This is a genomic window from Nonomuraea sp. NEAU-A123, assembly GCF_018603905.1.
In the GTDB taxonomy this organism is placed as follows: Bacteria; Actinomycetota; Actinomycetes; order Streptosporangiales; family Streptosporangiaceae; genus Nonomuraea.
In genome coordinates, this window is sequence record NZ_JAHFZZ010000007.1 from 56,241 (window position 1) to 171,583 (window position 115,343).

At 69.8% G+C, this 115,343-nt stretch carries 103 protein-coding genes and 1 tRNA gene (2 of these 104 cut by a window edge); 39 read left to right on the plus strand and 65 right to left on the minus strand.

From position 1 onward, the window contains the following. On the minus strand, positions 1-706 hold the 5' portion of the coding sequence (gene aspS, locus KLK06_RS22440; RefSeq protein ID WP_214637539.1) for an aspartate--tRNA(Asn) ligase. Its footprint begins 551 nt before the window's first position; only the first 706 of its 1,257 coding nucleotides appear in the window; the start codon lies at positions 704-706; its stop codon lies beyond the left edge, outside the window. A gap of 402 nt (positions 707-1,108) precedes the next feature. Between aspS and KLK06_RS22445 the strand changes: the two genes are divergently transcribed. Continuing rightward, on the plus strand, positions 1,109-1,558 hold the full coding sequence (locus tag KLK06_RS22445) for a hypothetical protein (protein WP_214637540.1): 450 nt from the start codon (positions 1,109-1,111) through the stop codon (positions 1,556-1,558). 55 nt (positions 1,559-1,613) lie between these two features. On the opposite strand, the gene der is transcribed toward KLK06_RS22445, so the two are convergent. Together der and cmk are read right to left on the minus strand one after the other, a co-directional pair. Then, a complete protein-coding gene (gene der, locus KLK06_RS22450) occupies positions 1,614-3,014 on the minus strand; it encodes a ribosome biogenesis GTPase Der (protein ID WP_214637541.1) in 1,401 nt (466 codons plus the stop codon). Positions 3,015-3,046: 32 nt separating this feature from the next. After that, on the minus strand, positions 3,047-3,682 hold the full coding sequence (cmk, locus tag KLK06_RS22455) for a (d)CMP kinase (protein WP_214638028.1): 636 nt from the start codon (positions 3,680-3,682) through the stop codon (positions 3,047-3,049). A 274-nt stretch (positions 3,683-3,956) separates the two neighbouring features. Here cmk and KLK06_RS22460 point away from each other — a divergent pair, with 274 nt between their 5' ends. After that, positions 3,957-4,715, plus strand: a complete 759-nt coding sequence (locus KLK06_RS22460; RefSeq protein ID WP_214637542.1) for an SDR family oxidoreductase — start codon at positions 3,957-3,959, stop codon at positions 4,713-4,715. A gap of 4 nt (positions 4,716-4,719) precedes the next feature. On the opposite strand, the gene KLK06_RS22465 is transcribed toward KLK06_RS22460, so the two are convergent. The 10 genes from KLK06_RS22465 to KLK06_RS22510 all read right to left on the minus strand — a co-directional run bounded on the left by KLK06_RS22465 (position 4,720) and on the right by KLK06_RS22510 (position 16,085). After that, complete coding sequence (locus KLK06_RS22465) at positions 4,720-5,952, minus strand: NAD(P)/FAD-dependent oxidoreductase (RefSeq protein ID WP_214637543.1); 1,233 nt, start codon at positions 5,950-5,952, stop codon at positions 4,720-4,722. A gap of 77 nt (positions 5,953-6,029) precedes the next feature. Beyond that, positions 6,030-7,127, minus strand: a complete 1,098-nt coding sequence (locus KLK06_RS22470) for a prephenate dehydrogenase (protein ID WP_214637544.1) — start codon at positions 7,125-7,127, stop codon at positions 6,030-6,032. 56 nt (positions 7,128-7,183) lie between these two features. Further along, positions 7,184-7,543: a chorismate mutase gene (aroH, locus tag KLK06_RS22475; RefSeq protein ID WP_214637545.1), complete on the minus strand. Its 360-nt coding sequence runs from the start codon at positions 7,541-7,543 to the stop codon at positions 7,184-7,186. Positions 7,544-7,613: 70 nt separating this feature from the next. Continuing rightward, positions 7,614-9,866: a pseudouridine synthase gene (locus KLK06_RS22480; protein WP_308168392.1), complete on the minus strand. Its 2,253-nt coding sequence runs from the start codon at positions 9,864-9,866 to the stop codon at positions 7,614-7,616. Further along, a complete protein-coding gene (gene scpB / locus KLK06_RS22485; protein ID WP_308168429.1) occupies positions 9,863-10,429 on the minus strand; it encodes an SMC-Scp complex subunit ScpB in 567 nt (188 codons plus the stop codon). Before scpB ends, KLK06_RS22480 begins: the two co-directional genes overlap by 4 nt. 592 nt (positions 10,430-11,021) lie before the next feature. Then, a complete protein-coding gene (locus KLK06_RS22490; protein WP_214637546.1) occupies positions 11,022-11,837 on the minus strand; it encodes a ScpA family protein in 816 nt (271 codons plus the stop codon). Beyond that, positions 11,834-12,775 carry a ParA family protein gene (locus KLK06_RS22495; RefSeq protein ID WP_214637547.1) on the minus strand — a complete coding sequence of 314 codons (942 nt, stop codon included), beginning with the start codon at positions 12,773-12,775 and terminating at the stop codon, positions 11,834-11,836. Before KLK06_RS22495 ends, KLK06_RS22490 begins: the two co-directional genes overlap by 4 nt. A 116-nt stretch (positions 12,776-12,891) precedes the next feature. Then, the gene (locus tag KLK06_RS22500; RefSeq protein ID WP_214637548.1) at positions 12,892-13,797 is read right to left on the minus strand and encodes a site-specific tyrosine recombinase XerD; all 906 of its coding nucleotides are present in this window, start codon (positions 13,795-13,797) and stop codon (positions 12,892-12,894) included. A gap of 15 nt (positions 13,798-13,812) precedes the next feature. After that, positions 13,813-14,424 (minus strand): NUDIX hydrolase, encoded by a 612-nt coding sequence (locus tag KLK06_RS22505; RefSeq protein WP_214637549.1) that lies wholly within the window; start codon positions 14,422-14,424, stop codon positions 13,813-13,815. Continuing rightward, the gene (locus tag KLK06_RS22510) at positions 14,421-16,085 is read right to left on the minus strand and encodes a CTP synthase (protein ID WP_214637550.1); all 1,665 of its coding nucleotides are present in this window, start codon (positions 16,083-16,085) and stop codon (positions 14,421-14,423) included. The genes KLK06_RS22505 and KLK06_RS22510 overlap by 4 nt, the downstream gene beginning before the upstream one ends. Positions 16,086-16,195: 110 nt before the next feature. Between KLK06_RS22510 and KLK06_RS22515 the strand changes: the two genes are divergently transcribed. The 3 genes from KLK06_RS22515 to KLK06_RS22525 are packed head-to-tail and all read left to right on the plus strand — an operon-like array spanning position 16,196 to position 18,835. Next, positions 16,196-16,900: an acyltransferase gene (locus KLK06_RS22515; RefSeq protein WP_214637551.1), complete on the plus strand. Its 705-nt coding sequence runs from the start codon at positions 16,196-16,198 to the stop codon at positions 16,898-16,900. Between the two features lie 16 nt (positions 16,901-16,916). Beyond that, positions 16,917-18,041, plus strand: coding sequence for a nitronate monooxygenase family protein (locus KLK06_RS22520; protein WP_214637552.1), 1,125 nt, complete (start codon positions 16,917-16,919; stop codon positions 18,039-18,041). After that, positions 18,038-18,835: a GntR family transcriptional regulator gene (locus tag KLK06_RS22525; RefSeq protein ID WP_214637553.1), complete on the plus strand. Its 798-nt coding sequence runs from the start codon at positions 18,038-18,040 to the stop codon at positions 18,833-18,835. The genes KLK06_RS22520 and KLK06_RS22525 overlap by 4 nt, the downstream gene beginning before the upstream one ends. Here KLK06_RS22525 and KLK06_RS22530 read toward each other — a convergent pair. Then, positions 18,792-21,170, minus strand: a complete 2,379-nt coding sequence (locus KLK06_RS22530; RefSeq protein ID WP_214637554.1) for an FAD-dependent oxidoreductase — start codon at positions 21,168-21,170, stop codon at positions 18,792-18,794. The two genes, KLK06_RS22525 and KLK06_RS22530, sit on opposite strands and share 44 nt — an antisense overlap. Before the next feature lie 61 nt (positions 21,171-21,231). Between KLK06_RS22530 and KLK06_RS22535 the strand changes: the two genes are divergently transcribed. Both KLK06_RS22535 and KLK06_RS22540 read left to right on the plus strand, forming a co-directional pair. Further along, on the plus strand, positions 21,232-22,131 hold the full coding sequence (locus KLK06_RS22535) for a phosphotransferase (protein ID WP_214637555.1): 900 nt from the start codon (positions 21,232-21,234) through the stop codon (positions 22,129-22,131). Positions 22,132-22,135: 4 nt separating this feature from the next. Beyond that, positions 22,136-22,741, plus strand: coding sequence for a DUF4126 domain-containing protein (locus KLK06_RS22540; RefSeq protein ID WP_214637556.1), 606 nt, complete (start codon positions 22,136-22,138; stop codon positions 22,739-22,741). Here KLK06_RS22540 and KLK06_RS22545 read toward each other — a convergent pair. From KLK06_RS22545 to KLK06_RS22555, 3 genes are read right to left on the minus strand one after another with little or no spacing between them, the layout of a single operon-like run. Beyond that, a complete protein-coding gene (locus KLK06_RS22545; protein ID WP_214637557.1) occupies positions 22,727-23,524 on the minus strand; it encodes an alpha/beta fold hydrolase in 798 nt (265 codons plus the stop codon). The genes KLK06_RS22540 and KLK06_RS22545 overlap by 15 nt on opposite strands. Before the next feature lie 3 nt (positions 23,525-23,527). Beyond that, positions 23,528-24,448, minus strand: coding sequence for an alpha/beta hydrolase (locus tag KLK06_RS22550; RefSeq protein ID WP_214637558.1), 921 nt, complete (start codon positions 24,446-24,448; stop codon positions 23,528-23,530). 4 nt (positions 24,449-24,452) lie between these two features. After that, positions 24,453-25,211, minus strand: coding sequence for a glucose 1-dehydrogenase (locus tag KLK06_RS22555; RefSeq protein ID WP_214637559.1), 759 nt, complete (start codon positions 25,209-25,211; stop codon positions 24,453-24,455). A 149-nt stretch (positions 25,212-25,360) separates the two neighbouring features. On the opposite strand from KLK06_RS22555, the gene KLK06_RS22560 reads away from it, so the two are divergent. Together KLK06_RS22560 and KLK06_RS22565 are read left to right on the plus strand one after the other, a co-directional pair. Then, complete coding sequence (locus tag KLK06_RS22560) at positions 25,361-25,957, plus strand: hypothetical protein (protein WP_214637560.1); 597 nt, start codon at positions 25,361-25,363, stop codon at positions 25,955-25,957. Between the two features lie 58 nt (positions 25,958-26,015). Continuing rightward, positions 26,016-26,603, plus strand: coding sequence for a Uma2 family endonuclease (locus tag KLK06_RS22565; RefSeq protein ID WP_214637561.1), 588 nt, complete (start codon positions 26,016-26,018; stop codon positions 26,601-26,603). Here KLK06_RS22565 and KLK06_RS22570 read toward each other — a convergent pair. Further along, on the minus strand, positions 26,593-27,090 hold the full coding sequence (locus tag KLK06_RS22570) for a hypothetical protein (protein ID WP_214637562.1): 498 nt from the start codon (positions 27,088-27,090) through the stop codon (positions 26,593-26,595). The genes KLK06_RS22565 and KLK06_RS22570 overlap by 11 nt on opposite strands. A gap of 417 nt (positions 27,091-27,507) precedes the next feature. On the opposite strand from KLK06_RS22570, the gene KLK06_RS22575 reads away from it, so the two are divergent. The 4 genes from KLK06_RS22575 to KLK06_RS62400 all read left to right on the plus strand — a co-directional run bounded on the left by KLK06_RS22575 (position 27,508) and on the right by KLK06_RS62400 (position 34,322). Continuing rightward, positions 27,508-27,792, plus strand: a complete 285-nt coding sequence (locus KLK06_RS22575; RefSeq protein ID WP_214637563.1) for a hypothetical protein — start codon at positions 27,508-27,510, stop codon at positions 27,790-27,792. Positions 27,793-28,278: 486 nt separating this feature from the next. Then, positions 28,279-29,070, plus strand: coding sequence for a hypothetical protein (locus KLK06_RS22580; protein ID WP_214637564.1), 792 nt, complete (start codon positions 28,279-28,281; stop codon positions 29,068-29,070). A 74-nt stretch (positions 29,071-29,144) separates the two neighbouring features. Next, positions 29,145-29,642, plus strand: a complete 498-nt coding sequence (locus KLK06_RS22585; protein WP_214637565.1) for a hypothetical protein — start codon at positions 29,145-29,147, stop codon at positions 29,640-29,642. A 3-nt stretch (positions 29,643-29,645) separates the two neighbouring features. Next, positions 29,646-34,322, plus strand: coding sequence for a WD40 repeat domain-containing protein (locus tag KLK06_RS62400; RefSeq protein ID WP_214637566.1), 4,677 nt, complete (start codon positions 29,646-29,648; stop codon positions 34,320-34,322). Between the two features lie 243 nt (positions 34,323-34,565). On the opposite strand, the gene KLK06_RS22595 is transcribed toward KLK06_RS62400, so the two are convergent. Beyond that, the gene (locus KLK06_RS22595; protein ID WP_214637567.1) at positions 34,566-35,021 is read right to left on the minus strand and encodes an SUKH-4 family immunity protein; all 456 of its coding nucleotides are present in this window, start codon (positions 35,019-35,021) and stop codon (positions 34,566-34,568) included. On the opposite strand from KLK06_RS22595, the gene KLK06_RS61555 reads away from it, so the two are divergent. The 3 genes from KLK06_RS61555 (at position 35,016) to KLK06_RS22605 (ending at position 37,274) form a co-directional block, all read left to right on the plus strand. Further along, positions 35,016-35,144 carry a hypothetical protein gene (locus tag KLK06_RS61555; protein WP_284735092.1) on the plus strand — a complete coding sequence of 43 codons (129 nt, stop codon included), beginning with the start codon at positions 35,016-35,018 and terminating at the stop codon, positions 35,142-35,144. The genes KLK06_RS22595 and KLK06_RS61555 overlap by 6 nt on opposite strands. 351 nt (positions 35,145-35,495) lie before the next feature. Continuing rightward, positions 35,496-36,365 carry a serine protein kinase RIO gene (locus tag KLK06_RS62405; protein ID WP_214637568.1) on the plus strand — a complete coding sequence of 290 codons (870 nt, stop codon included), beginning with the start codon at positions 35,496-35,498 and terminating at the stop codon, positions 36,363-36,365. A 282-nt stretch (positions 36,366-36,647) separates the two neighbouring features. Then, entirely contained in the window at positions 36,648-37,274 is a 627-nt protein-coding gene (locus KLK06_RS22605; RefSeq protein ID WP_214637569.1) for a DUF4142 domain-containing protein, read from the plus strand. Between the two features lie 86 nt (positions 37,275-37,360). Here the strand turns inward: KLK06_RS22605 and uvrB are convergent, their stop codons facing one another. Both uvrB and KLK06_RS22615 read right to left on the minus strand, forming a co-directional pair. Continuing rightward, positions 37,361-39,469, minus strand: a complete 2,109-nt coding sequence (gene uvrB, locus KLK06_RS22610) for an excinuclease ABC subunit UvrB (RefSeq protein ID WP_214637570.1) — start codon at positions 39,467-39,469, stop codon at positions 37,361-37,363. Positions 39,470-39,745: 276 nt separating this feature from the next. Further along, positions 39,746-40,342 (minus strand): MarR family winged helix-turn-helix transcriptional regulator, encoded by a 597-nt coding sequence (locus tag KLK06_RS22615; RefSeq protein ID WP_250905865.1) that lies wholly within the window; start codon positions 40,340-40,342, stop codon positions 39,746-39,748. Between the two features lie 83 nt (positions 40,343-40,425). Between KLK06_RS22615 and KLK06_RS22620 the strand changes: the two genes are divergently transcribed. Together KLK06_RS22620 and KLK06_RS22625 are read left to right on the plus strand one after the other, a co-directional pair. Then, a complete protein-coding gene (locus KLK06_RS22620) occupies positions 40,426-40,812 on the plus strand; it encodes a tautomerase family protein (protein WP_214637572.1) in 387 nt (128 codons plus the stop codon). A 40-nt stretch (positions 40,813-40,852) separates the two neighbouring features. Then, positions 40,853-41,320, plus strand: coding sequence for an NUDIX hydrolase (locus KLK06_RS22625; RefSeq protein WP_214637573.1), 468 nt, complete (start codon positions 40,853-40,855; stop codon positions 41,318-41,320). Between the two features lie 258 nt (positions 41,321-41,578). Here the strand turns inward: KLK06_RS22625 and KLK06_RS22630 are convergent, their stop codons facing one another. From KLK06_RS22630 to KLK06_RS22640, 3 genes are read right to left on the minus strand one after another with little or no spacing between them, the layout of a single operon-like run. Further along, a complete protein-coding gene (locus tag KLK06_RS22630; RefSeq protein WP_214637574.1) occupies positions 41,579-41,812 on the minus strand; it encodes a helix-turn-helix transcriptional regulator in 234 nt (77 codons plus the stop codon). Between the two features lie 22 nt (positions 41,813-41,834). Further along, positions 41,835-42,689, minus strand: a complete 855-nt coding sequence (locus tag KLK06_RS22635) for an ABC transporter permease (protein ID WP_214637575.1) — start codon at positions 42,687-42,689, stop codon at positions 41,835-41,837. Beyond that, positions 42,686-43,609, minus strand: a complete 924-nt coding sequence (locus tag KLK06_RS22640; protein ID WP_214637576.1) for an ABC transporter ATP-binding protein — start codon at positions 43,607-43,609, stop codon at positions 42,686-42,688. The genes KLK06_RS22635 and KLK06_RS22640 overlap by 4 nt, the downstream gene beginning before the upstream one ends. 141 nt (positions 43,610-43,750) lie before the next feature. Between KLK06_RS22640 and KLK06_RS22645 the strand changes: the two genes are divergently transcribed. From KLK06_RS22645 to KLK06_RS22655, 3 genes are read left to right on the plus strand one after another with little or no spacing between them, the layout of a single operon-like run. Beyond that, complete coding sequence (locus KLK06_RS22645) at positions 43,751-45,322, plus strand: SPFH domain-containing protein (RefSeq protein ID WP_214637577.1); 1,572 nt, start codon at positions 43,751-43,753, stop codon at positions 45,320-45,322. Then, positions 45,319-46,548: an SPFH domain-containing protein gene (locus KLK06_RS22650; protein ID WP_214637578.1), complete on the plus strand. Its 1,230-nt coding sequence runs from the start codon at positions 45,319-45,321 to the stop codon at positions 46,546-46,548. The genes KLK06_RS22645 and KLK06_RS22650 overlap by 4 nt, the downstream gene beginning before the upstream one ends. A 10-nt stretch (positions 46,549-46,558) precedes the next feature. Further along, positions 46,559-47,332, plus strand: coding sequence for a sporulation protein (locus KLK06_RS22655; protein ID WP_214637579.1), 774 nt, complete (start codon positions 46,559-46,561; stop codon positions 47,330-47,332). 42 nt (positions 47,333-47,374) lie between these two features. On the opposite strand, the gene KLK06_RS22660 is transcribed toward KLK06_RS22655, so the two are convergent. Beyond that, positions 47,375-48,235, minus strand: coding sequence for a PIG-L family deacetylase (locus KLK06_RS22660; RefSeq protein ID WP_214637580.1), 861 nt, complete (start codon positions 48,233-48,235; stop codon positions 47,375-47,377). Between the two features lie 208 nt (positions 48,236-48,443). Here KLK06_RS22660 and KLK06_RS22665 point away from each other — a divergent pair, with 208 nt between their 5' ends. From KLK06_RS22665 to KLK06_RS22675, 3 genes are read left to right on the plus strand one after another with little or no spacing between them, the layout of a single operon-like run. Then, the gene (locus tag KLK06_RS22665) at positions 48,444-49,484 is read left to right on the plus strand and encodes a hypothetical protein (protein WP_250905866.1); all 1,041 of its coding nucleotides are present in this window, start codon (positions 48,444-48,446) and stop codon (positions 49,482-49,484) included. Continuing rightward, the gene (locus tag KLK06_RS22670; protein ID WP_214637581.1) at positions 49,481-50,098 is read left to right on the plus strand and encodes a hypothetical protein; all 618 of its coding nucleotides are present in this window, start codon (positions 49,481-49,483) and stop codon (positions 50,096-50,098) included. Before KLK06_RS22665 ends, KLK06_RS22670 begins: the two co-directional genes overlap by 4 nt. A 10-nt stretch (positions 50,099-50,108) precedes the next feature. Then, positions 50,109-50,924 (plus strand): inositol monophosphatase family protein, encoded by an 816-nt coding sequence (locus KLK06_RS22675; RefSeq protein WP_214637582.1) that lies wholly within the window; start codon positions 50,109-50,111, stop codon positions 50,922-50,924. Here KLK06_RS22675 and KLK06_RS22680 read toward each other — a convergent pair. Then, positions 50,917-51,159, minus strand: coding sequence for a hypothetical protein (locus tag KLK06_RS22680; RefSeq protein ID WP_214637583.1), 243 nt, complete (start codon positions 51,157-51,159; stop codon positions 50,917-50,919). The genes KLK06_RS22675 and KLK06_RS22680 overlap by 8 nt on opposite strands. Before the next feature lie 60 nt (positions 51,160-51,219). Next, entirely contained in the window at positions 51,220-52,392 is a 1,173-nt protein-coding gene (locus tag KLK06_RS22685; protein WP_214637584.1) for an SLC13 family permease, read from the minus strand. Between the two features lie 54 nt (positions 52,393-52,446). Here KLK06_RS22685 and KLK06_RS22690 point away from each other — a divergent pair, with 54 nt between their 5' ends. After that, on the plus strand, positions 52,447-58,014 hold the full coding sequence (locus tag KLK06_RS22690) for a TIR domain-containing protein (RefSeq protein ID WP_214637585.1): 5,568 nt from the start codon (positions 52,447-52,449) through the stop codon (positions 58,012-58,014). Positions 58,015-58,044: 30 nt separating this feature from the next. Here KLK06_RS22690 and coaE read toward each other — a convergent pair whose 3' ends face one another. The 6 genes from coaE to polA form a co-directional block, all read right to left on the minus strand. Beyond that, positions 58,045-58,647, minus strand: coding sequence for a dephospho-CoA kinase (gene coaE, locus KLK06_RS22695; RefSeq protein WP_214637586.1), 603 nt, complete (start codon positions 58,645-58,647; stop codon positions 58,045-58,047). A 9-nt stretch (positions 58,648-58,656) separates the two neighbouring features. Continuing rightward, positions 58,657-59,118, minus strand: coding sequence for a GNAT family N-acetyltransferase (locus KLK06_RS22700; protein ID WP_214637587.1), 462 nt, complete (start codon positions 59,116-59,118; stop codon positions 58,657-58,659). 86 nt (positions 59,119-59,204) lie between these two features. Continuing rightward, positions 59,205-60,356: an epoxide hydrolase family protein gene (locus tag KLK06_RS22705; RefSeq protein WP_214637588.1), complete on the minus strand. Its 1,152-nt coding sequence runs from the start codon at positions 60,354-60,356 to the stop codon at positions 59,205-59,207. Between the two features lie 107 nt (positions 60,357-60,463). Continuing rightward, entirely contained in the window at positions 60,464-61,948 is a 1,485-nt protein-coding gene (gene rpsA / locus KLK06_RS22710) for a 30S ribosomal protein S1 (RefSeq protein WP_214637589.1), read from the minus strand. 199 nt (positions 61,949-62,147) lie between these two features. After that, a complete protein-coding gene (locus KLK06_RS22715; protein ID WP_308168393.1) occupies positions 62,148-63,197 on the minus strand; it encodes a polysaccharide deacetylase family protein in 1,050 nt (349 codons plus the stop codon). A 301-nt stretch (positions 63,198-63,498) separates the two neighbouring features. Then, the gene (gene polA / locus KLK06_RS22720; RefSeq protein ID WP_214637590.1) at positions 63,499-66,189 is read right to left on the minus strand and encodes a DNA polymerase I; all 2,691 of its coding nucleotides are present in this window, start codon (positions 66,187-66,189) and stop codon (positions 63,499-63,501) included. A gap of 104 nt (positions 66,190-66,293) precedes the next feature. On the opposite strand from polA, the gene KLK06_RS22725 reads away from it, so the two are divergent. From KLK06_RS22725 to KLK06_RS22750, 6 genes are all read left to right on the plus strand, one after another. Beyond that, positions 66,294-66,665 (plus strand): PaaI family thioesterase, encoded by a 372-nt coding sequence (locus KLK06_RS22725; RefSeq protein WP_214638033.1) that lies wholly within the window; start codon positions 66,294-66,296, stop codon positions 66,663-66,665. Positions 66,666-67,066: 401 nt separating this feature from the next. Next, positions 67,067-68,353, plus strand: coding sequence for a branched-chain amino acid ABC transporter permease (locus KLK06_RS22730; RefSeq protein ID WP_250905867.1), 1,287 nt, complete (start codon positions 67,067-67,069; stop codon positions 68,351-68,353). 13 nt (positions 68,354-68,366) lie between these two features. Further along, positions 68,367-69,353, plus strand: a complete 987-nt coding sequence (locus tag KLK06_RS22735; RefSeq protein ID WP_214637591.1) for a branched-chain amino acid ABC transporter permease — start codon at positions 68,367-68,369, stop codon at positions 69,351-69,353. A 34-nt stretch (positions 69,354-69,387) separates the two neighbouring features. Beyond that, entirely contained in the window at positions 69,388-70,308 is a 921-nt protein-coding gene (locus KLK06_RS22740) for an ABC transporter ATP-binding protein (RefSeq protein WP_214637592.1), read from the plus strand. Continuing rightward, positions 70,305-71,114 (plus strand): ABC transporter ATP-binding protein, encoded by an 810-nt coding sequence (locus KLK06_RS22745; RefSeq protein ID WP_214637593.1) that lies wholly within the window; start codon positions 70,305-70,307, stop codon positions 71,112-71,114. The genes KLK06_RS22740 and KLK06_RS22745 overlap by 4 nt, the downstream gene beginning before the upstream one ends. Positions 71,115-71,176: 62 nt before the next feature. Beyond that, positions 71,177-71,575, plus strand: coding sequence for a hypothetical protein (locus KLK06_RS22750; protein WP_214637594.1), 399 nt, complete (start codon positions 71,177-71,179; stop codon positions 71,573-71,575). A gap of 58 nt (positions 71,576-71,633) precedes the next feature. Here KLK06_RS22750 and KLK06_RS22755 read toward each other — a convergent pair whose 3' ends face one another. Then, positions 71,634-72,770 (minus strand): ABC transporter substrate-binding protein, encoded by a 1,137-nt coding sequence (locus tag KLK06_RS22755; RefSeq protein ID WP_250905868.1) that lies wholly within the window; start codon positions 72,768-72,770, stop codon positions 71,634-71,636. A 454-nt stretch (positions 72,771-73,224) separates the two neighbouring features. Between KLK06_RS22755 and KLK06_RS22760 the strand changes: the two genes are divergently transcribed. Continuing rightward, positions 73,225-73,974: a hypothetical protein gene (locus KLK06_RS22760; RefSeq protein WP_214637596.1), complete on the plus strand. Its 750-nt coding sequence runs from the start codon at positions 73,225-73,227 to the stop codon at positions 73,972-73,974. A 3-nt stretch (positions 73,975-73,977) separates the two neighbouring features. On the opposite strand, the gene KLK06_RS22765 is transcribed toward KLK06_RS22760, so the two are convergent. The 3 genes from KLK06_RS22765 to KLK06_RS22775 form a co-directional block, all read right to left on the minus strand. After that, positions 73,978-75,258 carry an ABC transporter substrate-binding protein gene (locus KLK06_RS22765; RefSeq protein ID WP_214637597.1) on the minus strand — a complete coding sequence of 427 codons (1,281 nt, stop codon included), beginning with the start codon at positions 75,256-75,258 and terminating at the stop codon, positions 73,978-73,980. A gap of 126 nt (positions 75,259-75,384) precedes the next feature. Beyond that, entirely contained in the window at positions 75,385-76,674 is a 1,290-nt protein-coding gene (locus KLK06_RS22770; protein WP_214637598.1) for an ABC transporter substrate-binding protein, read from the minus strand. Between the two features lie 149 nt (positions 76,675-76,823). Next, on the minus strand, positions 76,824-77,408 hold the full coding sequence (locus tag KLK06_RS22775) for a response regulator (RefSeq protein WP_308016122.1): 585 nt from the start codon (positions 77,406-77,408) through the stop codon (positions 76,824-76,826). A 116-nt stretch (positions 77,409-77,524) separates the two neighbouring features. Between KLK06_RS22775 and KLK06_RS22780 the strand changes: the two genes are divergently transcribed. Then, positions 77,525-77,598, plus strand: a tRNA-Leu gene (locus KLK06_RS22780). A gap of 106 nt (positions 77,599-77,704) precedes the next feature. On the opposite strand, the gene KLK06_RS22785 is transcribed toward KLK06_RS22780, so the two are convergent. From KLK06_RS22785 to KLK06_RS22795, 3 genes are all read right to left on the minus strand, one after another. After that, positions 77,705-77,890: a hypothetical protein gene (locus tag KLK06_RS22785; RefSeq protein ID WP_214637599.1), complete on the minus strand. Its 186-nt coding sequence runs from the start codon at positions 77,888-77,890 to the stop codon at positions 77,705-77,707. Between the two features lie 277 nt (positions 77,891-78,167). Next, on the minus strand, positions 78,168-78,764 hold the full coding sequence (locus KLK06_RS22790; RefSeq protein ID WP_214637600.1) for a TIGR03086 family metal-binding protein: 597 nt from the start codon (positions 78,762-78,764) through the stop codon (positions 78,168-78,170). After that, positions 78,758-79,501 carry an SDR family oxidoreductase gene (locus tag KLK06_RS22795; RefSeq protein WP_214637601.1) on the minus strand — a complete coding sequence of 248 codons (744 nt, stop codon included), beginning with the start codon at positions 79,499-79,501 and terminating at the stop codon, positions 78,758-78,760. The genes KLK06_RS22790 and KLK06_RS22795 overlap by 7 nt, the downstream gene beginning before the upstream one ends. 70 nt (positions 79,502-79,571) lie before the next feature. Here KLK06_RS22795 and KLK06_RS22800 point away from each other — a divergent pair, with 70 nt between their 5' ends. Further along, positions 79,572-80,513, plus strand: coding sequence for a LysR family transcriptional regulator (locus KLK06_RS22800; protein ID WP_214637602.1), 942 nt, complete (start codon positions 79,572-79,574; stop codon positions 80,511-80,513). Between the two features lie 301 nt (positions 80,514-80,814). Further along, positions 80,815-81,777 carry a 2,3,4,5-tetrahydropyridine-2,6-dicarboxylate N-succinyltransferase gene (gene dapD / locus KLK06_RS22805; protein ID WP_214637603.1) on the plus strand — a complete coding sequence of 321 codons (963 nt, stop codon included), beginning with the start codon at positions 80,815-80,817 and terminating at the stop codon, positions 81,775-81,777. Between the two features lie 613 nt (positions 81,778-82,390). Here the strand turns inward: dapD and pyk are convergent. The 7 genes from pyk to gltB all read right to left on the minus strand — a co-directional run bounded on the left by pyk (position 82,391) and on the right by gltB (position 94,540). Then, positions 82,391-83,818: a pyruvate kinase gene (pyk, locus tag KLK06_RS22810; protein ID WP_214637604.1), complete on the minus strand. Its 1,428-nt coding sequence runs from the start codon at positions 83,816-83,818 to the stop codon at positions 82,391-82,393. A 35-nt stretch (positions 83,819-83,853) separates the two neighbouring features. Continuing rightward, the gene (locus KLK06_RS22815; RefSeq protein WP_214637605.1) at positions 83,854-84,204 is read right to left on the minus strand and encodes a DUF2784 domain-containing protein; all 351 of its coding nucleotides are present in this window, start codon (positions 84,202-84,204) and stop codon (positions 83,854-83,856) included. Beyond that, the gene (locus KLK06_RS22820; protein WP_214637606.1) at positions 84,201-86,015 is read right to left on the minus strand and encodes a S8 family serine peptidase; all 1,815 of its coding nucleotides are present in this window, start codon (positions 86,013-86,015) and stop codon (positions 84,201-84,203) included. Before KLK06_RS22820 ends, KLK06_RS22815 begins: the two co-directional genes overlap by 4 nt. Positions 86,016-86,118: 103 nt before the next feature. Beyond that, positions 86,119-87,525, minus strand: a complete 1,407-nt coding sequence (locus KLK06_RS22825; protein WP_214637607.1) for an MDR family MFS transporter — start codon at positions 87,523-87,525, stop codon at positions 86,119-86,121. A 160-nt stretch (positions 87,526-87,685) separates the two neighbouring features. Continuing rightward, complete coding sequence (locus KLK06_RS22830) at positions 87,686-88,267, minus strand: TetR/AcrR family transcriptional regulator (RefSeq protein WP_214637608.1); 582 nt, start codon at positions 88,265-88,267, stop codon at positions 87,686-87,688. A 271-nt stretch (positions 88,268-88,538) separates the two neighbouring features. Next, positions 88,539-90,017 (minus strand): glutamate synthase subunit beta, encoded by a 1,479-nt coding sequence (locus KLK06_RS22835; protein ID WP_214637609.1) that lies wholly within the window; start codon positions 90,015-90,017, stop codon positions 88,539-88,541. Between the two features lie 14 nt (positions 90,018-90,031). Further along, positions 90,032-94,540, minus strand: coding sequence for a glutamate synthase large subunit (gene gltB, locus KLK06_RS22840; RefSeq protein WP_214637610.1), 4,509 nt, complete (start codon positions 94,538-94,540; stop codon positions 90,032-90,034). Between the two features lie 211 nt (positions 94,541-94,751). Here gltB and KLK06_RS22845 point away from each other — a divergent pair, with 211 nt between their 5' ends. Further along, positions 94,752-96,293: a bis-aminopropyl spermidine synthase family protein gene (locus tag KLK06_RS22845; RefSeq protein ID WP_250905871.1), complete on the plus strand. Its 1,542-nt coding sequence runs from the start codon at positions 94,752-94,754 to the stop codon at positions 96,291-96,293. A 20-nt stretch (positions 96,294-96,313) separates the two neighbouring features. Here KLK06_RS22845 and KLK06_RS22850 read toward each other — a convergent pair whose 3' ends face one another. From KLK06_RS22850 to KLK06_RS22915, 14 genes are all read right to left on the minus strand, one after another. Then, a complete protein-coding gene (locus KLK06_RS22850) occupies positions 96,314-96,907 on the minus strand; it encodes a hypothetical protein (RefSeq protein WP_214637611.1) in 594 nt (197 codons plus the stop codon). Next, entirely contained in the window at positions 96,907-97,725 is an 819-nt protein-coding gene (locus KLK06_RS22855; RefSeq protein ID WP_214637612.1) for a hypothetical protein, read from the minus strand. Before KLK06_RS22855 ends, KLK06_RS22850 begins: the two co-directional genes overlap by 1 nt. Next, positions 97,722-98,426 (minus strand): VIT1/CCC1 transporter family protein, encoded by a 705-nt coding sequence (locus KLK06_RS22860; RefSeq protein WP_214637613.1) that lies wholly within the window; start codon positions 98,424-98,426, stop codon positions 97,722-97,724. Before KLK06_RS22860 ends, KLK06_RS22855 begins: the two co-directional genes overlap by 4 nt. Further along, positions 98,423-99,625, minus strand: coding sequence for a prolipoprotein diacylglyceryl transferase (gene lgt, locus KLK06_RS22865; protein WP_214637614.1), 1,203 nt, complete (start codon positions 99,623-99,625; stop codon positions 98,423-98,425). Before lgt ends, KLK06_RS22860 begins: the two co-directional genes overlap by 4 nt. 26 nt (positions 99,626-99,651) lie before the next feature. After that, positions 99,652-100,401, minus strand: a complete 750-nt coding sequence (locus tag KLK06_RS22870) for a thioredoxin domain-containing protein (RefSeq protein WP_250905872.1) — start codon at positions 100,399-100,401, stop codon at positions 99,652-99,654. A 23-nt stretch (positions 100,402-100,424) separates the two neighbouring features. Next, positions 100,425-100,934 (minus strand): MauE/DoxX family redox-associated membrane protein, encoded by a 510-nt coding sequence (locus tag KLK06_RS22875; protein WP_214637616.1) that lies wholly within the window; start codon positions 100,932-100,934, stop codon positions 100,425-100,427. A gap of 179 nt (positions 100,935-101,113) precedes the next feature. Then, positions 101,114-105,001: an endo-alpha-N-acetylgalactosaminidase family protein gene (locus KLK06_RS22880; protein WP_214637617.1), complete on the minus strand. Its 3,888-nt coding sequence runs from the start codon at positions 104,999-105,001 to the stop codon at positions 101,114-101,116. A 137-nt stretch (positions 105,002-105,138) separates the two neighbouring features. Beyond that, a complete protein-coding gene (trpA, locus tag KLK06_RS22885) occupies positions 105,139-105,939 on the minus strand; it encodes a tryptophan synthase subunit alpha (RefSeq protein WP_214637618.1) in 801 nt (266 codons plus the stop codon). Positions 105,940-106,051: 112 nt separating this feature from the next. Further along, complete coding sequence (gene trpB / locus KLK06_RS22890; RefSeq protein WP_214638037.1) at positions 106,052-107,257, minus strand: tryptophan synthase subunit beta; 1,206 nt, start codon at positions 107,255-107,257, stop codon at positions 106,052-106,054. A gap of 38 nt (positions 107,258-107,295) precedes the next feature. Beyond that, positions 107,296-108,135 (minus strand): indole-3-glycerol phosphate synthase TrpC, encoded by an 840-nt coding sequence (trpC, locus tag KLK06_RS22895; RefSeq protein WP_214637619.1) that lies wholly within the window; start codon positions 108,133-108,135, stop codon positions 107,296-107,298. Between the two features lie 119 nt (positions 108,136-108,254). Beyond that, positions 108,255-108,686, minus strand: a complete 432-nt coding sequence (locus KLK06_RS22900; protein WP_214637620.1) for a DUF2752 domain-containing protein — start codon at positions 108,684-108,686, stop codon at positions 108,255-108,257. Further along, positions 108,686-109,282, minus strand: coding sequence for a CD225/dispanin family protein (locus KLK06_RS22905; protein WP_214637621.1), 597 nt, complete (start codon positions 109,280-109,282; stop codon positions 108,686-108,688). Before KLK06_RS22905 ends, KLK06_RS22900 begins: the two co-directional genes overlap by 1 nt. 126 nt (positions 109,283-109,408) lie before the next feature. After that, positions 109,409-109,963: a DUF4190 domain-containing protein gene (locus KLK06_RS61560; RefSeq protein ID WP_214637622.1), complete on the minus strand. Its 555-nt coding sequence runs from the start codon at positions 109,961-109,963 to the stop codon at positions 109,409-109,411. Between the two features lie 89 nt (positions 109,964-110,052). Further along, entirely contained in the window at positions 110,053-111,504 is a 1,452-nt protein-coding gene (locus tag KLK06_RS22915) for an MFS transporter (protein WP_214637623.1), read from the minus strand. A 62-nt stretch (positions 111,505-111,566) separates the two neighbouring features. Here KLK06_RS22915 and KLK06_RS22920 point away from each other — a divergent pair, with 62 nt between their 5' ends. Continuing rightward, positions 111,567-111,932, plus strand: coding sequence for a MerR family transcriptional regulator (locus KLK06_RS22920; RefSeq protein WP_214637624.1), 366 nt, complete (start codon positions 111,567-111,569; stop codon positions 111,930-111,932). A 53-nt stretch (positions 111,933-111,985) separates the two neighbouring features. Here KLK06_RS22920 and KLK06_RS22925 read toward each other — a convergent pair whose 3' ends face one another. The 3 genes from KLK06_RS22925 to KLK06_RS22935 are packed head-to-tail and all read right to left on the minus strand — an operon-like array spanning position 111,986 to position 113,350. Next, on the minus strand, positions 111,986-112,612 hold the full coding sequence (locus KLK06_RS22925; protein ID WP_214637625.1) for a Trp biosynthesis-associated membrane protein: 627 nt from the start codon (positions 112,610-112,612) through the stop codon (positions 111,986-111,988). Continuing rightward, complete coding sequence (gene hisI / locus KLK06_RS22930; protein ID WP_214637626.1) at positions 112,609-112,959, minus strand: phosphoribosyl-AMP cyclohydrolase; 351 nt, start codon at positions 112,957-112,959, stop codon at positions 112,609-112,611. The genes KLK06_RS22925 and hisI overlap by 4 nt, the downstream gene beginning before the upstream one ends. Positions 112,960-113,014: 55 nt before the next feature. Next, the gene (locus KLK06_RS22935) at positions 113,015-113,350 is read right to left on the minus strand and encodes an STAS domain-containing protein (RefSeq protein ID WP_214637627.1); all 336 of its coding nucleotides are present in this window, start codon (positions 113,348-113,350) and stop codon (positions 113,015-113,017) included. Positions 113,351-113,504: 154 nt separating this feature from the next. Between KLK06_RS22935 and KLK06_RS22940 the strand changes: the two genes are divergently transcribed. Continuing rightward, positions 113,505-114,320 (plus strand): MEDS domain-containing protein, encoded by an 816-nt coding sequence (locus KLK06_RS22940; protein WP_214637628.1) that lies wholly within the window; start codon positions 113,505-113,507, stop codon positions 114,318-114,320. Continuing rightward, positions 114,313-114,705, plus strand: coding sequence for an ATP-binding protein (locus KLK06_RS22945; RefSeq protein ID WP_214637629.1), 393 nt, complete (start codon positions 114,313-114,315; stop codon positions 114,703-114,705). The genes KLK06_RS22940 and KLK06_RS22945 overlap by 8 nt, the downstream gene beginning before the upstream one ends. 1 nt (position 114,706) lies before the next feature. Here KLK06_RS22945 and KLK06_RS22950 read toward each other — a convergent pair whose 3' ends face one another. Continuing rightward, a protein-coding gene (locus KLK06_RS22950; protein WP_214637630.1) for an ABC transporter ATP-binding protein crosses the window boundary here: on the minus strand, positions 114,707-115,343 show its final stretch. It continues 1,148 nt past the right edge of the window; only the last 637 of its 1,785 coding nucleotides appear in the window; its start codon lies beyond the right edge, outside the window; it ends in the stop codon at positions 114,707-114,709.

Genomic DNA, 115,343 nt, shown 5'->3' on the forward strand with positions numbered 1-115,343 from the left:
GCAGCACGGCCATCACGTCGCGGTGGTCGCGCACGAAGCCCAGTTCGGCGTCCAGGCTGGTGTACTGGGCCAGGTGGCGGACCGTGTCGTGCGGCTCGGCCCGGAAGACCGGCCCCACCTCGTACACCCGCTCGAACACACCGACCATCGCCTGCTTGTAGAACTGCGGCGACTGCGCGAGGTAGGCGGGGCGGCCGAAGTAGTCGATGCCGAAGACGTTCGCGCCCGACTCGGTGGCCGAGGCGACGATCTTGGGCGTGTGGATCTCGGTGAACCCGAGCCCGTCCAGCGCCCGGCGGAACCCGGCCACGCTCGCCGCCGAGATCTCCAGCGGCGCCCTGAGCCGCGGATGGCGCAGCGCGACCGGCGCGTGGTCGAGGATCGTGGGCAGCGCGGCGGGCACGACGGGCCGGTAGAGGTCGAACGGCGGCGCCTCCGTGGGCTCGGCCAGCACCTCGATCTCCGGCTCCGTGAGCTCGGCGCCACCCGGCGCCTGCGGGTTCGCGGTCACGACGCCCGTCACCCGGACGACCGTCTCCTCACCCGGAACCGCGCCGGGCGCCACCACTTGGGCCAGCCCACTGCGGTCCCTGACGACCAGGAAGGACACGGATTTCAGCCGCCGGCGGCGATGGACCCAACCGGCGATCGTCACTCGTTGTCCGGCGTGCTCAGCGAGCTCCGCCGACAGGACACGAGAGATCATCACAGCTCCTCACGAGGAATTGCATGATCCCTTGGGAGTGCGGGGGAGAAGGGAACTCCCGGTGCCACCGCACTTTCGCCGCCCACGACGGGGCGGCCTCCACGACCCGATGACGGGGGTCAGACCGGCGGGGCATTTCCTCCCCGCACTCGGGAGTGTCTTCGCCGAAGGTGCGCGAGGCCGCCTTCCCAGCTACCGGCGGCTCTCTCCGGCCCGCGCGGGCCTTCGGTTACTTGTCTCCGTCCACGTGTTGCCGGTGATCGTAGCCAGCCTCGGCGGACATCGGCAACCTGGTTTCGGCCGCGAGGTACGTCCCTGACGACCACAGGGGGCGGATAGGGGTTATCCGGCGGCCGGGCGCCGAGCACACTCGGGGCAACCTGTCCCCCTGAGGAGGTCGGCATGCGCAGAGCCCTGGTCGGATGCGCCGTCGCACAGATCGTCGTGGTGATCCTGCAGTTCTACCTGTCCACGTTCGGCGCGTTCCAGATGCCGCGGCCCACGGGCTCGGAGGCCGCGGCGATCGGCCTGCACGCCGCGAACGGCCTGTTCGTCATCCCGGCCGTCTCTCTCGCGGCCACCGTCGTCGCGGCGCTGGCGAAGGTGCCCGGCAGGCTGATCGCGCTGTGCGCGGCGCCGCTGGTGCTGAGCGCGGTCCAGATGCTCGTCGTCTTCCCGCTGGCCGGCCTCGCGGGCGCGACGACCGACGACACGCCACTGGCCAGCCTGTTCGTGTACGGTCTGCACGCCCTCGTGGGGCTTGGCCAGCTCTGGGCGGTGATCGTCGGCTACCGTGCCGTACGCAAGCACACCAGGGCGCCCGTGGACCAACCCCAGCCCCAGACGGTTTGACCGACCACGCGCCCAGGCCCGGCCCGGGAGCCGGACCGAGACCTGGGCGCCGGGGCTACTTCTTCTGCTGGCCGCTCTTCCGCTTTTCGCGGATCTTCATCGACACGTCGATCGGCGACCCGGCGAAGCCGAACTCCTCGCGGATCCGGCGCTCGATGAACCGGCGGTAGGTGTCCTCGAGCCAGCCCGAGGTGAACAGCACGAACTTGGGCGGCTCCACCGACGCCTGCGTGGCGAAGAGGATCTTCGGCTGCTTGCCGCTCCGCACCGGCGGCGGCGTCTGGTGCACCAGCTCGGTCAGGAACGCGTTGAGCCTGGCCGTCGGCACCCGCGACGACCACGAGCCGAGCGCCTTCTCCAGCGCCGGGACGAGCCGGTCCATGTGGCGCCCGGTCTTGGCGGAGATGTTGACCCGCAGCGCCCACGGTGTGCGGACGAGCTGCCGGTCGATCTCCTTCTCCAGGTAGTAGCGGCGGTCCTCGTCGACCAGGTCCCACTTGTTGAACGCGACCACCATCGCCCGGCCCGACTCGATCACCAGGCTGATGATCCGCAGGTCCTGCTCGGTGAGCACCTCGCTGGCGTCGATCAGCACGATCGCCACCTCGGAGCGTTCGAGGGCGGCCCTGGTGCGCATGGCGGCGTAGAAGTCGGCGCCCTGCAGCTCGCGGTCGCGCCGCCTGATGCCGGCGGTGTCGACGAAGCGCCAGGTCTTGCCGCCCAGCTCGATCAGCTCGTCGACCGGGTCGCGGGTGGTGCCCGCCATCGGGTCGACCAGCACCCGCTCCTCCCCCGCCAGCATGTTGAGCAGCGAGGACTTGCCGACGTTCGGCTTGCCGAGCAGCGCCACCCGGTAGGGGCCGCGCTCGCCGTCGAACCTCAGCTCCGGCGTCTCGGGCAGCGCCTCGAGGATCACGTCGAGCAGGTCGCCACTGGAACGGCCGTGCAGGGCCGACACCGGCTGCGGCTCGCCGAGGCCGAGCGCCCAGAGCGAGGCGGCCTCCAGCTCCAGCTGCTGGTTGTCGACCTTGTTGGCGGCCAGGATGACCGGCTTGCCCGACTGGCGGAGGATGGAGCCGACCGTCTCGTCGGCGTCGGTCGCGCCCACGGTGGCGTCGACGACGAACACGATCACGTCGGCCAGCTCGACCGCGACCCGTGCCTGGTCGGCGATGCGCAGGTTCATCCCGGTGGCGTCGGGGTCCCAGCCGCCGGTGTCGACGACCGTGAAGCGGCGCCCGCGCCAGTTGGCGTCATAGGTGACGCGGTCGCGGGTGACGCCCGGAACGTCTTCGACGACCGCCTCGCGGCGGCCGATGATGCGGTTGACCAGCGTGGACTTGCCCACGTTCGGCCGGCCGACGATGGCCACGACCGGCTGTGGGCCGCTGTCGACGACGTCGTCGGATACTTCGAGATCGTCGAGGTCAGCCTCGACCCAATCCCCCGTTGACACGATTTTTCATCCTTTGTGAGTGCCGCACCTTGTCAGGTGCGCTCCTTGACCAGACTCAGCACCTCGCCGATGACCTCTTCGAGGCTCAGCGGCGTGGTGTCGAGCTCGACGGCGCCATCCGCCATCGAGAGTGGATCCGCTTTCCTTGTGGAGTCGAGGGTGTCACGCCGGGCCATGGCGGCCTGCTGCGCCTCCACCGTGGTGCCGGCCAGCTCCGCCGTACGGCGCAGCGCACGGGCCTCGGCGCTGGCCGTCAGATAGACCTTGACGGCGGCGTCGGGGGCGACCACGGTGCCGATGTCGCGGCCCTCGACCACGATGTCACCGGCGCCGATGATCTCCCGCTGCAGCTCCACGAGACGCGCACGCACCTCGGGAACCGCCGCGACGACCGAAACCGCCCCGGTGACCTCGGCCTCCCGGATCGGCCCGGCCACGTCGACACCGCCGACATGGATGGACGGGCCGTCGGGGTCGGTGCCGCAGGCGATCTCGGGCTCGCCCGCGCGGGCCGCGACAGCGGCGGGATCGGTCAGATCGACGCCCTGCTGGAGCATCCACCAGGTCATCGCACGGTACATCGCCCCGGTGTCCAGGTAACGCAGCCCGAGCGCCCGGGCGACTCCGCGCGACGCACTCGACTTACCCGACCCCGAAGGACCGTCCATGGCGACGACCAGACCGGTCACGGCCTCTCCCTCTTCACGTTTTTCCCCAACCTGAAGAGGCTACCGCCTCGCGACGACGCGATACGCCGGTAGAGCGGCCCGGCCGGATCTCCCTTGCGCGACTACCGCCGACGTGCCGCCCACGGCGACATGATGTGGTGCTGGTCCGGCAGCGGAGCCCCCGGGCAGACGAACATCCCTCCGACCGTCGACACTGGATGAGTCCCCCCGGCGACCAGGTGACCGGCCGACGGCACCACCGATCGGAGGAATCATGACCAGCGCGACCACTCCTGTTCCCACCAAGCGCGACCCGGAACTGGCCGGCCAGACCGTCGTCGTGGTCGGCGGCAGCGCGGGCATCGGGCTCGAGACAGCTCGACGCGCCCGGGCCGAGGGTGCCGATGTCGTCCTCACCGGCCGCGACAGCGACCGGCTCAAGCAAGCGGCGCTGGAACTCGGCACGCAGCGCACCGCGGCTTTCGACGCCAACGACCCGGCTTCCCTGGAGAGCTTCTTCCAGGACCTGCCGGCACCGATCGACCATGTGATGGTCACGGCCGGCGGCCCGCGCTACGGGCCCCTGCTGGAGATGGACTCGGCTCAGGTGCGCCAGGCGATCAGCGAGCACATGGTGCTGGCGCTCGAGGTCGCGCGCAACGCCGCCGCCAAGATGAGGTCCGGGGGAACGCTGCTGCTCATGGGCGGCACCGGCGCCCGGCGCGTCGGTCACGGCCTCGGGATCGCCTCCGCCGCCACCGCCGCGCTGCCTCCCTTCACGGCGGCCCTCGCGCTCGAGCTCGCGCCGGTCCGCGTCAACCTCATCGCCGCCGGCTTCGTCGACACCCCGTTGTCGGCATCGCTCCTCGGAGATCGACTCGAGGAACGCCGGAATGAGCTGCGGGCGAGGCTCCCGATCGGCCGCGTCGTCGGCCCCGCCGACGTCGCCGCGCTCGCCGTCCACATCATGAGCAACACCGCGCTCACCGGCGCGACGTACGACGTCGACGGTGGGCAGCAGTTCATCTGGTGACCGTTCACTTGACGCCCGCCGTCAGCCGGAACAGGCCGACCGGCACCAGCCCGCGCTTGAGCAGCCGGTAGGTGGGCATCGGGCTGCTGCTCACGGTCTCCTTGTAGGCGATGGCCCACCGTCCCGTCAGGTACCACCTGCGTGGCGTGTCATCGGGGTGGGTGAACTGGATGACCGCGTCCTTACGCCCGAGGCTGAGCGGCTGGTGGACGTACCCGAACCGGAACGCCTTCACCGGGCGGCCGAGCAGCCCGTCGGCGAGCGCGTCGGCCGCGTGCAGGCCCGTCGGGATGCCGCCCTGGCAGGTCCCGTGCATGACGCCGTACGGCTGGCGCACCGCGGCGGCGTCGCCCACGGCGTAGACGTCCGGGTGGGACACCGAGCGGAGCGCGGAGTCGACCACGATCCTGCCCTGCCCGTCCACCGCCAGCCCGGCCTCGGCGGCCAGCGGCAGCCCTCTGGTGCCGGCGGTCCAGAGCGTCGCGTCGGAGTCGACCAGGTCGCCGCCGGCCAGCTCGACCGCGTCCGGCAGCACTTTGACGACGTCCGCGCCGCCGCGTACCTGGATGCCCAGCCGGGTCATCGCCTTGTCGACGTACGCGCGGGCCTGCTCCCCCATCATCGAGCCCGGACGGCCCCGGCTGAGGAGGACGACGCGTAGGTTCGGGTGCGCCTCCGCCAGTTCGGTCGCCGACTCGACACCGGTCAGGCCGCCACCGGCCACGACGACCGTACCCCGGTCGAGTTCGCCGAGCCGGCGCGCGAGCCGGACGGCCTGGTCGTGGTCGTCGTAGACGTAGGCGTGCTCGGCCACGCCCGGGGTCGAAAGGTCGGTGACAGTGCCGAGGGCGTAGATCAGCTTGTCGTACGCGAGCACCCGCCCAGTGCGCCCGCCGTCCGCGCGGCCAGTGCCCAACGGTCCGCTGTCCGCGCGGTCAGTGTCCGCGGGCCCGCCATCCGCGCGGACGCCGTTCACGATGACCTCGTGCCGTACGGGGTCGAGGGCGGTCACGCGGCCGAGGACGAGGTCGATGCCCGTTCCGGCGATGATGTCGGCGATCGCGTGGTCGCGCAGCCGTTCGCCCGCGGCGGTCTGGTGCAGCCGCAGTCGTTCCGTGAACCTCGGCGAAGCGCTGACCAGCGTCACCTTGCCGCCGTGGCGGCGGGTCCTGGTGGCGGTCCTGATCGCGGCCGCGATGCCCGTGTAGCCGGCGCCCAGTATCAGGATGTTCGTCATGTCCCTGTCTCCTCGCGATTCCGGGTGGATTCCGTACTGAAGACGGAGCGAGAAGCCAAGGACGTGACATCGGCCGGTTAGGGGACCTGCCAGCCGCGTTCGTGCAGGGCCTTGGTGAGCACGGCCGCCGCGTCGGGCTGGACGGAGACCTCGGCGATGCCCAGGGGCAGGCCCGGAGCGTGCTCCAGGCGTACGTCCTCGACGTTCACGCCGACCTCGTCGCAGATCTGGAAGAGCCTGGCCAGCTGGCCTGGGCGGTCACCGACGACGACCTGGACCACGACGTACGCGGGCGCGGGACCGCCGTGCTTGCCGGGGATGCGGCCGTGACCGGCCACGCCGCGCTTGAGCAACTGGGTGAGCTCCTGCGTGGCGGTGCCGTCGCCGTCGGCCAGCGCGCGGAGCGCCGTCGCGGCCTCGGACAGGTCGCGGGAGACGGCCTCCAGCACCTCGGCCACCGGGGTCGCGTTGCCCGACAGGATGCCGAGCCAGAGGCCCGGGTCGCTGCCCGCGATCCTGGTGACGTCGCGTATCCCCTGCCCGGCCAGGCCGAGCGCGATGTCGGACGCGTCCGACAGCCGGGCGGCGACGGCGGACGCGGCGACGTGCGGCGCGTGCGAGACGACGGCCACGGCCTGGTCGTGCTCGGCGGCGTCCACCTCGATGGGGTTGCCGCCGCAGAGCTCTACTAGCTGGTGTACGGCCGCCCGGGCCTCCGGCGTGGCGTCGGGGGTGGGACAGAGCGCCCACGGACGGCCCAGGAACAGGTCGGCCCTGGCGGCTCCGGGGCCCGACTTCTCACGTCCGGCCAGCGGGTGGGAGGCGACGTAGGTGGACAGGTCGCAGCCGAGCTGACCGGCCCGCTCGATGGGCTCCACCTTGACGCTGGCCACGTCGGTGTAGAACGTGGCGGTGCCGTTACGCTGGAGGGTCAGCAGTTCGCTGGCCACGTGCGCGGGCGGCACCGCGATCACCGCGAGATCGATCGTCTCGGCCGGGGTGCCGGTTTCGGGGTGCCATTCCTCGCCCGCGCCGAGCTCCCGGGCCAGCCGTACCGCTCCCTGGTCGTGGTCGGCGAGCAGCACGCGCACTCCGCGCTGGCGGAGGGCCAGCGCCATGGAGGTGCCGATGAGACCGGTGCCGACTACCAGCACGGTGCGGAGTTCGGAGGCCATGTAAATGTCCTGATTTATCGGGCGTTGGAGAAGCTCGGTCGGGTGGAACTGGTCGTCTACTGAGCGATGTCCTGGCGGAGCGCGACGGCGCCGCGCAGGTAGACGTGCTGGATCTCGGAACGCGGCCGGTCGGTCTCGACGTGGGCCATCAGGCGTACCACCCGGGGCAGCGCGCCCGGCACGTCGATCTCGGTGCAGCAGATCAGCGGCACGTCGTGGAAGCCCAGCTTCCGTGCCGCCAGCGCCGGGAACTCCGCCGTCAGATCGGGTGACGCCGTGAACAGCACGCTGATCACATCGTCGGTGGTCAGCCGGTTGCGCTCCATCAGCTCGCTGACCAGCTCCGTGGTCGCTTCGATGATCGCCCCACGGTCGTTGGCGTCCACCTGTGTCGCCCCGCGGATCGCCCGCACCATGTGATCCGTCCCCTCATATAGCGGTGAAGCCCGTGCGGAGGTTCGCACGGGCTCCTGCGTTCCCGCCAGGTTACAGCTTCACGGCCGCGTAAAGCTCGCCGACCTCGTGCAGGGACAGCGCCCTGACGGTGCCTGCCTTGGTACGGCCCAGCTTGACCGGCCCGAACTCGATCCTGGCCAGGTCGATAACTCGATGACCCGCCTCCTCCAGCATCCGCCGGACGACGTGGTTACGGCCTTCGTGCAGGACGATCTCGACCAGCGCCTGCTGGCCGTGCTCCTGCACGATCGCGAAGGAGTCGGCCTTGGCGAGGCCGTCCTCGAGCTCGATGCCCTGCTTGAGCCGGCGGCTCAGATCACGCGGGATCGGCCCGGGAACCTTCGCCCAGTACTTCTTCTGCACCCCGTAACTCGGGTGAGTCAGCCGGTTGGCCAGCTCGCCGTCATTGGTGAGCAGCAGCAACCCCTCGGTCTCGGTGTCGAGCCGGCCCACGTGGAACAGCCGCGGCGCGAGCTCCTCCACATAGTCGGCCAGGCACGGGCGGCCCTGCGGGTCGTCCATGGTGGACACGACGCCGATGGGCTTGTTCAGGGCGTAGTAGACCAGGTCGGGGGCGGTTGGGATGCGCTTGCCGTCCACGTGGATGACCTGCGCGGCGGGGTCGACCTTGGCCCCGAACCTCCGTACGACCTGCCCGTTCACCGTGACGCGACCATCACCGATCATCTCCTCGCAGGCGCGACGGCTGGCGACGCCCGCCTGGGCGAGCACCTTCTGCAGCCGTACGCCGCCGGGGACCTCGGTGGTGTCGCGCTCGTCGGTGTAGCCCTCGGGGTAGAAGTTGCGATCCCGCATGGGCTGGCGAGCGGTCTTGAACCTGTCGCGCGGTGCGGCGCTGCCCGCCCCGTCACGCCTGCCGGAGGTGCGGCCGCCGATGGTCTGAACGTCGTCGCGCCTCGGGGTACGGCTCGGACGGCCGTCCTCGCGTCGCGAGCCGGCGTCGTCACGCCGTCCGAAGCGGGCTCTGGTGGACTCTCCGCGGCCGTAGCCGGTCCGCGTGGGCTCGCTACGGGGGCCGCCTTCCCTGCGACCACCACGGTCGGCCCGGAAACCGCCACGGTCGTCACGACGCTCGGGACGGAAGCCGCCACGGTCGTCAGTGCGCTCGGGACGGAAACCGCCGCGATCGTCACTCCGGTCGGGGCGGAAGCCGCCACGGTCGTCAGTGCGCTCGGGACGGAAACCGCCGCGATCGTCACTCCGGTCGGGGCGGAAGCCGCCGCGGTCGTCAGTGCGGTTGGTACGGAAGCCGTCACGGCGATCCGTCTGGGATCCGCCACGGTCGTCGCGGCGCTGGGGACGGAAGCCGTCACGGGCGCCGCCCGCCCGGGAGGCGGAGCCGCCACGGTCGTCACTGCGGTTGGTACGGAAGCCGCCACGGTCGTCACGGCGGTCCGACTGGAAGCCGCCACGGTCGGTACGGAAACCACCGCGGTCATCACGACGCTCGGGACGGAAACCGCCACGGTCGTCACTGCGGTCGGAACGGAAACCGCCACGGTCGTCGCTCCGGTCGGAACGGAAACCGCCGCGATCATCACTGCGCTGGGGACGGTAGCTGTCACGGGCGCCCTGCTCGCGGGGGCCGGAGCCAGCGCGGTCACGGGGGCCGGAACCGCTGCGCTCGCGGGGGCCGGAGCCAGCGCGGTCGCGAGGGCCCGAGCCAGTGCGGTCGCGGGGGCCGGAGCCGGTGCGGTCGGAGCGGTATCCGCCACGGTCGCCCCCGGAGGACGAGCCATAGCCGCCGCCACCCTCGCCCCGGGACGACGCGCCATAGCCACGGTCGCCGCGCGGCTGCGCGCCGTATCCGCCTCGGTCACCGCGGGACTGCGTGTAGCCGCCACGGTCGTCGCGGGGCCGCGTGCCGTAGCCGCCGCGGTCGCTTCTGGGCGCCGAACGGTCGTCGTCGCGGGAGGACGTACCGTCGTAGCCGCCCCGGTCGCCCGTGGAGCCGGAACGGTCGCGGGTGTCGCCGGAGTCCGGCCTGCCGTACCGGGCGCGGGAACCGCCACGGTCGGCGCGGAGCGAGTCGCGGCCGGAGCCCAGCTCGCTTCCGGAGTCGCGGCTGCCGCCGCGGTCACTGTCGTCGCGGCGCGGTCCGCCGCGGGAATCGTCTCGGTGGGAACCGCCACGGAACCCCTCACGGCGGGGACCGCCGCGCGAGTCGTCCGAACGGAAGGCGGGACGGCCGCTACGGCTTGCGCCGCCGGTGCGTCCACGACCGCGTCCATCACCGGACGGGGTGCTGCGCCTGTTGTTCACTTTGTATTCTCCTCGAGGTTTTCCACGTCGTCGGGGAGGAAGGGGGCGAGCTCGGGGAGTTCGCCGATGTCCTTCAGTCCCAGGCGTTCAAGGAAGTATGAGCTTGTCCGGTAGAGCATTGCTTGGCTCTCCGGGTCGGTGCCGGCCTCTTCGACCAGCCCCCTGGCGACGAGCGTCCGCATGACGCCGTCGCTGTTGACGCCGCGAACCGCGGCGACACGTGCACGGCTCACCGGTTGCCGGTAAGCCACGACCGCGAGTGTTTCCAGCGCGGCCTGGGTGAGCCGGGTCTGCTGGCCGTCGCGTACGAACCGCTCGACCAGCGCGGCACAGTCGGCTCGCGTGTAGAACCGCCAACCGCCTGCGACTTCCCTGAGATCGAAACCCCGTCCGGCTTGGGTGTATTCCGCAGACAGGGCCCGAAGTGTGGTGGTCACCTCATGGGTGGGCCGTTCGAGCACCTGCGCCAGGGTCACTTCGGGAACGGGTTCGTCCACGACCAAAAGGATGGCTTCAAGCGCCGCCGCAAGCGCGGGACCGCTCTCAGCGGGTTCACCGGGCACGCCCGAGCTGGGCTGCTCGGCCGCATCTGCGCTGGGCTCCTCGGACGCGCGTGTTGCGCCGCGCTCCGCCGTACCACCACCCACCGCACCGGCGCCAGAAGATCCCACCGCGGACCGACCGAGGAAAGATGCCCCGCCCGGCTCGGGAGACCCGCCCGCAATGGGCTGCTCGGAAGACGCGCCCTCCGGACGGACAGCCGCGCCCCCAGGGGGCGTCACCGCTTCGAAGCTGGCGGCCCGAACCGGCTCTGGCACCGCGATCTGGGGGGCATCGGCCGTATCCGGCTCCGCGTCATGGAGACCGTCGGCCACACCCGACTCGGGCGCCAGATCCTGCGGACCGTCGGCCGCATCCGGCTCAGGCGCCAGGTCCCGGAGATCGTCGGCCGCATCCGGCTCAGGCGACATACCCAGCAGGCCATCGTCCGACTCAGACGCCACACCCGCCAGACCATCGTCCGGCTCAGGCGACACGTCCTCCGACTCATCTTCGGCGGGCGTGTCCGAGGTGCTCTGGGTGGCGAGGGAGCCCGGGAGGGTCATCCAGGCGGGCAATGGGGCGGATTCGGGCGGCGGGTTGTCGTCCAAGCGGTCAGTCATCAGCCGTCTTCTCCGCGCTCTCCTCGTAGTCGTCCCCCACCGCGACGTCCCCGTCGTCCGAGCCGGTCCAGGTCACGTGCAGGTCGCCCAGGGCTTCGACCTGTTCGAAGGTGACCGCGGACTCCCGGAAGAGCTCCAGCACAGCCAGGAAGCGGGCGATGACCTCGATGGTGCCGTCACAGTCGGCCACCAGGGCCCGGAACGTGGCCCGCCGCATCCGCCGCAGGTGCGCCACCAGGATAGCGGCTTGCTCCCGCACGCTGGCCAGCGGTTGGTAGATGTGCCCGACGCTGACCGTGGGCGGCAGCTTGGGGACGAAGGCGCGGGCGGCGATCCGGGCGAGGTCATCCGGGCTGATGCCGAGGATGAGCTGCGGGAGCAGGTTGGCGAACTGCGGCTCCATCGGCGCGGTGCGGGGGAAGCGCAGCGCCTCTTCGGCCATGCGGCCGGAGAAGACCTTCGCCACCTCCTTGTACGCCTTGTACTGCAGGAGCCTGGCGAACAGCAGGTCGCGGGCCTCCAGCAGGGCCAGGTCCTCTTCGTCCTCGACCTCGCCCGACGGCAGCAGGCGGGCGGCCTTGAGGTCCAGGAGCGTGGCCGCGACCAGCAGGAAGTGGCTGGTCAGGTCGAGGTCCCACTCGGGACCGCGGGCCCGGATGTAGGCGATGAACTCGTCGGTGACCTTGGACAGCGAAATCTCGGTGATGTCGAGCTTGTGCTTGGAGATCAGGCCGAGGAGCAGGTCGAAGGGCCCCTCGAAGACGTCCAGGTGAACCCTGAACCCCTGTGGCTCTGCCTCCTCCGTCACCTGGCCATTGTGGCAGGCGCCGGCCAACGGGACAGCACCTCTCTGGCCAGCTCACGGTAAGCGTTCGCACCCAGGGACGACGGGTCGAACGTGGTGATCGGCTCGCCGGCGACCGTGGCGTCGGGGAAGCGCACCGTGCGGTTGATCACGGTGTGGAACACCTTGTCGCCGAACGCCTCGACGACGCGGGCGAGCACCTCGCGGCCGTGCAGGGTGCGGGCGTCGTACATGGTGGCGAGCAGGCCCTCGATCTCGAGGTCCTCGTTGAGGCGTTCCTGCACCTTGGTGATGGTGTCCATGAGCAGGGCCACGCCGCGCAGCGCGAAGAACTCGCACTCCAGCGGCACCATGACGCCCTGCGCGCAGGTCAGCGCGTTGATCGTGAGCAGGCCAAGCGACGGCTGGCAGTCGATCAGGCAGACGTCGTAGTGCGGCAGCAGCGGCTTGATCACGCGGCCGAGCACCTGTTCGCGGGCGACCTCGGTGACGAGCTGGACCTCGGCGGCGGACAGGTCGATGTTGCTAGGCAGCAGGTCGAGGCCCTCGACGCCGGTCTCCAGCAGCACGTCCTCGGCGGTGACGTTGCGCTCCATCAGCAGGTTGTAGACCGTGAGGTCGAGCTGGAGCGGGTTGATGCCGAGGCCGACGGACAGCGCGCCCTGCGGGTCGAAGTCGACGAGGAGCACCTTGAGGCCGTATTCGACGAGCGCGGCGCCCAGGTTGATGGTGGTGGTGGTCTTGCCGACCCCACCCTTCTGGTTGACCATCGCGACCACCCGCGCGGGCCCGTGGATCTCGGGCGCGACGGGTTCGGGGAACACCGGGCGGGGACGCCGGGTCGGACCCAGATTCACGCCCACGGAAGGCGTGTTGGTCTTCGTGTCACCCCAGGGGTTGTCGGGGGTCCCCGGGGTCGAACCGTTGGTCTTCACAGTCACCAGCTCGAACCTCCCTGACGATCCCGAACCGGACCGTCCGGACGGACACTATGGCGTCACCACTAAACGCGGCAAGGCGGCACGCCGAACTGCCGCACGTCGCAAAAGACTATAGATCACTGCCGGGCACGGGGATGCGCGGCGGCGTATACCTCGCGGAGTTTGTCGACGGTGACCAGGGTGTAGACCTGCGTGGTCGTCACCGAGGCGTGGCCGAGCAACTCCTGGACCACCCTAACGTCGGCTCCGCCGTCAAGGAGGTGGGTTGCGAAGGAATGCCGGAGAACGTGGGGAGATATCCCGGCGAGTCCGGCTCGTTCGGCGGCGGCCTGGAGCACTTCCCAGGCGCCCTGCCGGGTGAGCCGCCCGCCCCTGGCGTTGAGGAAGGCGGCGGGGGTGCCCCGGCCGTGGGCCACGAGGCCGGGCCGGGCCCTGACGAGGTAGGCGTCGAGCGCGGAGCGGGCGTAGCGGCCCAGGGGGACGACGCGGGTACGGCTGCCCTTGCCGCGCAGCCGTACCTGCTCGGCCTCCAGGTCGTCCACGGCCAGGCCGACGGCTTCGGAGATGCGGGCGCCCGTGCCGTACAGGACCTCCAACAGGGCCCGGTTGCGCAGGGTCAGGGGCGCGCCGTCGGGGCCGGAGGCGGCGATGAGCCGCTCGACCTCGTCGACGGTGATGGCCTTGGGCAGCCTGCGGAGCTGCCGCGGCGGTCGTACCTGGTGCGCCGGGTCGTGGGCCGTGACGCCCTCGCGCAGCGCGAAGCGGTGCAGGCCGCGGACGGCCGACACCGCCCGCGCGGCCGAGCTGGCCACGAGGGCGGGGTGGTCGCAGTCGCCCTGACGCAGTGCGGCGAGGAAGTCGAGGACGTCGGCCTCGCCCACCTCGCCGAGCGTCACTCGCCCGCGTGACCGCAGGTGCTCGACGTAGCGGTGCAGGTCACGGCGGTAGGAGGCCAGCGTGTTGGCAGCCAGGCCCCGCTCCACCGTCAGGTGGGCGAGGTAGCTGGAGAGCACCGCCTCCACGAAGTGGTCCTTCCCTCATGCCTCCTTGGCGTCGGCAGGGCGCAACAGGGCGAAACCCTCGACCGAAGCCGCATATGCGGCGAGGATACCGGCCACGGTCGGGGAATTGTGGATCATTCCCATGAGCGCCCTTTCGACCGCGTCGGTCAAGGGCACCCACTCGATCGGCATGTCGATCTCCTCGTGCTCGTGAACGAAGCCGTTCTCGTCGTCGGGGATCTTCGACAGGCCGCGGGCCAGGAACACCCGGATCCGCTCGTTGGACATGCCGGGCGAGGTGTAGAGGTCGACCAGCGTGTGCCAGGTCTCGGCCCGGTAGCCCGCCTCCTCGGCCAGCTCCCGCGCGGCACCGGTGACCAGCGGTTCGCCTTCGACGTCGCGCAGCCCGGCGGGCAGCTCCCAGAGCAACTGACGGGTCGGGTGGCGGTACTGGCGGATGAGCAGGACCCGGTCCTGCTCGTCGAGCGCGAGGACGGCGACCGAGCCGGGATGCACGACGTAGTCGCGGTCGGCGACCGTGTCTTTCGGCATGCGGACGGTGTCGGTGACCACGTGGACCACCCGGCCCTCGAAGCGGTCCTTGGACTCGACGACGTCCCACGCCTCGGGCGTGTCTTCCACCCTCACTTGGCCACCTTCGAGGTCACGCGGCTGTCGGCGTAGGCGAGCGCGGCGGTGATCAGGCCCTTGAACATCGGGTTGGCCCGCGTCGGCCGGGAGCGGAACTCGGGGTGGGCCTGGGTGCCGATGAAGAACGGGTGGGCCTCGACGGGCAGCTCGGTGTATTCGACCAGGCGGCCGTCGGGCGACAGCCCGGAGAACACCATGCCGACCTTCTCCAGCCGCTCGCGGTAGGAGTTGCCGACCTCGTACCTGTGACGGTGGCGTTCGGCGACCTTGGCCTTGCCGCCGTACAGCTGCCTGGCCAGGGTGCCCTCGCCGAGTTTGGCGGTGTAGCTGCCCAGGCGCATGGTGCCGCCCATGTCGCGCTCGCCGGCGACGACGTCCTCCTGGTCGGCCATCGTGGAGATGACCGGGTCCTTGGCGTCGGGGTCGAACTCGGTGGAGTTGGCCCCCTGGAGCCCCGCCAGGTTGCGCGCGGCCTCGATGACCATGCCCTGCATGCCGAGGCAGATGCCGAGGAGCGGGATCTTGCCCTCCCGGGCGTGGCGGATCGCGCCGATCTTGCCCTCGATGCCGCGCACCCCGAACCCGCCGGGGATCAGCACGCCGTCGACGCCGTCGAGCTCGCGCTCGGCGCCCTCGGGCGTCTCGCAGTCGTCGCTCTTGACCCAGCGGATGTTGACGCGGGCGTCGTTGGCGAACCCGCCCGCCCGCAGCGCCTCGGTGACGGACAGGTAGGCGTCGGGCAGGTCGATGTACTTGCCGACCAGCGCGATGGTGACCTCCTTGGCCGGCCGGTGCACCCGGCGCAGGAGCTCCTCCCACTCCTTCCAGTCCACGTCGCGGAACGGCAGGCCGAGCCGCCGCACCACGTACGCGTCGAGCCCCTCGGAGTGGAGCACCTTGGGGATGTCGTAGATCGAGGCGGCGTCCACGGCCGAGACGACGGCGTCCTCGTCGACGTCGCACATCAGGCTGATCTTCCGCTTGATCGCCGTCTGCACGGGCCGGTCGGAGCGGAGCACGATCGCGTCGGGCTGGATGCCGATGCTGCGCAGCGCGGCCACGCTGTGCTGCGTCGGCTTGGTCTTCAGCTCTCCGGAGGGGCCGATGTACGGCAGCAGCGACACGTGCAGGAAGAAGACGTTGTCGCGTCCGACCTCGTGCCTGATCTGGCGTACGGCCTCCAGGAACGGCAGCGACTCGATGTCGCCGACCGTGCCGCCCACCTCGGTGATGACCACGTCGACCTCAGGACCCGCCATGCCCCGGATGCGGTCCTTGATCTCGTTGGTGATGTGCGGGATGACCTGGACGGTGTCGCCCAGATATTCGCCGCGCCGCTCCTTGGCGATGACGTTGGAGTAGACCTGGCCGGTGGTGACGTTCGCCGAACCGTGCAGATCGGTGTCGAGGAAACGCTCGTAGTGGCCCACGTCGAGGTCGGTCTCGGAGCCGTCGTCGGTGACGAAGACCTCGCCGTGCTGGAACGGGTTCATCGTCCCGGGGTCCACGTTGAGGTAGGGGTCGAGCTTCTGCATGGTGACCCGGAGACCGCGTCCCTTGAGCAGACGGCCCAGGCTGGAGGCGGTGAGCCCCTTGCCGAGACTTGAGGCGACACCGCCAGTTACGAACAGATGCTTGGTTTGCGATGCGCTGCGCAAAGGGGCTCCCGTGGGTCGAGTTGTGGTCGAAGCGTCCACGGGCTCTCAGGATATCAAACAACGCCCCCGACATGCCCGAACGGCATGACCTAGCGGTAACTTTGGGCCCTATGTCATTCGTACGGCGGGCAACGGGCGCGCTGATTCACCGTGCCTACAGGGCGATCCGCGCGGCAGGGGCGATCACACCAGCCAGTCCGGGCGGCACCCGATTCCGGCATTTGGGGGACGGAGTCAGCATCGCCTTCCCGCCGGGCGCGATCTTCGGCGAGCAGTGGATCGAGATCGGCGACCACACGCTGATCGGCGAGCGCGTGTCGCTCTCCTGCGGCATGGGTCCCGGCGTCGACCTGGGCCCGGACTCGATCCTGCGGATCGGCGGCAGTTGCTCGATCGGCCGGGGTTCGCACATCGTGGCCCACCAGTCGATCGACATCGGCGAGGACGTCTTCACCGGCCCGTACGTGTACATCACCGACCAGAACCACGTCTACGACGACCCGGAGACGCCGATCGGCAGGCAGTGGCCACGCAACAGTCCGGTATCGATCGGCGCGGGCTCCTGGCTCGGCGCGGGCGCGATCATCCTGCCCGGCACCAGGATCGGCCGCCAGTGCGTGGTGGCGGGCGGCGCGGTCGTGCGCGGGGAGTTCCCCGATCACAGCGTGGTCGCGGGGGTGCCCGCCAAGCTGGTGCGCAGCTACGATCCCGCGCTCGGCTGGCACACGCCGGGCATGTCGACCGGCAGGCCGCCTCCTCGTGATCCCGCTCTCGTAGATGGTGGATCAGGACACCTGGACCGAACAACCTTCTGACGGTTAGCGTCGGTCCATGCGGACCGCTCTTTGCGAACGTCTCGGCGTCGAGTTCCCGTTGTTCGCCTTCAGCCACTGCCGTGACGTGGTGGCCGCGGTCACGAACGCGGGCGGCTTCGGCGTCCTGGGCGCGATCGCCTACACGCCCGAGCAGCTCGACACCGAGCTCACCTGGATCGACGAGCGGGTGGGCGGCCGTCCGTACGGGGTGGACGTGCTGGTGCCCGGCAAGATCGACGCGTCGGTGCTCGATCTCGACGCCCATCTGACCGACTTCATCCCCGAACGGCACCGCGACTTCGTCACGCACCTGCTGTCCAAGTACGGCGTGAACACGCCGCCGCAACCGGTGGCCGCCTCGGCGGACGAGTTCGGCAGGCGGGTGACGGCGGCGGGCGCGACCGGGCTGATCGACGTGGCGCTCAAGCATCCGATCGGCCTGATCGCCAGCGCGCTCGGGCCGCCGCCGCCGGAGATGGTGGCCGGCGCCAGGCAGGCGGGCGTGCCGGTGGCCGCGCTGGTCGGCACCGTCGAGCACGCCCACCGGCAGGTGGCGGCGGGCGCGGACCTGATCGTGGCGCAGGGCACCGAGGCGGGCGGGCACACCGGCGAGATCGCCACCATGGTGCTGGTTCCGCAGGTCGTGGACGCGGTCGCGCCGGCGCCGGTGCTGGCCGCGGGCGGCATCGCCTCGGGACGGCAGATGGCGGCGGCGATGGCGCTCGGCGCCGAAGGCGTGTGGTGCGGGTCGGTCTGGCTGACTACCGAGGAGGCGGAGACGGCGCCCGCGGTGAAGCGGAAGCTGCTGGCCGCCTCGTCACTCGACACGGTCAGATCCAGGTCGCGCACCGGCAAGCCGGCCAGGCAGCTCAAGTCGGCCTGGACCGAGGAGTGGGACTCCGGCCAGGAGAGCCCCGGGCCGCTCGCGATGCCACTGCAACTGCTGGTGGCCGAGGCCGCGATGGCCCGCATCGGCATGGCCGCCGAGCGTGGCGAGCCGGGGGCCGTGGAGCTGGCCAACTACTTCGTCGGGCAGGTCGTCGGCCAGCTCGACCAGGTCAAGCCCGCTCGCGAGGTGGTCTACGAGATGGTGAGCGAGTTCGCCGACGCGGTCGAACGGCTGTCCAGATTGTCGGGATGACCGGCTACGATTCGCCTGTGGTCGGGACACCCGAGGTCGAGCGCGGCACCGGTGTCCCCGCGCACGTACAGATCGAGCGATGGCTGCTGGAGTCCATCGGCAGCGGCGAGATGGAGCCCGGCGACCGGCTGCCGGGCGAGCGGGAGCTGTCGGCGCGCCTGGGCGTGAGCCGGATGACGCTCAGGCAGGCGCTGGCGACGCTGGAGCACGACGGCGTCCTGGTCAGGGTGCCGGGCAGATCCGGCGGCGCGTTCGTCGCCGACCCGCGCGTCGAGTGCGATCTGACGGGGCTGGCGGGGTTCACCGAGCAGATGCGGCGCGCCCACCTTCAGGCCGAGGCCAAGGTGCTGCTCGCCACGACCGTCCCGGCGCCCCGTTCCGTCGCCGCCGCGCTGCGGACCGCCGTGGGCGAGCCGGTGCACGAGGTCGTCCGGGTGCGCTCGGCCGGCCAGTCGCCGGTGGCGCTCGAACGCTCCTTCTTCCCCGCGCTGCCCGGCTTCCTGGAGGAGGATCTCGGCGGGTCGCTCTACGCGCTGCTCGCCGACCGCTACGACCTGGAGCCGCGCACGGCCGTCGAGCACCTCGACCCGGTCATCGCCAGGTCCGACGAGGCCGCCGAGCTGGGCGTGGCGCCGGGCACCCCGCTCATGCTGATCGAGCGCACCGCCTACGCGGCGGCCGGCGAGCCGGTGGAGTTCGCCCGCGACCTGTTCCGCTCCGACCGGGTGCGCATCTCGGTCCGCAGCGGCCTCAGCGCACCCGCTCCCCCGCCGGGTCGTAGAGCGGATCCTTGACCACGGTCCCGGTCACCCATACGCCCTCCACCTCGACCTCGACCTTGGCGCCCGCTCCCACGGGCAGGTAGGCGTAGGCGATCGGCGAGCCGACCGTGTAGCCGTGGCCGCCCGAGGTGATCCGGGCCACGACCTGGCCGTCCAGGCGCACCGGCTCGTTGCCGAGCGCGATCGCCCCCGGCTCGAGCGTCAGGCAGCGCAGCCCGCGCGCGGGGGCGGGGTCGAGCGCGTCCTTGCCGAGGAAGTCCTTGTCGAGCTTGACGCAGAAGCCCAGCCCCGCCTCGTACGGCGTGGTCTCCGGCCCGATGTCGGCGCCCCAGACCCGGTAGCCCTTCTCCAGGCGCAGGCTCTCGATGGCCCTGTAGCCTCCGGCCCGCAGCTCGTACGGCCGCCCGGCCCGCCACAGCGCCTGCCAGAGCGCCAGGCCGTACTCGCTGGAGCAGTACAACTCCCAGCCCAGCTCGCCCACGTACGTCACCCTCAGCGCCAGCACCGGCACGTCACCCACGGTGAGCTCGCGCGAGGACATGAACGGGAAGTCGAGCGGGTCGGGCGTGAGCGTCCCGAGGATGTCTCGGGCGCGCGGCCCCCACAGGGCGAAGCAGGCGTACTGGCCGGTCACGTCGGCGATCCGCACCTTGGCGTCCTTCAGCGCGGCCTGCTTGCGCAGCCAGCCCAGGTCGTGCGAGCCGAACGCGGTGCCGGTCACGATGAGGAACTCGTCCTCGGCCCGCCTGGTGACGGTGAAGTCGCACTCGATGCCGCCGCGCCGGTTGAGCGCCTGCGTGTACGTCACCGCGCCGACCCGGCGGGCGACGCGGTTGTCGCAGACCCATTCGAGCAGCTCGGCGGCGTCCGGCCCGGAGACCTCGATCTTGGCGAACGAGGTCTCGTCGAACAGGCCCGCCGTCTCTCGCACGGCCCGGTGCTCCACCCCGATCGCGGGCGACCACAGCCGTCCGGCCCAGCCCCGGGGCCGCTCGTCGGTGCCGTCCGGCTCGTTCGACCGGTAGAAGTTGACCCGCTCCCAGCCCGCCTTCTCGCCGAACTCGGCGCCGTTCGCGGCGTGCCAGCCGTAGGCCGGGGAGACCTTGAGCGGGCGGCCCGCCGAACGCTCGTGGCCGGGGTAGCGGATGTCGTAGTAGGTCTCGTAGTTCTCGATCGCGCGGGCGAGGGTGTAGGACGGGGAGCGGTACTGGCGGCCGAAGCGGCGGATGTCCATGTGCCAGACGTCCATGGCGGGCTCACCCTCGACGATCCACTCGGCCATCACCTTGCCGATGCCGCCGGCGCCGGCGATGCCGTGCGCGCAGAAGCCGGCCGCCACGAAGAACCCGCCGACCTCGGTCTCGCCCAGGCAGAACTCGTTGTCGGGGGTGAACGCCTCCGGGCCGTTGATCATCTTACGGATGCCGACGTCGGCCATGGCCGGGACGCGGATCCGCGAATTCTCCGAAATTTCGGTAAATCGGTCCCAATCTTCGGCCAAGAGGCGGCCGTTGAAGTCGGCCGGGATGGCGTCGTAGGAGGTCTCGTCCGCCGTCCAGGGGGCGCAGGTGCGCTCGTAGCCGCCCATGACCAGGCCCTGCACCTCCTGCCGGTAGTAGACGAGCAGGTCGGGGTCGCGCAGCGTCGGCAGCCCGGCGTGCTCGTGGAAGGCGTCGGTGACCACGTACTGGTGCGACATCGGCACGATCGGGATCCGCACCCCGGCCATCCGGCCGATCTCGGCGGCGAACATGCCGCCGCAGTTGACGACCACCTCGCAGTCGATGTCGCCCTGGTCGGTGCGTACCCGCGTGACCCGGCCGCGTTCGGTGTCGACGCCGAGCACGCGGGTCCTGGTCCTGACGCGGGCGCCGCCCTCGCGGGCCTTGGCGGCCAGCGCGTAGCAGAGCGCGGAGGGGTCGATCTGCCCGTCGGTCGGCAGGTACGCCGCGCCGACGACGCCCGACGGGTCCATCAGCGGGAACAGCTCGGCCGCCTCGGCGACGGAGATCTCCTCCAGCGGCAGGCCGAACGTGCGGGCCCAGCCGATCTGGCGGCGGATCTCGGCCATCCGCTCCGGAGTGGAGGCCAGCTTGATGCCGCCGCACTCCGTCCAGCCGGCGTCGAGCGTGCGATAGAGCTCGACCGAGTACTGGTTCATCCTGGTCAGCGTGGGGTCGGCGCGGAGCTGGCCGACGAGCCCGGCGGAGTGGAACGTGGAGCCGCTGGTCAGCTCGTCGCGGTCCACGAGGACGACGTCGCGTTCGCCGAGCTGGGTCAGGTGGTAGGCGACGGAGGCGCCGCCCACGCCGCCGCCGATGATCACGATGCGGGCCGAGTCGCTCATGCGGGCGAGGCTACACTAAAAGGTCTAGACCGTTTAGGGGGTGGCGGCGCTAGGATCGACCATGAACGAGATCCTCGACCGCATCCCCCTGCTGTCCGGCGCGCCGCGTTCCGTCGAGGAGCTGCCCGGCGGGCTGACCAACCACAACTACAAGGTGACCGTTCCCGGCGGGGCCTACGTGGTACGGGTGTCGGCCAGTGAGGGATCGCTGCTGGCGATCGACCGGGACGTCGAGTACACGTGCTCTCTGGCCGCCGCGCGGATCGGGGTGGGGGCTCCGGTGCACGACTATCTGCCGGAGCTCGGGGTGCTGATCGTGGGCTTCCTGCCGGGCCGTACGCTCACGGAGGCCGATCTGGGTGACCCGGCGAACCTGCGGCGGCTGGCCGAGGTGTGCGGGCGGCTGCACGCGGGGCCTCGGTTCGCGCGGGATTTCGACATGTTCGAGGTGCAGCGGGGATATCTGGAGATCGTCCAGACCCGCGGATACCGACTTCCAGCGAAATATCTCGATTTCATGCCCGATGTTGAGCGGATCCGGAAATGTCTGGATATTCGGGATGTGGGGCGGGTGCCGTGTCACAACGACCTGCTGCCCGGCAACATCATCGACGGCGGCGAACGGCTCTGGCTGATCGACTACGAGTACGCCGGCAACAACGACCCGTGCTTCGAGCTCGGCAACATCTGGAGCGAGTCGGACCTGTCATCGGACCTGCTGGAAGAGCTGGTCACGGCCTACTACGGCCGCCGCCTGCGCCACAAGATCGCGCGGGCGCGGCTGCTCGGGCTCATGTCCAAGTACGGCTGGACGCTGTGGGCCTCGATCCAGGACGGCGCCAACCAGAGCATCGACTTCGACTTCTGGTCGTGGGGCATGGAGAAGTACGAGCGGGCGGTCGCCGAGTTCACCGGATCCGGTCTCGCGTCGCTCATGGACGAGGCGGCCCGGGCAGACTAGGGACATGTTCGCCGCACTGACAGGGCTTGGCCTGTCCACCGCCGCCGGGCTGAACGCCTACATTCCGCTCCTCGTGGTGGGCGTGCTGGCGAACGTCACCGACCGGGTGAAGCTGCCCGACGGCTACTCGTGGCTGTCCAACTGGGGCGTGCTCGCCGTGATCGCGGTGCTCCTGGTCGCGGAGATGGTGCTCGACAAGGTCCCGGCCGTCGACAGCGTGAACGACGCCATCCAGACGGCGGTACGACCGGCGGCCGGCGGCGTGGTGTTCAGCGCCACGAACGCGGCCGCCGAGCTCGACCACTCGACCTGGATGACCGAGCGCCCGTGGGTGGGCTGGGTGCTGGGCATCCTGGTGGCGCTGGCCGTACACGCGCTGAAGGCGACGGCCCGTCCCATGATCAACGTGGGGACGGGCGGCGTGGGCGCGCCCGTCGCGAGCACGGTGGAGGACGTCGGGTCGCTCGGTATGAGCCTGGTCGCGGTGTTCGTGCCCGTGCTGGTGATCGTCGTACTGCTGCTGATGGCCCTGCTCGCCTGGTGGACGATCAGGAAGGTACGCCGCTACCGCGCCGCCCGCCGGGCCAGACGCGGGTCAGGAAGCCCGTAGCCATCGGCGCAGGACGACGAGGAACTCTCCGGGACGCTCCTCGTGCAGCCGGTGGCTGGAGCCCTCCCAGCACACCACCTTCGACGCCGGATGCTTGCAGAGCCCCGACTCCCAGGCCGCGCGTTCCGGATCGCTCCAGATCGACAGCACCGGGCACTCCCTGCGGGCCATGTAGTCGTCGCTCGCCGGCCGTACGCCGACCGCGCCGGGCAGCGTGAACATGGCCTCGAACGCCTGAACCAGCACGTGCGGCGCCATGCCGTACAGCCTGCGCTGGTGCCAGCGCCTGATGACGGCCGGGGTGGCGGAGTTGGTGCACCACTGGTCGAGCTGTACGGCGGCGGCGTGCGCGTGCGGGCCGCGCAGCGCGGCGATCGTCTCCGGGAACCCGCGCGCGAGGTCCGCCGACATGCCGTAACCGGGATCGACCGCGACCAGCTTGCGCACCTTGTCCGGATGCTCGACGGCCAGGATGGAGACGACCTGGCCGCCCATGGAGTGGCCGATCGCGATCACCTCGGGGATGGCGAGCCCGTCCATCAGCGCGGCGAGGTCGTCGGCCATCTGGCGGGGCGTGTTGCCCTCGTCGGGCACGGACGAGTAGCCGTGGCCGCGCAGATCCACCGCGATCACCCGGTGCTTGGCGGCGAGCGCGTCGATGTGCCACGACCACTGGTGGGAGTCGGCGCCCCAGCCGTGCACGAGCAGCAGCGGCGGGCCGTCACCCGTGCCGTCATCGGTATAGAAGAGCCGGATATCTTGCCCTATATCCGCGTAAGGCATCCTTCACCCCACTTGCTCATGGATGGTGGCGCAGACCTTCGCCCCAGCCTCCTTGGCGGCGGGCAGCAGCGAGCCGAGCCCGAAGAACCCGTGGAACATCCCGGCATAACGCACGCTCCGCGTGTCCACCCCGGCCGCGCGCAGCCGCTCCGCGTACGCCTCTCCCTCGTCACGCAGCGGATCGTGCTCCGCCGTGATCACCAGCGCGGGCGGCAGCCCACGCACGTCCGCGTTGATCGGGGAGCTGTACGGCTCGGCGCGCCGAGCGTGGTCGGGCTGGTAACAGTCCCAGTACCACCGCATGTGCGCCGCGGTCAGGAAATATCCCTCCGCGTTCTCCGCATGCGAGGGCGCGTCCTGGGCGGCGTCGGTGACGGGATAGATCAGCACCTGCAGCGCGATCGGCGGCCCGCCCTCGTCCCTGGCCTTCAGGCACGTGACGGTCGCCAGGTTCCCGCCCGCGCTGTCGCCGGCGACCACCAGCCGGCCGGGGTCCGCGCCCAGCTCGCCGGCGTGCTCGTACACCCAGCGGGTCGCGGCGTACGCGTCCTCGACGGCGGCCGGATAGGGGTGCTCCGGCGCCAGCCGGTAGTCGGCGGACACCACGACCACGTCGGCGTCCGCGCAGATCAGGCGGCAGACGGGGTCATGGGTGTCCAGCGTGCAGAGCGTGAACCCGCCGCCGTGGAAGTACACGACCACCGGCCGCCCCTCTCGCTCCCCCGGCGGCCAGTAAACGCGCACGGGGAGGTCCCCCGCCATCCGATCCTCCACCCGGCCCACTTTGTACGGCTCGGCCGCCAGCGGGGGCATTTCGGCCAGGATCCGCCGGGCCTCGACGGGGTCCGTCACCTCGGTGCCCACCTTGGGGAAGACCGCCGTCATCGCGTCGATGACCGCTCTGGTGAGATCGTCAACGGCCATGTGTTCACTCACCGTCCGTACGGGAGAGCAGCACGGTCTCCCCCGCCGTCCAGCCGCCGTCCACCGCCAGCTCGGCGCCCGTGATGTAGGACGCGGCGTCGGACAGCAGGAACGCGATCGCCTCCGCCACCTCCTCGGGCTCACCGCACCGCCCGGCCGCGACCAGCGGGAACCTGCCCTCACCCGAGACCGCGCCGTGCGGGAGCGTCATCGCGGTGACGATCATCCCGGGATGTACGGAGTTGACCCTGATCCGGTGGGGGCCGTACTCGATCGCGGCGATCTTGGTGAGGCCGCGGACACCCCACTTGGACGCGCCGTACCCACCCGTGCCGGGGAGCGCCGTCAGACCGGCCGCCGACGACAGGTTCACGATCGAGCCGCCGCCTGACGCGCGCATCGGCGCCACCACCGACTTGAGCCCGAGGAACACACCGACCAGGTTGACCTTGAGCACCCGCTCGAAGTCGTCGAGCGAGTACTGCTCCAGGGGCGCCGAGGGCGCGATCCCCGCGTTGTTGACCAGCCCGTCGAGCCGGCCGTACTCGTCCAGGACCTCCTCGACCACCTCAGCCCACTGATCCTGATCGGTCACATCGTGCGGGATAAATCGTGATTCGAGGTCTTTTGCGGTGGCGGCGCCGTCCTCCACCAGAACATCGGTGATCACCACACTCGCCCCCGCCGCGACGCAGCGGCGGGCCGTCGCGGCGCCCATGCCCCTGGCGCCGCCGGTGATGAGCACTACCTTGCCGTCAAGCATGCGTGGCTCCTTCGCGGTACGTGAACTGAACCACGCCCCCACGAGACAATCAAGAGCTTGCTTGGTCACACAGAGCTTGTCCGGCCACGCATCCGCCCGGCACTCGCACTATCCTCTAGGCAGCGGCCAACCAGCAGGAAGCGAGGACGATGATGGACATCATTCTCATCATCCTGGCGGTCCTGGCCTTCCTCGGCCTGGTGGCCGGCGTCGGCATCTACTTCCTGGTCAAGCTGGGCCAGAAAGCGGCGAGCAAGGCCAAGCAGGCGGCGACCCAGCTGACCACGCACGTCAACGCCATGGGCCCCGGCGACGCCGCCGAGGTCGAACGCCTCCGCCTCGACCTGCGCCGCGAGGTCTCGATCACCCGCCAGGCCGTCGAACACACGCAGCGCCAGGGCTGGGGCCTCGGCGACCTGCCCCGCCTGCTGGCCGACCTGTCCGCGCAGGCCGACATACACGACGCACAACTCGCCATGTACGCCCAGCAACGCCGCGCTTCGCCGTACGTCGACCACGCCACGCTCCACCGCCTACGCGAGCACCAGGCCAAGCTGACCGCCATGTGCGCCCGCATCCGCGTCGACCTCCTCGGCGACCAACTCCAGCACGCCGCGGCCGGCATCGACGACCTCAACTCCCGCACCGACCTGGAGATCGAGGCCCGCCGCCGCCCCCCGGACCCGCTCGACGAGATCGACGAGCTCTATCGCAGAAGCACACAGGAGCGCCGAGACCTCCCCTGACGCTTACCCGGCGTGACATGATGACGCCGTTCAGTCAGCATCGGCGGAGGCGTACGCGATGACCACGGCACTTCCCGAGTGGTTCTACCCGGGCCCCTCCGGCGGCTGGACCGCCGACATGCTCGACCACCTTCCCCCCGACGCGCCCAAGCATGTCGAGCTGATCGATGGGTCGCTCATCTTCAGGCCGCCGCAGACGGGCTTCCACATGCTGACCGTGAGCCTCCTCACCGACCGCACCCTCGGGATGAACACCCCACCCGATCTCGTCGTCGCCCGCGAGATGACCGTGACGCTCGGCCTACAGCAGCGCCCCGAACCCGACGTTCTCCTCGTGAAGAGATCGGCGCTGACGCTCTCCGTCACGTCCTTCAAGCCAGAGGACGTCCACCTGGTCGTCGAGGTGGTTTCCGACGAGTCGAGAGAACGCGACCGGACGACCAAGCCCACCAAATACGCGAATGCCGGCATCAAGCACTTCTGGCGGGTGGAAGGGGAAGAAGACGCCAAGCCCGTCGTCTACACGTTCGAGCTTGAGCCGGCGGTCCGGGCCTACGTGCCCACCGGCATCCACCGCAAGCACCTCCAAGCCGACATCGGTTTCCCTGTGGACATCGACCTCGACCTCGACACGTTCATCGGCTGACCTCCCGCCCCCAGGTGCGGTGGATGAACGCGTCATACTCCTCCGCACTGGCGCCGCCGTCGAGCATGGCCCGGGCCGCTTGCGCCTGCCGGGTGGTGGGAAGCCGCCCTTCGAGCAGGATCGGCAGCGAGAGCCGCCGCGCCAGCAGTTCAACCGCCGAGATCCCGTACGGCCTGCGCACCACCGACACGTTGACCCGCAGCGCATGCTCGTTCCCGGGCACGACTCCCGGCCGATCGACCTCGATCGCGACATAACGGAAACCGTTCGCCAGATCGCACGGCCCGCACCCGGCCGGGCCCCGGCTCAGCCGGCCGCCGCACTCGGTGCAGGTCAGCCGGTCGTAGGCCGCGTCGACCACCCGCCACGGGTGCCTGTCGGGCTCGTCGACCACCATCTCGGCGATGACCCGCTCGTCGGCCTGCTCGGCCGTACCGAACTCCCGCTCCAGGAACGCCCGCCAGCCGTCCTCGACGATCTGGTCCACCAGCCTGGCACACCGGACACACTCCGGAGCGCCGGCCGGTTCCCAGTGGGAGCACTCCTCGCATCGCCGCACTCCAGCACCATACGAGCGACGGCGAACCGCTTCACCTGATTATCCAGTGGTGCCGGCGCTGGGCGGGGACTGCCCACACCTTCGTGGTCGCCCCAATGGCAGTACCGGCATGCCGCAAATGGCGGCCTACCACAAGGGAGTCATAGATGCTCAAGTATCGCTTTTTCAGCGCTTAAAGAGATGGCGTGTAAGGGGTCAAGCCTTCGGGGGGCTCAACCAGGTCAAAGCGGGATATGAAAAATTTGAGTGCAGTTTATTCCCACAAGCATAAGATGCGGAGAAAATCTGCCTACGCTTGTTCGCAACGCACCGTTCAGATCTCACATCATACCGAAAGGGATACCGATGCACACACTACCCGATATATCGACCGGAAAAATCGTCGAGAAGGACGAGCAGGACCGGCCCCTAGCGGTGGTTGGTGAGGACGATCGTTCGTGGGCGTGCGGCTTTTCATACCGCCAGAGCTGGGACGAGGCGCTAAATAGGGCCATCACCGGCGTGACGGGGTCCATCAACAGCATTCCAAATTTCACCTTCGACCTCTGGACCACACAGGGGGTTCTCCCCAATTCGGGCTACAACTCGGTGCTGGGAGTCGGCTTCTACTTCACGCCCTGGGAGAACTGAAGCGAGTCCTGCTCGCCAGCCTCGTATCACTCACTGGAAAGCGCCTTTGAACTGGGAGGATAGGCCTTGTCAAAGGCCTGCCAGCACCAGATTCAAAGGCGCTTTCCTGGCCTCACGCTTTCAACGCTTCGGCCCTGAGTGTGGATGACAGGGAGACGGACATGGGCCCAGCCCCATTCTGCGTGATCGTGTGGTGGCCGGTCAGGTCCACCAGGTAGGCGGCGGCGGTGACGGGCGAGGGGCGGGTGTGCAGTCAGATCGCGGTCAGCCGGTACGAGCCGTAGTGGTCGGCCAGGTGGAACGGGATACGCCAAGGAGTCGCGCGGGCAATCGTGAGAGTCGCTCGGCGGCTGACGGCTAATTGATTCGACACCATTAGCCACTGTCTGTCCGGATAAATATTCCGAGGATATTCTCTTATATAGTCTGGCCGTCGCGCGCGTGATATCTTCCTTTCTCACAAAGCCACGCCTGCGGGAGCCATTCGTGACACGACGCCGCCAGCTCGCACTGGTGATCCTCGCCCTCGGCATATTCCTGGCCATCACCGGCGTCACGGTTTTCGTGCTGCTGCGCTCTCCCGAGTCGGTCAGGCTCACCGTGCGGTCCGACACCCGGCTGGTGCCGCTGTCGCTGCCCGGTACGGCCGAGGGGCAGTGCGCCGACGGGGTGTGCCGGTCCACGTACACCGTCGAGAAGGGGCAGCGGACTCGGTCCGTCAGTGTCGTTCCGCGCGAGGCGCTGCCCGCCGGGGTGCGGCTGGCCTATTGGGGCTGCCTCGAAGGGCCGGGCGCGGCCACCTGCACGGTCCAGTCGGACCGCCACGGGTCGGTCTGTGTGACCACGACCGGGCCCGCCGACGTGGCACGCAGACCGTGCGGCATCGTGCCGAGCCCCGCTCCCACCGTCGACCAGGCGGGCACCCTGTTGGTGGTGCTCAACACCAAGTGGCGCGTCACGCTCTCCGGGAACTTCACCGAGCCCTGCTCGAACGGCGGCGTCGCTGGCCGGAGGTGTGAGATAGCCGTCGCGCCCGGCAAGATCTACCACCTACGCGCCCAGTTCGAGCGCGCCGCTGATCCGTACCCGAAGGCGGCGCGCACGTGGGACTTCCATGTGGCGACGTACGAGGGGTGTGACAGCGGCGCCGGGCACGCCGACGCGATCACTTGCATCGTCTACGGCGGCGCCGGGGCCAAGACCGTGTGCCTGTCCACTCTCGACCCCATGGAGCAGAAATTGTCCCGTGAATGCGCCGAAAAAGGGCAGGCTCAATGATTGGACAGAACAGAAAATATGTTGTGATTGCCGCGTTAATCATGGCGGTCGGTGGGTGCGGCGGAACCAGTGGCGTGGCCGAAAAGGTCGCGACAACTCCCGCTTCGCCGCCTGTACGGGGAGTGCCGCTGGTCGTGCTCATGCCCACCGCGTGGAGCGGCGGCATCGGCACCGATCTGCCCGGTCAGACGTTCTGCGCCGACGTCCGCGAGCGCGGCAAGCCGCGGCCCCAGGCCGTGGCCTGCCGGTTCGTCGTTCCGGAGGGCACAGTCGTGCGCCTCACGGCCAAGGCGCGCGACCGGCATCCGGACCTGGTCCACGAGTTCGACACCCTCCGGCTCGACCTGTGCAGGAACGGCGAGTGGTCTGCCAACACCCGCACCGCCACCTGTACGGTCTCCGTGAAGACCGGCACCGTGCTCTGCCTGGGCTCCAACGACCCCACCGAGGCCATGGTCCGCATCGTCTGTCCGTGGGCCGAGCAGGGCGCCGCCGTGCTGCCCGCCATCGCCCCACCCGGGTTCACGTTCGGCTCGCACACCGGACCCACCTACGACGCGTTGCTGAGCTGAGCAGTGACGGCCGACGAGCAGCGACACCTGATGCGCACCGGGATGCGCGACCGGCTCGGCCGCTGGGCCCGCTCCACGGGCAAGGGACTGCACCGCTGGTCGCCACCCACCCTGATCGGGGTCCTGGCGACAGGGGCGCTCGTCCCGCTGCTGCCCGCGGCGGGCGTGGCCGTCGGAGGCGTGCTCGGGGCGGCGCTCGGCGTGCTGGCCTCGGTCGGTGCGAACGTGCTCACCGACGTACTCAAGGCGGCCATCGAGACCATCGAACCGGACCAGCCCAGGGAGGCGCTGGAGGAGGAGGTCCAGCGGCGCATCGAGGAGGCGCTGGAGGCGGGTGATGAGCGGGCCGGATCGCTGCGCGCCGACATCGCCCGGATTCTCCAAGAGGTCGGTGTGGTCAGCACGCTGGTCAGTGAGGCGGTCGAGCTGGACGACCGAGAGCTGCAGTCCCAGCTCATGGCCGGGCTGACCGCGGTGGGCGAGGGATTCGGCGAGTTCCGGTTCCTCCTCGGCGATGTGGCCGCCGCGCTGAACGCGATGCAGGGCAGCATCGACCGGCAGGGCGCCAAGCAGCGCCAGATCATCGACCTGCTGCACCAGCAGTCAGCCAACACGCGGCTCATGCGCGAGGACCTCGCGACGCTCAGGAGGCGCAGGGGCGGCGGCAGGCAGGCGCCCGCGGAGCGGTGGACGGGTGGGGCGCCGTACCGGGGGCTGGTGCCGTTCGGCGAGAGCGACGCGGCCGTCTTCCACGGCCGTACGCAGGCCGTGGCCGAGCTGGTCGGCATCATGGCCGCCCGGCTCACGGGCGTCGGCCTAGTGGTGGTGACCGGGATGTCCGGCGTCGGCAAGTCGTCGCTGCTGCGTGCCGGGCTGCTGCCCGCGCTGGCCCGCGAGGCACTATCCGCCGAGGCCGCCACGTGGCCCCGGATGGTGGTCACGCCGACGCGGTCGCCTCTGAACGTGCTGGCCGTACATCTAGCGGCGTTGTCGGGAGCCGATCCGGTCGCGCTGCGCGAGCGGCTGGCACTGGCCCCTGCTCAGGCGCGGCTGCTGGCCAGGCAGGCCGTGCTCGCCGAGGCAATGCGCCGCCAGGCGGCGGGCGGCCGAGGTGAGGAGCTGCGGCTGGTCCTCGTGGTGGACCAGTTCGAGGAGCTGTTCGCGCCCGACGGACCGCCCGAGGAGGAGGCCGCCGCGTTCGTCGCGGCCCTGCACGCCGCCGCGTCCCCTGCCGGGGACGGCGGTGAGGGGCCGCCCGCGCTGGTGGTGCTCGTAGTACGCGGTGACCAGGCCGCGCGCTGCGCCCGCTACCCCGCGCTGCGGCAGGCGTTGCAGGACAGCCAGTTCGTCCTGGCCCCGATGGACGAGACGGGGCTGCGGCAGGCCATCACCGGCCCGGCGGACGCCGCGGGGCTGCGCATCGGCCAGCGGCTGGTCGAGACCATCCTGGCTGAGTTACGCTCCTCAGCGCCGGACGCCGAGACGGGCGCGCTGCCGCTGCTGTCCCAGGCGATGCTGCTGACCTGGGAGAAGCGCAAGGGCGACGAGCTGACCATTGGCGACTACGCGCTGTCCGGCGGGGTGCGCGGCGCCGTGGAGAAGGCCGCGGAGGAGGCCTACGCCGCGCTGGCGCCGGAGGATCGTGAGGTGGCCCGCGACGTGCTGCGCCGCTTGACCCTGATCGACCGCGACGGGCGCGCGCTCTGCCGCCGGGCGCCGCTGAAGAGCCTGCCAGAGCGGGCCGGACCGGTGCTGACGGCGTTCGCCGGGAAGCGGCTGGTCGTGCTCGGGAAGGGCACCGCCGAGCCCGCCCACCAGGTGCTGCTGACCTCCTGGCCGCGGCTGCGCGAGTGGCTGGATACCGACGTCGCCGAGTGGAAGCTGCATGGCCGTTTGGCCCACGACGCCGACCAGTGGTTGCTCACCGGACGGGACTCGTCGTTCCTCTACGGCGGGCGGCAGCTCAGGGCGGTCCGTTCGGCGTCGGAGGGCTGGCAGGCAGACCCCGGTCGCTACCCCATGCTGGAGGGCGCCGCGCGGGAGTTCCTCGACGCTTCCTCCGAGGCCGAGGCGGCGCGTGTCCGGCGATGGCGCCTGACGCTGGGCGGAGTGGCAGTGCTATTGGTGGTGGCGCTGGTCGCCGCGCTCTCGGCGGTGCTGGCGGGCAGGGAGGTGGACCGCGGCCAGGCCGAACAGCTCTCCCGGCGGCTGGCCTCACGCAGCGAGGCGGACGCCGACCCGGCGGCCGCCGCGCTGCTGGCGGCGGCCGCATGGGGGGCTGCGCATACCGACGAGGCCCGCCACAGCCTGCGCGTCGTGGCGGCGGGTCCCCACCGCGGCACGCTGGAGGCCCACCTAGGCGGCGCGAACGCGGTCGCGTTCAGCCCCAACGGCAGGCTGCTGGCCAGCGCGGGCGCCGACAGCCTGATCAGGCTCTGGAACCCGGCCACGCGCAGGCTGATCGGCAGGCCGCTGGCGGGCCACTCTGACGAGGTCACCTCGCTCGCGTTCAGCCGTGACGGCCGCACGCTCGTCAGCGCGGGCCGTGACCGCACGGTCCAGGTGTGGGACGTGGGCGCGGGCAGTCGGGTCGCGACGCTGGCGGTCGGCGACAGCGGCCCCATCGCCTTCGGCCGGGACGGCGCCACAGTCTTCACCGGCACCCGCCTGTGGGACCTGGCCACACGCAGCCCGGTCGGCGAGCCGCTGTCCACCACCGCGGCCGCGGTCGCCTACAGCCCTGACGGCCGCCTGGTCGCCACCGGCGATGAGCGCGGCACGGTACGCCTATGGGACACCGCCATCCGCCGCCAGAGCGGCCCGGATCTGACCAGCGCCGGCCGCCCGCTGGCCTTCGGCGGCGGGTACCTGCTCACCGCAGGGGACGCCGGGCTCCGCTTCTGGACGGGCGCCACCGGCAGGGCGGCGGGAGACCTCCCTGGCTGCCCGGCGGGTACCCGGGCGGACAGCGCCGCGTTCAGCGCCGACGGCGGGACGCTCGCGCTCGGCTGCGGCGATCGCACCCTGCGGCTATGGGACGTGGCCGCCCGGCAACCGCTCGGCGAGCCGATCCGCGGCCACACGGACGCCATCTCCTCGATCGTGTTCAGCCGCAACGGCGCGACGCTGGCCACAGCGGGCCACGACGGCACGGTCCGGCTGTGGAACTCCAGCCCGCCGCTACTGCTGTCCGTGCCCAAGCGAAACGGTCCGATAGCGCTCGACCCGCGCGGAACGGCGCTGGCCACGGGCGGCATGGGCAACGGCGACTGGCGGGTCAAGCTGTGGGAGCCGTCGACCGGCCGCAGCACCGCGCTGGGCGGGCACAAGAGCTGGACCACCGCGCTGGCGTTCAGCCGCGACGGCACGAGGCTGGCCGCCGCAGCCGACGAGGTCGTACGGATCTGGGACCGCCCCGGCGGCCAGGCACGCGCGGTCCTCGTGGGCGACAACAGCGTGCAGTCGCTGGCCTTCTCCGCCGATGGCCGGTCGCTGCTGGCGGCCGGGTTGGGGTCCGGGTACGAGGTGATCCAGTGGGACATGGCGTCCGGCCGCAGGCTGCGGACGTACCGGCCGGCCGTGGGCACGCCGCCGCTGGGCCACCTCACGCTCAGCCCTGACGGCCGTCTGCTGGCCACGGCCGAAGGCAGAACCGTGCAGTTGTGGGACCTCGCGACCGGACGGACCGTGGGCGCGCCGCTGAGCGGCCACGCGGGCCTGGTCAACGACATCACGTTCAGCCCCGATGGCGGGCTGGTCGCCACGGCGGGTTCCGACCGGACGGTCAGGCTGTGGGACGCCGCCACCGGGCGGCCCTCCCGCGAGCCGCTGACCGGGGACGGCGACGACGTTCTGGCCGTGGCGTTCAGCGCCGACGGCCGCGTGCTGGCCTCGGGCGGCCGGGACCAGACCATCCGGCTGTGGGACGTCGACAGCCGGTCGGCGATTGGCCGGCCACTGACCGGGGCCGGGGGCTTCGTGACGGATCTGGCGTTTCTCCCGAATCCTGGCGTCCTCGCCTCCCTCGACCGCACAGGAACGCTGCGGTTGTGGGCCACTGGGGAGCCGCCCGACCTGGTGGCGGCGGCCTGCGCGGCGGCGAGCCGCCCGATGACGCGTACGGAGTGGGAGCGTTACGCACCCGGGGAGGCATTCGTGCCGGTCTGCGAGCACCCGGGAGTTTTCCCGGTCGTTCCCGTCTTCCCGTCGCCACTGGCCGTCGTCACGCCCGGCGAGCCGAAGGCGACGGCCACGCGGCTGAGCGCCACGCGGGTGAGCGCCGCCCAACTCGCCGGAGGGTATACGTTCGTGCTGGACATGGACCGCACCAAGGCGGCATTCCTGCCGGAGGCCCCCGCGCAGACGTACCCGCTGCAGCAGGAGCTGGACCGGCTGGCCGGGATCTACCAGGCCGACGGCTCGGTCCGACTGGAGGCGGCCTGCGGCGGGCCCGCCTGCGCGCTGCGTCTGACAGGCTTTGCGGGCGAGGCGGCGATCACGCTGCGCCGCACCTCGAAGGGGACCTTCCGGGCTGCGCGCGGCGGGCGGAGCTGGACTGTGGAGCCCGGCGCCGTTGACGCCGGGCGAGTGACAGCCTTCTCACTCACTTACCGGGTGACGGATCCGTCGGGCAAGTACAGCGGCTCGCACGGCTTCCGGGCCGCCCGGGCGGCTAGCTGAGTGGCTCTGACCGTGGCCATCTGGGACAACCACGCCACGGGTCGGTGGTGGGGCGTCGGGAGGATGGCCGGGTTCGGCCGTTGGCGTCGTGTGCGCCTTACTACGCTCGGCCCCTCAGGTCGAAACTCTGATCGTCGGTATCTCGTGTCGATGAGTTTCGTGAACCTGAGGGGGCTGCAATGGGAGCATCTGACGCGGTGGACGCCTAAGGACCGACTGGTTCACCCATGAGCCGGTCCAGCGTCACCGGCCACCAGCACTCGGGCTCTCGGAACGCGTGGGGATCCAAGTCCCTGAGAGTGAGCGCGAGCGCGGCCGTCTCCTCGGTACCGGTTCCCCGGCCTCCGCTTCCTGGAGACGAAGTGTGCTTCCCACCCGGTAGAGAAACTCGATGAACGTTCTGAGGGAGCTGTTCACCACTTCGGCTTCGGAACCGCTGGTGGTGAGTGCCATACGGACGATGAAGCCTTCTCGGACGTCTAGGAAGAAACGCGCGCGAAAATCCTCTTCCGGTCCGCCGAGGAACAGGACTCTGTTCAGGACACCGTTCGCCGAGAACTCTTCGAGGTCGAACAGACGTGGTTTCCCGATGACATCCGCTGTGAACAACGGCGCGTCGCGGGGCAGTCCCACGTGCGAAAGGAGCCGCTCGTCCTCCTTGGACAGTCCGATGTCCCGGGCCTCGTGGCGGCGGTGCAATACCTTGACGATCCGGCCTACGAAGGCGCCACGGCGGAGGGGATCCTCGCGCTGGTGCTGGAGGAATACGACCTCGCGTTCTTTGTCGTGGTGGACGAAGAGGGTGTCTTCCGCGGATTCTGACGCTACGTCTGGGTGGTGCTCCTGTGGTGCGCCATCCTTCGGCGTCCGCCAGGCACCGAGGGCGAGTCCGTGATGTGCCGGTTTGGGCGGGTGGGTGAGTGTGTGGGAGGAGGCCGAAAATTCAGTTGCCACGACCAGGCCCCGCTCGGCATACTCAGCCAGGCTGGGCACAGCGCGTTACGCAACCGTGTAACCAGCGCGTGTCGCAGCCTGTACGTGGAGAGAGAAGGGAGGTCGAGACCGTGATGACGACTGTTCGCGTGCCGTTTTCCGCGTCCTCTGACCTCCCCACCGGGACCTCGCCAATCTGATCGCTGAGCCGGTGGGCCTCATTTCTGGAGAAATCCCACCGTGCCTAAGCACTCCTCGCCCCGCCGCCGGGGCAAGTACGCCCTCGACGCCGATGACCTCGAATGGCTCGACAGCGCCCCCGTGGACGACGGACCACCTGTGGGTGACCGCTGGTCGACCTGGGACCAGAGCACCCCCACCGAGCGCGGCCCGAAACCGCACCCGGACTGGCTCATCACCGAGCTCGCCGCCGTGGACACCGAACTCGGCATCCTCAAAACCGGCAAGGAAGCAGACGTCCACCTGGTCTCCCGCGGCGTACCGGACACGGACCGGGTCTGCCTGTTGGCCGCCAAACGCTACCGCTCAGCGGAACACCGCTTGTTCCACCGAGACGCCGGTTACCTGGAAGGCCGCAGCACCCGCGAAAGCCGCATGAATCGCGCCATGGCCAACCGCACTGCCTTCGGCAAGCAACTCATCGCCGGCCAGTGGGCCGCGGCCGAATTCGGCGCCCTGTGTCGCTTGACCGAACTCGGCCTGCCAGTCCCCTATCCGGTGCAGATCGTCGGCACCGAGATCCTCCAGGAATTCATCGGCACCTCGGACGGCTACGCGGCACCCCGCCTCGCCAACGTCTCGGACGACCTGGACGACCTCTGGGCCCAACTGGTGGAGGCGCTGGTCGTCCTGGCCAGGGAGGGTCTGGCCCACGGCGACCTGTCGGCGTACAACCTGCTGGTCCGCGAGGGCAGGCTGGTCATCATCGACCTTCCCCAGATCGTCGACGTGATCTCCCATCCCACGGGCCCGCGCTTCCTCGACCGTGACGCCCGCAACGTAGCCACCTGGTTCGCCGCGAAGGGCGTCGCGTCGGCAGACCCCGATGCCCTCTCCGTCCTGCTCCAATCAGAAGCCGGGATGCTCTGACACCCACGCGCTGGACGTACGCCGCACACTGCTCAGGGTCGCCTGCCGCGGTGGTGGACTGACCTGCAGTGACGAATTGCTGGTTGATCGCACGTTCAGCGCGTTGTGATATTGCCATCGCATCGACCGCCATGGACAACCAGCAGCACCACCTAAGCAGCGAAATGTAATTATATGGTTGCTGAATGCTACTTTCTCCGCTTTTGTCCACATGTGTCGCCTCCTGGTCGGGAAGCGCCTAGGTGGACGGGCAAGCCGTCTGGGCTGTTGTAGGGGGTAGTGATGTCTCTGCGTGTCACGTTCACCGGCGTCGCCGCGGTTGCCATGGTGGTCCTGATGAGCTGGTCACCGGCGTCGGCGCGGGCCGAGGTGAAGGTCTCGGAGCAAGATGAACAGTTTCTGAGGCAGGCCCATCAAGGCAATCTCGCCGAGATCGCCGCCGGCAAGGTCGCTCAGGCCAAAGGAACAGCCGAAGACGTCCACTCGATCGGAGCCACTCTCGTCACCGACCACACCAAGCTCGACACCGCGGTGAAACAGACCGCGAGCAGTCTGCGGGTGTCACTGCCTGCTAAGCCCGCCTCGCAGGACCGGGCCATGTTGGAGCGCGTGGCCGCGCTGTCCGGCTCCGCCTTCGACCGGGCCTGGGTCACCGCGATGATCAAAGGCCACCGAGCGGCTCTGGAGCTCGGCAAGCAAGAACTCCGGGCGGGGACCTCGCCGGAGGTCAAGGCGCTCGCCGAGTCCAGCGCGCCGGTCATTCAGCGGCACCTGAGCCTGTTGCTCGCGGCGCAGAAGACCGTCGGGAAGCCGCACGCCCTTGCCCCCGGAGACGGTGTCCTGGCCAGGCGCCAGGCCGCGAAGCGGTGGCAGGGTTTCGGCTCCTGGGCGGTCCCCTTGCTGCCCTGACCGGCGTCCTGATGTGGGCGCCGCCCAGGCCGTGGCTGCGCCAGAACGCCCGGAGCGAAGCGGACATCCTTTCTCCGGCCGGTCGTCTACTTGACCCCCGCCTCCCGCATGTCCCGCAGCTCCCGCTTGAGCTCCTTGATCTCGTCGCGCAACCGGGCAGCCACCTCGAACTGCAGATCGGCCGCAGCCTGGTGCATCTGCTCGGTCAGCGACTCGATCAACGACTCCATCTGTGCCCGGGGCATCTCACCGGCGATGGTCTTGGCGTGCTGCCCGGTCTGGCGGGCGACGAACCCGGGCACAGGCGCCTTGCCGCGCGACTGCTGGCGGCCGCCCCCGAGGAGCCGGTCGGTGTCGGCGTCCTCGCGCTGCAACGAGTCGAGGATGTCGGCGATCTTCTTGCGCAGCGGCTGCGGGTCGACGCCGTTGGCCTCGTTGTAGGCGACCTGCTTGGCCCGCCGCCGGTTCGTCTCGTCGATGGCCCGCTCCATCGACGGCGTGACCTTGTCGGCGTACATGTGGACCTGTCCGGAGACGTTACGGGCGGCCCGGCCGATGGTCTGGATCAGGGAGGTCTCCGAGCGGAGGAAGCCTTCCTTGTCCGCGTCGAGGATGGCCACCAGCGACACCTCGGGCAGGTCGAGGCCCTCGCGCAGGAGGTTGATGCCGACCAGCACGTCGTAGTCGCCGGAGCGCAGCTCGCGCAGCAGCTCGATGCGGCGCAGCGTGTCGACCTCGCTGTGCAGGTAGCGGACCCGGATGCCCAGCTCGAGCAGGTAGTCGGTGAGGTCTTCCGACATCTTCTTGGTCAGCGTGGTGACCAGGACCCGCTCGTCGCGGTCGGCGCGCTCGCGGATCTCGTGGACCAGGTCGTCGATCTGCCCCTTGGTGGGCTTGACGACCACCTCGGGGTCGACCAGCCCGGTCGGCCGGATGACCTGCTCGACCACGTCGCCCTTGACCCGGCCCAGCTCGTAGGAGCCGGGCGTGGCCGACAGGTAGACGGTCTGGCCGATGCGCTCCAGGAACTCCTCCCACTTCAGCGGCCGGTTGTCCATCGCCGAAGGCAGGCGGAAGCCGTGGTCGACCAGGGTGCGCTTGCGGGAGGCGTCGCCCTCGTACATCGCGCCGATCTGCGGCACGGTCTGGTGGGACTCGTCGAGGACCAGCAGGAAGTCTTCGGGGAAGTAGTCGAGCAGCGTGTTGGGGGCGCTGCCCGCCTCGCGGCCGTCCATGTGGCGCGAGTAGTTTTCGATGCCTGAGCAGGTGCCGATCTGGCGCATCATCTCGATGTCGTAGGTGGTGCGCATGCGCAGCCGCTGCGCCTCCAGCAGCTTGCCCTGCCGCTCCAGCTCGGAGAGCCGCTCGGCCAGCTCCGCCTCGATGCCGGTGACGGCCGCCGCCATCCGCGCCTCGCCGGCGACGTAGTGGGAGGCGGGGAAGATGTAGAGCTCCTCGTCCTCGGTGATGACCTCGCCGGTCAGCGGATGCATGGTGGCGAGCTTCTCGATCTCGTCACCGAACATCTCGATGCGTACGGCCAGCTCCTCGTACTTCGGGATGATCTCGATCGTGTCGCCGCGCACCCGGAAGGTGCCCCGGGTGAAGGCGAGGTCGTTGCGTGTGTACTGCATGTCGACCAGGCGGCGCAGCAACTGGTCGCGGTCGATGTCCATGCCGACGCGGAGCCTGGCCATGCGGTCGACGTATTCCTGCGGCGTGCCCAGGCCGTAGATGCAGGACACGGAGGCCACCACGATCGTGTCGCGGCGGGTCAGCAGCGAGTTGGTCGCCGAGTGGCGCAACCGCTCGACCTCGTCGTTGATCGAGGAGTCCTTCTCGATGTACGTGTCGCTCTGCGGGACGTACGCCTCAGGCTGGTAATAGTCGTAATAAGAGACGAAATATTCAACAGCGTTGTTGGGCAGCATCTCCCGCAGTTCGTTGGCGAACTGCGCGGCGAGCGTCTTGTTGGGCTGCATGACCAGCGTGGGCCGCTGCAACCGCTCGATCAGCCAGGCGATCGAGGCCGTCTTGCCGGTGCCCGTGGCGCCCAGCAGGACGTTGTCCTTCTCCCCGGCCTTGACGCGGCGCTCCAGCTCGGCGATGGCCGTCGGCTGGTCGCCGGAGGGAGTCATCTCGGTGACGACCTCGAAGGGCGCCACCTTCCGCTGCAAATCAGTGACCGGTCGCATGCTGCCACTTTAGGCGGCGCCACTGACAGAAACCGTCACCCGGTGATGGGACAGGCGTCGCGTACGGTACGGCCACCTCGACCTGGGGATGCGCCAACCGGCTCATGTCCTTCGACAGAACGGCTTACTGCCATCCACGCGCGGAGCGCCACTCACGCCCAGCTGCGCCGTTTCATGGGATCAGGCAGTGGCCGCAAGATCCGCTACGCCGGCCCGCTCGTCGCGGCACTCGATCTCGATCACGTACCCCGGCCGCTGGACATGCTGCTGGCCCACCTATCCGGCAGTCGGAGATGCTGATTCTTTCATCGCCGAGTGAAGCGGGCGCGGGCTTGGTGGCGTCGTCGCCAGGTTGACCAGGCGTTTTACCTCTGTGACGGCGAGGGGGATCAGCGGGTGGGGACTGGTCGGGGGCGGTGGTGAACCGCCTCTGGTGGTCCGTCTGCCCAAGGCGGTCTCGTAGGCACGCATCGTCCGCACGATCGTGGCGCGTTCAGCCGGCGTGAGGTCGGCCAGGACCTCCGCCCACGCCAGCGCGCTGCCCGCCAGCCACTCGCGGATCGGCGAGACGTACTCCGGTGCGATCGCGACGACCCGCCGTCGTCGGTCGGCATCGTCCTCTTCCCGCGTCAGGACACCGCGGCGAGACAGGTCACCCACCATCAGGCTGACGGTCGTCGGAGCGACCTCCAGCCGCTCCGCCAACTGGCTCACCGTGAGGGAACCGTCGTGCTGCAGGTAGGCCAGCAGCGACAAGTGGCGGGGCGCGAGATCAAGCGTCCGCAGCGACTCCGGCATGGGCAGCCGTTTGGCTCGCCCGACGAGCCTGGGCATCAGCAGCAGCATGGACCGCACCGCCTGGTCCGTCGTCATATCGTCCGCGTTGTTGACCATCTGACCCCTAATCAACTATCTTTGCATTCAAAGTTAATTTGAGAGCAAACAGGAGACTGACAATGCCACACCTGACGGTCCGAGTCCTGGAGCCACAGCTCGAGGGCAACGAATCGGCCCTCATCGCCGCGCTGACCGACGCGGTAGTGGATGTGTACGGCGAGTGGGCGCGCGACGTCGCGGTCATCTACCTCGATGGCGTACCCGCCGGGCGGTGGGGCCTGCGGGGCGAGCCGGTCAACGAGGCCGCACCCGCGATCATGTTCGGTATCCGCGAGGCGGCGTTCACCCGTCCCGACAGCGGCGAGCTCATTGCCAAGCTCGTGCGAACCGTCACCGACGCCGTCGCCGACGTCCTCGGGGCGCATTTGCGCGACACCATCACGGTCGAGCTCGTCGCCACCCCGGCCGGCCGCACCGCGCTCGGAGGCGTGATCGTCGACAGCTAGTGCCGTGACCGGAAGCCTTCGCGCGGGTAGCCTCGGGCAAATGATCACGAACCGCCCCACGGCGCGCGTCATCCTGGTCGATCCCGCCGACCGCGCGCTGATGTTCCGCTTCGTCCCGCCCGACCCCTGGCCCCGCGAGCCCGCATGGCACCTTCCCGGCGGCGCGATCGAACCCGGCGAATCAGCGGTGGAAGCGGCGTGTCGCGAGGCTCACGAAGAGACCGGCTTCGTTATCACGCCCCACGACCTGGGCGAACCGGTGGCAGTCAACGCGGGAGAGTGGTCCATCCGGGGAAGCCGCTACTACACCGTGCATACGTACTTCTTCGCCCGGGTCCCATTGGGGGAAATTTCCGGATCTGGAGATGACGGATTCGGGCACCGATGGTGGACCGCGGCCGAGCTCGACTCGACCACGGAGCGGGTCTTTCCGCCCGGGCTGGCCGTACTGCTGAAAGACCTGCTCCAAGGAGTCCGGCACGAGCGGCTCGTCACTCTCGACTGGTGAAGCCGCGCAGCGTGCCTCTAGCCCGGCGAAGGTTTCCGGCGGCACTGGCTCGCTTTCCGCACCGTGAGTGGTCTTCAGTGGAGATCGCGTGGATCAATATCAAGGAGATCCAGGAGTTGGAGGTCGGTGGGGTGCGGGTCAAGCCGATCTTCAATCGCCTCGACCTGCGGAAAGCGTGGCTGGCGGGTCTGCTACTGACAACAGGGGAGGCTGCTACCGGCAGTAGTCAGCCCGGTCCGGATCCTTTGTGGAAGTACGTCAAGCGGACCGCTCCCCGATCCGCGGAAAAGGGGTGGTGGAGAAGACGATCTCGACCGACACCTCGAAGTATTCGGCGATCCGCAGCGCCAGGTAGAGGCTCGGGCTGTACTCGCCGCGCTCCAGATACCCCACTGTCTGGTAATGCACGCCGAGAGCGTCGGCGAGCTGCCTGCGGGTGACACCGCGTTCGGCGCGCAGCAACGCGATGCGGTTGTAGACGATCTCGCTCATCGCCGCCTATCTTCTCAGCCGATCAGCCGATACGTTGCAGTGCTCGGTCGCGGCGCAGCTGCATCAGCGAGCCGGCCTCGCGCCGGGCCATCCTGCGCAGGATCGGTGGCGCCAGCAGCAGGCCGGCCACGGACCAGGCACCGAGTACGCCGATCGTCTCCAGGGTGTGCCAGGAGCCGCCGATCTCCGCGGCCGCGGCGGAGGCGGGCGACAGCGCCGAGCGCATCCCGAGCCCCAGCCAGTACAGCGGGAACACGTGCGCCAGTGCCTGCAGCCAGCCCGCCAGTGCCGTCAGCGGGTAGAAGATCCCGGAGATGGCGGTGAGGCCGCCGACGGCGAGCATCGACAGCCCGGCAACCGTCTGCGGGCTGTTGGCCAGCGAGCCGACGATCGCGCCCAGCGGCAGGGTGGCCAGCAGCCCGAGAAGGATCACCCAGGCCATGGTCAGCCAGCCGCCCGGCCCGGTACGCGTCAGCGACGGCACAAGGAACAGCCCGGCCACGAGCACGATCAGCACGCTGATCACGGTGGTGAGCGACACCGACACGATGCGGCCGACCAGATAGCCGACCATGCCCTGCGGCAGGGCCTTGGCCCGCAGCAGCGTGCCGTCCTCCCGTTCGACGGCCAGCGAGCCGACCGCGCCGAGCAGGGCGTTGAAGGCGGTCAGCATGCCGAGGACGCTCGGCAGGGTGACCGCGGCCAGCGAGAGGGACGTGCCGGGCAGCGTCGCGTCCCGCTGGAAGTACATCACGACGACCAAGGCGACCGAGGTGACGGCGGTGAAGCCGATGTCCTGCGGGTTGACCACGGAATTCTTGAACTCCGTCCAGCCTCGCGACACCCCGAGCCGGGCGGCGTGCAGCGTGGGGTTCATCCTTCGTCCCTCCTGACGATCGCCATGTAGGTGTCCTCGAGCGTCGCCCGCCGTACCTCCAGATCGCCGATCTCCTCGCCGTGCTGCGCGAACAGGTCGCGGACGAAGCCCGTGGCGTCGTCGGTGGCGTGGACGAAGTGCTCGCCGCCGACGCTCCAGCGCACCTGCGCATCGCGGGAGACCTGCCGGGCCAGGCGGTCGGCGCTGCCGTCGGCGACGATCTTCCCGTCGGCCAGGATGAGGATCCGGTCGGCGAGCTTCTCGGCCTCGTCCAGGTCGTGGGTGGTGAGCAGGATGGTGGTGTCGTCGAGGTCCGACAGCCGGTGCACGAGGTCGTGGAAGTCGCGGCGGGCCTGCGGGTCGAACCCGGCGGTGGGCTCGTCGAGGAACAGCACGTCAGGGCGCCCGACGATGCCGATGGCGACGTCGAGGCGGCGGCGCTGGCCGCCGGAGAGCCGGGCGACCCGCTTGTCGGCGTGTTCGGTGAGGCCGACGGCGGCCATCAGCTCATCGGTCGGGAGCGGGCGGATCCTGCCCTCGTCCGAGTACGGCGCGTAGTAGCGGCCGAAGTGGTCGAGCAGGTGGCGGACCCGCCAGCGGCCGTGGTCGCGCCACGACTGCAGCACCACGCCGAGCCGGGCCCGCCACCGCTCGTCGCCGTGGGCCGGGTCGGTGCCGAGCACGCGTGCGTCGCCGCCGGAGCGTACCCGGAAGCCCTCGAGGATCTCGATCGTGGTCGTCTTGCCCGCGCCGTTCGGGCCGAGCAGCGCGATCACCTCACCCGAGCGCACGGTGAAGTCGACGCCCTGGAGCACCTCCACCGGCCCATAGCGCATGCGCAGATCACGGACCTCGATGACGGCGGAATCCGCCGGGTCCGCTAACCCGGAGCCCTCATCCAGCTCCCTCATGACCTTCATCAGATCCTCCCGATAGTAGGTCTACTACATTGATAGCACGCCTACTACCGATTGCAAGAGAAGTGCGATGACCGCTTGCAAGCGAATAGTAAGTGTCACCCGATACGGTCGGATTCGCCCGTAGCGGAAGAGGAAGGTGCAATGTCACGACCCAGAGAGGCATTGATCCAGGCAGGTCAGGGCATAGCCCAAGCGGTCGTTCAAGGCGGTGACGTACGTCAAGCCGTCGGCCAGGCCGTGAACCAGGCGGGCCAGTGGACCGGTCAGGCCCAGGGCTTCACGCTCAACCCGTACGACTTCGCGGCCGCCCGTGACGGCGGCGTGTCGGTGGGCACGCTGATCGAGGCCCGGACGGCGTCGCTGAACGAGGCCGGCGAGATCATCAACCGCAGCTTCGCCGAGAACGGCATGCACGTGATCTCGCCGGTGGTGATCCCCAAGGGAACCACCGCGAAGGTGGTCGTGCCGCTGGGCATCCTGGTGGTGCTCGGCCTGATCGGCGCGCTCGGCAACGTCATACCCCGAACCGACGTGTTCTTCGGCCCGCACTACTGGGTCGTGCTGATCCTGGCGGCCGCCTTCCTGTGGTGGCGGCGCAGCGTGGTGATGGTGCCCGAGGGCTGCAAGGCGCTGATCACCAAGTTCGGCAAACTGGTGCAGATCGCCGACCCCGGGCGGGTGACGCTGTTCAACCCGTGGAAGCGGGTCAGCTACATCGTCAACACCACCCGCGAGTACCCGTTCAACGCCCCCATCAGCGAGGCCCCCACCCAGCAGGGCGTCAAGGCGAGCGTCGACCTGTTCCTGCAGTTCAGGATCGAGAACCCGGCGGAGTTCATCTTCGTGCTCGGCTCGGTCAGCGGCTTCCAGTCCAAGCTGCAGAACGCCATCAGCGAGGTCACCCGCTCACTCATCTACGCCCAGCGGGCCGAGGACATCTACGACCTGGTGGGCGAGAGCACGCTGGGCATGCTGGACAACCTCAACCAGCAGTTCCTGCCCGCCGTACGGCTCACCGACGTGAACATCACGCACGCCGAGCCGTCGAGCCAGGAGTACCGGATGGACCTGGCCGCGCCTGAGATGGTGCGCGTCGCCAAGGAGGCCTACACCTACGAGTACGAGCTGCAACTGCGCAAGGAGCAGAACGAGGGCGACCTGATCAAGGAGCTGGCCGGGCTGCAGGAGACGCTGAGCGCGATCCAGGCGGAGATCGCCGGCTACCAGGCGCGCATGGACACGGCGCTGGAGCGGGCATCCCACCAGGCCAAGGCGCAGGCCAGGCAGCGCCTGGTCGAGGCGGAGTCCTCCGCCAACGCCAACTCGGCGCTGCTGGAGGCGCAGGCGCTGGACATCAGGGCGCTCAGCGCGGCCGAGGCGCCGGAGATCCTCGACTACCGCTTCCAGCAGGACCTGCTGGACAAGCTGGAGTCGGTCGCGACCCGGCTGCCGCAGGTGGTGCAGGTGGGCGAGCACACCGACATCGACTTCCTGGCGCTGGCCCAGCAACTGGTCGGCGGCAAGGGGGCGGCGCTGTTCTCGGCCGAGGACATGGCCGCCATCCGGGGCCGGCTGGGCGAGATCGGCAAGCGCGTGGAGGACAGGGAGGCGGAGATCACCGAACTGCTCAGGAAGGTCGCCGAAGAGGTGACCGAGGCGCCCGAGCCCGAACTGGCCGCCGCACTGCCGACCATCGAGGGTGAGGTCCGATGAGCCGCGAGTTCTCGAAGATCAAGGAGTCGCTGGCCTCCTGGTCCGACATCCGCCAGCTATTGCGCGGCGGCGAGCAGGGCCAGCTCGTGCCCGTCGTGATCCCCAAGGACCGGCGCGGCTTCGCCTGGATGACACTGATCTTCGTCGCCGTCTATTTCGCCGGAATGGCGGCGATGGGCAACCTCGTCATGACGGCCTCGCTGGCCGCGGTGTTCTTCCTGGCCGTCGCGCTGGTCTGGATGTGGCGCCGGGCGATCATCGAGATCGAGGAGGGCACCACGGGCGTACGCAGCCGCTGGGGCGCCATCACCGGCACGCTCCCGCCGGGCCGCCACTACCTGTGGCTGCCGTGGGACCGGGTGGACGCGGTCGTCGACACCTCCACCGAGATCCCGTACTCGGCGCCGATCGTGGCCTGCCCGACGGCCGAGAACGTGCCGCTGAAGTCGATCGAGTTCTTCCTCAAGTTCCGCATCGTGGACCCGGTCGCGTTCGTCCGCACGATCGGCGCGGGCAACTTCGACCTGGTGCTGTCGAGCGCCGTACAGGACGCGATCAGGCAGCGCAGCCGCCGGGTCAACACCGAGCGCGCGTACGACCTGCGCGGCTCCGACGTGGGCGACATGCAGGAGGCGCTCAACCGCCAGCTCGGCCGCTACGGCGTGCGCATCACCGGCGCCAACATCCCCGACGTGCAGCTGCCGGACCAGTACCAGCAGCACCTGGCCACCCGCGAGAAGGTGGCCAAGGAGCTGTCGGCCTACGAGCGCGAGTGGGAGCTGACCCGCAAGCGCCGCATCGACACCCTGCTCATGGAGATCGAGCGGTCCAAGAAGACCCGTGACGCCCGCGTGGTCGAGGTCAAGGCCGCGCACAACACCGCGCGCAAGGACGTCGCGCGCATGCTGGAAGAACAGGCGACGGAGGCGCAGCGGGTGCGCTGGGAGATCGAGGCCCGCGGCCGCGCCGAGCTGACCTCCGCCGAGAACGAGGCCAAGGCCCTGCGCAGGCTGGCCGCCTCCTACCGTGACAACCGGGCCGTGCTGCAGTACGAGCTGGCCCGCAGGCGCCTCGACGTGGGCGCCAAACTGGCGGAGAACGCCCCTCAGCCGCTGGTGGTCCGCACCCAGCAGGGATCCGGCGACTCCGCACTGTCGACCTTGCTCCTGGCCCAGTTGCTCCCCCGCTTCACGGGCCATCACAACGGAGAGACCCCCAGGTCATAGGAGAACCCCCATGGTGTTTCGCAAACTGATGGCCGCGTTCGGCGCGGGCGTCGAAGTAGACACGGTGCTGACCGACAGCGGTGTACGGCCCGGCCAGGCGTTGCGCGGCGTGGTGCACTTCCGCGGCGGCGGCGCCGACTACAAGGTCGAGGGCATCTACCTCGACCTGACCGCGGTGGTCGAGGTGGAGCGCGGCGACGAGGAGTACAAGACCAGCTACGGCTTCCTGCGCCAGCAGGTCGCTGGGACCTTCCAGCTCACCGCCGGCGCGCAGCACAGCCAGCCGTTCGAGATCGTCATCCCGTGGGAGACGCCGATCAGCGCCATCGGCGGCCACCCGCTGCACGGCATGCGGCTGGGCGTGCAGACGGAGCTGGCGCTGGCCGGCGCGATGGACAAGGGCGACCTCGACCCGCTGTTCGTCAACCCGCTGCCCGCGCAGGAGCACGTCCTCGCCGCGCTCGACCGCCTGGGCTTCGGTTTCAAGAAGGCCGACCTCGAACGCGGCACGCTGCGCGGCTCGACGATGCCGTTCTTCCAGGAGATCGAGTACTACGCGGGCGGGCAGTGGCGGCGGCACTTCAATGAGCTGGAGCTGACGTTCATCGCCGGGCCGCGGCAGATGGACGTCATCCTGGAGGCCGACAAGCGCGGCGGCTTCCTGACCTCCAGCCATGACGCCTACAACCGGTTCACGGTCCGTTATGACGACCATCCGGGCTCGGCGGACCAGGCGCTGCAGCACGCCCTGGAGCAGATGGCCCGCCGCCGCGGCTGGCTATAAGCCCTGACACCCAGCCGCCGGCGTCTTGAGGGCGGCTGGGTGTCAGTGCCGACGGCCGTGGTCGTTGATCTTGTACATGCGTTCGAACCAGGCCCCGTAATGCCAGCCGGACCTCGCCCGGTAGTCGTGGCTCCGGTAGACGCCGAAGATCTCGCGCTTGAGCTCGCGCATCCGCCACGGCACGTTCGGCGCCCAGACCGTCATCGGGTAGCCCCGGTAGGCCACCAGGCGCACCTGCGAGTCCGCGGCGGCGGCGGCCGCGAAGCGGGCGGAGGCCACGTGGTCGGGATGGTCGCACATGCGGCAGCGGGACGGCGGGTCCGGGTCGAGCGTGCGGACCACGTTCGCGTGGTACTTGCGGTAGATGGCCCGCAGCAGCCGCACCACGTCCTCCCGGCTCACGCACGGCCGGTCGGCGCCGCCGAAGAGGTGCACGCAGCTCCGGCCCGCCCATAACCGGGTCAGCGCGTCACGGCCGCCGTCGGCGCGCGGATCGCCGCCGTCCGGCAGCCCGGCGAAGATCAGCAGGACCCGTGGCCGCTCGACCAGGGAGTCCACCTGGACGGCCAGCCGCCCGGCCGTCATCATCGTGGTGCGCCACGCGTTGCGCACCCCCGCCAGGTGGGCGTACGCGGCGCGCAGGCCCTCCACACGGTCGTGCGCGTACACGAGCGGATCATGGTGGTCGTCCAGCCCCGCGGTGCCCTCGCCCGCGGTGAGGTAGACGGTGACGCTCGGCCGTTCGCCCCGCACCCCGCCGTACAGGTCGGGGCTCATGAACAGCAGGTCGTCGTCCGGATGGGCGACGACCTGGACGAACCGCTCCCCCAGCACCGATTCGTCGGACGGCGCGGTGGCGATGGCCGGCGGCACCGGGCACCCCGTGTAGACGACCAGCGTCATCGCCAGAGAAACCGCACGAAAGCTCGCTAAAAATCCCCTCATTCCCCACCCCCGTGGGGCAAGCGTAAAGATCTAGCGATCTCCACGCCTTACCTATTAGGGGGAGATGTCAGGTCATCCCAGGGGAGGAGGCATGCTCTTTCCGCGCGCTTGTAGCGGTCGTTACCATGATTGCGGAACTGTCTGATCGTCGGATGCGGGGCAAGCGATGGCACGGTTCACGGCGGCGCTGAAGCGGATCGCCCCATGGGCGGCCCAGAACGCCGACGGTGCGATCGCGCTCGGTCTGGCCATCGTGGTCGGTGTGCTCGGCATCATGCCCGACACGATCTTCGGCAAGGACGGCGACGACGTCCAGAAACAGCTTGTCAGCGCCGCGACCCTGGTGATCCTGGCGCTGGTGGCCACCGCGCTGCTCCGCGACCGGGCGCGCCAGGCGCCGCTGGAGGAGACCGTCACCTCCGGCGCGCTCGCCCAGTTGCCCGTGCGCCTGGCCCGGCTCGAGGAGATCGAGAGCCTGGTCACCGGCACCCGGCGGGCACTCGACTCACTCCAGTTGGTCAGGGTGCTCGGCAGCCGGCAGGAGATCGCGCAGGCGCACGCCGACGCCCGCAAGGACACCACGAGGTGGAGCTTCAAGGGCGGCACTGGCACCTACCTGCGCGCGGTCACCCTGCCCGAGTGCGTGGCGGCGGCCAGGAAGGTCAAGCGCCACCTCACGGTCAGGATCGAGATCGTCGACCCGTCCAACGTCGAGGTGTGCGAGACCTACGCCCACTACCGCCGCTCCCTGTCCGACGTGCCCGACGGCACCGGCGAGACATGGACGGCCGACCGGGCCAGGAAGGAGTCGTACGCCACGATCCTGGCCGCCTTCTGGCACCGCCAGCGCTACGGGCTGCTCGACATCGGCATCGGCCTGTCGTCCACGATGACGACGTTCCGCTGGGACCTGTCGACCACCCGCCTGATCATGACGGTCGAGGACCCCAACCGGGCGATGACCGCGCTGGCCGGCACCTTCTACTTCGAGAACTGCGACACCGAGCTACGGCTCAGCTTCGAGCAGGCGCGGCTGGTGCCGCTGGAGATGTACAAGAAGGTGCAGCTGAGCGACGAGCCCACCGTCGAGGAGGTGCAGGAGCTGTTCACCCGGATCTCCATCCCGCTGCCCAGGTCCTACGACGACCGCGACGTCGTCGACATCGCCCGCAAGGCGCTGCGCGCCAGGAATCCGTACGACTCATGAGTCATCGCGGCGTCTACCAGCAGCTCGCCCGGGGACAGGCCCGCCCGTGGGCGCTGGCGGCGCTGGCGGGCACCCGCATCAGGGCCGTGCGCCACCCGCTCGGCTTCGTCTGCCTGCCGCTTGAGCGGGACGGCGGCGACGGGGTATGTCTCCATCTGTGGTCGGCCACGTTCGCGCACGCGGAGAGCACCACGTCGGACATCCACTGCCACAGCTGGGACCTGTTCAGCCACGTGCTCTACGGCCAGGTACACAACGTGCACGTGGAGGTCACCGACGCGGTGCGCGACGCCACGCACCGGGTGTTCGAAGTGGTCAGCGCCGCCGACGGCGACCGCATCACGCCCACCGGCCGGACCGTACGGCAGGAGACGGGGCTGGTGGAGGTGTTCGGCCCCGGCGACACCTACACGCTGCCCGCGGGCCGTTTCCACAGCAGCGTCGTGCCGGAGGGCGGCGAGGCGGCCACGATCGCGCTCGGCCGCGGCCGTCCGGGCAGCCGCGATCTGTCACTGGGCCCGCTCGGCACCGGCGACCACCACGTGTCCAGGCAGCCGCTGGACGACGAGGAGACAGCACTCGCCGTCCGCCTGATAGCCGCCCACCTGAGTTGAGGGATGCCCGATGGATCTGGATCACGCTCGCGCGGTCGCCGTCGCCGCCGCCGAGGCCGCGGGAGCGCTACTCGTGGCCGGCACCCGCGGCGCGCTCGGCGCCCGGCCCAAGGGCGGCTCGGGCGACGTGGTCACCGAGCTCGACCTGGCCTCGGAGAAGCTCCTGGTCGAGCGCGTCCTCACCGCCTTCCCGGCACACTCGGTCATCGCCGAGGAGTCGGGCCTGCTGGGCGCCACCGGCGGCGAGTGGACGTGGCTGATCGACCCGCTCGACGGCACGAACAACGTGGTGATCGGCCTGCCCGCCTACGTCGTCGGCCTGGCCCTGTGCCGCTCGGGGCGCCCCATGCTGGGCGTGGTGCACGACCCGGTCTCGGCCCAGACCTGGTCCGCGATCCGCGACCGCGGCGCCGTCACCTCCTCGGGGGTACGGCTGGCGCCGCCGCACAACCCCTCGCCGCACGGCCCGCTGCTGGCGTGGACCCAGGGCTACTCCGTGTCCAGGAGCGACACGACGGCACAGGCCATCACGCACGCCTTGGAGCTACGCGCCAGGCGCGTGCTGCGGCTGTGGGCGCCGCTGCTGTCGTGGGCGATGCTGGCCAGAGGCGACATCGACGGCATCGTCGGCTACCGGGCCGAGGCGATCGACCTGCCCGCAGGGGCGCTCATCGCGCGGGAGGCGGGCATCGAGATCCGGGCGCTCGACGGCGGGCCGTTCGAGGAGGGGTTCGACGGCACACCCGACGACCGCAGCTTCGTCGCCACCCACCCGAGCGCCATGCCCGGCCTCCTCGACCTGCTGCGCACCCGAGCCGCTATTTGACCTTGTACTTGCACAGGCCCTTGCCGGACACGACCGTCTTCCCGTCCACGACGATGCGGCAGGCGGCGGGCTTGAGCTGACCGCTCGTGTCCAGGACCGAGCCCGACACGACGGACACCAGGCGGCCCACGCGCTGTTCGGCGCCGGTGAGCTCGATCATGGCCGTCTTGGACCAGGGCAGGGTGGCCTCGCTCTCCGAGCCGTCCTCATCGGCCACGTAGATGATCGGCTGCATGGCCTTGCCCTTGCCGAGCACCTCCAGCTTGACCGTGCGCGCCGCGGCGGCCGGCGGTGGTCAGCCAAAGGTGACAAGGGCCCAGACGGTGGTGACCATGCCGACGACCGCCAGCCCCGCACCGGTGGCCAGGAAGCGGCGCATCGGGACCCGTACGTCGTGGCGGCGGCACGACTCGAACCAGAGCAGCGTCGCCAGCGACGCCCACGGCGTGATCACCGGCCCCACATTGGTGCCGACCAGCAGGGACAGCAGCCGATCCTGGTCGCTCGACGGGATGACGCTCGCGATGGCCTGGAAGGCGGGCAGATTGTTGATCAGGTTGGACAGCCCGGCGCCCACCGCCGCCGTCCGGTAGGGATCCTCCTCGGCGCCGATCATCCAGCGCATCAGGTCGGCCAGGCCGTACCGGCTGAGGGTGGGCACCACCAAGAACAGGCCCGTCACGAAGATCAGCAGTTGCCAGGGGATCAGGCTCCACGTCAGCCGGGCGCGGTCGCGCACGAAGAACGCCACCACGACGACCAGCGCCGCCGCCAAGGCGGCCGCGCCGACCTGGACCTTGAGCAGCAGCGCGCCGATGAACAGCAGGCAGCCCGCACCCGCGGCGGCGAACAGCACGCGGTCGGCGACCGGCTCCAGCACGGGCGGCGTGTAACGCAGGTCGCGACGCCGGCCCCGGCGCCAGTAGAAGACCCAGAGGAAGGCCATCGTCACGGCGATCGAGACGATCTGCGGCGCCCACATCCGCCCGGCGAACTGCTGCGCGTCGAGAGCGATCTTGTTGATGCCGAGCAGGTTCGTCAGGTTGGAGACCGGCAGCAGCAGGCTGGCGGTGTTGGCCAGCCAGATCGTGGTCATCGCCAGGGGCAGCGCGGCGATGCGCGCTCTGGGCGCCAGCGCCAGCATGACCGGGGTGAGCAGCACCGCAGTCGTATCGAGATTCAGAAATATCGTGATAAATGAGGCGAAGGCGGTACAGAGGAAGAAGAGCGCGACGTAGTTACCCCGCCCCAACACCGCCATCCGCGCCGCGATGGCGTCGAAGACCTGGGCCTCCTTGGTCAACTCCGCCAGCACGATGATCCCGACCAGGAAGACCAGCAACGGCCCGATCTCGTCCATGCTCCCGGCGGCCTCCCGCCACGGAAGCAGCCCGGTCGCCACGAAGACCAGGCCGAGCGCGAGCAGCCCGATCCGGATCCAGTCGAGCACACCGAGACGTCGCCACACTCGACGATGATCGCACAGCCTGCAAACGCCGCCCCCACAGGGGATACTGACGGAATGGCACGTGACGGCAGGCCGACAGAGATCTTCGTCAGCTACTCCCCCGCCGACACGGCCTGGGCGACCTGGATCGCCTGGGAGCTGGAGGCGGCGGGCTACAAGACCATGATCCAGGCATGGGACTTCGTGCCCGGCACGAACTTCATCGACTTCATGGACCGCGGCGTCAGCGAGGCGCAGGTGGTCGTGGCCGTGCTCTCGCGCAACTACCTGACCTCGCGCTACGGCCGCATGGAGTGGCAGGCCGCGCTCCGCGCCGACCCCGACAACCCGTCCAACAAGCTGGTCACGATCCGGCTCGAGGACGTACGCCTCGAAGGGCTGCTGTCCACGATCACCTGGGTGGACCTGCTCGGCGTCACCGATTCGGGTCAGGCCAGGGCGCTGCTGCTGGGCCGGGTCAGGGAGGCGATGTCGGGCCGGGCCAAGCCGGAGGCGGCGCCCGACTTCCCGACAGGTGCGGGCCTGCCACTGCCCGCGCCGACGCTGCCGCCGCCCGGTGAGCGCTCGCGGGCCCGGCGCGCCCCGGTGTCGGCGCCGAAGTTCCCGCCGTCGGCCATCGCCGACCGCGGCCGCGAGTCGCTGACCGTGCTGCACATCGGCGGCCCCCGGTTCGGCCGGGCCCTGCCCGATCCGGGCGAGCCGTTCACGCCCGAGGACATGCAGGCGCGGATCTGGGCGGATCTGACCTCGATGTACGACCGGGGCATGCCGCGCCCCGACCTCATGATGGTCACCGGTGACCTGACCGAGTCGGGCAGCCTGGGGCAGTTCGGGCACGCGACGCGGTTCATCACCGACCTGCGGCTGCTGATCGGCCTGGAGCCGCACCGGCTGGTGATCGTGCCGGGCCCGCGCGACGTCACCAAGGCCGCGGCCAGCGCCTACTTCCTGACCTGCGAGGCCGACGACGTCGCCCCGCAGCCCCCTTACTGGCCCAAGTGGCGGCACTTCGCAGGCCTGTTCGGTGAGGTGTACCAGGGGCTGGACGACCGGGTGTTCGACGGCGGCCAGCCGTGGACGCTGTTCGAGGTGCCCGACCTGAGGGTGGTCGTGGCCGGGCTCAACTCGACGATGGCCATGAGCCACCTCGAACGCGACGCCTATCCCCTGCTCGGCGAGGGGCAGGCGGCCTGGTTCGCCGAGCGGCTGCGCCCCTACGAGGAGAGCGCCTGGCTGCGGCTCGGCGCGATCGGGCACCCGCCGTCCATCCTGCGCGACGCGCCGACCTACGACCGGGTCCTTTCCCGGCGGCTCAACCTGCTCTTCCACGGCACGGGAGAGGCCGGTGAGGCGGCCGTCGCCGCGCCGCGCTCCGGCCACCACCACGTCGTCGAGATCACCAAGAACGGCCTGCGCACCTGGCTGCCCGACACCGACCGCCCCGAGCGCGTCTCGCACGGCTGGCGGTCCGCCCAGGCCACCTTCACCGGTGACGCGCCGGCCGCCCGCGCCCCCGAGCCCGCGCCGGTCGAGCGCGAGCCGGGCCCGGTGGACCTGCTGCTCGACCGGATCACCGAGGTCTGCGAGGCCAGGCACGAGCGGGCCAAGATCCGCCGGTTCGCCGCCCACCTGGTCGTCACCCACCCCGAGGACGGGTTCGTCCGGCAGACGATGATCGGCGCGCACGTGGGCGAGCTGACCGCCGCCGAAGCCGACGGCTTCGTCCGGCAGGCGCACGCAGCCGACCTCGCGGCCGAGCTGGTCTACCAGGGGTCGCCCCCGGCCAGGACGCTCCGCGACGAGCTCATGCGCAGGGGCGTGCGGCTACGCAGCTTCACCGAGTTCCAGGGCCTGCTCGACCTGTCGGGTTATGTCGCCGAGCAGACGGCCAGGCTCACCACCGACCGCCGCTACCCGCCCAGCCTGTACGTCCCCCAGCGCTACCGCGAACTCGACCGGCCGGGACACCAGGTCAGGGAGGGCCTGACGGACGAGCTGATGCGGCTGCTGGCCGCCGACCACGGCCGCTTCCTGCTGCTGCTCGGCGACTTCGGCCACGGCAAGACCTTCGCGCTGCGCGAACTGGCCAGGCGCATCCCGGCCGAACTACCGCACCTGACGCCCATCCTGATCGAGCTGCGGGCACTCGACAAGGCGCACTCGGTCGACGCGCTCGTCGCCGCCCACCTGGCCGGGCACGGCGAGGAGTTCATCGACCTCAAGGCGTTCCGCTACCTGCTGCGGCAGGGGCGGATCGTGCTGCTGTTCGACGGGTTCGACGAGCTGGTCACCCGGGTCACCTACGACCGGGCGGCCGACCACCTGTCGACATTACTGGCCGCGGCCGAGGACAAGGCCAAGATCGTGGTGGCCAGCCGTACCCAGCACTTCAAGTCGCACAGCCAGGTGCTCACCTCGCTCGGCGAGATGGTCGGCGTGCTGCCGCAGCGGCGGGTGCTCAGCGTCGAGGACTTCAGCCACGACCAGATCCGCACCTACCTGGCCAACCGCTTCGACGACGGCGACGCGGCGGCGGCGCGCATGTCGCTGATGGAGAGCATCACGGACCTGCTCGACCTGGCACAGAACCCGCGGATGCTGAGCTTCATCGCCGACCTCGACGCCGACCGGCTGCGCACGGTGGCCGGCGCCCGCCACACGATCAGCCCCGCGCTGCTGTACGAGGAGATCCTCGGCTCGTGGCTGGCCTTCGAGGAGCGGCGGGCCAAGGTGCCGGGGTCGCCGACCGCGCTGACCACCGACGAGCTGTGGCAGGTCGTGACGGGGCTCGCGCTGCGGCTGTGGGACTCGGGCGAGTCGCTGCTGGGCGCCGACGAGCTGACCGAGTTCGCCGAGACGCTGACCGGCCTGGCCGGCGGCCAGCTGTCCGCCGAGCACGCCGCCCACGCGATGGGCTCGGGGAGCCTGCTGGTGCGCACCGAGGAGGGCATGTTCGGGTTCATCCACTCCTCGGTCATGGAGTGGCTGATCGCCCGGCACATCGCCACCACGATCGAGGCGCCCCTGGTGCTGTCGCGCAGGCCGCTGTCGGCGCTGACCGTCGAGTTCCTGTGCGACCTGGCCGACGTACGGGCGCTGCGGGCGTGGGTGTCCGACCCGCCCGCCGACGACGTCTCGCGGGCGAACGCGGTCAAGATCTCGGCGCGGCTGCGTACCCCCGCCCGGGCCGACCTGCGGGGCGCCAACCTCAAGGGCGAGGACCTGTCGGCCAGAGACCTCCAGGAGGTCGACCTGACCGGCGCCGACCTGACCGACGCCACGCTCGTCGGCACGAACCTGTCCCGAGCCGTCCTGCGCGACGCCAAGCTGGCCGGAGCCCGGCTCGACGGCGCCAAGCTGACGGGCGCCGACCTGACCGGGGCCGACCTGTCGGGCGCGCGGCTGGCTCATACCGACCTGAGCGACGTGTCCGCCGAGGGCGCCCGCTGGCACCGGGCCACGCTGATCAACGTGACGGGCACGCTGCCGCACCTGCCGGGCGCCTCCGTCGTGCCGGGCCAGCCGGTCGAGATCCAGCTCGCGCCCGCCGCGATCGGCGTCCCGTACGGCTATCACTTCCAGACCAGCAGGCTGCCGGAGCCCATCGCGTACAGTCCCGACGGATCCACCATCGCCGTCGGCAACGAGGACGGCGGCGTGCTGCTGTGCGTCGGCGGCGCGCCCGTGCGGACGCTGCAGGGGCACCGGGGCCGCGTCTACGCGGTCTCCTTCGCCGGGGACCTGCTGGCCACCGGCGCCAGCGACGGCCTGGTCGTGCTCTGGGACGCCCTCACCGGCGAGCACCTGCGCGAGCTGCGCGGTCACGCCGACGGGGTCTGGCCGCTCCGGCTCAGCCCGTCGGGCGAGCTGGTCGCGGCGGGCGGCGGCGACGGCGTCATCCGCGTCTGGGACACCGCCACCGGCCGGCTCGTCCACGAGCTCGCCGGCCACCAGGCACCCGTCTACACGGTGTCGTTCGGCGACTCGGTGCTGGTCAGCGGCGACTCGGCGGGCGTGGTGCGGATCTGGGACCTGACCTCCGGACAGGTGGCGGGCACGCTCGACGGCCACCGCGGCTCGGTCTTCCGCGCGATCCACAGCCCGGACGGGTCGCTGCTGGCCACCGGCGATGAGGCCGGGACGGTACGCCTGTGGGACGCGGCCTCCTGGGCACTACGCCACGAGCTGAAGGGGCACCCCGGCAGCATCTACTGCCTGACCTTCGCGCCCGACGGCACGCTGCTGGCCAGTGGCGACACAGCCGGGACCGTCCGACTGTGGGACCCGGCCGGCCAGGCGCGCGGCGTCCACACCAGCCATACCGGGGCCGTCTACCAGGTCGTCTTCTCCCCCGACGGCCGCACGCTGGCCAGTGGCGACTCCACCGGCGTCGTCCGGCTGCAGGAGGTGGGCGGCGGCCGACGGGTCGAGCTGGCCGGGCATCGCAGCTCGGTCTGGCCGTTCGTGTTCCGCCCCGACGGCGAACAGCTGGCCAGCAGCAGCAACGACGGGACGGTACGCCTCTGGGATCCGGCGAGCGGTCAGTGCCAGCGCGTGCTGCGCGGCCACGGCAGGCGGATCTCCTCGGTCAGGTTCAGCACCGACGGGTCGATGCTGGCCACCAGCGGCAACGACGGCGTCGTGCGCATCTGGGAGCCGCGCACGGGGCGCCGCCTGCGTGAGGTCACCGGCACCGCCGACCGGCTCATCTCGGCCCTGTTCTCGCCCGCCGGGCCCGTGCTGGCCACCTCCAGCAACGACGGCGGCGTACATTTCTGGAACGCCGTCACCGGCGACTACGAGCGCGAGCTCAACGCCGAGACCGACCACGTGTGGGCCGAGGCGTTCAGCCCCGACGGCACGCTGCTGGCCACGGCGAACGACGACGACAGCGTGCGGATCTGGTATCGGCCGACCAGCCGCCTGGTGAGCAACCTGGCCGACCATCGGGGCCGGGTCCGCTCCATCGCCTTCAGCCCCGACGGCCGCTTCGTGGCGACCGGCTGTGACGACCGGCTGGTACGCCTCTGGCACGTCGAGTCGGGCGGCCGGGTCGCCACCCTGGAGGGCCATACCGACCGGGTCTACTCAGTCGCCTTCTCGCCCTCGGGCCGGCACCTGGCGAGCGCCGGCAACGACGGCCGCGCCATGGTGTGGGAGCTGCGCCCCGGCCAGCCGTGGCAGCCGCTCCTCCAGCACACGCTCGACAAGCACACCGGACGGTTGTGGAGCGTCGCGTTCGACGCCACGGGCGAGCGGCTGGCCACGGGCGGCGACGACCTCATGGTGCGGGTCTGGGACACGGCTACGGGGCGGGAGCTGCGCACGCTGGCGGGGCACTCGCGGCGGGTGTGGTCGGTGGCGTTCAGCCCCACGGCGGATCTGCTGGCCAGTGCCGGGGACGACGGGGTGGTGATCCTCTGGGCGGGGGCGGAGCGGCGGGCCACCCTGCTGGGCCTGCCGGAGGGCTGGGCGGCGCTCGCCCCGGACGGGAGGTACAAGATCCAGGGGGAGGTTTCCGGGCAGTTCTGGCACGTCATCGGGATGTCGCGGTTCGAGCTGGGCGAGCTGGACCCGTATCTGCCCGGCGTCCGTCAGGTGCCGCTCGACTCCCCGTTCTGAGAACTCCGCCGGACTGCTTTGTCCGGCCCGTCAGCCGCGCCCGGACCGGGTCACCAGGTCGTCCCAGACCTGGCTGACCTTGACCTCCAGGTCGTCCAGATCGCCCTCGTTGTCGATCACGATGTCGGCGACCGCCAGCCGCTCCTGGCGGGTCGCCTGTGCCGCGATGCGGGCCTTGGCGTCCTGTTCCGGCATGCCGCGGTGCTCGGCCAGACGGGCGATGCGCACCTCGTCGGCGGCGTCCACAACGATGACCACGTCGTACATCGGCGCCAGCCGGTTCTCCGCGAGCAGCGGCACGTCGTAGACCACGATCGCGCCGGCGTCCGCCTGGCTCTGCAGGTCGGCGACCCGCTCCCCCACCAGCGGGTGCACGATGGCGTTGAGCGCCGCCAGCCTGTCGGGGTCGGCGAACACGATGGCGCCGAGCTTCTCCCTGTTGAGCGAGCCGTCGCGATGGAGCACCTCCTCGCCGAAGGTGGCGACCACCCGGGCCAGGCCCGGGGTGCCGGGCTCCACCACCTCACGGGCGATCTTGTCGGCGTCGATCACGACGGCGCCTCTGGCCGCGAGGCGCTTGGACACTTCGCTCTTGCCCGAACCGATGCCGCCGGTGAGCCCGATTTTCAGCACGCGGAAAGACTATCCGTGATCGGGATCACGGCGCATGTGCACCAGCGTGAGGTGGTCGTCCATGCGCTCCCTGCGGGTCTCGCGGTAGCCCAGGCGGCGGTAGAGACGCAGGTTGGCCTCGGACAGGTGGCCGGTGAACAGGTCGAAAGCCGTCGCCTCCGGCGTCTGCTCGTGCAGCGTCTCCAGCAGCGCCCGGCCCAGGCCGCGACCCTGCTGGTCCGGCGCCACCACCAGGCGCCCGACCAGGCAGGTCGTACCGGCCAGTTGGCCGCGTACGGCTCCCACGATCCGGGCGCCGTCGGTGGCCTTGAACACGATGCCGGTCTCGATGCCCTTGCGGACCTGCTCCACGGACTCCAGGAGCGGCGGCAGGAACGGGTCGCCGTAGAGCTGCGCCTCGGTCACGTACGCCGCCCGCTGCACGGTGAGGATCTCACCGGCGTCAGCGGCCCGCGCACGCTCGATCCCCACGCGAGCACCCTACTCCAGCCTCACGCCCGCGTCATTCGCGTCCCTCAGCGTCCCCCCATATACCCTCAAGGTCCCTCCGCGCCCGCTCAAGGTCCCTCCACGTCCCCCAAGGTCCCGAAGAACGTCCGGATGCTCCGCACCAGCGGCTCGGGCGAGTTCATCGCGACCATGTGGCTGTCACCATGCTCACCCGCCCAATGGACGATCTTGTTCTTGCGCTCGGCGATGCGCCGGAACAGCGGAGAGCCGCCGTGCGACACCCCGCTCGGCACCACCGTCTGGTCGATCGGCATGCCCGCCGCCCCCTCGTAGTACGTCCACGACGACGAGCCACCCGTCGCGGTCAGCCAGTAGAGGCTCGCGTTCGTGAGCACCAGGTCACGGTCGATGGGCTCGGCCACCTCCTCCTCGGGCCAGCCGTCGAACTCCTTGAACCGCTCCACCAGATAGGCCAACTGAGCCACCGGCGAGTCGGTGAAGCCGAAGCTCAATGTCTGCGGCCGGTTGGCGAGGTACGGTCCGTACCCGCTGCCGCCGGCGAACCGCCCGGTCAGGGCCGCCAGCTCGGCCAGCTCGGCTTCGGTGGCGCCGTCGAGCTCGGCCGGGTCTCCGGTGGGGATGCCGAGCCCGGCGGTGATGTGCGCGCCGATCACGTGGTCGCCGTCGATGGCCGCCAGTTGCGGGGTGACCATGGCGCCGGCGTCGTTGCCGTGGGCGCCGTACCGGTCGTACCCGAGCCGTGCCATCAGCTCGGCCCAGGTCCGCGCCACTCGTACGATGCTCCACGGCCGCTCGTCGGCGGGCTCGGGGAACGGCGAGAAGCCGAAGCCGGGCAGCGAGGGGGCCACCACGTGGAAGGCCGTGGCCGGGTCGAGGCCGTGGGCGCGCGGGTCGGTGAGCGGGCCGATGACGTTCAGGAACTCGGCGACGGTGTTCGGCCAGCTGTGCGTGACGATCAACGGCAGCGCGCCGGGCTCCGGCGAGCGGACGTGCAGGAAGTGGATGCGCTGTCCGTCGATGTCGGTGGTGAACTGCGGGAAGGCGTTGAGCTTGGCCTCCTGCGCCCGCCAGTCGAACCCGTCGGCCCAGTACGCGGCCAGGTCGCGCAGGTAGCCGACCGGGACGCCCCGGCGCCAGCCGCCACCGGGCAGCGTCCGTGGCCAGCGGGTATGGGTGAGCCGGTCCTTCAGGTCGTAGAGGTCGGCTTGCGGGATGGCGATGCGAAAGGGTTCGATCATGCGGCAACCCTAGAAAGGATCGCGGAAGGGATCGTTCCGCATTGGCGCAAAAGAAAAACCCCGCACCGGATGGTGCGGGGTCCTTCTCTACTAGCTAGCCAACCAGATCAGCTCTGGCCGCCTGCGAGCTTCTCGCGCAGAGCCGCGAGAGCCTCGTCGGAGGCGAGAGCGCCGGCCGCCGGAGCGGACGAGCCCGAGCTGCTGGCCGGAGCCGCCGTCTCACCGGTGTAGGACGAGGGAGCGGCTTCGCCCGCCTCGGCCTCCGCCTTGCGAGCCTCTTCGATCTGCTTCTTGTGCGCCTCGAAGCGGGTCTGGGCCTCGGCGTACTGCCGCTCCCACTCCTCGCGCTGCTTGTCGAAGCCCTCGAGCCACTCACCGGTCTCCGAGTCGAAGCCCTCGGGGTAGATGTAGTTGCCCTGGTCGTCGTAGGTCGCCGCCATGCCGTAAAGCGTGGGGTCGAACTCGACCTCGGTGCCGACACCCTCGTTGGCCTGCTTCAGCGAGAGGCTGATGCGACGCCGGTCGAGGTCGATGTCGATGATCTTGACGAAGATCTCGTCGCCGACCTGGACGACCTGCTCCGGGATCTCCACGTGGCGCTCGGCCAGCTCGGAGATGTGGACCAGGCCCTCGATGCCCTCCTCGACCCGGACGAACGCGCCGAACGGCACCAGCTTGGTGACGCGACCCGGCACGACCTGGCCGATCTGGTGGGTGCGGGCGAACTGCTGCCACGGGTCTTCCTGAGTGGCCTTGAGCGACAGGGAGACGCGCTCGCGCTCCATGTCGACGTCGAGGACCTCGACCGTGACCTCCTGGCCGACCTCGACGACCTCGGAGGGGTGGTCGATGTGCTTCCAGGACAGCTCGGACACGTGGACCAGGCCGTCGACGCCGCCGAGATCCACGAACGCACCGAAGTTGACGATCGAGGAGACGACGCCCTTGCGGACCTGCCCCTTCTGGAGGGTGTTGAGGAACGTCTGGCGAACCTCGGACTGCGTCTGCTCAAGCCACGCGCGGCGGGACAGGACCACGTTGTTGCGGTTCTTGTCCAGCTCAATGATCTTCGCCTCGAGCTCGCGGCCGACGTACGGCTGCAGGTCCCGGACACGGCGCATCTCGACCAGGGAGGCCGGCAGGAAGCCACGGAGGCCGATGTCGAGGATGAGTCCACCCTTGACGACCTCGATGACGGTGCCGGTGACGATGCCGTCCTCGTCCTTGATCTTCTCGATCGTGCCCCAGGCGCGCTCGTACTGAGCTCGCTTCTTGGACAGGATCAGGCGGCCCTCTTTGTCCTCCTTCTGGAGAACGAGGGCCTCGACGTGTTCGCCGACCTCCACGACGTCAGCAGGGTCGACATCGTGCTTGATCGAAAGCTCACGCGAGGGGATGACACCCTCGGTCTTGTAGCCGATATCGAGAAGAACCTCGTCTCGATCGACCTTGACGACGGTGCCCTCGACGATGTCGCCGTCGTTGAAGTACTTGATGGTCTCGTCGATCGCTGCGAGGAAGGCTTCCTCGGACCCGATGTCGTTGACCGCTACCTGCGGGGTGCTCGAGGTGGCCTCAGTGCTGGACGTCATGTGTGGAATTGCTCCGAACGCGGACAGAAGTCGATGTGGCGGACGCGCGGCAGGCCCTCTTCCGCATCAAGCCGAGGAATGACGACATCGACGTGACCGAGCGCGAGCCCGCTCCGTCTGAGGCGCGCGCGAGCCCACAGCGCAGCGATCAGCATATGAGACCTTGGGCGTGGGGTCAATCCAACCGCTCGAGCACCGGTCAATAGACGACGAGCTGACCTCTCCGCTTTGGCGCGATATTACCCTGAAGGCGCTGCGGGATAGAGATCTTCGTGGGGTCCCCGTCGGACACGTACCGGTCCCCAGGGTGCTTGTTCAGCCACCCCAGCCAGTACTGCGAGCACCACTTGCGGCATTCGCCCTTGTTGCCGTTGCTCTGGATGCGCTGGATGGCCACGGGATCGAATTTTTTCGCATAGGGCGAAAGTGAGGGCTCGGCCCCGGCCAGGAAGACCCCGGCGAAGTCATAGGTGGTGCCGTCCCACTCGCCGTGGCGGGCGATCTTCTTGGGGTGCGGCATCGCCCCGAACGGCAGGGCCAGGGTGACCGCCGGACCGGCTCCGAGCTTCTTCAGCAGCCGTTCGAGCCGGACGATCTGCTCCTTGACCTTCTTCTTCCGCAGGGCCGCCAGATTGGGGTGGGACCAGGTGTGGTTGGCCACCTCGAACCCGTGATCGATCAGCCACCGCACGGCCGCCGCCTGCTCCTCGGGCTTCCGTAACCCGAACGGGTCGTGGTTGATCCACAGCGTGGCGACCGGCCGGAACTCGGGATAGCGCCGGGCCACGTCTAAGAGCACGCCGACCGCCGTGTCCGGCGCGGGGTTGCCGCTCGCGTCGAGCCTGAAGTGGCTCGCGTGCCCGTCGTCGAAGGTCAGCACGACGGGGAACCTGCCCGCGGGCACCCGGATGTCGCCGGTGGCGAACTCCTTGGCGGTGATCGGCCAGTAGCCCTGCTTGGCCAGCTTCTCCAGCTCCCTGCGTAGCTGGTCGGGCGTGCGGTCGATCGAGGCGAACCGCTTCTTGAGTATCCGGTGGTACATCAGCACCGGCACCAGGCCGAGCTCGTTGGCCTTGACCTGCTTGGCGAACTCCGGCGTGGACACCACTCCGGGCGGCTCGGCGACCGTCGGCACGGGCTCGGCGGGGGTGGGCTGCGCGGACTGCACGATCCTGACCGCCGCCGGTGGGCCGGGGACGGGCCGGCCGGAGGACGACTGCAGCATCAGCCCGAGGACCGCCACTGCCACCACCACGAAGTTCGCGATGACGATGACCCGTGGGAAAGACGCTGACGATCGCACAAGGCTCCCGTGCCAGTCGGTGAATTTTACCCTCAGGGTAGTCCAGAACCCCGTATCGGCCGCTGTTCTCGACACACCGGACCACCCTGTTTCATGGCGCGGGGCCACCTGCCGCTCGGCGCCGGGCCGCCCCACCGTACAGAGATCGATCTGCCCCGGCGCACGGGGATAAACGTCTGGTACGGCGGGACGAAAACATCCGCTGAGGCGCGACGAGACGCCCCGTAAGCGCCCCGTCAGCAGCCCGTCAGTGGCCCGCGTCCTCCCAGGTGCGGCCGACGCCCACGGAGACCTCCAGTGGGACCCGCAGGCGGTAGGCGGCGTTCATCTGGTCGCACACGATGCCTCTGAGCCGGTCGAGCTCGCCGGGCGCCACCTCGAACACCAGCTCGTCGTGGACCTGGAGCAGCATCCGGGAGCCCAGTCCCTCTTCGCGCATCGCCTGGGAGACGTTGAGCATGGCGACCTTGATGATGTCGGCCGCCGAACCCTGGATGGGCGCGTTGAGCGCCATGCGCTCGGCCATCTCGCGGCGCTGCCGGTTGTCGCTGGTCAGGTCGGGCAGGTAGCGGCGGCGGCCCATGATGGTCTCGGTGTAGCCGTCGGTGCGCGCCTGCTGGACGATGGCGTGCAGGAAGTCGCGGACGCCGCCGAACTCCTGGAAGTATTCCTCCTTGAGCGCCCGCGCCTCGGCCACCGGGATGTTGAGCTGCCCGGACAGCCCGAAGTCGGACAGGCCGTAGGCGAGGCCGTAGTTCATCGCCTTGATGCGGGCCCGCAGCTCGCCGTCGATCTGCTCGGGCGGCAGGTCGAACACCCGGGCCGCGGTCGCCTGGTGGAAGTCGTGGCCCGACTCGAAGGACGCGATCAGCGCCTCGTCACCCGACAGGTGGGCCATGATGCGCAGCTCGATCTGGCTGTAGTCGGCCGTGAGCAGCGTCTCGTAGCCCTCGCCGACCACGAAGCCCTGCCGGATGCGCCGGCCCTCGGAGGTGCGGATCGGGATGTTCTGGAGGTTGGGCTTCTCCGACGACAGGCGGCCCGTGGCCGCGATGATCTGGTTGAAGGTGGTGTGGATCCGCCCGTCGTCGGCGATCTCCTTGATCAGGCCCTCGACGGTGGTGCGCAGCTTGGTCTGGTCGCGGTGGCGCAGCATGATGATCGGCAGCTCGTGCTCGGTCTGCGTGGCGAGCCAGGCGAGCTGGTCGGCGTCGGTGCTGTAGCCGGTCTTGATCTTCTTCGTCTTGGGCAGGTTGAGCTTGGTGAAGAGGATCTCCTGCAGCTGCTTGGGCGAGCCCAGGTTGAACTGCTCGCCGACGGCCCGGTGCGCCTCCTCGACCGCCTGCTTGACCGCGGCGCCGAACTCGGCTTCCAGAGCGGTGAAGTATGCGCTGTCGACGGCGATGCCCGCGCGCTCGAGCTCCGCCAGCACGGTCAGCAGCGGGAGCTCCACGTCGGTCATGAGCTGGGTGCCGCCGCGGCCCGTCAGGAAGGTCTCCAGCGCCTCGGCCAGCCCGAGCACGGCATGGGCGCGCAGCGCCAGGTCCTTGGCGGGGGCGTCCTCGTCGTCGCCGAACAGCGCGGCCTGCCCGGTGGACTCCTCCTCGGCGTGCAGGTCGCGGTTGAGATAGCGCCGGGCCAGGTCTTCGAGGGCGAACGTGCGCTGGCCGGGCATGGCCAGATAGGCCGCCAGAGCCGTGTCACAGGTCAGGCCCTTGAGGCCCATGCCCTGCGCCCAGAGCGCGAGGATCGGCCCCTTGGCGTCGTGGACGGCCTTGGGCTTGTCGGGGTCGGCCAGCCAGGCCCGCAGCGCGCCCTCGTCGGACTCGGTGAGCTTGACCGGGTCGATGTGGGCGGCCGTGCCGTCGGGCGAGGCGATCGCGATGCCGTCGATGCGCCCGGTGCCGCTGCCGTAGGCGCCCTTGAAGGCGAGGCCGGCCCGGCCGGCGGGCAGCGCGGCCAGCCAGCCCGCCACGCGGTCGGGGCCCAGGATGATGGTCTCGACCTCGAAGCCCTGGTCGGGCTCCTGCTCGCTGGTGCCGAGCACCTTGAAGACGCGCTCACGCAGCTCGCCGCGGATCTGCAGCGTGTCGAACAGCTTGTTGACCTCTTCGCGCTCCCAGACGCCCTGCTTGAGATCGCCCAGCTCGACCTCGAGCGGGACCTCGCGCAGCAGCTCGGTGAGCCGGCGGTTCATCAGCACCTGGGCGACGTGCTCGCGCAGCTTCTCGCCGACCTTGCCCTTGACCTCGTCGACCCGGTCGACCAGCGCGGTCAGCGAGCCGAACTCGCGCACCCACTTGGCGGCGGTCTTCTCGCCGACGCTGGGGATGCTGAGCAGGTTGTCGCTGGGGTCGCCACGCAGCGCCGCGAAGTCGGGGTATTGGACCGGGGTGAGGCCGTACTTCTCCTCGACGGCCTCAGGCGTGAACCTGGTCATGTCGCTGATGCCGCGGCGCGTCATCAGGACCGTGACGCGCTCGTCGACGAGCTGGAGCGCGTCGCGGTCGCCGGTGACGATCAGCACGCTCATGTCCTGGGCGCTGGCGCGGGTGGCGAGCGTGGCGATGAGGTCGTCGGCCTCGAACCCGGCCTTGGACAGGTGCGGGATGCGCAGCGTGTCGAGGAGCTCATAGATGAGCTGCATCTGCCCCCGGAAGTCCTCGGGGGTCTCGCTCCTGTTGGCCTTGTATTCGGCGTATTCCTCGTGCCGGAACGTCGGCTCCGACCGGTCGAACGCCACGGCCACGTGCGACGGCTGCTCGTCGCGCAGGATGTTGGTCAACATCGAGGTGAACCCGTAGACCGCCTCGGTGCGCTGACCGTCGGTGGTCATGAGGTTGGCGTCCTTGAGCGCGTAGAACGCGCGATAGGCCAGGGAATGCCCGTCGAGCAGCAACAGGCACGGGCGGCTAGGGGTCACTTCACTCTTCGGCACACAAGCAGCCTAGTCTCCATCTGCGACAGAAAACCTGAGCTCGAAAGACTGGAGGACTCCCCTTGACGAGGATCGACCCGGCCGATTTCCCGGCGTTGAACGCCATGTACGAGGGCACGCTCCCCGACCGGATGGGCATCGAGTTCGTCGAGGTCAGCGCGGAGCGGGTCGTCGCCCGGATGCCGGTCGCGGGCAACACCCAGCCGTACGGCCTGCTGCACGGCGGAGCTTCGGCTGTGCTCGCCGAGACGCTGGGCTCGACCGGCGCGGCCATCCACGCGGGCATGGACCGCATCGCGGTCGGCATCGAGATCAACGCCACCCACCACCGCTCGGCCACCTCCGGCTTCGTCACCGGCGTGGCGACGCGGCTGCACGGCGGGCGCTCGATCGCCACGTACGAGATCGAGATCACCGACGAGCAGGGGCGGCGCGTGTGCACCTCCCGGCTGACCTGCATGCTGCGCGATCGCTGAACGCCACGCGACTTTGCGTCTCTCTTTGCACACGGGCCCCGTGGGTCGCTACGGTGGTCCGAGCGGAGCCCGCGGGGAGGCCGAGTAGATAACGTGTAAGGCCGGGGAAGCCCTACATGGTCCCAAAGGTCCTCTTCCGCGGGCTCGTTCACGCTCTGCAGCGATCGGTACGCATTCGCGCCCGGAAGCGCCAGGCGTCTAGTGGGATTTAGCCCCTGACCTGGCGTCTTGTTTCCTCACATCAGCGACACGCACGTGTCACTAATTGGTGACGAACGACCCTGAACCGGGCGCGACCAGAATAAGCTCCGGCCATTGCATGCCTGTTGTTGTGCCTGCGATGCCCACGTGTCGAGATGGAGGGGCAAAACCCCGCCTTGACCTATTTTGAGGGAGCACCATTGCGCAGAGCCGTGATCGCGTTCACGGCCTTCCTGGGTGGACTCATCTTCCTGCTCGCGGTCCCCGCCCAGGCGGCGGCCCCCGACCAGGGTCTGAGAGGGACACTCAAACTCCAAGGCCAACCAGTGAACGGCGTGAAAATCGTCGTGACCACCGAAGGCGGACAACCCGTCAAGGAGGTTACAAGCAACGCCCAGGGCGCGTGGGTAGTCCCGATCGACAAACCGGGAAAATACAAGGTCACGCTGGATGTCAAGACGCTTCCGCAGAACGCGATGATCCGCGGCGGCAACGCCGTCCGCACCCCGACCGTCTTCTCCGGCAACGTGTCCACTGTCCTGTTCGCCCTGCAGCTCAAGGGCGCCGCGGGCCAACCGGCGGATGAAGGTGGCGAGAGCAGTCCCTTCTTGGACCAGGCGGCTCAGCTCACCTTCGAGGGCCTGAACCTCGGCCTGATCATCGCGCTGGCCGCGCTCGGCCTCTCGCTGATCTACGGCACCACGGGCCTGACCAACTTCGCCCACGGCGAGCTGGTCACGTTGGGCGCGCTGCTCGCCTATCTGTTCAACGTGGGGTTCGGCCTGCACCTGATCCCCGCCGCCGTGATCGCGGTGATCGCCGGGGGCGCGCTCGGCTACCTTCAGGACCGGTTCTTCTGGGGGCAGCTGCGCAGGCGCGGCACCGGCACCATCGCCATGATGATCATCTCGATCGGCGTGGCGCTCTTCCTGCGCTACGTCTTCCTGATCCTGTTCGGCGGCCAGAACGAGTCGTTCGCCCAGTACACCGCGCAGCCGGGCATCGAGATCGGCCCGATCTCCGCGGCGCCCAAGAACTTCGTCGCGATGGGCATCGAGCTGCTGGTCCTCATCATCGTCGGCTTCGCGCTGCTGCGCACCCGCACCGGCAAGGCGGCCCGCGCGGTCGCCGACAACCCGGCGCTGGCCGCCTCCTCCGGCATCAACGTCGACCGGGTCATCCGCATCATCTGGACCACCGGCGGCGCCATCGCCGCGCTGGCCGGCATCATGCTCGGCCTGTCTCAAAACCTGAAATACACGATGGGCCAGGACATCCTGCTGCTCATCTTCGCCGGTGTGACGCTCGGCGGGCTCGGCACGGCGTTCGGCGCCCTGGTGGGCTCTCTCGTGGTCGGCCTGTTCATCCAGGTCTCCACACTCTGGGTGCCGCCAGAGCTCAAGAGCGTCGGCGCGCTGGCCGTACTCATCATCGTGCTCCTCTTCCGGCCACAGGGCATCCTGGGCCGCCGAGAGCGGATCGGCTGACGGGGGGAGTCACATGGACTGGATCACGATCATCAGCACCACCGTCAAGTCCGCCATCGGCGTCGAGACGGTGCTCTACGCACTCGCCGCGATCGGCATCAACATCCACTTCGGTTACACGGGCCTGCTCAACTTCGGGCAGGCGGCGTTCATGGGCGTCGCGGGCTACGGCCTGGCCGTCACGGTCACCGTCCTGGGCCTGCCCTTCTGGGTCGGCATCGGGGTCGGCCTCGCCGCCGCGGTGCTCCTGGCCCTGCTCCTGGGCGCGCCGACGCTCCGTCTGCGGGCCGACTACCTGGCCATCGTCACCATCGCGGCGGCCGAGATCGTCCGGCTCGTCTTCCGTTCGGTGCAGTTCAGGGACGTCTTCGGCGGTTCCGACGGGCAGCGCGGCTTCTCCGACGGCTTCTACGCGCTCAACCCCTTCCCGGAGGGCGAGTACGGCATCGGCTGGTTCAGCTTCAACCACCGGCTGCTGTGGATCATGCTCGTCGGCTGGGTGCTGGTCGCCCTCTCGTGCGGCATCGTCTACCTGCTCATGCGCAGCCCGTGGGGCCGCGTGCTCAAGGCCATCCGCGAGGACGAGGACGCCGTGCGCAGCCTCGGCAAGAACGTCTTCTCCTACAAGATGCAGTCGCTCATCCTCGGCGGCGTCATCGGCAGCCTCGGCGGCTTCATCTACGGGCTGGCGTACGCCTCGGTGCAGCCTGACGTCTTCGGCACCGAGACCACCTTCTTCGCCTACACCATCGTGATCCTCGGCGGCGCGGCCCGCGTGCTCGGCCCCGTCGTCGGATCGATGATCTTCTGGGTGCTGCTGGTCCTGGTCAACGGTGTGCTCAGTGAAGCGGTTCAGGCGGGGTACATCCCGTTCATGACCTCCATCCAGGTCGGACCGGTCCGCTACATCCTGGTGGGTCTCGGGCTGATCCTGTTGCTCATCTTCCGGCCACAGGGCATCTTCGGTGACAAGAGGGAGATAGCTTTCGATGTCCGCTAAAACGTCGTCCGCTGAAACGTCCGCTGAAACCACAATGTCCGACCGCAAGGCCGCCGCTCTTGCGGCCTTCAAGGACCTGGCCCGCGACCCTGGTGTGCCCAAGCCCGATCCGATCCTCGTGGTCGACGGCGTCACGCGCCGATTCGGCGGCCTGACCGCCGTCGAGGTGGCGCACGTCGAGATCCAGCGCGGCTCCATCACCGCGCTGATCGGCCCCAACGGCGCCGGCAAGACCACGTTCTTCAACCAGCTCACCGGTTTCGACACCGCTGACGCCGGCAAGTGGACGTTCAACGGCCAGAGCATGAGCGGCGTGCCCGCCCACCGGGTGGCCCGCGCCGGCATGGTCCGTACCTTCCAGCTCACCAAGGCGCTGTCCAGGCTGACGGTGCTGGAGAACATGCGGCTCGGCGCGCAGCAGCAGCGCGGCGAGAACTTCTGGCGGGCGCTCGTGCCCAGCGCCTGGCGCGCCCAGGAGGACGCGATCACCGAGCAGGCCGAGGAGCTGCTGGCCAGGTTCAAGCTCGACGCCAAGCGCGAGGACTTCGCCGGCTCGTTGTCCGGCGGCCAGCGCAAGCTGCTGGAGATGGCCCGCGCGCTCATGGTCAAGCCCGAGCTGGTCATGCTCGACGAGCCGATGGCGGGCGTCAACCCGGCGCTCACCCAGTCCCTGCTCGGCCACGTCAAGGACCTGCGCGATCAGGGCATGACCGTGCTGTTCGTCGAGCACGACATGGACATGGTCCGCGACATCAGCGACTGGGTGATCGTCATGGCCCAGGGCGCCATCATCGCCGAGGGACCACCGGACACGATCATGTCCGACGCCCGCGTCATCGACGCCTACCTGGGTGCCCACCACGACGCGCCGCTGTCGGAGAGCGAGCTCGAAGAGCAACTGCACCAGGCGGAGGCGGCGCTGGAGGCCGAGATCGAAGAGGAGACGCAGAAGTGAACGCCGTCCCCAAGTCCGAGCCCGGCTCCGCGCCCGAGTCGAAGGCGGCGATCACCGACCGCGCCGCCCACCTGGCGGGCGCCGAGAACGCCGTGCTGCGGTGCGACGAGCTCATCGCCGGCTACCTGCCGGGCGTCAACATCCTCAACGGCTCCGACCTCTATGTCGGCGAGGGTGAGCTGATCGGCATCATCGGCCCCAACGGCGCCGGTAAGTCGACGCTGCTCAAGGCCATGTTCGGGCTGGTCAACATCCGCAGCGGCACGGTGGTGCTGAAGGGTGAGGACATCACGAACATGAAGGCGCACTCGCTGGTCTCCCGCGGGGTCGGCTACGTCCCGCAGACCAACAACGTCTTCCCCAGCCTCACCATCGAGGAGAACCTTGAGATGGGCGCCTTCCAGGTGCCCGGCAAGTTCAAGGAGCGCTTTGAGTTCGTCGCCGAGCTGTTCCCGGCGCTCAAGGAGCGGCGCAAGCAGCGGGCCGGCTCGCTGTCGGGCGGCGAGCGGCAGATGGTGGCGATGGCCAGGGCGCTCATGACCGAGCCGTCCGTGCTGCTGCTGGACGAGCCGTCGGCGGGCCTGTCGCCCATGCTGCAGGACCTGGTGTTCATCCAGGCCCAGCAGATCAACAAGGCGGGCGTCACCGTCATCATGGTCGAGCAGAACGCCAGGCGCTGCCTGCAGATCTGCCACCGCGGCTACGTCCTCGACCAGGGCCGCAACGCCTACACCGGCACCGGCCGCCAGTTGGCCAACGACCCCAAGGTGATCGAGCTCTATCTCGGGACCCTGGCGAAGGCCTAGAAAGATTCCAGAACGGCGAAGGGGCTCCCCAGGAGCCCCTTCGCCGTTCTTTAATGAGCGCTGTGAGACGTCTTGCGACAATTGCGCTCCTGCTGCCCATCCTCGTCGGCTGTCAGCACACCGCCGCCTCGGCCGGTAGGTACAGCACCGGCGGAGACCCCACGGACGACCCCTGCGCGCGCGTGGTCTCCGCGATCGGATACGCGGGCCTCATGCTGAAACCGAGGGGGCAGGAGGACAGCCAGAACTTCGAGGACGCGGTGCTCGGCCGCCTCGCGGAGGTGCGCGGCATCACACTCCAGTTCGGCGAACGCCTGCCCCAGTCGCTGGGTACGGCCGTGCACACGGTCGAGTCCACCACCGCGGGCCTGTCCAGGGCCGATGTCCCGCGCGAGCGCCAGGTGGCGCTGCTGAAGAAGTACCGGGTCGCCGCGGACGAGATCACGGCGGGCTGCACATAAGCCGAAGGGCCCGATCCAGTGGACCGGGCCCCTCAGATGTGTCTGTATGTCTTACGGACTAGCCGGCGATGTTGCCGGTGCGGTACTCGAGCGCCTTCGTCGGGTACTTGTTGTCCGCGCCGTATTCGTAGATGCCGATGGTGGCCACAGCCGGGTCACCGGCGTCGTTGAACTCGACCGGACCGCTCACGCCGTCGTAGTCGATGTCCTTGCCGGCCTTGAGCAGGTCGGCGCACGACTTGAAGTTGTTGCACTTCTCGCCGCCCTTGCTGACCTCGGCCAGCTTGGCGCCGATGTCCACGCCCGCGTCGCTCTTGGCCGCCTCGGCGGCCAGGGCGATCAGGTTCATGGCGTCGTAGGACTCAGGCGCGTAGCTGAAGTCCTCCAGCTTGGGGTTGACCGCCGTGAGCTTGCCCTTGAAGTCCTCAGGAGCGGCGGCACCGGGGATGGTGCCCTTGACGCCCTTCAGAGTGCCCTTGGGCATCTTGACGTAGTTGGTGTTGGAGGTGTTGCCGTCGACCATGTACCACTTGTGCTTGGTGGCCGGCAGACCCTGCTTGATCAGCTCCTGGATGACCTTGGCGGTCTCTTCGAAGCCGATCAGGACGATGGCCTTCGGGTTCTTCGCCTTGATCTTCGCGACGTCGGCGGAGAAGTCGGCGGCCTTCGGGTCGTAGTCCACCCGCTCGACGACCTCGGCGCCACCGTCGGTGACGGTCTTGGCCACCTGGTCGGCCAGACCGGTGCCGTAGGAGTCCTGCATGGCCAGGATGCCGACCGTGTCACTGCCGTCGGCGATGATCAGGTCGCCCAGCACGCGGCCCTGCAGCTTGTCCGGCGGAGCCGTACGGAAGTAGAGGCCGTTGTCCTTGATCGTGGTGAACTTGTCGGAGGTGTTGGCCGGCGAGAAGTGGACCACACCTGCGCCGGTGATCTTGTCGATCACAGACTCCGACACGGACGAGGACGCGGCGCCGATGATGGCGTCGGCCTTCTGTGCGAGCAGCTTGTCCACCGACTGCGAGGCGATGTTGGTGGTGGTGTCACCAGAGTCGGTGTCATATTTGGTGACCGGCTTGCCAAGCACGCCGCCGGCTTCGTTGATTTCCTTGATAGCGGCGTCAACACCGGCAAACTCGGGCGGGCCGAGGAAGGCAAGCGAACCGGTCTGCGGCAGCAGCGTGCCGACGGTCAAAGTGCCGTCGCCCTTCGCTGCCGGAGCCGCACTTGATGGCGCAGCCGAAGAGGAGGCTGGCGCAGCGGTGTCGCCGCCACCACCGCAGGCTGTCAGGGCCAGGCTCGTGGCAGCCACGACAGCCAGCACCCGTCCTGCGGGAGCAATGCGGATCATGGAGTGTCTCCTTCATCTCCAGGCCGGGTCAGGTCAGCACCGCCGACGTTCCCGAACGAATGACGGAAAGCTACAGAACAAAAGGCCAGTTCAACAGACGCCACGAAGAACTGTCGGCACTTGGATGCGGAGTCGTAATCACTCCTCAACTTACGGGGGACGGAGGATCACGCCTAATGTTCAACGAGTGAAGCGCATTGCGGCCTTCCTGCTCGTGGCGGTTCTCCCAACTGGCCTTCTAACGGCCTGTGGCGCCTCTGAGGCGCCCGCCGCGCCTCCCCCCGACCCTCCTGCGGGTGTGTCCGTCTCGTTGGCCCAGTGGCGCTCAGACGAGCCCGTGCACGCCATCGAGGTGGCGGTGCGCAACACGACCGACACACCGGTCTACTTTTCCGACGTTCAACTGGTCACGCCGTCCTTCAAGACGCTCCCGCCCAAGCGGGCCGACGCGCTGCTCAAGCGGACCCCGCGCACCGACCTCCAGATCCCCTACGGCGCGGCCAACTGCTCGCCCCAGGGCCTGCCGACGCTGCGGCCGGCCACGGTCGTGGCCCACCTCCGCACCGGGTCCGAGCCGCTGCGCAGGGTGGTCTTCAAGGTGCCGCACCCGGACCCGCTGCTGACCAGGCTGCTGCGCGACGAGTGCTCCGCGTTCCTGATCAAGGAGGCGGCCGACATCGAGTTCGGCGCCGACTGGACACAGGTCGGCAAGGTGATGCGCGGCAGCCTCGTCCTGACCCGCCACGGCACCGGCGTGGTGGCCGTTCAGGACGTGGGCGGCACCACCCACTACATCGCCACCCCGGTCAAGAAGAGCAAGCCGCTGGCGACCCTGGACGCCGGGGCGCAGCGGGCCGAAGTGGCGCTCGAGCTCACCCCCGGCCGCTGCGACCCGCACGCGTTCGCCGAGGGCAAGAAGGCGTTCTTGTTCCCGGTGCGGGCCACCATCGACGGCGGCGAGGAGCGCGTGGTCATCGTCGTGCCCCCCAAGCCGCTGCAGGAGCGGCTGACCGCCTACGCGCTCAAGACGTGCGGTCTGGGCGGCTGAGCCTCAGCCCTCGATCTTGCCGGTGCGGTACTCCAGCGCCTTCGAGGCGTTGTACTTGTTGTCCTCGCCGTACTGGTAGATGCCGATCGTGGCGACCGACGGGTCACCGGCGGCGTTGAACTCGACCGGACCGCTCACGCCGTCGTAGTCGATGTTCTTTCCGGCCTTGAGCAGCGCGACGCAGGACTTGAAGCTCTTGCACTTCTCCCCGCCCTCGCTCACATCGGGCAGCTTGGCCGCGATCGCCCGGCCGCTGTCGTCCTTGGCCGCCTCGGCGGCCAGCGCGATCAGGATCACCGCGTCGTACGACTCGGCGGCGTAGGTGAAGTTGGTCAGCTTCGGATTGATCGCCAGCAGCCTCTTGCGGAAGTCCTCGGGCGCCGCGGCACCGGGAATGGTGCCCTTGACGCCGTTCAACGTGCCCTTGGGCATCCTGAGGTAGTTGCTGTTCGACATGTTGCCGTCGACCATGTACCACTTGACCTTGTCGCTCGTGAGCCCCTGCTTGACCAGCTCGGCGACGACCTTGGCGCCCTCCTCGAAGCCGATCAGCACGATCGCCTTCGGGTTCGCCGCCTTGATCTTGGCCACGTCGGCGGAGAACTCAGCCGCCTTCGGGTCATAGTCCACCCGCGCCACCACCGAGGCGCCGGCCTCCTCCGCGGTCTTGGTGACCTGATCGGCCAGGCCCGAGCCGTAGGAGTCCTGCATGGCCAGGATGCCGATCGTGTCGTTGCCGTCGGCGACGATCAGATCACCGAGCACCCGGCCCTGCAGCTTGTCCGGCGGAGCAGTACGGAAGTAGAGGCCGTTGTCCTTGATCGTGGTGAACTTGTCGGAGGTGTTGGCCGGCGAGAACTGGACCACCCCGGCACCCGTGATCTTGTCGATCACCGACTCCGACACCGAGGACGACGCCGCGCCGATGATGGCGTCGGCCTTCTGCGCGAGCAGCTTGTCCACCGACTGGGAGGCGATGTTCGTCGTCGTGTCACCCGAGTCCGTATCGATCTTCTTCACCGGCTTGCCGAGCACCCCGCCGGCGTCGTTGATCTCCTTCACCGCCAGGTCGACCCCGGCGAAGTCGGGCGGCCCGAGGAAGGCCAGCGACCCCGTCTGCGGCAGCAGCGTGCCGATGGTCAGCGTGCCGTCACCCTTGGCGGCCGGCGCGGTCGGCACGGCCGACGTGGTCCCCTTGGCCCCCGTGCCACCGCCGCCACCGCAAGCCGCCGTCAAGGCCAGGCTCGAGGCAGCCGCCATCGCCAGCAGGCGTGTGCGCATCATGACACTCCCCCTTACCAGGGAGGAGATGTGGAATTCCTACAAACCTTTTCTACCCATTTGTAATGTCCCAATCGCCGACGGCCCCCGATCCTAGGATCGGGGGCCGTCACTGCGGGAGCGTCACCGTCACCCAGAGATGTCACCCTTGCGATATTCGAGCGCCTTGGCGGCGTTGTACTTGTTGTCGGCGCCGTACTGGTAGACGCCGATCGTCGCGACCGACGGGTCACCGGCGTCGTTGAAGTCGACCGGGCCGCTCACGCCGTCGTAGTCGATGTCCTTGCCGGCCTTGAGCAGCGCGACGCAGGACTTGAAGTCCTTGCACTTCTGGCCGCCCTTGCTGACGTCCACGAGCTTGGCCCCGATCGCCGTGCCCGCGTCATCCTTGGCCGCCTCGGCCGCGAGCGCGATCAGGATCGCCGCGTCGTACGACTCCGCGGCGTAGGTGTAGTTGGTCAGTTTCGGGTTGACGGCCAGGAGCCGCTTCTGGAACGCCTCGGGCGCCGCCGCTCCGGGGATGGTGCCCTTGACACCCTTCAGCGTGCCCTTGGGCATCCTCAGGTAGTTGGTGTTCGACATGTTGCCGTCGACCATGTACCACTTGTACTTGTCCGTCGTCAGGCCCTGCTTGACAAGCTCCGCCACGACCTTGGCGGTCTCCTCGAAGCCGATGAGCACGATGCCCTTGGGGTTCGCCGCCTTGATCTTGGCCACGTCGGCGGAGAACTCCGCGGCCTTCGGGTCGTAGTCCACGCGCTCGACCACCTTGGCGCCCCCCGCCTCGGCGGTCCGCGTGACCTGGTCGGCCAGACCGGTGCCGTAGGAGTCCTGCATGGCCAGGATGCCGACCGTGTCGTCGCCGTCGGCGACGATCAGGTCACCCAGGACCCGCCCCTGTAGCTTGTCCGGCGGAGCAGTACGGAAGTAGAGCCCGTCGTCCTTGATCGTGGTGAACTTGTCGGAGGTGTTGGCCGGCGAGAACTGCACGACGCCCGCCCGCGTGATCTTGTCGATGATCGACTCCGACACCGAGCTCGACGCGGCGCCGATAATGGCGTCGGCCTTCTGCGCGAGCAGCTTGTCCACCGACTGCGAGGCGATGTTCGTGGTGGTGTCGCCCGAGTCGGTATGGATCTTGACCACCTGCTTGCCCAGCACCCCTCCGGCGTCGTTGATCTCCTTGACGGCCAGGTCGACGCCGGCGTACTCGGGCGGGCCGAGATAGGCCAGCGAGCCCGTCTGCGGCAGCACCGAGCCGATGGTCAGCGTGCCGTCACCCTTGGCGGTCTGCCCTGTGGGCTGAACGGTGGCCGTCCCCGCGGAGGTCGGCGCGGAGGTGGTGCCCCCGCTGGAACAGGCCGCCAGCGCCAGGCCCGCCGCGGTGGCGGCGGCCAGCGCCCGGGAAATGCGGATCATCGAAGCGTCTCCGTCCAGATGAGCGGATCTTCTGTCCGCCCATCAGCATGCGACCGGGACGCCTCGGGCGAAGGAGACCGAGGCCGGTTGGATGCCCACTCGTAATCGCGCCACAACCCACGGGGGCGAATCCGGTGATATGTCGCCCCTCAGCCGCGCTCCGCCGTGTCGTCTATAACAATCTGGGCAACCTCGCGCATGCTCAACCGGCGATCCATCGACGCCTTCTGGATCCACCGGAACGCCTGCGGCTCGCTCCAGCCATGCGCGGACATCAACTGCCCCTTGGCCCGCTCCACCAGCTTCCGGGTCTCCAGCCTGTCGGACAGGCTCGAGACCTCGGCGGCCAGCGCCACCATCTCCTCGTGCCTGCTGACCGCCATCTCGATCGCGGGCACCAGGTCCGCCTTGGTGAACGGCTTGACAAGGTAGGCCATGGCCCCCGCGTCCCTGGCCCGCTCGACCAGGTCACGCTGGGAGAAGGCGGTCAGGATGAGGCACGGGGCGATCCGCTCGGCCACGATCCGCTCGGCTGCCGAGATGCCGTCGAGAACGGGCATCTTGACGTCGAGAATCACCAGGTCGGGCCTCAGCTCGGTGGCCAGCTGGATCGCCCGCTCGCCGTCACCGGCCTCGCCCGCGACGATGTAGCCGTCTTCCTCGAGCATCTCCTTGAGGTCGAGGCGGATCAGTGCCTCATCTTCCGCGATCACCACTCGTCGCTGCGTACTCACGAGCAAGAGAGTACCGATGTCCGCTAGATTAGAGCGACGCCGGTGGTGGGTGGCCGTGGATTTCGGCTACCCTTTCGCCGTGCGATAACGACGGATCCGGATATTTCCGGATCCTTGCCTCGGTATCCCAATTGGCAGAGGAAGCGGATTCAAAACCCGCACAGTGTGGGTTCGAGTCCCACCCGGGGCACACCTGATCACCCGCCCGGTCTCCGCGACCGGGCGGTGGCATCTCTGAGGTGTCGTTTTCCAGCCGTCGCCGCTCCCGGCTTGTGCGACCAGCTCTTCGACGCCCCTCAGAGACACTCCACGGCAACGTGTCCAGCGGTAGACGTCCGTCTCGCGCATGACCGCCGCGCGGGCCAGATCGCGCAGCGCCCCTGCCGTTCGACCTCGAACTCGTCCAGCAGTACGTCGTCCGCGTGGACGGCCGGGCGCCCGTCGTCCACGGAGACGAGCGCGACGACCACCTCGGCGTCCATCCGGTAGAGCGCCGGCCAGTCGTACTCCTCGCTCCCGATTTAGGTAGATATTTCCGGACGACCGCCATCTGCGGCGCCCAGCCGGTGAGGGGGCCTCAGCGCGACAACCTGTCCAGGGAACGACCTCAGGCCGTGAGCAGCTCGACGACCGGCCTCAGCCTCACTATCAGACCGCTGAAGGGCCTCAGCGCGACGACCAGGCCGGCGAGCGGACCTGGTGACCAGGCCGGTGCCTGGTGACCAGGCCGGTGCCTGGTGACCAGGCCGGTGAAGGGCCTCAGCTCGGTGACCAGGCCGGTGAGCGGCCGAGGAGTGCCACCAGCCGGTCCAGGGCCGGAGCGTCGTCCGCCGCCGGCACCCCGGTCACGAACGCCTTGCCCTCGCCACGCGTCGCCGGTGTGTCGGGCACCTGGGCGGCCAGTGGCAGTGCGGCCTCGGTCAGGTCTTCGTCCACGTTCGCGGGGACTCCCAGCGCTTTGGCGAAGTCCCAGTCATGCACCACGCAGTCGATGAAGTGGAACCCGATCGCCAGCTTCGCGGGGAACGGACCACCGTCACGGATCTCGGGCAGGTAGAACCTGCGATCAAGCACGCCCTCCTCGGCGAAGGCCTCCATCACCGCTCGCGCCGACGCCGCGTACTCCTCCACCGGGTCATCCCCCACCGGCCGCGGCTCCCACATGTCCAGCCCGGACCGCTCCCCCGAGGCAGCGAAGGCGAAGCCGTGGTTCTGCACGATCTGGTGGGCGAGCAGATCGCGCACCGCCCAGCCGTCGCACGGCGTCTGCCGGTCCAGGTCGCCGGGCTTGATGGTCGCCACCAGGTCCACGGTCGCCCGCACGGATCGCCGGTTGAGCTCAATGATGTCTACCAAGGCACTGTCCCGTCATCGTCGAAAAATCCCCCCGTGGGCCCATCAGGACCCAGGGTGGCCAATCTGACGATTATGGCCGCCCCGTCGGCCGCAGTACGGGTGATGCGCAGCCCGAGATCCTTGGTGAAGTCCGTCGCACAACCTCCGGGAGCCGCGGCGTTGACCAGAATGCCGTCTTCGCCGAGCTCCTTGGCGTACTGGATCGTCAGCGCGTTGAGCGCCGTCTTCGACGGTGGATACACGGCCGAGGCCAGGAGTCTCGACATGTAGTGATCCGGGGTCGTGTGGTGGGTCATGGAGCCGACACCGCTGGAGACGTTCACGATGCGGGCGGCGGGTGCGCGCCTGAGCAGCGGCAGGAACGCGTTCGTCACCATGAGCACACCGACGACGTTCGTCTCGAACACCTCGCGCACCAGCTCGGGCCGGGTGGTGCTGGGCGCCTCGCCGGCTTGGTGGCCGGAGATACCGGCGTTGTTGACGAGCACGTCCAGATGTCCGTGGCGGTCGGCCACGTGGGCGGCGGCCGCCTGGATGGCGGCGGGGTCGGTGACATCGAGGACGAGCGGGTGAACGTCGGCGCCGACGGCGCGCAGCCTGGCGACGGCCGCCTCACCGCGCTGGGCGTCGCGGGCGGCGAGCAGCACGGTCATGCCTCTGGCCGCCAGTTGAGCGGCGACCTCGAAGCCAATGCCCTTGTTCGCCCCGGTCACCAGGGCGATCGTCGTTGCGGTCATTCCCCGAGCACACCACCGTGGGCCGTCGCCGGGCCAACACCAGCTGGGTCAGGATCGATACCCTACGGGTATGGAGACGCGTGAGCTGGCCTACTTCGCCGCCGTCGCCGAGGAGCTGCACTTCGGCCGGGCGGCCGAACGGCTGGGGATCGCGCAGCCGCCGCTGTCGAGGGCGATCCAGAAGCTCGAACGGCGGCTCGGCGTGCTCCTGTTCGACCGCTCGGGACGCCGGGTGGTGCTCACCCCGGCGGGCGAGGTACTGGCCAGGGAGGCCGCCAAGGCCCTGGACGCGGTGGCGGCGGCCGAACATCGCACCCGCAGGGCGGGGCTGACCGAGCCGCGGCTCGTCGTGGCCCTGAAGCCCGGCGGCGACGGCGCGCTGCTCCCGGACATCCTGGCCGCCTACCAGGAGTGCCCGGATGCCCTGCCGGTGGAGGTGGTGTTGTGCGGGGTGGCAGAGCGGGCCCGGCTGCTGCGTGACGGCACGGCGGACGTGGCGTTCCTGCACAGCCCTTGGGAGGACCTGACGGGGTTCGACACGGAGCCGCTGCTGGTGGAGGGCGGAGTGGCCGTCGTGCCGACCCGGCACCCACTGGCGGCACGACCATTCGTCCATCTCGCCGACCTGGACGCCGACCCAATCCCACGCTGGCCCGATCCCCGCGCCTCGGAGTCCCGCACCTCCGATCCCCGCGCCTTCGAGCCCCGCACCTCCGAGCGGCAAGCCTCCGGGCCGCACGTCGCTTCGGGGCTGCGGGCGGGTGATGCCGCTCAACTCATGCAGCTCGTCGCCCTCGGCAGGATGATCGCCGTCGTCCCCGAATCGGTCAAGGAGCAAGTGCGCCGCGATCTGGCCTGCGTTCCCGTCGTCGACGCCGCCCCCACCACGGTCGTCCTGGCCTGGCCCGAACAGACCCGTTCCCCCGCCCTGGCCGCCTTCGTCCGCACCGCCGCGGACGTCGCAGCCGGAGATGTGGCACGGCGGCCAGCGGTCGAGCCGGGGATCAGGTGACCGACGCGCGATCCGTGACCGAGGGCCGCATGGCCGACCATGGGCACACGTGATCCGTGACCGGGGACAACCTCACCGACCACGGGCACGCGCGATCTGCGGCCGAGGACCACATGACCGACCACGAGCACAGGTGATCCGTGACCGGCGACCACATGACCGACTACGGCACGCGTGACCTGTGGGATGCCGTCCGGTGGACGGGCGAGGACCGGGCGGCGCGCCCGCGCCTCAGTGGGCCGTCGGTGACACGGAGGGCTCGGGGCTCAGGGGCCCGTCTGGATGACGATAGTTTGTGCCTGTGACAGCTATCGATCCCACCGTGACCGGCGCGCACGCCATCGGGCTCGCGACCATCGCCACTGACGGCACCGTACTTGACACCTGGTTCCCCGCCCCGCAGCTGGGCGACCCGCCCGTGACGGGCACCGAGCGGCTTTCCGCCGAGGAGGCCGGTGAGCTGGCCTCGCTGGTGGGGCCCGACCCGGCCAGGGGCGTCGAGGTGGTGGCCGTGCGCACCGGCATCGCCAAACTCTCCGAGCCGCCGGCGGACGCGCACGACGCCTACCTCAGGCTGCACCTGCTCTCCGCCCGCCTGGTCAGGCCGCACGGGCTGAGCCTCGACAACCTGTTCTCCCTGCTGGCGAACGTCGTGTGGACCAACTTCGGGCCGTGTCCGGTGGAGGGGTTCGAGCAGGCCAGGCTGAGGTTGCGGGCCAGGGGCGCGGTGACGGTGTATGGGGTGGACAAGTTCCCGCGGATGGTCGACTACGTGCTGCCGACGGGCGTGCGGATCGCCGACGCCGACCGAGTACGCCTCGGCGCGCACCTGGCCACCGGCACCACGGTGATGCACGAGGGCTTCGTGAACTTCAACGCCGGCACGCTGGGCGCCTCGATGGTGGAGGGCCGCGTCTCGGCGGGCGTGCTCGTCGGCGACGGCTCCGACGTGGGCGGCGGGGCCTCGATCATGGGCACGCTCTCGGGCGGCGGCAAGGAGGTCATCTCCATCGGCGAACGCTGCCTGCTGGGCGCGAACGCGGGCATCGGCATCTCGCTGGGCGACGACTGCGTGGTGGAGGCCGGCCTCTACATCACGGCCGGCACCAAGGTCGCCCTCCCGGACGGCCGCACCGTCAAGGCGAAGTCCCTGTCCGGTTCGAACGGCCTCCTGTTCCGCCGCAACTCCCAGACGGGCGCCGTGGAAGCCGCTCCCCGCGCCGGCGGCCCCGTCGAACTCAACGCCGACCTCCACGCCAACTAACTCAAGATCTGTTACGGCCAGCCCAGTGAGCCCCACCCCCCACACGGGGCTGAGCCCTGTCCAGGGACACGCTCCTCCGGCGGAGACGGCGCCACACCTCACTGGTCCGCATTTTTTACGATCTATTACGGCCAGCCCAGTGAGCCCCACCCTCCACACGGGGCTGAGCCCTGTCCAGGGACACGCTCCTCCGGTGGAGACGGCTGGCCGCCGTGACGTGCGCATGGTCGGCCATGGCTTCCGTGTGGTCGACCAAGTGCGCGATCCCGTCCACTGCGCAGACCAGAGACCCACCCAGGGACTCACTCAGCCGGTGGACACGACCTCAGCGGCTCTGTCCAAGCGGCACTCCCCGGTGGACACGACCCCAGAGGACCTGTCCACGGGCGCACTCCCCAGCGGACAGGTCCGGGCACCATGATGTGCGCCCCCACCCGACGCCGCGATCCACCCACCGGCACACACTGCCCACGGAGACGGCCAAGAATGCGCACGTCGCGGCGGCAAGCCGGTGAGGCGGAGGAGTGTTCCCCTGGAGGGGCCTCGGCCGATCGCCCAGGGTGGGTCTTCCCGTGCCGGCCGTAAAAAATAGCTTTAAAAGGTTTTGCCCAAATCAGTGGTGAGACACCGCAGAGCCGATGGTGTGGACGCGGAGGGCGTTGGTGGAGCCCGGGGTGCCGGGAGGGGAGCCTGCCACGATGACCACCTTGTCGCCCTTCTCCAGGCGGCCCAGCGTCAGCAGCGACGCCTCCACCTGGCGCACCATGTCGTCCGTGTGATGGACGAACGGCACGTGGAACGTCTCCACCCCCCACGTCAGCGACAGCTGCCCCCGCACGTGCGGCGCCGAGGTGAAGGCCAGCAGCGGGATCGGTGAGCGGTAGCGGGCCAGGCGGCGGGCCGTCTCGCCGGACATGGTGAACGCGATCAGCGCCTTGGCGCCGACGATCGCGCCCACCTCGGCGGCGGCGCGGGCAATGGCGCCGCCCGTCGTCTCCGGCAGGCGCTCCAGGGAGTGGGTGGCGTGCAGCGAGTGCTCCTCCGCCGCGCGGGCGATGCGGTCCATGGTGGAGACCGACTCGATGGGATAGGTGCCCACCGAGGTCTCGCCCGAGAGCATGACCGCGTCGGCGCCGTCCATGACGGCGTAGGCGACGTCGGACGCCTCGGCGCGGGTGGGGCGGGGCGCGCTCATCATCGAGTCGAGCATCTGCGTGGCGACGATGACCGGGCGGGCCTTCTCGCGGCAGAGCGTGATGATGCGCCGCTGGACGATCGGCACCTGCTCCAGCGGCAGCTCGACGCCCAGGTCACCGCGGGCGACCATGATGCCGTCGAACGCCTCGACGATCTCGGGCAGGCGGTCGACCGCCTGCGGCTTCTCGATCTTGGCGAGCAGCGGGAGCCGGACGGCCTCCTGCTCCATGATGTTGCGCACCACGTCGGCGTCGGACGGGCGGCGGACGAAGGACAGGGCGATCATGTCGAACCCGGTGCGCAGTGCCCAGCGCAGGTCGGCCTCGTCCTTGTCGGTGAGCGCCGGTGCGCTGACGTTGATGCCCGGCAGGTTGAGGCCCTTGTTGTCGGAGATCATGCCGCCGATGACGACCCGCGTGATGACACGGTCGGCCTCGACGGCGGTGGCCTCCAGGACCAGGCGGCCGTCGTCGACCAGGATGGTGTCGCCGGGGCGTACGTCGCCCGGCAGGCCCTTGTAGGTGGTCGAGACCTGCTCCCGGTCACCCGGCACGTCTTCGGTGGTGATCGTGAAGACGTCGCCGAAACCGAGCCGGACCGGGCCTTCCTCGAACCTGCCGACGCGGATCTTGGGGCCTTGCAGGTCGGCGAGCACGCCTACACCGCGGCCGAGGTCGGCCGCCACCTCCCTGACGCGGTCGTATACCTCTCGGTGCATGTCATGATCACCATGACTGAGGTTGAACCGGGCCACGTCCATGCCTGCGGCGATCAGCTCGCGCAGGCGTTCAGGGGAGGAGGTGGCGGGACCTAGTGTGCAGACTATTTTCGCGCGACGAGTCACGAGTCCTACCTTAATTGGTACAGACCACTTGGCTGTCATTGACGACGCAGAACGTACCCGACGTAGGAGAACAACACGAGAATGGCAACCCCCAGGCGCGCCAAGTTCGCGTATTCCTCCGGGTAGATCACGCCTTCGATGTAGTGGTCGATGAAGCCGGTGGGTGGGAGCCCCTGGAGGCCGGCGCTGCGGCGCCCCCAATCCTCTACGACCGTAAGCGGGCACTCTACACCTGTGGTCAGCGAGATCACGCCCCAGGTCACGACCGCGAGATGGGCCCAGATCGTGCGCCGCCAGCGCCATGCGACATACCCGCCCACGGCCATGTAGACCAGGAAGGCGAAGTGCACCACCATCGCGGCATCCGCGATGAGGCGATACATCATGGTCTGACGGTAGCCGCCTTCCAGGCGTCGACGATGCCGTGACCGTAGAAACCGTTCTTGGACTTGCCGCCCTCGCAGGTCTGCTTGTCGCTCTCGCCGAAGACCTCGTAGGTGAACGTGCGCGGTGACGGGCACGCCTTGTGGTCGGCGGTCTTGTACAGGAGCTTCTCGACCGTGGCCGGGGAGAGCGCCACACCGCCCTTGCCGGACTTGCCGAAGCGGCTGATCAGGATCGCGGCGACACCGGTCGCGTGCGGGGACGCCATCGAGGTGCCGTCGAGGTACTGGTAGTAGGAGCAGGTCCCGCCGGTGCAGGAACGGACGACGTTGGTGCTCTTCGGCTTGCCCGACTTGTCGAGCATCCCAGTACGGCGGAGCACGGACTCAGGGGCGGCGGCCAGGACCGACCTGGTGGCCGAGATGCCCTTGCCGTCCGACGCGTCACCGCCGGGTGCGGACAGGTCGTTCTGCTCGATCCCGTAGTCGCTGTAACTGGCCTTGCGGCCGGACGGGCCCACGGCGGAGACCGAGATGACGCCCTTGGACTCGGCGGGCACGTTGATGCAGGAGTTGTCGACCTTGCGGGTCTTCTCGTCGCCGCGCGGGTAGCCGGGGCTGCTCGTGTCCACCTTGGGCCGGCCCAGGTCGGTGGAGCCGTTGCCGAGCGCGGAGATGAGCGTGACGCCCTTCTTGCGGGCGTAGTCGAGTGCCCGCTGCATGCCGGTGATGATCGCGCGCTGCTGCAGCTGCTGCTTCTTGCTGTCGGCCTTGTTGTGGGCGCAGTTGAACAGCCACGGGTCGACGTAGTAGCTCATGTTCACCACGTCCACGCCGATGTCGGCCGCGTACGTGAGCGCGTCGAGGCTGGGCTTGAGGAAGAAGAACCCGGAGTCCTGCCCCGCCCTGATGTTGACCAGCTGCACACCCGGCGCCACGCCCGCGATGCCGATGTGGTTCAGCGGGGAGCCGATCGTGCTGGCCACGTGGGTGCCGTGGCCCTCGTCGTCCTCGTCGACCGGGTCCTTGCAGCTCGCCACCTCACAGGGGCCGTCAAGGGTGTCGCCGTTCTCGTCCTTCGGCTTGTCGGTGACGAAGTTGCGGCTGAGGGCGCGGTTGAAGTTCGGGGCTATGTCTGGGTGTTTGCCGTCGATGCCGGTGTCAATGACGCCGACGAGCACCTTCTTGGTGCCGGGCGCCTTCTTGTTGGCACGGTCGGCGCCGATCATCTTCATGTCCCATTGGCGGCCGGCGAGCGGCTCCCCCGCGACGCCCCTCATGGCCGACGCGTCGGGGAACGCCCGCGGCACCAGCGAGCCCCGGACACCGGACGCGAGCGCGCCAACGCCCGTCATGGTGTGGTCAGCGGAGGCGCCCGTCACACTGCCGTTACCGGAAGCGAGCGCGCCCGACGTGCTCCGGGCACCGGACGCGCCCACGGCCGCTGCGCTCGGGGCGCTGGCGGCGGGCGTGGTCGGAGCGCTGGCGGCGAGCGTGGGCGCGAAGCCGATTTCGCGGTCGGTTGTGACGCCCACGACGGACTGGTCTGAGCCGAGGGCGTCGACGAACGCGTCGCCGCCGCCCTTGGCCAGGACATAGCCGAGCTTGGTGTCGGTGGTGACGATGTGGCCGCCCGCGTGCTCGACGGTGGCGAGCGCCGCACGCTCCCGCCCGTCGGCGTAGAAGACGAGGTACTCCTTGTCCGGCCCCGCGTCCAGCCCCGACTTGAGAGCCGCGGGAGCCCCGGAAGGCGCGCAGGACGCGAGCGAGACTGCCACGGCCAAGGCCGTCAGGCCCGAGGCGAATCGCCTCATTATTCCCCCATCCACCGCGTCACCCCAGAAACTGCATCTTCCCGACACCAGTCGCCCGATGCAACTTTGTCGCAAAATTTCGGTCTTTGTGGGGCAAAATTGGTCAGCTCTGTGAAGCGTGTTGAATCAGGCGAACGTTCTTGAGCGCCACGAGCAGCCCCGCGCCGAGCAGCAGGATCGGCACCAGCCAGGCGAACACCCCGGTGACCGCCCCCGAGAACGCGACCTGAGTGGCGTGCCGCGCCGCCTCCGGCAGGGCCTGGATGGCCTCGGGCGTGACCGACGCCTGCCCTGCCCCCAACCGGCCGCTGAACACGGCGCCCAGCACCGAGACTCCCACGGCCCCGCCGATGCTACGTGCGAAGGTGACCGCCGAGGTGGCCGCTCCCCTGTCGGCGGCGGGCGTGGTCGTCTGCACGGCCAGGAGCAGGTTCTGCAGCACCATGCCGAGCCCGGCGCCGAACAGCACCATGTACGCGCTGGAGGCGAACGTGCTCGTGCTGAGGTCCATGGTCGAGAACAGCGCCGCCGCGACGGCCGCGAGCAGCGTGCCCGTGACGATGAACCACTTGTAGGTGCCGAGCCGGGTGACGAACTGCCCGACGAAGGTCGACGAGACGATCATCCCGATCATCAGCGGGAGCAGCAGCAGCCCGGAGTTCGAGGCGGTCGCGCCGGTGGCGAGCTGCAGGAACAGCGGCAGGAACGTGGCCGCGCCCAGCATGGCCGTGGCCAGCAGCGTCACCGCCGCCGCCCCGAGCGTGAACGTCCTGTCGCGGAACAGCCTCAACGGCAGCACCGGCTCCGCCGCGGCCCGCTCGACCAGCACGAACAGCACAGTCAGCAGCACCGCCCCCGCGCCGAGCCCGATGATGAGGGGCGAGGACCAAGCGTACGAGGTGCCGGCCCAGGAGGCGAGCAGCGTCAGGCAGGTGAGGACGCCGGAGATCAGCGCGGCCCCGAGCCAGTCCACGCGGTGCGGCGACGTGCGGCGCGGCAGCCGCAGCACGGCGAAGGCGACGGCCAGCGCGATGGCGCCGAGCGGCAGGTTGATGTAGAAGATCCACCGCCACGAGACGTGTTCGGTGAGGTAGCCGCCGATGATCGGCCCGGCGATCGAGGCCACGCCGAAGACGGCGCCGAAGATGCCCTGGAACTTGGCCCGTTCGCGCGGTGTGGCGATGTCGGCCGAGATCGTCATGGTCAGCACCATGAGCCCGCCCGCGCCGATGCCCTGGAAGGCCCGGAACAGGATGAGCTGCGTCATGGACTGCGCGACCCCGCACAGCGCGGAGCCGATGAGGAACAGCACGATGGCCGACAGGTAGAGGCGCCGGCGGCCGTACATGTCGCTGAGCTTGCCGTAGAGGGGCGTGGCGATGCCGGCGGTCAGGGCGAACGCCGTGACCAGCCAGGAGAGGTTCGCCAGGCCGTGGAGCTCGCCCACGATGGTGGGCATGGCGGTCGCCACGACCGTCTGGTCGATGGCGGCCAGGAACATGGTCAGCATGAGCGAGCCCATGCTGATCCAAAGATTCCGTTGTGGTGGGGACTCGGGGACGGTTGTCGATACCATGACTGGACTCCGTGCTTCTTTCGCGAGGGCAGGAGGAATCGGCGGCGATCGGGGGTGCCACCCCGGTCGCCGCTCACTGTGGGTTGTGTATGGGTCAGAGTCCGCGTTCGAGCAGCGTGAACGCCTCGTCGAGCAGCTCTTCGACCGGCTCGCCCGCGTCCAGCGACTCCTGGATGGCCGAGATCATCGCCCCGAACGACCCGACGACCAGCAGCCTGGCGTGCAGCCCGCTGGTGACGCCCGGCCGCCGCCTGACGATGTCGAGGGTCTTCTGCATGACCTTCGACTGGTCGGCGGCCCTGACCTTGGCGGACAGCTCCGGATGGCGGTTGTGCAGCTCAATGAACGGCTGCATCTCCTCCCACACCGGCCGCTTCCGGACGCCGAGCTCCTTCGACACCGCTTTCAGGGACTGGAAGACCGGCTCGTCGTCGGGTCGGGCCTGGAGCAGCTCCACCACCTCTTCGGGCTGCCAGACGGGCTCCATGACGAGCGCCTCTTCCTTCGAGGCGAAGTAGTTGAAGAACGTGCGCGGCGAGATGTCGGCCGCCGCGCTGATGGCCTCCACGGTCGCGGCCTCGGGCCCACCGTCGAGCGCGATCTGGACGGCGGCCCTCCGGATGGCCTGCCGCTTCTCACGCCGACGCCGCTCCCGCCGCTCCTGCGGACTCTCCATACCGTGCACTCTACGCAAGACTTGCACAGTCTGCAATGGTTACACGGAATGCAAGACTTGCGGGCTATGCAAAGGAGCAGGCATGGTCAAGAGTACGCACGTCACGGTGCCCGGCCCCGTAAACCGCAGGAGCGTGCCCCTGGACGGAGCCCGGCCACGTATGGCGGGTGGGGCCCACCGGGCTGGCCGTAAAGGAGAAGCGGGTTGAAAAGGAAGCGCCCGCCCGGGCGAGCCGGACGGGCGCTTCTGGAAACGCGGTAGAACGGACGGATCAGACGAGCGGCCGCGCTGTCGGCAGGATCGGGTACGGCAGGGACGTCTCGCCGGAGAGGAAGCGGTCCACTCCGGAGGCGGCCGCGCGGCCTTCGGCGATCGCCCAGACGATGAGCGACTGCCCCCGGCCTATGTCACCCGCCACGAAGACCCCATCGACCTTGGACATGTACGTCTTGTCGCGAGAGACATTTCCGCGCGCGTCGTAGAAGCCGTCCCCGCCGACGTCGGCGAGGTCCTGGAGCAGCGCTCCCTTCTCCGGGCCGAGGAAGCCCATCGAGAGCGTGACGAGCTCGGCCGGGATCTCCCGCTCGGTGCCCGGGATCGGCTTGAAGCCGTGCTGCGGCCCCTCGACCTCGACCAGCCGCAATGCGCGGATATTTCCGGACTCGTCGCCGACGAACTCGGTCGTCGAGACCGCGTACACCCGCGCGCCCCCGCCATCCTCCAGCTCCTCGTGCGCGCTCTCCATCTTGAACAGGATGGGGAACGTCGGCCACGGCTGGCCGCCGGCCCGGACGACGGGCGGCCGCGGCATGATCTCCAGCTGGGTGACCGACTCGGCCCCCTGCCGGATCGCGGTGCCGATGCAGTCGGCCCCGGTGTCGCCGCCGCCGATGACCACGACGTGCTTGCCCTTGGCCGAGATCGGGGACTCGCCGAGGTCGCCCTCCTGCACCTTGTTCGACAGGGGCAGGTACTCCATCGCCTGGTAGACGCCGCCCAGCTCGCGCCCGGTGATCGGCAGGTCGCGCCACTGCGTGGCCCCGCCCGCCAGCACCACCGCATCGAACTCGGCGCGCAGTTGCGCCGCCGTGATGTCCACGCCGACGTTCACGCCGGTGCGGAACTCGGTGCCCTCGGCCCGCATCTGGTCCAGGCGCCGCTCGATGTGGCGCTTCTCCATCTTGAACTCGGGGATGCCGTAACGCAGCAGGCCGCCGATGCGGTCCGCGCGCTCGAACACCACCACGTCGTGGCCCGCCCTGGTGAGCTGCTGGGCCGCGGCCAGCCCGGCGGGACCCGAGCCGACGACCGCGACCTTCTTGCCCGTCTTCACCAGAGCCGGCTGCGGGGTCACCCAGCCCTCGTCGAACGCGCGGTCGATGATCTCGACCTCGACGCGCTTGATCGCCACCGGGTCGGAGTTGATGCCGAGCACGCACGCCGCCTCACACGGAGCCGGGCAGAGCCGGCCGGTGAACTCCGGGAAGTTGTTCGTGGCGTGCAGCCGCTCGATCGCCTCCCGCCAGTCGGTGCGGTAGACGAGGTCGTTCCACTCGGGGATGAGGTTCCCGAGCGGGCACCCGTTGTGGCAGAACGGGATGCCGCAGTCCATGCAGCGAGCCGCCTGCTTGGTCAGCTTTTCCTGGGAGAAGTCCTGGTAGACCTCCTGCCAGTCGCCGATGCGGACGTCGATGGGGCGGCGCTCGGGCAGCTCCCGGTCGTGCGTGAGAAAACCCTTGGGGTCAGCCATCGGTTACGCCTCCCTTAACCCTGAACCGCGGCGGCCATGACCGCCTCGTCGATGTCCCGGCCTTCGATGCGGGCGGCCTCGGCCGCCGCCATGGCCCGCTTGTAGTCGATCGGCATGATCTTGCCGAACCGGGCGAGCGCCGCGTGCCAGTCGGCGAGCAGCTCCTTTGCGATCGGCGAGCCCGTCTCGGCGAAGTGCTTCTCGACCGTCTCGCGCAGGAACTCGCCGTCCTCTTCGGTGAGCTCCTCGATGGCGACCATCTCGCGGTTGACCCGCACCAGGTTGAGGTCGAGCAGGTAGGCGATGCCGCCGGACATGCCCGCCGCGAAGTTGCGTCCCGTCGGGCCGAGGACGACCGCCTTGCCGCCGGTCATGTACTCGCAGCCGTGGTCGCCGACGCCTTCGACGACCGCGGTGGCGCCGGAGTTGCGGACGCAGAAGCGCTCGCCGACGACGCCGCGGATGAACGCCTCTCCGGACGTGGCGCCGTAGAGAGCGACGTTGCCGGAGATGATGTGACCGTCGAGCGGAGCCTCCTCGTGCGGCCGCAGAGTGATGCGCCCGCCGGAAAGGCCCTTGCCCAGGTAGTCGTTGGCGTCACCGGTCAGCCGCAGCGTGATGCCACGCGGCAGGAACGCCCCGAAGGAGTTGCCCGCCGAGCCGGTGAAGCCGATGTCGATCGTGTTCTCGGGCAGGCCCGCGCCGCCGTACCGCTTGGTGACCTGGTAGCCGAGCATGGTGCCGACGGTCCTGTTCACGTTGCGGATCGGCAGTTCCAGCGTGACCGGGGTGCCGTTGTTCAGGGCGCCTTCGGCGAGCTGGATCAGCGTGTTGTCGAGCGCGTGCTGCAGCCCGTGGTCCTGCTCTACCGTGCGGCGCAGCGGGGTGCCCGCGGGCAGCTCCGGCTGATGCAGGATCGGCGACAGGTCGAGGCCGTTGGCCTTCCAGTGCTCCTCGGCGGCCGACACGTCGAGCAGCTCGACATGCCCGATCGCCTCTTCCAGCGAACGGAAGCCCAGCTCGGCGAGGTATTCGCGGATCTCCTCGGCGATGAACTCGAAGAAGTTCACCACGAACTCGGGCTTGCCGGTGAAGCGCTTGCGCAGCTCGGGGTTCTGCGTGGCGACTCCCACCGGGCAGGTGTCGAGGTGGCAGACCCGCATCATCACGCAGCCGGACACGACCAGCGGAGCGGTGGCGAAGCCGTACTCCTCCGCGCCGAGCAGCGCCGCGATGACCACGTCGCGGCCGGTCTTGAGCTGGCCGTCCACCTGCACCACGATGCGGTCGCGCAGCCCGTTGAGCAGCAGCGTCTGCTGCGTCTCCGCCAGGCCGAGCTCCCACGGCGCGCCCGCGTGCTTCAGCGACGTGAGCGGCGAGGCGCCGGTGCCGCCGTCGTGCCCGGAGATGAGCACCACGTCGGCGTGCGCCTTGGACACGCCCGCCGCGACCGTGCCGACTCCGACCTCGGCCACGAGCTTGACGTGCACGCGCGAGTCGGGGTTGGAGTTCTTCAGGTCGTGGATGAGCTGGGCCAGGTCCTCGATCGAGTAGATGTCGTGGTGCGGCGGCGGCGAGATGAGGCCGACGCCCGGCGTGGAGTGCCGGGTCTTGGCGATCCACGGGTAGACCTTGTGGCCGGGCAGCTGGCCGCCCTCACCGGGCTTGGCGCCCTGGGCCATCTTGATCTGCAGGTCCGCGGCGTTGACCAGGTATTCGCTCGTCACGCCGAACCGGCCCGACGCCACCTGCTTGATGGCGCTGCGCCGCGTCGCGTCGTGCAGGCGCTCCGGGTCCTCGCCGCCCTCGCCGGTGTTGGACTTGCCGCCCAGCCGGTTCATCGCGATGGCGAGCGTCTCGTGCGCCTCCATCGAGATCGAGCCGTACGACATGGCGCCGGTGGAGAACCGCTTGACGATCTCGGAGACCGGCTCGACCTCGTCGATCGGGACCGGGGTCCGCCCTTCCTTCAGCCTGAACAGCCCGCGCAGCGTCATCAGCCGCTCGGCCTGCGAGTCCACCAGGCCCGTGTACTCCTTGAAGATCTCATAGCGGCGCGTGCGGGTGGCATGCTGCAGCTTGAAGACCGTCTCGGGGTTGAACAGGTGCGGCTCGCCCTCGCGCCGCCACTGGTACTCGCCGCCGATCTGGAGCCCGCGGTGCGCGTTCGGCACCCTCGGGTAGGCGTGCGCGTGCCGCCGGGCGGCCTCTTCGGCCAGCACGTCGAAGCCGACGCCGCCGAGCCGCGAGGTGGTGCCGGTGAAGCAGGCGTCGACGACCTCCTGGCTCAGGCCGAGCGCCTCGAAGATCTGCGCACCGGTGTAGGAGGCCACGGTGGAGACGCCCATCTTGGACATCACCTTGATGACGCCCTTGCCGTAGGCCTTGATGAGGTTCCGTACGGCCTTGTGCTTGTCGACCTTGAGCGCCCCGGTGTCGACCAGGTCCTCGACGGTCTCGATGGCCAGGTACGGGTTGACCGCGCCCGCGCCGTAGCCGATGAGCAGCGCCATGTGGTGGCACTCGCGCGCCTCGCCGGTCTCGACCACGAGACCGATCTTGGTGCGGGTCTTCTCCTGGATCAGGTGGTGGTGGACCGCTCCCGTCAGCAGCAGCGACGGGATCGGCGCCAGCGTGTCGGACGAGCCGCGGTCCGACAGCACGATGATGCGGGCGCCGTTGGCGATCGCCTCCGACGCCTCGGCGCGGATCTCCTCCAGCCGGTGCAGCAGCGCCGCGCCGCCGCCCGACACCTCGTACAGGCCGGAGATCACGTGCGGGTGGAAGCCGGGCAGGTCATGCTCGTCGTTGATGTGGATGATCTTGGCGATCTCGTCGTTGTCGATCACCGGGTACGGCAGGACGAGCTGACGGCACGATGTGGGCCCGGGGTCGAGCAGGTTGCCCTCAGGCCCGAGCACGCTGGCCAGCGAGGTCACCAGTTCCTCACGGATGGCGTCCAGCGGCGGGTTCGTGACCTGCGCGAACAGCTGCGTGAAGTAGTCGAACAGCAGCCTGGGCTTCTCGCTGAGCACCGCGACGGGCGTGTCGGTGCCCATGGAGCCGATCGGCTCGGCGCCGACCCTGGCCATCGGCGACAGGATGATGCGCAGCTCTTCCTCGGTGTAGCCGAAGGTCTGCTGCCGCTTGACGAGCGCCTCGTGCGTGGGGATCTCCCGCTGCCGCGCCGGCAGCTCCTCGAAGCGGACCAGGCCGGCGTGCAGCCAGTCCTCGTACGGCAGGGCGGCCGCGAGCTCGGCCTTGATCTCGTCGTCCTCGATGATCTTGCCGCGGGCGGTGTCGATGAGGAACATCCGGCCGGGCTGCAGGCGGCCCTTGCGCACGACGTCCTCGGGCTTGAAGTCGAGCACGCCCGCCTCGGAGGCCAGCACGACCAGGCCGTCGGCGGTCACCCAGAAGCGGCCCGGGCGCAGTCCGTTGCGGTCGAGCACCGCGCCGGCCAGCGTGCCGTCGGTGAAGGTGATCGACGCGGGGCCGTCCCACGCCTCCATCATCGAGGAGTGGAACTCGTAGAAGGCCCGCCGCGCGGGGTCCATCTCGGTGTGGTTCTCCCACGCCTCGGGGATCATCATCAGCACGGCGTGGGGCAGGCTCCGGCCGCCGATGTGCAGCAGCTCCAGGGCCTCGTCGAAGGATGCGGTGTCGCTGCCGTCTGGATCGCAGATCGGGAAAAGTCGCGACATGTCGCCCGGGATCTGGGCGGATTCGAGCATCGCCTCGCGGGCCCGCATCCAGTTGCGGTTGCCCTTGACCGTGTTGATCTCGCCGTTGTGGGCGATGTAACGGTACGGGTGGGCCAGCGGCCAGCTCGGGAAGGTGTTGGTGGAGAAGCGCGAGTGCACCAGCGCGATCGCGGTCTCGTAACGCTCGTCCGACAGGTCGGGGAAGAACGGCTCGACCTGGTCGGGGGTGAGCATGCCCTTGTACACGATCGTCCGGGCGCTCAGCGAGGGGAAGTAGACGTCCACCTCGTGCTCGGCCCGCTTGCGCAGGCAGTACGCCAGCCGGTCCAGCTCCAGCCCCGACTCACCGTTGGGGCCCGCCACGAACAGCTGCGTGAAGTGCGGCATGACGGCCCTGGCGCTCGGCCCGGGCAGCGCACGGTCGACCGGCACCTCGCGCCAGCCCAGCACGTTCAGGCCTTCCTCGGCGGCGATCTCCTCGATCATGCGGAAGGCGATGTCGCGCGCCTCGCCGTCGAACGGCAGGAAGGCCATGCCGACCGCGTAGTGGCCGGCCTCGGGCAGCGCGAAGCTAACGTTCGTGCGAAAGAAGGTGTCCGGGATCTGGGTCAAGATCCCGGCTCCGTCGCCTGTGTCAGGCTCGCTACCCTTGGCCCCCCGGTGATCTAGATTGCACAGCGCCGTCAGCGCCTTCACCACGATCCCGTGCCCGCGGCGGCCGGCGACGTCGGCCACCATGGCGACACCGCAGGCATCATGCTCGTTGGCGGGGTGGTAGAGGCCCTGGGGCTCGGGGAACCCGAGGTGGGCAGCAGGCATTGAATCCCTCCCGTCGTCATCGTCTGTCAAGAACTGCTCTACAGGCGGGGACGACGTTGGCCCTGCTGCGTGTGCGTAGAGGTTACAACACCCTGCCGGAATAGTTCCCGCCTGGTCTGCATTGCGAACATTGGCGACAATCCCGACATCCGGACTGCTATGTCCCAAACACCGGACCGGTGGCCCGGAATTCCCTCGATAGGGTTGGACCATGGACCGTGACGGGGTGGAACGCCTGCTCGACGAGGCCGGAGTCGACGGCAGGCGGCTGCGGCACGCCCTGACCCTCCTCTGCGACGGGCAGTGGTGGACCCTGTCCGACCTGGTCAGGGAGACGGCCACGTCCCGGCGGACGATCGAGGCGCTGCTGCGCGAGGTCTTGGTGGAGCGCTCTGGCGACAGGTTCCGGGTGCCGCTCGCGCACACGCCCGACTTCCAGGACCTGCTGGCCATGGCCCCGCCGCCGGCGGATCCGGTGGCCCACCTGCTCCCCCACTACGCGGCGGTGCTCGAGCGGCTGCGCCGCCTCATCGACGAGGCGCCCCGCGCCCGCCACGCGCTGGACCACGTGGCCGCCACCCCGGAGACCGTGCTGCGCAGGGCGTTGCTGCTCGGCGCCCGCTTCTGGCTGCGGGGCGCGAAGCTGCTCTGCGTGGGCGACCACGACCTCACCTCGCTCGCCGTCAAGCTGGTCCACCCCGAGACCGACGTCACGGTGGTCGACGTGGACGAGCGCATCCTGGCCTACCTCGACGCCCAGGACCTGGGCGTACACACCCTCTGGGCCGATCTGCGGGTGTCGCTGCCACCGTCGGCCCGCGGCCACGACCTGGCCCTCACCGACCCGCCGTACACACCGGAGGGGGTCGGGCTCTTCGTGGCGCGCGCGGTCGAGGGGCTGAAGGACGACGGGCGGGTCCTGCTGGCGTACGGGGCGAGCGAGCGCACCCCGATGCTCGCCCTGAAGGTCCAGGACTCCCTCTCCGCGCTCAACCTCACGTATGAAGCTATTTACCCAGATTTCAACCGTTATTTTGGGGCGGAAGCCATCGGCTCCGCCGCCGACCTCTACGTCCTGCGTCCCACCACCAAGACCCGCCCCGCCGTCACCGCCCGCCTCGACCGTCTCACCACCGCCATCTACACCCAGGGCCCCCAGTCGATCGAGTCCACCGGCTCCCCGGCGGCCGACGGTGGACCTGGCGCGGCGTTCGAGGCCGACCTGCTGGTGGGCGACTGGCCGAAGGAGCTGCCGCAGCCGCGGGTGAAGTTGTCCACCTGGCTGGCCAAGCCCTACGCCGCCGCGGTGGAGCGGGTCGCGATCGCGCTGCCCGCCGGTCTGGAGGCTGCGCTCCCCCGCGTCCTGCTGGCAACGCGCGCTGCCCGGGTGCGGGTCCTGCTGTCCGCCCCGCCTTCCCTCCCGGACGCCCTGAGGCCCGTCTACGAGCTGACGTCCGACGGCGGCATCCTGGACGCGGTACGACTCCCACAGCCGATCGGTGACGAGGCCGCGGTGCTGCGGCGGATCCTCGACAACGGGCACGGCAAGCTGGCCAACACCTGGCGCGAGGGGCTCATCGCGGTGGCCCGTTCCCAGGGCACCACGCTCACCAAGAACGACGCCCGCTCCCTCATCCGCCAGGCGGCGCCCTGGGCCGAGGGCGTCACCCCGCTGGAGACCCCCCTGCACCGCCTCGCCGACCTGCCCACCACGGTCTCCGCCACGGTCACGGCCCTGTCCAAGACCACCTGACCCCGGCCCGCACCCACGCGTCAGGTCGCCGCGACCACGCGTTTCTGGATGATGTGACCGAGCCCGTCGAGGGCGAGGAGCTGCGACACCAGGTCCCCCGTCTCCCCGGGCCGCACCGGTCCCGCCCAGGCGACCGTGACGTAGTGGCCGAGCGCCCTGGCCTGCGCGCGGCTGTGCTCGGCGTCGAACGGGACCGCCTGCCGGACGAAGCCGTCCTTGGAGAGCGCCTTCACCAGCGCGTTCGCCGCCCGCCCGTCGGTGAGGTTGAAGATGACGAACTGCCCCGCCCCCGAGTCACCCGTGTACGTGGCCCGCAGCGCCTGCGTGCAATTCGCCGCCGAGGCGCCCCAGAGCGCGTCTTCGCAGTCGGCGAGCTGCTCAGCCGACTCGCGGCGCAGCGGGCCGAGCGTCTCCGTGGCGGGCGTGAACACCTCGCCCACGGTCAGCGGAGCCGCGTCGCGCTGCCGGGAGTCGATGACCGAGTAGAGCGCCGAGGTCGGCTCGCCGCGGAAGGTGGCCGGCCGGGGCTGGGGTCGCAGGAACAACAGCCAGCCCCCCACGGCGAGCACCGCCAGCACGGCGGCGCCCAGCGGGATCGCGACGCGGGCCCGCATCAGGACGCCGGCCCGGTGATCGAGACGACCCGGCGGTAGACGGCCTTCTCGGCCCCCCTGAGCGTCAGCGACAACGAGACGAAGTCGTCCTTCGTCGTCGGGTCGAGGCCGTCGGCCCGGCCGATCCAGACCAGCCCGACGTAGTGGCCCAGGGCGTAGCCGCCGCCCTCGGTATAGCCTCCCGGCGGGAAGGCGGTCTTGCCGGTGCCGAGCGGGCGCGCCCAGCCACCCCGGTAGAGGGTCTTGAGCGACTCGACCAGCTCGCCGGCGGCCTGGCCGTCGCGCAGGTTGAGCAGGGTGTACTGGCCGATGTAGCGGCCGTCGGCGCTGGTGTAGACACCGCGGGCCGCCTGTACGCACTCGCCGTCGGTGACCAGTTCGAGGAGTTTCTCGCCCCATACGGCGGCCGAGCAGTTGGCGTCGAGCTTGCTGCCGGCGAGCTTGAGCGTGAGCTTCTTCTCCCCGGTGAGCGTCTTCTGCCCGAACACCTCCTTCTCGGTGAGCGGCGCACGGTCCTTGGCCCGGTCGGCGATCGGCTGGAACAGCTTGGGCGAGGCCCAGCTGTGGTAGACCTCCGGCAGTGCCGAGTCGCCCTGCAGGATGGCGGAGCCTTCCCGCTGCTCGGGTGTGTACTCGCCCAGCGAAGCCACGACGGCGACCAGCGCGAACGCCCCGGCCAGCACGCCCAGCACCGACGAGATGATCACGATGAGCTTCTGCTGCTTGGGCTGGAGTCCCAAGTGGGTGAGCAGGGGGAATTCCCAGTCGGAGCGTGGGGGGCGCCGGCGCTTGCGGGTCGCCGTTCGGGGAGCCGTCACAGACCAACAGCCCCGATCAGGTTGCCGAGCCCGAACGTGAGCCCGGCGGCCACCACGCCGACGATGAGCTGCCGCAGCCCGGAGTACAGCCAGGAACGCGCGGTCACCCTGGAGACCAGCGCGCCCGCCCCGAACAGCGCCAGGCACGAGACGATCGCCGACACCCACAGGCTCGTCACGCCGAGCAGGTACGGCACCAGCGGCAGGAACGCGCCCACGCCGAAGGACAGGAACGACGAACCAGCCGCCACCTTGGGCGAGGGCAGGTCGTGCGGGTCGACGCCGAGCTCGCTCTGGGCGTGGATCTCCAGGGCCTGGGCGGGGTTCGCGGAGATCTGCCGGGCCACCTCGGCGGCCAGCTCCGGCGTCACGCCCCTGTTGACGAAGACCTGGGCGAGCTCTTCCTGCTCGGCCTCGGGGTGGCGTTCGAGCTCGCCGCGCTCGACGGCGATCTCGGCCAGGGCCAGCTCGCGCTGGCTGGCCACCGAGACGTACTCGCCGCCGGCCATCGAGAAGGCGCCGGCCGCCAGCCCCGCGATGCCCGCCAGGGAGATGATCTTGGTGTCGGCGGTGCCGCCCGCGACACCGGCGATGAGCGCGAAGTTGGACACCAGTCCGTCCATCGCCCCGAACACCGACGGCCGCAGCCAGCCGCCGGTGACGTCACGGTGCCGGTGGTGCTGCTCCGCGCCCTCGCTCATCGCGAGTTCTTCTCCTGTTGAACGGCTTCGGGGGTCTCCTTCTGCGCCGCGACCGCTTCGTCGTCGCTTACGGACTCCTCGTCCGCGCGAACCTCCGGAGATTCGGCGCGCACGACCTCAGGCTCCGAAGCGTCCGCGGGGGCCTCCTGTACGACCTCAGGCTCCGAAGAAGCGTCCGCGGGGTCCTCCGGTACGGACGCGGGGTCTTCCGGTACGGACGCGGCTTCCGACCGTACGACCTCAGGGTCAGGGGTGTCGTCCGTATCCCCTGCCACCGAAGCGGCGGTGGCGCCGTCGTCCGAGTCGGCCTGGTCGGCCCCGTGGGCCGGATCCGGGCCGGCCGGATCGCCGCCGGCCTCGCGTTCGACGGCCGGGAGGATGAACTCCTCGTTGTCCTTGTTCCTGGTCGCCCAGAAGTAGATCAGCGCTCCGATGAACACCACGATCGAGGTCCACTGGTTGAGCCGCAGGCTCAGGAACGTCACCGCGTGGTCCACCCCGCCGACCGGGTCGATCCGCAGCCCTTCGATCCAGAACCGCCCTAGCGTGTAGCCGGCCACATAGAGGGCGAACAACCGCCCATGGTGCAGCGCGAACCGCTTGCCCGCCCAGAGCAGGGCGAAGCCCAGCAGAAGATCCCAGATCGACTCATACAGGAACGTCGGGTGGTAGAGCACCCCCGGCTCGCCCCCGTGCATCTGGTCGATCTCCAGCCCCCACGGCAGCGTGGTCGGCCCGCCGTACAGCTCCTGGTTGAACCAGTTGCCCCAGCGCCCGATCGCCTGCGCGAAGGCGATGCCGGGCGCCACTGTGTCGGCCACCGCGCTGAGGGACAGGCCCCGCTTGCGGCAGGCGAGCCAGACGCCGACGCCGCCGAGCGCGATCGCGCCCCAGATGCCCAGCCCGCCTTCCCAGATGAACAGGGCCTTGTAGGCCGGCTTGATCGCGCGGTCGCCGAAGTAGGTCTGCCAGTCGGTGATGACGTGGTAGAGGCGTCCGCCGATGAGCCCGAAGATCACCGCCGGCACCGAGATGTCGATGATCGTGCCCTTCTGGCCACCGCGAGCGCGCCAGCGGCGCTCGCTCAGCCAGACGGCGAAGATGACACCGAGCACGATGCACAGGGCGTAGGCCCGGATCGGCACGAATCCGAGATACCAGACCCCTTGGGAAGGGCTGGGAATCGAGGCAAGGGGCATGTCAGGTGAGGGTAGCGGAAGCGGGACTACTTGGCCGCCTTCGTGACCGCATCGCGAAGATCCTTTGGCGTGAAGACGACGTTGTTGTCCATGGCCGTGCCGTTCAGCTTGACGGTCGGCGTGCCCTGGAGCTTCTGCTCCTTGTTGACCTTGGCGCTGTAGTCGAGCTGGGCCTGGGCATTCTTCTGGCTGGTGATGCAGGTGTCGATGCCCGGCGCCGTGGCTCCGGCCGCCTTGGCCCAGGTCACCAACTGGTCGGCCTTGAAGCCCTCGACCGTCTCGCTGGGCTGGTTCTTGTAGAGCAGGTCGTGGAAGGCGAGCCACTGCTTGCCGTCGGTCATGCAGCGGGCCGCGGCGCCGGCGCGCACGGAGTTGGACTTCGTCGGCTCGGTGCTGAAGATGGTGATGGGGTGGTAGACGACCTTGGCCAGGCCCTCGGCCGCGAGGTTCCGGAACGTGCTACCGCTCACCTCCTCCATCTGCTTGCAGGCCGGGCACTGGAAGTCCTCGTAGATGTCGATCACCGGCTTGGCGACCCCGCTCTTGGCCATGACGACCGAGCCGTCGGACTGCACCGTGGTCGGCGCCGTGTCGCCGGCCTGCTCCGCCTGCGACTTGCTGGCGGCGTACCAGGCGCCGAGACCGACCGCCGCCACCGCGACCACGCCCACGGTCATGTAGGTGACGACTCGTTTGCGCTGCTCCCGCGCGCGCTCGGCGGCCTGCTGCGCTCTGATCTTCTCCCGCGCGGACTTCGCGCGCTCCCCCTTGCTCATCACGCGCTCCCCCTTGCCCATCCTCAGCCCATCTCCTCTTGACCGTGAACGCCTGGTCCGTGATCGTCTTGTCGGTAAACGCGCTCGCCACCCGCCAGCCCGAGCGCCGAGTCGAGCGCGAAGTGCCCCGGCGCGAAGCGCACGGTCCAGGCGCCGAGCACCACAAGACCGAAGTCGCGCAGGATGTCGAGCAGGTAAGCCGGCTGCTGCCCCGCCCCCAGTTGGCCGCCGCCGCCGAAGCAGCCGCAGTCGATCCGCAGGCCGTGCGCCCACGCCCAGGCGATGCCGAAGACGAAGGCGAACATGAGCAGCGCGCCGATCACCCCGGCCACCCTGGTCATCAGGCCGACGACCAGCAGCACCCCGACCACGATCTCCAGGATCGGCAGGCCGTAGCCCACGGTCGTGGCGAGCGAGTCGGGCAGCAACTGGTAAGCCTTGACCGCCACGACGGAGTCGGACGGATTGCCGATCTTCAGCCAACCGGCCGCGATCAGCACCCCGCCCAGGACCAGCCGGGCGACGGTCGTCACCCAGGGTACCGCTGTGCGGACGTTACGTGACGGTTGCGACGCGACCACGGCTAGTGCTCCTCTTCCTCTGCGCTGGAAAGCGCACAGTACCGGGAACTCATCTGACCACGCCCGGGATAAGACTCGGCTAAGACAGTTTTCGCGTACTCCAGCCGTACGCGATGCTCACTAAACCGACGTTACCCGCAGCTCAGCCTGGCGGCTGCCCAGTCCGCATGGTCATTACCGTTGCCGTCGCCACCGTCGCCCACCACGAGGTCCACGTAGCGGGCGCCGGTGAGGTCGGCGGTCAGTTCGTAGGCCGGGTCGGCGGCGCGCAGCACCGGGCTGTGTGCCTTGACCACCCCGTCGGCGACCACGCTGTACTCCACGGAGCCCCTGGTGGCCTGGACGTCGTCCACGCCGACGGAGGCGGTGAAGGCCGTACACCGGCCGCCGAGGTAGTAACGGACGTCGGCGGGCGCGTGCGTGCCCAGCCCCTTGGCGAACGTCTGCCCGCCGATCACGATCGGCGTGCCGTCGGCCGCGCCGAGGTCGCCGTTGGAGCGGTCGCGTTCGACCGGCCCCCAGCCGTTGGCGGCGCTGACCCACTCCAGGTCGCTCGCCCAGGCGTCGGCGGCGGGCGGCGGCGGCAGCGTCCGCACCGTCGCCACCGCCTCGAGCGACTTGGCGGCCCCCGCCGCCGTGTAGACGGCACTGGCCTTCAGTTCGTAGGTGTCGTAGGGCGCGTCCGCGGGCGGCGTCACCTTCCAGGTGGTCACCAGCTTGCCGCCGGGCTCCACGGTGCCGGTGCCGGCCCCGGCGACGTCCCATCCCTGAGGTACGGCCAGCGTCACCTTGACGTCCTGGGCCGCCACGTCCTCCAGGTTGACGAACGTGGTGGTGACGTCGGAGGCCGCCCCCTGCTCGAACGCGGGTGAGGCGGGCACCACGTCCAGCGACCCGCACGCCTGGGCCTCGGGATCGGCCCCGAGGTCCTTGACGGCGAAGTCGTCGAGGACGAAGTCGGCCCCGGCCTGCTCGGCCAGCAGCGACCGGAGCCCGACCCAGACCTCGCCGCAGCCCGCGACGACCCGCTCGGCGAACCTGCCCGTGGTCCGCCGCTCGGGCACCGGTGTCCGCCGGGTCTCGACGCTGGAGCTGCCCTTGTCGTAGCCGGTCACCCAGACATAGGCGCCGGCCAGGGCGCTCTGGTAGCCGAACGACACCTCGTAGGCGTGTCCCGGCTCGAAGCGGACGGTCTGCGGCACCGTCCGGTAGACCAGCCCCTGCCGCTCCTCGTGCGCCTTGAGCGACCAGTCGCCGCTGATCACGTCGTCGACGGTCTTGCCGTTCCAGCCCGCCTGCGTGTACGGCTCGTGCCGCTCCGCCAGGTGCGTACGGGCGTCGAACGCGCCACCGGCGTCACCCTTGACGAACGGGCCCCACCCCGGCTCGGCGGACTCGAACGTCTCGGTGTCGCCGGCCGGGTCGCTCCTGATGAGCCGTACGTCGTCCACCCGGACCTTCGCCTCCCCGGCGGCGGCGGTGATCCGCAGCGTGACGGAGTCGCGCGGCGCGGTGAAGGCGACCTTGACCCGCTGGAAGTAGGTGTCGTGCTTCTCGTCCGAGGCGATGTAGTTCTTCGCCGTCGAGCGCTGGATCGTCCCCTTCTGCCCACCGGCCTCCAGGGTGGTCTGCCTGGCTTGCCCGGGTTCGACCTCGACGAAGGCCGAGGCGGTGTAGGCGCGTCCCGGCTGGAGGCCGGTCAGCCGCTGCTCCAGCCGGGCCTGCGGCCCACCGCCGAGCAGGGCCATGCGCTGGCCGCGCTCGTTCCGCTGGATGCTCACCGGACCGGTGACCTGCCAGTCGCGCAGTCCGTCGCCGTTGAAGCCGGGATCGCGGACGCCGCTCCCCTCGCCCCACCGGGGCGCGGACCGGGCGGGCGCCTTGCCGGGGTAGAGCACGTACGGCACTCCCGCCTCCGCCCGCAGAGTGATCTTGCCGTCGGCCGGAGTGGCGACGCCCACCCGCACCCGCCCCTGGTCGGTGAGCTTGTAGACGGTCAGCGGCCGGGTGGCGTCCCAGGTGGTGGTGCCTCCGGCCGGGTTGTAGTGGTAGTACCTGCCCTCCCACGGCAGCAGGTACGTGCCGCCGTCGAGCACCTTGTGACCGCCCGCGAACAACTGGCGCCTGCCGTCCACCAGCCTGCCGCGCACGCCGCCGGTGAAGACGATCTCGTCGGTGTTCCAGTCGGTGATCTGGTAGTGCTGCAGGTACTTGGCCGGCAGGTTGTGCTCCCAGATGTTGCGGTAGAAGGCGGTGAAGTCGTTCTCCGCGGTCCAGCCCTCGAACTCCACGATGCGGGCGTTCCCGAGGATCGGGTGGGCGTTCCAGACGTCCTTCTCACCGTTGCGGATGAACCGGATGATCTGCGAGTTCAGCCCCTTGTTGGTGGCTCCGCCGTAGTTGAGGTCGTTGGCCCAGTGTGACCAGAGCGACGAGCGCTCCAGCTTGTCGGCCCATTCGGTGGCCACCTGCCAGCCCTGCCCGCGCAGCTCGGTGAGCAGGCGGTCGGCGACCCAGCCGTGCGGGCGGTACACGTCCACGTACAGGACGGCCAGGTTCCTGTCGGTCTCGGCGCGGAGCTGCTGGAACCGCTTGGCGAGGGTGCCCCTGGTCAGGTCGCCGCGCTGGTCGATCAGGTACGACTGGTCGAGCCAGTTCCAGCCCTTGGTGTCCTTGTTGACGAGCTGCTCGCTGAAGTTCTTGGCCTCGGGGTAGGACTCGGTGGCGTTGACGTGCACGCCGAAGGTGGCGTTCCACTCCTTTCCGGTCTTCAGCAGGGTGTTGAGGTCGGCCAGACCGCCGGCGCGCTTGTTGTAGTTGCCGCCGTAGTCGGGGTGGGCCGAGTCGTGGCCCTCCGACTGGTAGCCCTTGAGCAGGGCGAGCTGGCCCAGGCCGTCGGTGGCCAGCGAGATCCGCTTGACGTCGTCGAGCGTGCGCAGGAACGGGTGGGTGGCCTGGCTGGAGAAGTTGAACGGGATGTGCGCGATCACCCGGTCCTTGGTCCGGTCCGCGCCGGGCGCCTTGACGCCGATGCTCCTGAACGCGACCGCCCCGTCCTGCCAGTCGAGGGCGCCGTCACCGTTGGCGTCGGGGCTGACCACGACCTTGGCCCACGGCAGGTCTTCGGTGAAGGGCGCGCCGGTGCCCCGGTAGGTCCACTGGCCGCTCCACACGCCCACCCTGACCCGGCCGCCGTCCTCCTGCCTGGCCTGGTGCCAGAAGCGGGCCGCGTCCTTGTCGGTGATGCCGGAGGGGCGGTCGTAGGTGGAGTTCGACTCGACGGCGGCGGCCAGCGAGCCGGTGTTGACGATGGCGTACGAGGCGCCGATCGGGGCGGCGTCGGGCGCGGTCCGCGGGGTGACGGCGGCGAAGACGTCGGCCGTACGGGTGGAGTTGGGGTCGAGCCTGGTGAACGCGGTCGCGGCGCCCGGCTGGTCGCTCGACACCGACACCAGGTCGTGACCCGGCAGGTCGATCGTGTTGACCCGGAACGCCTCGGTGTCGGTGACCGCGTCGATCGCGAAGGTCGTCACCCGGCCCTTGACCCGGATGCTGGCGTCCAGCGTGACGCCCGCCTCGACGGTCAGCCGGTAGCGGGCCGAAGCTCCGTCGGTGCCGCGCAGGGCGACCGTGGCCTGGTACGGCGTGCCGTTCAGCACCACGCCGGGCAGCGCGGTGCTGCCGTCGAGCACGGCGCCGCTCGCCTTGTCGGTGTAGCGCAGGATCCTCGGGAAGGCCGGGTCGAGCTCGACGGCCAGTTGCCCGGAGGAGATCGTGACGGGCTCGGCCACGGTGGTGGGCTCGGGGGCCAGGTTCTGCTGCGTGGGGGGCGGAGGCGTGGGGCCGGTGGGCGACAGGTCCGGCGAGGGCAGCTCGTAGGTGGGCGTGGGCTCGGGCGTCAGGCCGGCCGCGTCGCTTTGTGCGGGAGTCGCCTGGATGCGGATGGCTTGTGCGGGAGCGGCCAGAGCGACGGCCGATAAGGCGAGGGCGGCCACCAAGATAACCGGACGTCGACGCATATATGTCCTTTCAAAGGTATGCGTCGCACTGGGTGTGGCCCCGACCCCCACACCCGCCGCCGCGACACGCGCTATGGACCGACGCCAGAAATACTGACACTTGTCCGGTTGCGAGTCGCGGGATTTGACAGAACCGGTTAGGCGCGGGAGCGGACGCCTTCGGCCATCTCGCGGGCCAGCACGGCGATCGACTCGCGACCCGCGGCCTCGTCGGGAGCGTCGAGCATCCGGCGGATGAACGCCGACCCCACGATGACGCCGTCGGCGTAGCCGGCCACCTCGGCCGCCTGCTTGCCGGTGCCGACGCCCAGGCCCACGCAGACCGGCAGCGCGGTGTGCGCGCGGGTGCGCTTGACCAGATCCTCGGCCGCCACGTTGACGGTCTCCCTGGCGCCCGTGACGCCCATCAGGGAGGCCGCGTAGACGAACCCGGTGCAACAGTCGACGACGGCCTTGATGCGCGCCTCGGTGGAGCTGGGCGCCACCAGGAACACGGTGTCGATGCCCGCCGCGGCCGAGGCCGCCCGCCACGGCTCCGACTCCTCCGGCGTCAGGTCGGGCGTGATCGTGCCGACGCCGCCCGCGTTGGCCAGGTCACGCGCGAACCGCTCGGCGCCGTAGCGGTCGATCGGGTTCCAGTAGGTCATGACCAGCGTGGCCGCGCCGGTGGCGGCGACCCCCTCGACCGTCCGCATGACGTCGGCGATCCGGGTGCCGTTGAGCAGCGACCGGTGCACGGCGTCCTGGATGGTCGGCCCGTCCATGAGCGGGTCGGAGTAGGGCAGACCGATCTCGATCACGTCGCAGCCGGCCTCGACCAGGGCGGCGGCCGCGGCGACGGCGCCCTCCTTGGACGGGAAGCCCGCGGGCAGGTAGCCGACGAGCGCGGCCCGGTTCGCCGCCTTCGCCGTGGCGAAAACCGTCTGAAGAGTAGTCATGATCGTCCGTTCTCAGTGGTCGAGGGCCGCATCGCCGCCGTCCTTGCCATGGTGCCATCGGCCGCTGTGCTCGGGCATCTTCCAGAGCCGGTGCGGCGCGAACCCCGGGCCGTCAGAGGTTGAAGTACTTCATCGCCGTGCCCATGTCCTTGTCGCCGCGCCCCGAGAGGTTGACCAGGATGGTCGCCTCGGGCCCCAGCTCACGGCCGAGCTCCAGCGCGCCCGCCAGGGCGTGGGAGGACTCGATGGCCGGAATGATGCCCTCGGTCCTGGCCAGCAGCGAGAACGCCGCCATCGCCTCGTCGTCGGTGACCCCGTGGTAGGTCGCCCGCCCGCTGTCCTTGAGCCAGGCGTGCTCGGGCCCGACGCCCGGGTAGTCGAGGCCGGCCGAGATCGAGTGCGACTCGATGGTCTGGCCCTCCTCGTCCTGCAGGACGTAGGTGCGCGAGCCGTGCAGCACGCCGACCGAGCCGGCGGTGAGCGTGAGCGCGTGCTCGCCGCTCGCCAGGCCGTGGCCGGCCGCCTCGTAGCCGTGCAACTGGACGCCCTCGTCGCCGATGAAGGCGTGGAAGATGCCGATCGCGTTGCTGCCGCCGCCGACGCAGGCGCAGACCGCGTCGGGCAGCCGGCCGGTCAGCTCCAGCATCTGACGGCGGGCCTCGACGCCGATGATGCGCGCGAAGTCGCGCACGATCTCGGGGAACGGGTGCGGGCCGGCGACGGTGCCGAACAGGTAGTGGGTGGTGTCGACGTTGGTGACCCAGTCGCGGAACGCCTCGTTGATGGCGTCCTTGAGCGTCTGGGAGCCGTTGCTCACCGGCACCACCGTGGCGCCGAGCAGCTTCATCCTGGCCACGTTGAGCGCCTGGCGCTCGCAGTCGACCTCGCCCATGTAGATGACGCACTCCAGGCCGAGCAGGGCCGCCGCCGTGGCCGTGGCCACGCCGTGCTGGCCCGCGCCGGTCTCGGCGATCACTCGCTTCTTGCCGAGCCGCTTGGTCAGCAGCGCCTGGCCGAGCACGTTGTTGATCTTGTGGGCGCCGGTGTGCGTGAGGTCCTCGCGCTTGAGGATGATCCGCGCGCCGCCGGCCTGCTCGCCGAAGCGCGGCACCTCGGTCAGCGTGGTCGGCCGGCCCGCGTACGTACGCAGCAGGTGATCGAACTCGCGCAGGAACGCGACGTCGTTCTTGGCCTTCTCGTAGACCGCGGCAACCTCGTCGAGGGCCGGGATGAGCGCCTCGGGAACGTAGCGACCGCCGAAGATGCCGAACTTGCCGTGCACGTCGGGGTCGTTGCCGTAGGCGCCGTTGCCCGCCAGGTCGGCGGCGGTGAGGATGGTGCCGTCGTTTGCCACTGCTATCCCTCTGCTCCGTGGTCGGGGCGCGTCGCGGGGTGGGCGCCGGCGGTCACCAGCGCCTCCACGGCCTTGCGTGGATCCTTGCCGGTGACCAGGCTCTCGCCCACCAGGACGGCGTCGGCGCCGACCCGCGCGTAGGCGAGCAGGTCATGCGGACCTCGAACACCCGACTCCGCGATCTTGAGCACATTATCGGGGACCTTCGGCGCCAGCTTGGCGAACACGTCGCGGTCGACCTCAAGTGTTTTCAAATTGCGGGCGTTGATCCCGATGATCCGGGCGCCCGCCGCGACCGCCCGCTCCAGCTCCTCCTCGGTGTGCACCTCGACCAGCGGGGTGAGCCCGATGGACTCGGCCCGCTCGATCAGCGACACCAGGGCCTCCTGCTCCAGGCAGACCACCATCAGCAGCGCCAGGTCGGCCCCGTGGGCCCGGGCCTCCCAGAGCTGGTAGGAGGTGAGGATGAAGTCCTTGCGCAGGATCGGGATGTCGACGCGGGCGCGGACCGCGGCCAGGTCCTCGAGGCTGCCGCCGAACTTGCGCCGCTCGGTCAGCACGCTGATGACGTGGGCGCCGCCCGCCTCGTAGTCGGCGGCCAGCGCGGCCGGGTCGGCGATCGCGGCCAGCGCGCCCTTGGACGGGCTGGAGCGCTTCACCTCGGCGATCACCGAGATCCGGTCGCCGCCGAGCGCGGCGAACGCGTCTTTGGGCGCGGCAGCCCGGTCGGCCCGCTGCTTGAGCTCGTCAAGCGACACGGCCTGCTGACGGGTGGCGAGGTCGGCGCGCACCCCGTCGAGGATGTCGTCGAGGACGCTCGGCCCTTCGGTCCGCTCACTCACGCGCTTGGGGTCCCTCCGGTCGGCAGTTGGGGGCGGCAGAGAGTTCGCATCGCGTCCGCTCCCGGCCTGTCCTGCGATGGTATCGGCCCCACACCGGTCACCTCACCACAGACCCCCGACTACGGCGCGAGGAACGCGCCGAATGGCAGGTTTCGGACCACCCAGTACACCAGCACTATGCCGAGAAACGCCCAAAGCCAAGCGGGATGCGCGAGTGTCGTCCGCCGCGGCTTTCCCTGCCAGGCGCGGACCAGCCAGCGCCCCCACCAGAACAGCAGGAAGGGGATCATCGCCATGGCGAGCGGGTTGAGGCCGAGCGCGGCCACCGGGTCGAGGTGGGCCAGCGCGTGGATGGTGCGCAACGTACCGCAACCCGGGCAGTACAGGCCGGTGGCCCACAGGAACGGGCAGGTCGGATAGTGACCGGGCTCGTTGGGGTTGATCGTGCCGACCACCGCGAACACCGCCCCCGCCGCGGCGGCGACGCCGAGCGGCGCGAGCACGGACCTGAGCCGGTCGGTGCCGCGCCACTCGATGTTCGCGATGCCCATCAGTATCCGGAGGTCGAGGTGTTCGCGGCGACGATCACGAAGAGCAGGATGTAACCGATGACGATGAGGATGTTGATGATCGCGCCGAAGATCAGCGCGCGCTTCCACCACGTCTTGGCCTCTTCCGAGGACTGCACGGCGCCCTGGTAGTCACCGGCCTGCCACTTCGAGTTCACCTGTGACGACTTGACAATCGACACGATACCGAAGGGGAGGCAGCAGAACAGCGTCGTGAGGATGGCCGCGACCAGGTGGTTGTCCGGCGGGTTCTGCGGCGCGCCGTAGCCGCCGGGCTGCCCGTAGCCGCCGCCGGGGGGCGGGCCGTAGCCGGGAGGCTGGGCGCCGTAGCCGCCACCGCTCGGGGGCTGCTGACCGTAGCCGCCACCGCCACTGGGCGGCTGCTGTCCGTAACCGCCACCGCCACTCGGAGGCTGCTGACCGTAACCACCACCACCGCTGGGCGGCTGCTGGCCATAGCCGCCGCCGGCGGGCGGCTGCTGACCGTAGCCGCCACCGCCACTCGGCGGCTGCTGACCGTAACCGCCGCCGGGCGGCTGGGCGCCGTAACCGCCGTCGCCCTGGTTTCCGTAGCTCATTCTAATTGCTCCTCATGTGGTCATTCTGTGGCGAGTTGCGCGCGGCAGCCTAGCGACAAACCGCTAACGACGTGGAATAACGTCCACGTTGCGGACATTTTGTGACCGGACTGAAAGTCCCGCCGGTCAGTAGCTCCCGGCCGTGGCGGCGGTCGAGAGCCCCACCAAAGCGAGCCACATGCCGCCGAAGAAGATCCAAAGGATCACCCAGAGCACGATCGTGATGTACGAGGTGATCAGGCCGCCCATGGCCATGCCCTGGCCTTCCTCGCCGGTCCGCTTGATGCGGCTGAGCGCCATGTGGCCGACGACGGCGCCCGGGATGCTGGTCAGGCCGCAGAACAGCAGGCCGACGATGCCCAGGACGAGCGAGGTGATGGCCAGGCCGCTGGTGGACCTCGGCGGAGCCCCGTACGCGCCGTAGCCGGGTTGCCCGTAGGCGCCCGGCGGCTGCTGGCCATAGCCGTAGCCGCCGGACTGCTGGCCGTAGCCGTAGTCACCGTAACCGCCCCCGGTCGGCGGCTGCTGGCCGTAACCGTTCTGCCAGCCGTAGGAGCCGCTGGGCGGTTGCTGACCATAACCGCTGGGAGGCTGCTGGCCGTATCCGGGCTGCTGGCCGTAGCCCCCGCCGGGCGGCTGCGCGCCGTAGCCCCCGCTGTTGCCCTCGTCCCCGTAGCTCATGCCGGTGGCTCCTCGTCCCCTCTTGACCCGTTGCAGAGGAAGCTTATTGACAAAACGTCCGGCGGTCCGGCAACGGTTCAGACCGTGGATTATTTGTGATGAGCCCGCGACAGAGCGGGATCGGCCGAGGCCCTCGATCGGCCGCGCGCCGCCGCCAGCACGCCGCCGAGAGCCGCCGCCGCGGTGGTGAGCAGGAAGGCGGTACGGAAGTCGCCATGGCCGGGCGACCCGCCCAGCACGAGCGTCAGGACGGCCACGGTGACGGCACCGGAGAGATACTGGGACGTGGTCAGCAGCGCCCCCGCCGTGCCCTGATGGGCGGCCGGCACGTCGTGGGTCCCGATGATGAACATGGACGTGTAGATGACCCCGTGCCCGAACCCGCTGAGAAGCAGTCCGGGAAGCAGATCGGCGGCGTAGGAGTCCCCGTGCAGCGCCAGGGAGAGCCAGAGCAGGCCCACGGTCGCGACGGCGAACCCGGCGACGAGCACGTTCGCCGCCCCGAACCTCCGCACGGCGCGTCCCGCCGTCGTGCTGCCGACGGTCACCATCAGCGCCAGCGGCAGGAACGCCAACCCCGCTCGTACCGGCGTATATCCCTTCATTTCCTGCAGAAGCAGTGTGAGCAGGTAGAACTCTGACCCGACACTCGCCATGTAGAGCGCGGTCGCCGCCGCCCCGGCGCGCAGCGATCTCGTACGCCGCAGCACAGGCTCGATGAGGACGTTGGGCGAGACCCCCTCGTTCCACACGAACCCGACGAACAGCACCACCGCAAGACCGAGGCAGACGAGGGTCGCCGGCGACCCCCACCCTTGGGAGGAGCCGAGCGTCAGCCCGAGAACCAACGTGAGCACGGTGCCGGTGCCGAGCACCGAGGCGAGCACGGGAACGCGCCCAGTCCCCACGGGCGCGCCCTCGTCGGTGGAAGGCCGGGCCGAGGCGATCCAGACGGCCGCTCCCAGAGCGCACAGCAGCGTGAGCGGGACGTTGATGACGAACGTGAGCCGCCACGACGCCGCCGTCAGCAGCCCGCCGAGTATCGCCCCCGCCGCCAGCCCCGAGGCGCCGACCGACCCCCAGACCGCCAGCGCCCTGGCCCGCGACGCCCCCGCCGGGAACGTCGTCCCGATCAGCCCGAGCACGGCCGGCTGCAGCAGCGCCGCCCCGAGCCCCTGCACCCCCCGCGCGGCCAGCAGCAACGTCCCGTCCCCCGCCGCCCCGCCCACCGCACTGGCGACGCCGAACAGCACGATGGAGACGACGAAGAGCCGCTTGGCCCCCACCCGATCCGCCAGGCGCCCCCCGACCACGAGGAACCCGGCGAAGAGCACGGCGTAGGCGCTCACGATCCACTGGGCGAGCGCCGGTTCGAGCCGCAGGTCGACGGCGATGCTGGGCAGGGCGATATAGATGATCGAGTAGTCGAGGGCGATGAGGAACTGCGCCACCGACAGCACGGCCAGCGTGGCGGACGCGCGCCCGGCCGCCGCGAACGCCCCCGCGGCGGCAGGCGCCGCGGTCAATTCCCGAGATGTCATGCGGCCATGATCGAACCTTCACACTAGTGTGAAGGAAAGCCGCGTCGGGAGGAGTCGTTCCGGTGAGAATCGGAAAGCTGGCCGAGCGTACGAACGTGCCTACCCGGCTGCTGCGCTACTACGAGGAGCAGGGGCTGCTCACCCCCAGCCGGGCGGCGAACGGCTACCGCGACTACCCGGAGGAGCTCGTCGACCGGGTGACGCAGATCCGCGGCCTGCTCGACTCCGGCGTTCCGACGAGGATCATCAAGCAGATCCTCCCGTGCCTCGACAATCCGTGCACGATCCACGTCACGGACGCCACGCCGGAACTGATCGAGAGCCTCGAACAGCAGCGCGACCAGATGGACGCGCGCATCCGCTGCCTGGCCAGAAACCGGGACGCGATCAGCGCCTACCTCGACGCGGTCCGCCGCGACGCCCGCTAGGTCGGGCCGCTCACCGCGACCCACGCCAGATCCCGGTGCCGCCGGGTCCCGCGCTAGGTCGGGTCGTCGCCGCGGTCCAGGGCGTCCCACATGGAGCGGTCGTCGGTGGGCGGGGGCGGCTCCCGGGTGTACCGGGCGGACATGCCGGCCCATCCGCCACCTCGTACGACGGCCACGACGCCGCCCGCGACCATCAGCACCGCCCCGAGAGCACACACCACGGGCCAGAACGCCACCGCGTCCCACTCGATCGCGCCGGTCACCCGCATGACGTTCCGCTCACGCAGCCAGCTCAGCACGCCGCTCCCGCCGGCCGCCCGCCACGCGCCGAGCCCGGCGCCCACTCCGCACAGGGCCAGCAGCACGCCGATCACCCGGCGGCCGATCCCCTTGGTGGCCAGCACGGCCACCACCCCGGCCAGCCCCGCCAGCGCCAGCGGCGTCAGCACCGGGCTGAGGTCACCCCCGGTCGGCGCGGCCACGACACCCGTCCCGGCGCCCCGCACGTTCGTCACCCAGGCACGCCCCGCGGCGACCAGCACCAGCACACACCCGAGCGCCGTCCCCACCAGCCACCCGGCCAGCTCCCGCCGCCCCCGCCGAACAGCGGCGTCAGGCTCGGACACAGCCTGCTCCCCCGATCGAGGCGCGGCGTCCGGCTCAGGTCCGGTGTCGGTCATGGTGTGATCGTCACCTCGAGCGCGTCGGCGTCGAAGCACGTGTGGTCGCCCGTGTGGCAGGCCGCCCCCACCTGATCCACCTTCAGCAGCACCGTGTCACCGTCGCAGTCGAGCGACACCGCCTTGACATGCTGGATGTGTCCCGACGTATCCCCCTTCACCCAGTACGCCCCGCGGCTGCGTGACCAGTACGTGGCCCGCCCCGTGGTGAGCGTGCGATGCAGCGCCTCGTCGTCCATCCAGGCGAGCATCAGCACTTCGCCGGAGTCGTACTGCTGGACGATCGCGGGCACCAGCCCGTCGCCGTTGCGCTTGAGCCGCGCGGCGATCTTGGGGTCAAGGGACATGTCGTCATTCAACCAGCCGCGGTGGCCACTCCCCGAATCGACCAGCGGCCGGTCGTCAGTCGAGTGCCTGCGACAACGTCTCGTAGATCGGGAACAGCGGTGCGATGTTGGTCCGGCGCAGGCGTCTCAGCACCTGTCCGTCGGTGGCCACCAGCGCCATGGTGCCGTCGCAGTCTCGCAGGGTGGCCAGCTGGCGGACCAGCACCCCCAGGCCTGTCGTATCGATGAAGGTCACATTGCTCAGGTCGACGACCAGACGCGGTCCGTGGGTCGCGACCGCCTCATCAAAGCATTTGCGGACCTTTGACACATTGTCCGCGTCCACCTCGCCCGCGAGGCTGACGACCACGAGCTCGCCATGTAGGCGTCGCGTCATTTCCAGCACATCCACGCTCATGCTCCTCATGACTCCGCCACTAGCGGGCCCCCGCGTGAAAAGGTACACGGGCCCGCGACAAGTTACCGAGGGTTTTGTGAAGAACGCATTACGTGATGACACGGGGCGGAGTATTTTCCTTTGCTACGCATGGCGGGGAGGGACGATCGTGGTGGACGTCGCGGGTTCCGTCCTCGATCCCGACCTGGGAGATCACGTCTGTCTGCCGTTCCACGGGGATCGGGAGCGGATGGCGGCGACCAGGGCGTTCACGGTGAACGGGCTGCGCCGCCATACCAAAGTGGTGATCATCACCCACACCGACACACCGGCGCGGACGCGGGAGTGGCTGGCGCCGCTCGTGCCGGGGCTGGCGGCGGCCGAGGCGGCCGGGCAGGTCGAGATCAAGTCCTGCGGGGACGCCGATTCCCGGTGGCTGCTGGGTGAGCTGGTCGCGGCCGGTGAGCAGGCCCGCGAGCACGGTCATCGCGGCGTCTACGCGCTGGTCGACGCGGCGTGGGGGGTGCACGACGCGGTGGGGCTGGAGGGGTTCGAGGCGGCGGCGAACACGTTGTTCGGTGAGCGGTGGCTGGCGGCCGTGTGCCAGTACGATCGCGGGCTGTTCTCGGCCGAGGCCGCGAACCGGGCGGCGGCCATCCATCCGATCGCGCCCGGGCAGGCGCTGCTGCGGTTCGCCAACCTGTGCCCGCAGCCGGGGTTGCGGCTGTCGGGTGACGTCGACATCACCAACAGGCAGGCGTTCGCCTCGGTGCTGACGCAGTTGGAGGCGGTGGCGGCCGAGGTGGTCATCGACGCGACCGGGCTCGACTTCATCGACGCCGGGTCGGCCCAGTTGCTGGCGGTGACGGCGCTGGCCAGGACGGGCCACCGCACGGTGGTGGTGTGCCGCGGGACGGTCGCGCGCGTGCTGCGGCTGATCAGGGCCGACGAGGTCGTCACCGTCCGCCGGGCCGGCGATGTATAGGCAGGTGCTCTGTACGCGGTTCGCACAAGGGCGGATCACGGCTCTGCGGAGGCTGGTCTCCGAGCACGCGGCCGAGGAGGGGCTGGCGGGCAAGCGGCTGGAGGACTTCGTGCTGGCGGTCAACGAGATCACCACGAACGCCGTGCTGCACGGCGGAGGCAGCGGCCTGCTGCGGCTGTGGCGGCACGACGACCGGCTGTGGTGCGAGGTGACCGACAAGGGGCCCGGCCTGCCGCCGGGCTGGGTGGGCGCCTCGTGCACTCCACCCGGGCACGAGTCGCGCGGGCGGGGGCTGTGGCTGACCAGCCTGCTCTGCGACGAGGTCACGGTCTCCTCCGGCCCTGGCGGCACCAGCGTACGATTCGCCGCCAGGCAGGCAGACTGAGCTACGAGTGCGCGGCCGACACCCAGGAGGCGTGGAGGTCGGCGTAGACGCCCGGCTCGGTCACCAGTTCGGCGTGCGATCCCCGCTGCACCAGCCGTCCCGTGTCGAAGACGAGCACCTCGTTCGCGTTCTCGGCCGTCGACAGCCGGTGCGCGATCGAGATGGCCGTCCGTCCCCGGGTGACGCCTTCCAGCGCGCGCGCCAGCCGTACCTCCGTCGCCGGGTCGACCGCCGAGGTGGCCTCGTCGAGCAGCAGCAGGTCGGGGTCGGCCAGGTAGGCGCGGGCGAGCGCGACGAGCTGGCGTTCGCCCGCCGAGAGCGACTCGCCGCGCTGGCCGACCGGGGTGTCGAGGCCCGCGGGCAGGCCCTCCAGCCAGTCGGCCAGGCCGAGCTCGGTCATGGCCAGAAGGATCTCCTCGCGCGTGGCGGTGGGCCGGCCGTAGCGGACGTTCTCCTCCAGGGTGCCGTCGAACAGGAAGCCGTCCTGCGGCACCATCACGATGCGCGCGCGCAGCGAGGAGAAGCGCACGTCGCGCAGGTCGTGGCCGTCCACGGTGACACGGCCCGCGACCGGGTCCATGAGCCGGGTGAGCAGTTTGGCGAACGTGGTCTTGCCGGAGCCGGTCTCGCCCACGATC

Bases quoted from the DNA above. Each gene is read 5' to 3' on its own strand.
- KLK06_RS22445 (WP_214637540.1), top strand. From the start codon at position 1,109: ATGCGCAGAGCCCTGGTCGGATGCGCCGTCGCACAGATCGTCGTGGTG.
- cmk (WP_214638028.1), bottom strand. From the start codon at position 3,682: ATGGACGGTCCTTCGGGGTCGGGTAAGTCGAGTGCGTCGCGCGGAGTC.
- KLK06_RS22460 (WP_214637542.1), top strand. From the start codon at position 3,957: ATGACCAGCGCGACCACTCCTGTTCCCACCAAGCGCGACCCGGAACTG.
- KLK06_RS22465 (WP_214637543.1), bottom strand. From the start codon at position 5,952: ATGACGAACATCCTGATACTGGGCGCCGGCTACACGGGCATCGCGGCC.
- KLK06_RS22470 (WP_214637544.1), bottom strand. From the start codon at position 7,127: ATGGCCTCCGAACTCCGCACCGTGCTGGTAGTCGGCACCGGTCTCATC.
- aroH (WP_214637545.1), bottom strand. From the start codon at position 7,543: ATGGTGCGGGCGATCCGCGGGGCGACACAGGTGGACGCCAACGACCGT.
- KLK06_RS22515 (WP_214637551.1), top strand. From the start codon at position 16,196: ATGTCATTCGTACGGCGGGCAACGGGCGCGCTGATTCACCGTGCCTAC.
- KLK06_RS22520 (WP_214637552.1), top strand. From the start codon at position 16,917: ATGCGGACCGCTCTTTGCGAACGTCTCGGCGTCGAGTTCCCGTTGTTC.
- KLK06_RS22525 (WP_214637553.1), top strand. From the start codon at position 18,038: ATGACCGGCTACGATTCGCCTGTGGTCGGGACACCCGAGGTCGAGCGC.
- KLK06_RS22530 (WP_214637554.1), bottom strand. From the start codon at position 21,170: ATGAGCGACTCGGCCCGCATCGTGATCATCGGCGGCGGCGTGGGCGGC.
- KLK06_RS22535 (WP_214637555.1), top strand. From the start codon at position 21,232: ATGAACGAGATCCTCGACCGCATCCCCCTGCTGTCCGGCGCGCCGCGT.
- KLK06_RS22540 (WP_214637556.1), top strand. From the start codon at position 22,136: ATGTTCGCCGCACTGACAGGGCTTGGCCTGTCCACCGCCGCCGGGCTG.
- KLK06_RS22545 (WP_214637557.1), bottom strand. From the start codon at position 23,524: ATGCCTTACGCGGATATAGGGCAAGATATCCGGCTCTTCTATACCGAT.
- KLK06_RS22550 (WP_214637558.1), bottom strand. From the start codon at position 24,448: ATGGCCGTTGACGATCTCACCAGAGCGGTCATCGACGCGATGACGGCG.
- KLK06_RS22555 (WP_214637559.1), bottom strand. From the start codon at position 25,211: ATGCTTGACGGCAAGGTAGTGCTCATCACCGGCGGCGCCAGGGGCATG.
- KLK06_RS22560 (WP_214637560.1), top strand. From the start codon at position 25,361: ATGATGGACATCATTCTCATCATCCTGGCGGTCCTGGCCTTCCTCGGC.
- KLK06_RS22565 (WP_214637561.1), top strand. From the start codon at position 26,016: ATGACCACGGCACTTCCCGAGTGGTTCTACCCGGGCCCCTCCGGCGGC.
- KLK06_RS22575 (WP_214637563.1), top strand. From the start codon at position 27,508: ATGCACACACTACCCGATATATCGACCGGAAAAATCGTCGAGAAGGAC.
- KLK06_RS22605 (WP_214637569.1), top strand. From the start codon at position 36,648: ATGTCTCTGCGTGTCACGTTCACCGGCGTCGCCGCGGTTGCCATGGTG.
- uvrB (WP_214637570.1), bottom strand. From the start codon at position 39,469: ATGCGACCGGTCACTGATTTGCAGCGGAAGGTGGCGCCCTTCGAGGTC.
- KLK06_RS22615 (WP_250905865.1), bottom strand. From the start codon at position 40,342: ATGACGACGGACCAGGCGGTGCGGTCCATGCTGCTGCTGATGCCCAGG.
- KLK06_RS22620 (WP_214637572.1), top strand. From the start codon at position 40,426: ATGCCACACCTGACGGTCCGAGTCCTGGAGCCACAGCTCGAGGGCAAC.
- KLK06_RS22625 (WP_214637573.1), top strand. From the start codon at position 40,853: ATGATCACGAACCGCCCCACGGCGCGCGTCATCCTGGTCGATCCCGCC.
- KLK06_RS22630 (WP_214637574.1), bottom strand. From the start codon at position 41,812: ATGAGCGAGATCGTCTACAACCGCATCGCGTTGCTGCGCGCCGAACGC.
- KLK06_RS22635 (WP_214637575.1), bottom strand. From the start codon at position 42,689: ATGAACCCCACGCTGCACGCCGCCCGGCTCGGGGTGTCGCGAGGCTGG.
- KLK06_RS22640 (WP_214637576.1), bottom strand. From the start codon at position 43,609: ATGAAGGTCATGAGGGAGCTGGATGAGGGCTCCGGGTTAGCGGACCCG.
- KLK06_RS22645 (WP_214637577.1), top strand. From the start codon at position 43,751: ATGTCACGACCCAGAGAGGCATTGATCCAGGCAGGTCAGGGCATAGCC.
- KLK06_RS22650 (WP_214637578.1), top strand. From the start codon at position 45,319: ATGAGCCGCGAGTTCTCGAAGATCAAGGAGTCGCTGGCCTCCTGGTCC.
- KLK06_RS22655 (WP_214637579.1), top strand. From the start codon at position 46,559: ATGGTGTTTCGCAAACTGATGGCCGCGTTCGGCGCGGGCGTCGAAGTA.
- KLK06_RS22660 (WP_214637580.1), bottom strand. From the start codon at position 48,235: ATGACGCTGGTCGTCTACACGGGGTGCCCGGTGCCGCCGGCCATCGCC.
- KLK06_RS22665 (WP_250905866.1), top strand. From the start codon at position 48,444: ATGGCACGGTTCACGGCGGCGCTGAAGCGGATCGCCCCATGGGCGGCC.
- KLK06_RS22670 (WP_214637581.1), top strand. From the start codon at position 49,481: ATGAGTCATCGCGGCGTCTACCAGCAGCTCGCCCGGGGACAGGCCCGC.
- KLK06_RS22675 (WP_214637582.1), top strand. From the start codon at position 50,109: ATGGATCTGGATCACGCTCGCGCGGTCGCCGTCGCCGCCGCCGAGGCC.
- KLK06_RS22680 (WP_214637583.1), bottom strand. From the start codon at position 51,159: ATGCAGCCGATCATCTACGTGGCCGATGAGGACGGCTCGGAGAGCGAG.
- KLK06_RS22690 (WP_214637585.1), top strand. From the start codon at position 52,447: ATGGCACGTGACGGCAGGCCGACAGAGATCTTCGTCAGCTACTCCCCC.
- KLK06_RS22705 (WP_214637588.1), bottom strand. From the start codon at position 60,356: ATGATCGAACCCTTTCGCATCGCCATCCCGCAAGCCGACCTCTACGAC.
- rpsA (WP_214637589.1), bottom strand. From the start codon at position 61,948: ATGACGTCCAGCACTGAGGCCACCTCGAGCACCCCGCAGGTAGCGGTC.
- KLK06_RS22725 (WP_214638033.1), top strand. From the start codon at position 66,294: ATGTACGAGGGCACGCTCCCCGACCGGATGGGCATCGAGTTCGTCGAG.
- KLK06_RS22735 (WP_214637591.1), top strand. From the start codon at position 68,367: ATGGACTGGATCACGATCATCAGCACCACCGTCAAGTCCGCCATCGGC.
- KLK06_RS22740 (WP_214637592.1), top strand. From the start codon at position 69,388: ATGTCCGACCGCAAGGCCGCCGCTCTTGCGGCCTTCAAGGACCTGGCC.
- KLK06_RS22765 (WP_214637597.1), bottom strand. From the start codon at position 75,258: ATGATGCGCACACGCCTGCTGGCGATGGCGGCTGCCTCGAGCCTGGCC.
- KLK06_RS22770 (WP_214637598.1), bottom strand. From the start codon at position 76,674: ATGATCCGCATTTCCCGGGCGCTGGCCGCCGCCACCGCGGCGGGCCTG.
- KLK06_RS22785 (WP_214637599.1), bottom strand. From the start codon at position 77,890: ATGGACGCCGAGGTGGTCGTCGCGCTCGTCTCCGTGGACGACGGGCGC.
- KLK06_RS22795 (WP_214637601.1), bottom strand. From the start codon at position 79,501: ATGACCGCAACGACGATCGCCCTGGTGACCGGGGCGAACAAGGGCATT.
- KLK06_RS22800 (WP_214637602.1), top strand. From the start codon at position 79,572: ATGGAGACGCGTGAGCTGGCCTACTTCGCCGCCGTCGCCGAGGAGCTG.
- KLK06_RS22815 (WP_214637605.1), bottom strand. From the start codon at position 84,204: ATGATGTATCGCCTCATCGCGGATGCCGCGATGGTGGTGCACTTCGCC.
- KLK06_RS22820 (WP_214637606.1), bottom strand. From the start codon at position 86,015: ATGAGGCGATTCGCCTCGGGCCTGACGGCCTTGGCCGTGGCAGTCTCG.
- KLK06_RS22825 (WP_214637607.1), bottom strand. From the start codon at position 87,525: ATGCTGACCATGTTCCTGGCCGCCATCGACCAGACGGTCGTGGCGACC.
- KLK06_RS22830 (WP_214637608.1), bottom strand. From the start codon at position 88,267: ATGGAGAGTCCGCAGGAGCGGCGGGAGCGGCGTCGGCGTGAGAAGCGG.
- KLK06_RS22835 (WP_214637609.1), bottom strand. From the start codon at position 90,017: ATGGCTGACCCCAAGGGTTTTCTCACGCACGACCGGGAGCTGCCCGAG.
- gltB (WP_214637610.1), bottom strand. From the start codon at position 94,540: ATGCCTGCTGCCCACCTCGGGTTCCCCGAGCCCCAGGGCCTCTACCAC.
- KLK06_RS22845 (WP_250905871.1), top strand. From the start codon at position 94,752: ATGGACCGTGACGGGGTGGAACGCCTGCTCGACGAGGCCGGAGTCGAC.
- KLK06_RS22850 (WP_214637611.1), bottom strand. From the start codon at position 96,907: ATGCGGGCCCGCGTCGCGATCCCGCTGGGCGCCGCCGTGCTGGCGGTG.
- KLK06_RS22860 (WP_214637613.1), bottom strand. From the start codon at position 98,426: ATGAGCGAGGGCGCGGAGCAGCACCACCGGCACCGTGACGTCACCGGC.
- lgt (WP_214637614.1), bottom strand. From the start codon at position 99,625: ATGCCCCTTGCCTCGATTCCCAGCCCTTCCCAAGGGGTCTGGTATCTC.
- KLK06_RS22870 (WP_250905872.1), bottom strand. From the start codon at position 100,401: ATGAGCAAGGGGGAGCGCGCGAAGTCCGCGCGGGAGAAGATCAGAGCG.
- KLK06_RS22880 (WP_214637617.1), bottom strand. From the start codon at position 105,001: ATGCGTCGACGTCCGGTTATCTTGGTGGCCGCCCTCGCCTTATCGGCC.
- trpA (WP_214637618.1), bottom strand. From the start codon at position 105,939: ATGACTACTCTTCAGACGGTTTTCGCCACGGCGAAGGCGGCGAACCGG.
- KLK06_RS22900 (WP_214637620.1), bottom strand. From the start codon at position 108,686: ATGGGCATCGCGAACATCGAGTGGCGCGGCACCGACCGGCTCAGGTCC.
- KLK06_RS22905 (WP_214637621.1), bottom strand. From the start codon at position 109,282: ATGAGCTACGGAAACCAGGGCGACGGCGGTTACGGCGCCCAGCCGCCC.
- KLK06_RS61560 (WP_214637622.1), bottom strand. From the start codon at position 109,963: ATGAGCTACGGGGACGAGGGCAACAGCGGGGGCTACGGCGCGCAGCCG.
- KLK06_RS22915 (WP_214637623.1), bottom strand. From the start codon at position 111,504: ATGACATCTCGGGAATTGACCGCGGCGCCTGCCGCCGCGGGGGCGTTC.
- KLK06_RS22925 (WP_214637625.1), bottom strand. From the start codon at position 112,612: ATGACCGACACCGGACCTGAGCCGGACGCCGCGCCTCGATCGGGGGAG.
- hisI (WP_214637626.1), bottom strand. From the start codon at position 112,959: ATGTCCCTTGACCCCAAGATCGCCGCGCGGCTCAAGCGCAACGGCGAC.
- KLK06_RS22945 (WP_214637629.1), top strand. From the start codon at position 114,313: ATGTATAGGCAGGTGCTCTGTACGCGGTTCGCACAAGGGCGGATCACG.